At 47.8% G+C, this 93,772-nt stretch carries 93 protein-coding genes (1 of these 93 only partly in view); 57 read left to right on the plus strand and 36 right to left on the minus strand.

Going from position 1 to position 93,772, the window contains the following annotated elements; all coding sequences use genetic code 11:
- The 5 genes from pstC to PY479_RS04945 all read right to left on the minus strand — a co-directional run.
- On the minus strand, window positions 1–546 hold the 5' portion of the coding sequence (gene pstC, locus PY479_RS04925) for a phosphate ABC transporter permease subunit PstC (RefSeq protein ID WP_212593687.1). The gene continues 390 nt to the left of window position 1, outside the view; only the first 546 of its 936 coding nucleotides appear in the window; its start codon is at window positions 544–546; its stop codon lies off the left edge, out of view.
- A gap of 66 nt (window positions 547–612) precedes the next feature.
- Entirely contained in the window at window positions 613–1,659 is a 1,047-nt protein-coding gene (gene pstS / locus PY479_RS04930) for a phosphate ABC transporter substrate-binding protein PstS (RefSeq protein WP_212593686.1), read from the minus strand.
- Window positions 1,660–1,831: 172 nt separating this feature from the next.
- A complete protein-coding gene (gene ilvN, locus PY479_RS04935) occupies window positions 1,832–2,329 on the minus strand; it encodes an acetolactate synthase small subunit (protein ID WP_212593685.1) in 498 nt (165 codons plus the stop codon).
- A complete protein-coding gene (locus tag PY479_RS04940) occupies window positions 2,329–4,053 on the minus strand; it encodes an acetolactate synthase 3 large subunit (RefSeq protein WP_212593684.1) in 1,725 nt (574 codons plus the stop codon). Before PY479_RS04940 ends, ilvN begins: the two co-directional genes overlap by 1 nt.
- 298 nt (window positions 4,054–4,351) lie before the next feature.
- Window positions 4,352–5,575, minus strand: a complete 1,224-nt coding sequence (locus PY479_RS04945; RefSeq protein WP_275483061.1) for a multidrug effflux MFS transporter — start codon at window positions 5,573–5,575, stop codon at window positions 4,352–4,354.
- A gap of 253 nt (window positions 5,576–5,828) precedes the next feature.
- On the opposite strand from PY479_RS04945, the gene PY479_RS04950 reads away from it, so the two are divergent.
- Window positions 5,829–7,622: a SulP family inorganic anion transporter gene (locus tag PY479_RS04950; RefSeq protein WP_275483062.1), complete on the plus strand. Its 1,794-nt coding sequence runs from the start codon at window positions 5,829–5,831 to the stop codon at window positions 7,620–7,622.
- Window positions 7,623–8,426: 804 nt separating this feature from the next.
- Here the strand turns inward: PY479_RS04950 and PY479_RS04955 are convergent.
- From PY479_RS04955 to pdsR, 7 genes are all read right to left on the minus strand, one after another.
- The gene (locus PY479_RS04955; RefSeq protein WP_275483063.1) at window positions 8,427–9,917 is read right to left on the minus strand and encodes a serine carboxypeptidase; all 1,491 of its coding nucleotides are present in this window, start codon (window positions 9,915–9,917) and stop codon (window positions 8,427–8,429) included.
- A 110-nt stretch (window positions 9,918–10,027) separates the two neighbouring features.
- Entirely contained in the window at window positions 10,028–10,243 is a 216-nt protein-coding gene (locus PY479_RS04960; RefSeq protein WP_228730312.1) for a GDCCVxC domain-containing (seleno)protein, read from the minus strand.
- Window positions 10,244–10,580: 337 nt separating this feature from the next.
- Window positions 10,581–10,904: a hypothetical protein gene (locus PY479_RS04965; RefSeq protein WP_212593681.1), complete on the minus strand. Its 324-nt coding sequence runs from the start codon at window positions 10,902–10,904 to the stop codon at window positions 10,581–10,583.
- Window positions 10,905–11,184: 280 nt separating this feature from the next.
- Window positions 11,185–11,454 (minus strand): YihD family protein, encoded by a 270-nt coding sequence (locus PY479_RS04970; protein ID WP_212593680.1) that lies wholly within the window; start codon window positions 11,452–11,454, stop codon window positions 11,185–11,187.
- Between the two features lie 154 nt (window positions 11,455–11,608).
- On the minus strand, window positions 11,609–12,787 hold the full coding sequence (locus tag PY479_RS04975; protein WP_275483064.1) for a cystathionine beta-lyase: 1,179 nt from the start codon (window positions 12,785–12,787) through the stop codon (window positions 11,609–11,611).
- 131 nt (window positions 12,788–12,918) lie between these two features.
- The gene (gene pdsS / locus PY479_RS04980) at window positions 12,919–15,084 is read right to left on the minus strand and encodes a proteobacterial dedicated sortase system histidine kinase (protein WP_275483065.1); all 2,166 of its coding nucleotides are present in this window, start codon (window positions 15,082–15,084) and stop codon (window positions 12,919–12,921) included.
- Window positions 15,081–15,773 (minus strand): proteobacterial dedicated sortase system response regulator, encoded by a 693-nt coding sequence (pdsR, locus tag PY479_RS04985; protein ID WP_275483066.1) that lies wholly within the window; start codon window positions 15,771–15,773, stop codon window positions 15,081–15,083. The genes pdsS and pdsR overlap by 4 nt, the downstream gene beginning before the upstream one ends.
- Window positions 15,774–15,980: 207 nt before the next feature.
- Between pdsR and pdsO the strand changes: the two genes are divergently transcribed.
- The 4 genes from pdsO to PY479_RS05005 all read left to right on the plus strand — a co-directional run bounded on the left by pdsO (window position 15,981) and on the right by PY479_RS05005 (window position 20,933).
- Window positions 15,981–16,712: a sortase-associated OmpA-like protein PdsO gene (gene pdsO / locus PY479_RS04990; RefSeq protein ID WP_275483067.1), complete on the plus strand. Its 732-nt coding sequence runs from the start codon at window positions 15,981–15,983 to the stop codon at window positions 16,710–16,712.
- An 18-nt stretch (window positions 16,713–16,730) separates the two neighbouring features.
- On the plus strand, window positions 16,731–18,944 hold the full coding sequence (locus PY479_RS04995; protein ID WP_275483068.1) for a marine proteobacterial sortase target protein: 2,214 nt from the start codon (window positions 16,731–16,733) through the stop codon (window positions 18,942–18,944).
- Window positions 18,944–19,585 (plus strand): class GN sortase, encoded by a 642-nt coding sequence (locus PY479_RS05000; protein ID WP_275483069.1) that lies wholly within the window; start codon window positions 18,944–18,946, stop codon window positions 19,583–19,585. The genes PY479_RS04995 and PY479_RS05000 overlap by 1 nt, the downstream gene beginning before the upstream one ends.
- A gap of 163 nt (window positions 19,586–19,748) precedes the next feature.
- A complete protein-coding gene (locus PY479_RS05005; protein WP_275483070.1) occupies window positions 19,749–20,933 on the plus strand; it encodes a 1-acyl-sn-glycerol-3-phosphate acyltransferase in 1,185 nt (394 codons plus the stop codon).
- Window positions 20,934–20,974: 41 nt separating this feature from the next.
- On the opposite strand, the gene PY479_RS05010 is transcribed toward PY479_RS05005, so the two are convergent.
- Window positions 20,975–22,000: a diguanylate cyclase gene (locus PY479_RS05010; protein ID WP_275483071.1), complete on the minus strand. Its 1,026-nt coding sequence runs from the start codon at window positions 21,998–22,000 to the stop codon at window positions 20,975–20,977.
- Window positions 22,001–22,204: 204 nt separating this feature from the next.
- Between PY479_RS05010 and PY479_RS05015 the strand changes: the two genes are divergently transcribed.
- Window positions 22,205–23,743 carry a M28 family metallopeptidase gene (locus PY479_RS05015; RefSeq protein ID WP_275483132.1) on the plus strand — a complete coding sequence of 513 codons (1,539 nt, stop codon included), beginning with the start codon at window positions 22,205–22,207 and terminating at the stop codon, window positions 23,741–23,743.
- Between the two features lie 86 nt (window positions 23,744–23,829).
- On the opposite strand, the gene PY479_RS05020 is transcribed toward PY479_RS05015, so the two are convergent.
- Window positions 23,830–24,264 carry a DUF413 domain-containing protein gene (locus PY479_RS05020; RefSeq protein WP_228730309.1) on the minus strand — a complete coding sequence of 145 codons (435 nt, stop codon included), beginning with the start codon at window positions 24,262–24,264 and terminating at the stop codon, window positions 23,830–23,832.
- Between the two features lie 109 nt (window positions 24,265–24,373).
- On the opposite strand from PY479_RS05020, the gene hdfR reads away from it, so the two are divergent.
- Window positions 24,374–25,219, plus strand: coding sequence for an HTH-type transcriptional regulator HdfR (gene hdfR, locus PY479_RS05025; protein WP_212593672.1), 846 nt, complete (start codon window positions 24,374–24,376; stop codon window positions 25,217–25,219).
- A gap of 15 nt (window positions 25,220–25,234) precedes the next feature.
- Here the strand turns inward: hdfR and PY479_RS05030 are convergent, their stop codons facing one another.
- Entirely contained in the window at window positions 25,235–25,615 is a 381-nt protein-coding gene (locus PY479_RS05030; protein WP_212593671.1) for a diacylglycerol kinase, read from the minus strand.
- A 186-nt stretch (window positions 25,616–25,801) separates the two neighbouring features.
- On the opposite strand from PY479_RS05030, the gene PY479_RS05035 reads away from it, so the two are divergent.
- The gene (locus PY479_RS05035; RefSeq protein ID WP_275483072.1) at window positions 25,802–26,737 is read left to right on the plus strand and encodes a DNA ligase; all 936 of its coding nucleotides are present in this window, start codon (window positions 25,802–25,804) and stop codon (window positions 26,735–26,737) included.
- A 156-nt stretch (window positions 26,738–26,893) separates the two neighbouring features.
- Here the strand turns inward: PY479_RS05035 and PY479_RS05040 are convergent, their stop codons facing one another.
- The 6 genes from PY479_RS05040 to PY479_RS05065 form a co-directional block, all read right to left on the minus strand.
- Window positions 26,894–28,090, minus strand: a complete 1,197-nt coding sequence (locus tag PY479_RS05040; RefSeq protein ID WP_275483073.1) for a phage integrase Arm DNA-binding domain-containing protein — start codon at window positions 28,088–28,090, stop codon at window positions 26,894–26,896.
- A complete protein-coding gene (locus tag PY479_RS05045) occupies window positions 28,071–28,310 on the minus strand; it encodes an excisionase (RefSeq protein WP_275483074.1) in 240 nt (79 codons plus the stop codon). Before PY479_RS05045 ends, PY479_RS05040 begins: the two co-directional genes overlap by 20 nt.
- An 85-nt stretch (window positions 28,311–28,395) precedes the next feature.
- Complete coding sequence (locus tag PY479_RS05050; RefSeq protein WP_275483075.1) at window positions 28,396–29,013, minus strand: DNA N-6-adenine-methyltransferase; 618 nt, start codon at window positions 29,011–29,013, stop codon at window positions 28,396–28,398.
- Window positions 29,010–29,381, minus strand: a complete 372-nt coding sequence (locus PY479_RS05055) for a hypothetical protein (protein ID WP_275483077.1) — start codon at window positions 29,379–29,381, stop codon at window positions 29,010–29,012. Before PY479_RS05055 ends, PY479_RS05050 begins: the two co-directional genes overlap by 4 nt.
- The gene (locus PY479_RS05060; protein WP_275483078.1) at window positions 29,378–29,692 is read right to left on the minus strand and encodes a hypothetical protein; all 315 of its coding nucleotides are present in this window, start codon (window positions 29,690–29,692) and stop codon (window positions 29,378–29,380) included. The genes PY479_RS05055 and PY479_RS05060 overlap by 4 nt, the downstream gene beginning before the upstream one ends.
- Window positions 29,689–30,309, minus strand: a complete 621-nt coding sequence (locus tag PY479_RS05065; RefSeq protein WP_275483079.1) for a hypothetical protein — start codon at window positions 30,307–30,309, stop codon at window positions 29,689–29,691. Before PY479_RS05065 ends, PY479_RS05060 begins: the two co-directional genes overlap by 4 nt.
- Between PY479_RS05065 and PY479_RS05070 the strand changes: the two genes are divergently transcribed.
- The 13 genes from PY479_RS05070 to PY479_RS05130 all read left to right on the plus strand — a co-directional run bounded on the left by PY479_RS05070 (window position 30,308) and on the right by PY479_RS05130 (window position 40,373).
- Window positions 30,308–30,739 carry a lysozyme gene (locus tag PY479_RS05070; RefSeq protein WP_275483080.1) on the plus strand — a complete coding sequence of 144 codons (432 nt, stop codon included), beginning with the start codon at window positions 30,308–30,310 and terminating at the stop codon, window positions 30,737–30,739. The two genes, PY479_RS05065 and PY479_RS05070, sit on opposite strands and share 2 nt — an antisense overlap.
- Window positions 30,723–31,235 (plus strand): hypothetical protein, encoded by a 513-nt coding sequence (locus PY479_RS05075; protein WP_275483081.1) that lies wholly within the window; start codon window positions 30,723–30,725, stop codon window positions 31,233–31,235. The genes PY479_RS05070 and PY479_RS05075 overlap by 17 nt, the downstream gene beginning before the upstream one ends.
- A 119-nt stretch (window positions 31,236–31,354) precedes the next feature.
- The gene (locus tag PY479_RS05080; RefSeq protein WP_275483082.1) at window positions 31,355–31,633 is read left to right on the plus strand and encodes an HP1 family phage holin; all 279 of its coding nucleotides are present in this window, start codon (window positions 31,355–31,357) and stop codon (window positions 31,631–31,633) included.
- Window positions 31,633–32,163, plus strand: a complete 531-nt coding sequence (locus PY479_RS05085; protein WP_275483083.1) for a terminase small subunit — start codon at window positions 31,633–31,635, stop codon at window positions 32,161–32,163. Before PY479_RS05080 ends, PY479_RS05085 begins: the two co-directional genes overlap by 1 nt.
- Complete coding sequence (locus PY479_RS05090; protein WP_275483084.1) at window positions 32,135–34,108, plus strand: terminase gpA endonuclease subunit; 1,974 nt, start codon at window positions 32,135–32,137, stop codon at window positions 34,106–34,108. Before PY479_RS05085 ends, PY479_RS05090 begins: the two co-directional genes overlap by 29 nt.
- Window positions 34,105–34,311: a hypothetical protein gene (locus tag PY479_RS05095; protein ID WP_275483085.1), complete on the plus strand. Its 207-nt coding sequence runs from the start codon at window positions 34,105–34,107 to the stop codon at window positions 34,309–34,311. The genes PY479_RS05090 and PY479_RS05095 overlap by 4 nt, the downstream gene beginning before the upstream one ends.
- Window positions 34,312–34,318: 7 nt before the next feature.
- Complete coding sequence (locus tag PY479_RS05100; RefSeq protein WP_275483086.1) at window positions 34,319–35,899, plus strand: phage portal protein; 1,581 nt, start codon at window positions 34,319–34,321, stop codon at window positions 35,897–35,899.
- Window positions 35,796–37,883 (plus strand): ClpP-like prohead protease/major capsid protein fusion protein, encoded by a 2,088-nt coding sequence (locus PY479_RS05105; protein ID WP_275483087.1) that lies wholly within the window; start codon window positions 35,796–35,798, stop codon window positions 37,881–37,883. Before PY479_RS05100 ends, PY479_RS05105 begins: the two co-directional genes overlap by 104 nt.
- Before the next feature lie 74 nt (window positions 37,884–37,957).
- Complete coding sequence (locus PY479_RS05110; RefSeq protein ID WP_275483088.1) at window positions 37,958–38,281, plus strand: capsid cement protein; 324 nt, start codon at window positions 37,958–37,960, stop codon at window positions 38,279–38,281.
- Window positions 38,274–38,645 (plus strand): hypothetical protein, encoded by a 372-nt coding sequence (locus PY479_RS05115; protein ID WP_275483089.1) that lies wholly within the window; start codon window positions 38,274–38,276, stop codon window positions 38,643–38,645. Before PY479_RS05110 ends, PY479_RS05115 begins: the two co-directional genes overlap by 8 nt.
- Window positions 38,645–39,199: a hypothetical protein gene (locus PY479_RS05120; RefSeq protein WP_275483090.1), complete on the plus strand. Its 555-nt coding sequence runs from the start codon at window positions 38,645–38,647 to the stop codon at window positions 39,197–39,199. Before PY479_RS05115 ends, PY479_RS05120 begins: the two co-directional genes overlap by 1 nt.
- A gap of 20 nt (window positions 39,200–39,219) precedes the next feature.
- The gene (locus tag PY479_RS05125) at window positions 39,220–39,657 is read left to right on the plus strand and encodes a hypothetical protein (protein ID WP_275483091.1); all 438 of its coding nucleotides are present in this window, start codon (window positions 39,220–39,222) and stop codon (window positions 39,655–39,657) included.
- Window positions 39,654–40,373 carry a hypothetical protein gene (locus tag PY479_RS05130; protein WP_275483092.1) on the plus strand — a complete coding sequence of 240 codons (720 nt, stop codon included), beginning with the start codon at window positions 39,654–39,656 and terminating at the stop codon, window positions 40,371–40,373. The genes PY479_RS05125 and PY479_RS05130 overlap by 4 nt, the downstream gene beginning before the upstream one ends.
- 34 nt (window positions 40,374–40,407) lie before the next feature.
- On the opposite strand, the gene PY479_RS05135 is transcribed toward PY479_RS05130, so the two are convergent.
- Complete coding sequence (locus PY479_RS05135) at window positions 40,408–41,247, minus strand: Rha family transcriptional regulator (RefSeq protein WP_275483093.1); 840 nt, start codon at window positions 41,245–41,247, stop codon at window positions 40,408–40,410.
- Window positions 41,248–41,642: 395 nt separating this feature from the next.
- Between PY479_RS05135 and PY479_RS05140 the strand changes: the two genes are divergently transcribed.
- Window positions 41,643–43,220: a hypothetical protein gene (locus PY479_RS05140; RefSeq protein WP_275483094.1), complete on the plus strand. Its 1,578-nt coding sequence runs from the start codon at window positions 41,643–41,645 to the stop codon at window positions 43,218–43,220.
- A gap of 388 nt (window positions 43,221–43,608) precedes the next feature.
- Window positions 43,609–44,334 carry a zeta toxin family protein gene (locus tag PY479_RS05145; protein WP_275483095.1) on the plus strand — a complete coding sequence of 242 codons (726 nt, stop codon included), beginning with the start codon at window positions 43,609–43,611 and terminating at the stop codon, window positions 44,332–44,334.
- A gap of 506 nt (window positions 44,335–44,840) precedes the next feature.
- Here the strand turns inward: PY479_RS05145 and PY479_RS05150 are convergent.
- Entirely contained in the window at window positions 44,841–45,167 is a 327-nt protein-coding gene (locus PY479_RS05150) for a hypothetical protein (RefSeq protein ID WP_275483096.1), read from the minus strand.
- A gap of 56 nt (window positions 45,168–45,223) precedes the next feature.
- On the opposite strand from PY479_RS05150, the gene PY479_RS05155 reads away from it, so the two are divergent.
- Genes PY479_RS05155 through PY479_RS05185 form a run of 7 tightly spaced genes read left to right on the plus strand, consistent with a single transcriptional unit; the run spans window position 45,224 to window position 54,976 of the window.
- A complete protein-coding gene (locus tag PY479_RS05155) occupies window positions 45,224–48,763 on the plus strand; it encodes a tape measure protein (RefSeq protein ID WP_275483097.1) in 3,540 nt (1,179 codons plus the stop codon).
- Window positions 48,764–49,144: a hypothetical protein gene (locus PY479_RS05160; protein WP_275483099.1), complete on the plus strand. Its 381-nt coding sequence runs from the start codon at window positions 48,764–48,766 to the stop codon at window positions 49,142–49,144.
- A gap of 5 nt (window positions 49,145–49,149) precedes the next feature.
- Window positions 49,150–51,609: a hypothetical protein gene (locus PY479_RS05165; protein ID WP_275483101.1), complete on the plus strand. Its 2,460-nt coding sequence runs from the start codon at window positions 49,150–49,152 to the stop codon at window positions 51,607–51,609.
- A 25-nt stretch (window positions 51,610–51,634) separates the two neighbouring features.
- Window positions 51,635–52,588: a hypothetical protein gene (locus tag PY479_RS05170; RefSeq protein WP_275483102.1), complete on the plus strand. Its 954-nt coding sequence runs from the start codon at window positions 51,635–51,637 to the stop codon at window positions 52,586–52,588.
- Window positions 52,581–52,883, plus strand: a complete 303-nt coding sequence (locus tag PY479_RS05175) for a hypothetical protein (RefSeq protein WP_275483103.1) — start codon at window positions 52,581–52,583, stop codon at window positions 52,881–52,883. Before PY479_RS05170 ends, PY479_RS05175 begins: the two co-directional genes overlap by 8 nt.
- Window positions 52,884–52,887: 4 nt before the next feature.
- Window positions 52,888–54,753 carry a hypothetical protein gene (locus PY479_RS05180; RefSeq protein ID WP_275483104.1) on the plus strand — a complete coding sequence of 622 codons (1,866 nt, stop codon included), beginning with the start codon at window positions 52,888–52,890 and terminating at the stop codon, window positions 54,751–54,753.
- A 10-nt stretch (window positions 54,754–54,763) separates the two neighbouring features.
- Window positions 54,764–54,976: a hypothetical protein gene (locus PY479_RS05185; protein WP_275483105.1), complete on the plus strand. Its 213-nt coding sequence runs from the start codon at window positions 54,764–54,766 to the stop codon at window positions 54,974–54,976.
- Here PY479_RS05185 and PY479_RS05190 read toward each other — a convergent pair.
- On the minus strand, window positions 54,973–56,127 hold the full coding sequence (locus PY479_RS05190) for a hypothetical protein (protein ID WP_275483106.1): 1,155 nt from the start codon (window positions 56,125–56,127) through the stop codon (window positions 54,973–54,975). The two genes, PY479_RS05185 and PY479_RS05190, sit on opposite strands and share 4 nt — an antisense overlap.
- Window positions 56,128–56,223: 96 nt before the next feature.
- Here PY479_RS05190 and PY479_RS05195 point away from each other — a divergent pair, with 96 nt between their 5' ends.
- From PY479_RS05195 to PY479_RS05220, 6 genes are all read left to right on the plus strand, one after another.
- Entirely contained in the window at window positions 56,224–56,418 is a 195-nt protein-coding gene (locus PY479_RS05195) for a carbon storage regulator (protein ID WP_275483107.1), read from the plus strand.
- 68 nt (window positions 56,419–56,486) lie between these two features.
- Window positions 56,487–56,891 (plus strand): translesion error-prone DNA polymerase V autoproteolytic subunit, encoded by a 405-nt coding sequence (gene umuD, locus PY479_RS05200; protein ID WP_275483108.1) that lies wholly within the window; start codon window positions 56,487–56,489, stop codon window positions 56,889–56,891.
- 1 nt (window position 56,892) lies between these two features.
- A complete protein-coding gene (locus PY479_RS05205) occupies window positions 56,893–58,149 on the plus strand; it encodes a Y-family DNA polymerase (protein WP_275483109.1) in 1,257 nt (418 codons plus the stop codon).
- Between the two features lie 275 nt (window positions 58,150–58,424).
- The gene (locus PY479_RS05210) at window positions 58,425–58,730 is read left to right on the plus strand and encodes a hypothetical protein (protein ID WP_275483110.1); all 306 of its coding nucleotides are present in this window, start codon (window positions 58,425–58,427) and stop codon (window positions 58,728–58,730) included.
- Between the two features lie 59 nt (window positions 58,731–58,789).
- On the plus strand, window positions 58,790–59,269 hold the full coding sequence (locus PY479_RS05215; protein ID WP_275483111.1) for a hypothetical protein: 480 nt from the start codon (window positions 58,790–58,792) through the stop codon (window positions 59,267–59,269).
- A gap of 143 nt (window positions 59,270–59,412) precedes the next feature.
- Window positions 59,413–59,847, plus strand: coding sequence for a low molecular weight protein-tyrosine-phosphatase (locus PY479_RS05220; RefSeq protein WP_275483112.1), 435 nt, complete (start codon window positions 59,413–59,415; stop codon window positions 59,845–59,847).
- A 50-nt stretch (window positions 59,848–59,897) separates the two neighbouring features.
- Here the strand turns inward: PY479_RS05220 and ylqF are convergent, their stop codons facing one another.
- From ylqF to nhaC, 3 genes are all read right to left on the minus strand, one after another.
- Window positions 59,898–60,836, minus strand: coding sequence for a ribosome biogenesis GTPase YlqF (gene ylqF / locus PY479_RS05225; RefSeq protein WP_275483133.1), 939 nt, complete (start codon window positions 60,834–60,836; stop codon window positions 59,898–59,900).
- A 158-nt stretch (window positions 60,837–60,994) separates the two neighbouring features.
- Complete coding sequence (locus tag PY479_RS05230; protein WP_275483113.1) at window positions 60,995–62,164, minus strand: MalY/PatB family protein; 1,170 nt, start codon at window positions 62,162–62,164, stop codon at window positions 60,995–60,997.
- Window positions 62,165–62,188: 24 nt separating this feature from the next.
- Window positions 62,189–63,634, minus strand: coding sequence for a Na+/H+ antiporter NhaC (gene nhaC, locus PY479_RS05235; RefSeq protein ID WP_275483114.1), 1,446 nt, complete (start codon window positions 63,632–63,634; stop codon window positions 62,189–62,191).
- A gap of 33 nt (window positions 63,635–63,667) precedes the next feature.
- Between nhaC and PY479_RS05240 the strand changes: the two genes are divergently transcribed.
- A complete protein-coding gene (locus PY479_RS05240; protein WP_275483115.1) occupies window positions 63,668–63,871 on the plus strand; it encodes a hypothetical protein in 204 nt (67 codons plus the stop codon).
- A gap of 120 nt (window positions 63,872–63,991) precedes the next feature.
- Here PY479_RS05240 and PY479_RS05245 read toward each other — a convergent pair whose 3' ends face one another.
- Entirely contained in the window at window positions 63,992–64,831 is an 840-nt protein-coding gene (locus PY479_RS05245) for a 2OG-Fe(II) oxygenase family protein (RefSeq protein WP_275483116.1), read from the minus strand.
- A gap of 239 nt (window positions 64,832–65,070) precedes the next feature.
- On the opposite strand from PY479_RS05245, the gene PY479_RS05250 reads away from it, so the two are divergent.
- A complete protein-coding gene (locus PY479_RS05250; protein ID WP_275483134.1) occupies window positions 65,071–65,976 on the plus strand; it encodes a bifunctional methionine sulfoxide reductase B/A protein in 906 nt (301 codons plus the stop codon).
- Window positions 65,977–66,037: 61 nt separating this feature from the next.
- On the opposite strand, the gene PY479_RS05255 is transcribed toward PY479_RS05250, so the two are convergent.
- Window positions 66,038–67,594, minus strand: coding sequence for a SulP family inorganic anion transporter (locus tag PY479_RS05255; RefSeq protein ID WP_212593667.1), 1,557 nt, complete (start codon window positions 67,592–67,594; stop codon window positions 66,038–66,040).
- A gap of 133 nt (window positions 67,595–67,727) precedes the next feature.
- Window positions 67,728–71,096, minus strand: coding sequence for a ribonuclease E (gene rne / locus PY479_RS05260; protein WP_275483117.1), 3,369 nt, complete (start codon window positions 71,094–71,096; stop codon window positions 67,728–67,730).
- Between the two features lie 588 nt (window positions 71,097–71,684).
- On the opposite strand from rne, the gene rluC reads away from it, so the two are divergent.
- Both rluC and PY479_RS05270 read left to right on the plus strand, forming a co-directional pair.
- Window positions 71,685–72,647 carry a 23S rRNA pseudouridine(955/2504/2580) synthase RluC gene (gene rluC / locus PY479_RS05265; protein WP_212593665.1) on the plus strand — a complete coding sequence of 321 codons (963 nt, stop codon included), beginning with the start codon at window positions 71,685–71,687 and terminating at the stop codon, window positions 72,645–72,647.
- 31 nt (window positions 72,648–72,678) lie between these two features.
- On the plus strand, window positions 72,679–73,326 hold the full coding sequence (locus PY479_RS05270; protein WP_275483118.1) for an HAD-IA family hydrolase: 648 nt from the start codon (window positions 72,679–72,681) through the stop codon (window positions 73,324–73,326).
- 7 nt (window positions 73,327–73,333) lie between these two features.
- On the opposite strand, the gene PY479_RS05275 is transcribed toward PY479_RS05270, so the two are convergent.
- Window positions 73,334–73,918 (minus strand): Maf family protein, encoded by a 585-nt coding sequence (locus PY479_RS05275; RefSeq protein ID WP_212596602.1) that lies wholly within the window; start codon window positions 73,916–73,918, stop codon window positions 73,334–73,336.
- Between the two features lie 311 nt (window positions 73,919–74,229).
- On the opposite strand from PY479_RS05275, the gene yceD reads away from it, so the two are divergent.
- The 10 genes from yceD to PY479_RS05325 all read left to right on the plus strand — a co-directional run bounded on the left by yceD (window position 74,230) and on the right by PY479_RS05325 (window position 82,209).
- Window positions 74,230–74,754, plus strand: coding sequence for a 23S rRNA accumulation protein YceD (yceD, locus tag PY479_RS05280; RefSeq protein ID WP_212593663.1), 525 nt, complete (start codon window positions 74,230–74,232; stop codon window positions 74,752–74,754).
- A gap of 16 nt (window positions 74,755–74,770) precedes the next feature.
- Window positions 74,771–74,941 carry a 50S ribosomal protein L32 gene (rpmF, locus tag PY479_RS05285; protein ID WP_212593662.1) on the plus strand — a complete coding sequence of 57 codons (171 nt, stop codon included), beginning with the start codon at window positions 74,771–74,773 and terminating at the stop codon, window positions 74,939–74,941.
- Window positions 74,942–74,956: 15 nt separating this feature from the next.
- Window positions 74,957–75,985 (plus strand): phosphate acyltransferase PlsX, encoded by a 1,029-nt coding sequence (plsX, locus tag PY479_RS05290; RefSeq protein WP_212593661.1) that lies wholly within the window; start codon window positions 74,957–74,959, stop codon window positions 75,983–75,985.
- Between the two features lie 8 nt (window positions 75,986–75,993).
- Entirely contained in the window at window positions 75,994–76,953 is a 960-nt protein-coding gene (locus PY479_RS05295; protein WP_212593660.1) for a beta-ketoacyl-ACP synthase III, read from the plus strand.
- 101 nt (window positions 76,954–77,054) lie between these two features.
- Window positions 77,055–77,981: an ACP S-malonyltransferase gene (gene fabD / locus PY479_RS05300; protein ID WP_275483119.1), complete on the plus strand. Its 927-nt coding sequence runs from the start codon at window positions 77,055–77,057 to the stop codon at window positions 77,979–77,981.
- A 12-nt stretch (window positions 77,982–77,993) separates the two neighbouring features.
- Window positions 77,994–78,740, plus strand: a complete 747-nt coding sequence (fabG, locus tag PY479_RS05305; protein ID WP_275483120.1) for a 3-oxoacyl-ACP reductase FabG — start codon at window positions 77,994–77,996, stop codon at window positions 78,738–78,740.
- 161 nt (window positions 78,741–78,901) lie between these two features.
- On the plus strand, window positions 78,902–79,135 hold the full coding sequence (acpP, locus tag PY479_RS05310; protein ID WP_006081231.1) for an acyl carrier protein: 234 nt from the start codon (window positions 78,902–78,904) through the stop codon (window positions 79,133–79,135).
- A 163-nt stretch (window positions 79,136–79,298) separates the two neighbouring features.
- The gene (fabF, locus tag PY479_RS05315) at window positions 79,299–80,537 is read left to right on the plus strand and encodes a beta-ketoacyl-ACP synthase II (protein ID WP_275483121.1); all 1,239 of its coding nucleotides are present in this window, start codon (window positions 79,299–79,301) and stop codon (window positions 80,535–80,537) included.
- Window positions 80,538–80,716: 179 nt separating this feature from the next.
- The gene (locus PY479_RS05320; RefSeq protein WP_212593656.1) at window positions 80,717–81,196 is read left to right on the plus strand and encodes an acyl-CoA thioesterase; all 480 of its coding nucleotides are present in this window, start codon (window positions 80,717–80,719) and stop codon (window positions 81,194–81,196) included.
- Window positions 81,197–81,330: 134 nt separating this feature from the next.
- Window positions 81,331–82,209 carry an NAD(P)-dependent oxidoreductase gene (locus tag PY479_RS05325; protein WP_212593655.1) on the plus strand — a complete coding sequence of 293 codons (879 nt, stop codon included), beginning with the start codon at window positions 81,331–81,333 and terminating at the stop codon, window positions 82,207–82,209.
- A gap of 50 nt (window positions 82,210–82,259) precedes the next feature.
- Here PY479_RS05325 and cdd read toward each other — a convergent pair whose 3' ends face one another.
- Window positions 82,260–83,150 (minus strand): cytidine deaminase, encoded by an 891-nt coding sequence (gene cdd, locus PY479_RS05330; RefSeq protein WP_275483122.1) that lies wholly within the window; start codon window positions 83,148–83,150, stop codon window positions 82,260–82,262.
- Between the two features lie 39 nt (window positions 83,151–83,189).
- Entirely contained in the window at window positions 83,190–84,602 is a 1,413-nt protein-coding gene (gene sbcB / locus PY479_RS05335; protein WP_275483123.1) for an exodeoxyribonuclease I, read from the minus strand.
- 550 nt (window positions 84,603–85,152) lie between these two features.
- Here sbcB and PY479_RS05340 point away from each other — a divergent pair.
- The 4 genes from PY479_RS05340 to PY479_RS05355 all read left to right on the plus strand — a co-directional run bounded on the left by PY479_RS05340 (window position 85,153) and on the right by PY479_RS05355 (window position 87,848).
- Window positions 85,153–85,614 carry an adenylate kinase gene (locus PY479_RS05340; RefSeq protein WP_275483124.1) on the plus strand — a complete coding sequence of 154 codons (462 nt, stop codon included), beginning with the start codon at window positions 85,153–85,155 and terminating at the stop codon, window positions 85,612–85,614.
- A 156-nt stretch (window positions 85,615–85,770) separates the two neighbouring features.
- A complete protein-coding gene (locus PY479_RS05345; RefSeq protein ID WP_275483125.1) occupies window positions 85,771–86,577 on the plus strand; it encodes a hypothetical protein in 807 nt (268 codons plus the stop codon).
- A gap of 21 nt (window positions 86,578–86,598) precedes the next feature.
- A complete protein-coding gene (gene rlmA, locus PY479_RS05350) occupies window positions 86,599–87,402 on the plus strand; it encodes a 23S rRNA (guanine(745)-N(1))-methyltransferase (RefSeq protein ID WP_212593650.1) in 804 nt (267 codons plus the stop codon).
- A 236-nt stretch (window positions 87,403–87,638) separates the two neighbouring features.
- Window positions 87,639–87,848: a cold-shock protein gene (locus PY479_RS05355; RefSeq protein ID WP_212593649.1), complete on the plus strand. Its 210-nt coding sequence runs from the start codon at window positions 87,639–87,641 to the stop codon at window positions 87,846–87,848.
- Window positions 87,849–88,057: 209 nt separating this feature from the next.
- On the opposite strand, the gene PY479_RS05360 is transcribed toward PY479_RS05355, so the two are convergent.
- From PY479_RS05360 to PY479_RS05370, 3 genes are read right to left on the minus strand one after another with little or no spacing between them, the layout of a single operon-like run.
- On the minus strand, window positions 88,058–88,570 hold the full coding sequence (locus PY479_RS05360) for a hypothetical protein (protein ID WP_275483126.1): 513 nt from the start codon (window positions 88,568–88,570) through the stop codon (window positions 88,058–88,060).
- Between the two features lie 59 nt (window positions 88,571–88,629).
- On the minus strand, window positions 88,630–89,079 hold the full coding sequence (locus PY479_RS05365; protein ID WP_275483127.1) for an RDD family protein: 450 nt from the start codon (window positions 89,077–89,079) through the stop codon (window positions 88,630–88,632).
- A gap of 17 nt (window positions 89,080–89,096) precedes the next feature.
- Complete coding sequence (locus tag PY479_RS05370) at window positions 89,097–92,168, minus strand: DUF748 domain-containing protein (RefSeq protein WP_275483128.1); 3,072 nt, start codon at window positions 92,166–92,168, stop codon at window positions 89,097–89,099.
- A gap of 226 nt (window positions 92,169–92,394) precedes the next feature.
- On the opposite strand from PY479_RS05370, the gene PY479_RS05375 reads away from it, so the two are divergent.
- Genes PY479_RS05375 through PY479_RS05385 form a run of 3 tightly spaced genes read left to right on the plus strand, consistent with a single transcriptional unit; the run spans window position 92,395 to window position 93,713 of the window.
- Window positions 92,395–93,093 carry a DUF445 family protein gene (locus PY479_RS05375; RefSeq protein ID WP_212596600.1) on the plus strand — a complete coding sequence of 233 codons (699 nt, stop codon included), beginning with the start codon at window positions 92,395–92,397 and terminating at the stop codon, window positions 93,091–93,093.
- An 18-nt stretch (window positions 93,094–93,111) separates the two neighbouring features.
- Window positions 93,112–93,462, plus strand: a complete 351-nt coding sequence (locus PY479_RS05380) for a 5-carboxymethyl-2-hydroxymuconate Delta-isomerase (RefSeq protein WP_212593646.1) — start codon at window positions 93,112–93,114, stop codon at window positions 93,460–93,462.
- A 17-nt stretch (window positions 93,463–93,479) separates the two neighbouring features.
- Complete coding sequence (locus PY479_RS05385) at window positions 93,480–93,713, plus strand: DUF1289 domain-containing protein (protein WP_275483129.1); 234 nt, start codon at window positions 93,480–93,482, stop codon at window positions 93,711–93,713.
- The last annotated feature ends 59 nt before the right edge of the window (window positions 93,714–93,772 follow it).

A 93,772-nucleotide genomic window follows, 5' to 3' on the forward strand; every position in this document is an offset into this window, starting at 1 on the left:
GATCGGCAGGATCATGAATGCGAGAATGATCCCTGATGTCAGCAAACCAACCCCCATTGGCGGACCGCTGAACAATGCACCAATAACCGGTAACTCGGACAGGTGCTCTCCTGCCCACACTTGAAAACCGTCGGAGAACCAGGGTGCAAATACGAACAGGCCCCACATACCATAGATAATGCTGGGTACGGCTGCCAGCAGTTCAATCGCGATGGATAAGGGGCGGGATAACCAAGCCGGGCAGAGCTCAGACAGGAAAATCGCCACACCTACACCTACTGGCAGCGCGAGGGCGACGGCGATGATAGACGATACCAAAGTGCCATATAAAGCATTGGCGGCACCAAACTCTTTAGTCACCGGATTCCATTCACTACTGGTAAAAAATCCCAGCCCGAACTTATCCAGTGCAGGCCAGGCACCAATACATAACGACAGTAGCAGGGCAAACATCAACACGGAAATCAATCCCGCGCTGGCGAGACACGCACGACGGAAAATATCGTCTCCCTGCCAGGGAAGTGTTCTCAATGATATTGCAGTCATAAAGTCACAACTTTTTCAGAAATAGCTAAGCCCTCGCGAGAAGCGAGGGCCATATTGAGGCAATTTTTAGTAAACAGCTTTGCCACCAGCTGTTTTGATATCGCTGTGCCACATGGTTTCAACCATCTTCACAACGTTATCTGGCATTGGCACGTATTCCAGCTGCGAAGCCAGTTCGTCACCGTTGGCGTAGCTCCACTCGAAGAACTTCAGCACTTCTTTTGCTGTGGCTTCGTTGGCCTGAGACTTATGCATCAGGATGAAGGTTGCGGCTGTCATTGGCCATGAAGCAGCACCTGGCTGGTCGTTCAGGATCAGTTTGAAGCCAGGAGCATTTGCCCAGTCTGCGTTTGCCGCAGCAGCCATGAACGCTTCCATGGTTGGCTGAACAAACTTGCCAGCTTGGTTCTGCATTTGGGTGTAGGCCAGGTTGTTGGTCTTGGCATAAGCGTACTCAACGTAACCGATAGAGCCTTTAGTACGTTTTACGAAGTTAGCGACACCGGCGTTGCCTTTACCGCCCAGCTGATGAGCTTCCTGTGGCCAAGCAACTTCTTTATCAACACCTACTTTGGATTTCCAGTCACTGCTTACGCGAGCCAGATAATCGGTGAAGTTGTAAGTAGTACCAGAACCGTCTGAACGGTGTACGGTGTAGATAGGAGTGTGTGGCAGTTTTACGCCGCTGTTCAGATCGGCAATGGCTTTGTCATCCCAGCTTTTTACTTTACCCAGGTAGATATCCGCCAGCAGTGCGCCAGACAGTTTCAGTTCACCCGCCTTAACACCCGGCAGGTTAACTACCGCAACGATGGAGCCCATGACCGCAGGGAATTGAACCAGACCTTCTTTGTCCAGTTTTGCTTTGTCGAGCGGCGCGTCAGAGGCACCGAAATCTACAGTCTTGGCAATAATTTGTTTGATACCACCACCAGAGCCAATGGCTTGGTAGTTCAACTTAACACCGGTTTCCTTGTTGTATTGCTCTGCCCACTTAGCATAGACAGGGTATGGGAAGGTCGCACCGGCACCGTTAATAACAGTATCTGCATATACAGAAGCTGATGCGGCAATGGTACAACCTAACAGGGCGCCTTTAAGCAAGTTGTTCATATAGCAATCCTAAAAAGTGACTTTCCGTCATTTGGTTAATTGACGGTGAGCATTCTTACATTGCTAAATGACAGCTATGTGACAAGCTGAAATATTTTGCAGGTTTGCGTAAAAAAATAGCAAAAGCTCCCATGGGAGCTTTTGCTAAATTGATGATGTTTAAAATAAATATCTAAGCTTTCATGGACTTATCGCCACGAGCGAGGCCGACAATACCTGAACGTGATACTTCTACAACTTTTGTTGTTTCTGCCAGTGACTGGACGAAAGCATCCAGCTTTTCACTGGTCCCTGTCATCTGGATGGTGTACAGCGTTGGGGTCACATCGACAATTTGGCCACGAAAAATATCCGCAGTCCTTTTTACTTCATCGCGGGTTTCGCCGGTTGCCTTGACTTTGATCAGTGCCAATTCGCGTTCCACATAACTGGATTCAGTGATATTGGACACCTTGAGTACGTCAATCAGCTTATGCAGTTGCTTTTCAATCTGTTCCAGAATGAAATCATCTGCAAATACGGTGACAGTTAACCGTGACAGGGTTGCGTCATCAGTGGGCGCTACGGTCAAGGTTTCAATGTTATAACCGCGTTGAGAAAACAGGCCAACCACTCGAGACAAAGCGCCAGGTTGGTTTTCCATCAATACAGAAATAATTCGGCGTTTCATCAGCATTTCTCCGTTTTGCTCAACCACATGTCACTCATCGCGCCACCCCGGATCTGCATGGGGTAAACGTGTTCGGTCTCATCGACACTGATATCAACAAATACCAGTTTGTCGGTCATTGCCAGCGCTTCAGCCAGTTTGCTTTCCAGCTCTGCTGGATTGCTGATGGTCATACCCACATGACCATACGCTTCGGCAATCTTGGCGAAGTTAGGCACCGAGTCCATGTAAGACTGAGAATGGCGGCCAGCATATATAATATCCTGCCACTGTTTAACCATGCCCAGAAAACGGTTGTTAAGGTTGATGATTTTTACCGGAACGCCATATTGCAGGGCGGTGGACAGTTCTTGGATATTCATCTGAATTGAGCCGTCACCGGTCACACACACCACGGTTTCATCCGGCAGCGCCATCTTCACGCCCATCGCTGCTGGCAGACCAAAGCCCATGGTGCCGAGACCCCCGGAGTTGATCCAACGGCGAGGTTTATCAAACGGATAATAGAGCGCCGCAAACATCTGATGCTGACCTACATCAGAGGCCACATAGGCGTCGCCCTGGGTCAATTTATACAGCATTTCTACCACTTGTTGTGGCTTGATGCGTTCACTGGATTTCTGATAATTCAGACAATGGCGTTCGCGCCAGCCGTTGATCTGTTGCCACCAGTTCTCCAGCGCGGCAGTATCCTGTTGTGGAAACAGTTCAGGTTCCCGTAACAGCTCCAGCATCTCATCCAGCACATTGTCAGCTGAACCCACAATTGGGATATCCGCATGCACGGTTTTAGAAATGGATGAGGGATCGATATCGATATGCATCACAGTGGCATTAGGGCAGTACTTGGCCACATTGTTGGTTGTGCGGTCGTCAAACCGGACACCGATACCAAAGATCAGATCGCAATTGTGCATCGCCATATTGGCTTCATATACACCGTGCATCCCCAACATCCCCAGATTCTGCGGATGACTGCCGGGGAAGGCGCCTAAACCCATGAGGGTGTTTACCACAGGCAAGTTAAGCTTTTCAGCCAGCTGGCGGATTTGCGCTGAGCATTCAGAAATTATGGCGCCTCCACCAACGTACAGTACTGGCTGTTTGGCTTCCAATAATGCCTGTAATCCTCGACGGATCTGACCCTTGTGACCCGAGATAGTCGGGTTATACGAACGTAACTTAACGCTCTTAGGATACTGGTATTCATATTTAATTGCCGGATTCAGGCAATCTTTTGGCAGGTCTACCACTACTGGGCCTGGGCGGCCACTGGACGCAATGTAAAACGCCTTTTTAATGATATTGGGAATTTCTTGTGGATCGGTCACCAGAAAGCTGTGTTTTACCACAGGTCTGGAAATACCAATCATGTCGCATTCCTGAAAGGCATCATTACCAATCAGATTGCTTGGCACCTGACCTGACAACACCACTAATGGCACGGAATCCATATATGCGGTGGCAATACCGGTAATCGCATTAGTTGCACCAGGACCAGATGTCACCAGTACTACGCCCACTTTGCCGGTGGCACGTGCGTAGCCGTCAGCCATATGCACAGCGGCCTGTTCATGGCGAACCAGAATATGCTCAATATCGGATTTTTCGTGTAGTGCGTCGTAAATGTCTAGAACGGAGCCACCTGGGTAGCCAAAGATATGTTTAACGCCTTCATCGATCAGTGAACGCACGATCATGCTGGCGCCGGAAAGCATCTCCATTGTAATTTCCTCAAGATAAGAAGATACCGTTACGGTAAACAGTAACTTTTACAGCGACGGTAATCGCTCTAACAATTAGCAGGAAGGGTAATTCCTGCCACCCTGAACCCGGCCATTGCGGCTTGCCACCCTGTAAGATGGGGGTTCTTGTCCTGAAGGACAGGATTCATCATATTGAAAAAAGACGATTATGCAAGCCTGTCAGCATCACATTTTCACAACTTTATGTTATTTCCCTGTTGCTGACAGTGCCTAGCCGCGATATTGCCAGGTCGCAATTATCTATATGAGGGAGGGCTTAAGGTGCTGTTGGCGATTTTAGTGTGCCGGGTCCTGTAAATAATTGGCACACGCCAATTAGCACAATGGCTGCTAACATAATTGCGGCGAAAGGCACGGCAGTTCCGGTATAGAAAAACGCCAATATTGGGCCGGCCATCGCGCCTATGCCAAAGCGTAGTGTTCCGATAACAGCCGTAGCCGTGCCGGTTTCCTGTTTAAACTTCATCAGCACAATCGCATCAGAGTTCACCGACATGATGCCCATTGAGCCCATCAGTGGTGCCAGGGTAATGACCGTCCAGTAATATTCCAGCCCCAGCAGATTAACGGTCACCAATGCTAGTGCCGATACTGTGCCAGTCATGGTCGCAACCGCCAGCATTCTTCTGGGGCCAAAACGCACAACTAAGCGAGAGTTAAGAATGTTGGCAATGGCCAGCGCTCCAACGTTACAGCTGAACAGAATGGCAAACAGCGATTTGCTCAGATGGAATACTTCCATATAAACGAACGGGGAGGCGGTGAGATAGCAGAAAAACGCTAACGCGCACAATAAACCACTGGCGAGATAGGGTTTGACACCCGGCCGTGACAACACGATACGGTAGTTGCCTAAAAATGATTGCGTGCTATGCGGAGCACCTTTGGCATCCGAGGCCATTTTCAGTTTCAGGCTGACCAGCAGCAATAGTGCGCCCGCATAAATGGCCAGGATGATAAAGATCAGGGGCCAATGACCAAAACCAAGGATCAGGCTACCAATACTCGGTGCCAACAACGGTGCCAGCATCATAATCAGGCTGACGTATGACATGCCTTTGGCAGTATTTTCGCCGTAAATTTCCTTGATGTAACCTGGGATAACAACCGTGGCTGCGGCGCCGATAAAGGCTTGTACAAATCGCAATATCATAAACAGCTGTAATGAGGGCGAAAGGGCGAGCCCAATACTGCACAACATAAAACCTGACAGTCCGGTAATCACCAGCGGACGACGACCGATACGATCCGCTAATGGCCCAAATGTCAGCATGCCGATAGAATAACCTGCCAGATACACACTCAGCGACTGCTGTACGGTGGTGACGTCGGAATGAAAACTGTCGGCAATAATCGCCATTGCGGGCAGATACATATCAATCGTCAGCGGCGTAATTGCCATAATTGCCGCCAGCATGGGCAGTAAGAGGTAAAGCGGCAACCCCAATTCTGTTGGTGAAGGTGAAACGGCGTTATTCAAAAATACCTCGAGATAAATCTTTGCCAGAGACCAGCGTTGCGGGACAGCAATGGTAAAGCCTCATTGGCTATCTGCCAACCGCAAAGAGTGTTACAAACTGCGAATGATGCGTTTAAAGAACCGCTGATGACCATCTTTCGTAATGAAGTGCTTTTATTTTTATCAAATGAAATGGTTAGCTCTCGCAACATGACGATTTCCATGTCATAACTTATAAAAATAACTCTTTTCTTTATGGGCTGACGGGAGCGACATGGATAGTAAAGTCACCTTTTCCGCCATCACTCAAGATTCCCGGTTCTCCCAATGGTTTCCCGGACTGGACGGGCTACTGCAGTATCAACGTGAGTGGCTGAAGGATGATTTACGGGCAGCGTTGTCTGTCACCGCGGTGGCGTTACCTGTCGCAATCGCTTATGCACAGTTAACCGGCGTTACCGCGGTTGCCGGATTATATGCCTGCATCTTACCTATGTTGATGTATGCGATCTTTGGTACGTCAAAACAGCTCATCGTTGGCCCCGATGCGGCCACCTGTGCCGTCATTGCGGCAGTCGTTACGCCATTAGCTGGCGGCGACCCGGTACGTCAGTGGCAACTAGTGATGACCATGACGCTGATGACGGGGTTCTGGTGTCTCTTGGCCTCGCGTTTTAGCTTCGGCGTCTTGGCAGAGTTTTTGTCTAAGCCCATCCTAATGGGATTACTTAATGGTGTGGCAATCACCATTATTGTCGGCCAGGCCGCCAATATTTGCGGCTTCACTTTTACGGAACGTTATTTGCTCGAGCGTTTGTATCATTCCGTTGAGTACCTGCAATTGACTCATCTGCCCACCCTAGGTGTGGCGCTGATCACTTTGGCCATTTTTCTGATAGCGCGGTGGCTCAGGCCACAGTGGCCTGCAGCTATGGTGGCGATTGTTGGGGCGACTTTATTGTCATGGTTCGCCAATGTGGCGCATTATGGCGTCGATATTGTGGGTGAAACTAAAGGCGGATTTCCGGAATTTCAGAGCCCGGTGTTTGATTTAGGTATTGTGCGTGAAATGGTGATGCCCGCGCTGAACTTGGCAATGGTAAGTTTTATCAGCATGATGCTCACCGCCCGAAGTTTTGCTGCCAAAAATGGTTACGACATTGATGCTGATAAAGAGTTTCGAGCTTTAGGCATTGCCAATATCGCTGCGGCTATCTCACAGGGGTTTGCGATCAGTGGTGCTGACTCTCGTACAGCGGTTAATGATGCCAACGGTGGTAAAAGCCAGTTAGTTTCGGTTTTCAGTGCAGTATTAATCCTCATCGTTGTGTTGTTTTTCACTTCCCCGTTGCAATTTATTCCTGCCCCAGCCCTGGGGGTTGTGTTAGTGATTGCCTCCATTTCCCTTATCGATTTTCGTGCAGTCTGGAGTTTGCATAAACGTGATAATGGCGCATTTATGCTGGCAACCATTACTTTGTTGGCGGTGTTATTCATTGGCATTATCCCGGGGATTACCCTGGCGGTGTTACTGGGGTTGTTTCAATTTATCCGTTTGGTGATGCGGCCGACCGATCAACTATTGGGGATCAGCCAGAAAGGGATTTTGCGGAGTCTGGATAAAACCGATAAAGCTAAGCCGATCCCTGGCATATTGATCTATCGCTTTAATTCGCCATTAACCTATTTCAATGCCGTCTATTTTAAGCGGCAATTACTGCACCGAATAACCGAGCAGCAAGTGCCGGTAGAGTGTGTGGTTGTTGATGCGGTTAGCTGTTTTAGCCACATGGATATCAGTGTGATGTCTATGATTGACGAATTACATAAGCAGTTACATAAACAAGGTGTTCATCTGATCCTAGCCGGACGCAAACGGGAGTTACTGAAATGGTGTGAAATGGCGGGGATAAAGACTGGTGGTGAAGGAAAGTTGACTATTCGTTCAGACTTAACAATGGCAGTGAGGATGCACCAAAATTATAAACAAGCGCTGCAGCAGGGGATCGCCCCACAACTACGTAAGGCCGAAGACCCGGATGAGGTGTTGGTTCACGCCATCCTGTAGTCAATCCTCGCAAAATAATTCTGTAGGTAATAGCCCTTCATATGCATAGTAGCCGATTGGCCCTAACAGCAGACCAGCCATCACCCAAAGACACCGTTTAGCATGCGTGAGATTCAGTCGATTAGTAAATGCTCGCCATGCGAATAATAAGTTAAGCGCAAGCAAAATGGCGCATCCAGTGAGTATGGCGATATCCATAGTGTACGTTCCCTTTTATGATCAACTGCCGTTGAGATTTATCCTGAATCCCAGCAACGTCGGAAAAGTGCTACAAGTACACCGACATGCTCCTAGTTGTTTTTGCCATAGATGAGAATGGAATTATTTGATGTAACGCAATTTTGCTATTTTATTGTTTAAGAATGTGATGTTGGTTTCCCTTATTTATCAGAGTGTAAAGTTAGCCTCGCCGCCAGTTAACAACGTAAATGGTTAACGCTATAGCGGCTCAAAATGCGCGGAGGCAATGCAAAACTTTCGTGGTAAAGAAGGTTAAAACCGTAAGCTGGTAAAGCTGGTTACCATTTGCAGGACATGCTGATGTGTTTTTAAATCGATGTATGCAATATCGGAGAACGGCGGCTTATTTTTTTGTTCATCACCTGGTGATGCGTTGGCTGTAACCCCACAGTGAACGCTGTTATCTCTCCTTTAATCATTAAACCTCTGCAGCAAACTGTACCGCGTTCGTGTTGAATAACTCTTACGCAACTACATGTGACAATGACAATGTCAGTAGCAGGGAATCGTCAGATACCCTTCGGTTGGGCATCTGACCAGGTTGTAATGTTTTAATGGTGGTTATTATTCGTAAAACTGGTGAATATCATGTGCCAGCTTTTCTCGATCCGGTTTGTGCAAATAGATCATGTGGCCTGATTCATAATAAGTACGAGTGACTCGGGATAAATCGATACCGTATCGTCCGAAAGTATATTCACCATCAAAGAACGGCGTGGCATAGTCAAAATAACCGCTAGCCAACAGGATTTTCAGGCTGGGATTTTTACGCATCTCTTCTGACAAGGCATGCGCAGCATTAACATAATGAGGTTCACGGCCCGGGGTGCGATCATAAACCCAGTTATGATCTACCTCTTTGGAACTCACCACGTAATCGCGGTCCCAGCTAACCTTAAGATCTGTTGCAAAATAATGACGTAATGCGGCGTTGTAAGCGGCTGATACGGCAACACTGGCTGCGTCATATTTGGGGAATGAATCCAAATCATCAAGTTCATCGTTACTATAGCGGGAATCCAAACGACCGACGGCAAGACCTTCATCTGCCTTCAATAATTTCACATGATGTTTGGCATTAATGCGTAAATTCGCCCGTTTAACCAGCTTCAGCGGCAGTCCGGTGTAATAGGCGAGTTTTTCTGCTACAGCGTCAAATTCATTTTGCGGCAATGCACTCCCTTTAAACAACGCCGGGAGGTAGGTGTTGACCGCAAAGGCTTTTACCTCTGCGACTAACGCTGGCAGCGTGATACTTGTTTGGTCAATTTTATGGTGATACCAAGCCGTCGCGGCCATTGTTGGCAAATAGGTCACATGGGAAATCATATTATCAGCGGTGGGGGTGCTGCCTTCATAATCCAGCGCTTGGCTAATTAAAATCAAACCATTCATGCGGATAGGAGACATACCGTCATCCAGATACGGCTGCATTGCTGCAGCACGAGTCGTTCCGTAACTTTCACCCGCTAAATATTTTGCTGAGTTCCACCGGTTGTTTTTCGCAATCCAGCGTTTCACAATCTGGCTTACGGATTTGGCATCTTCCGCCATGCCCCATACATCCTTGGCACTGCCTTTGCCTGCGAGTTTGCTATATCCAGTGCCGATAGGATCGATGAAGACTAAGTCGGTTTTATCTAATGGACTCAGATGGTTATCAATAATTTGATACGGTGAATTCCCGGCATCTTGAGCGTCGCTAGGAACAACCACAAGTTTTGGACCAAACATGCCCATGTGTAACCAAATGGACGCAGACCCCGGTCCACCGTTAAACACAAACGTGACCGGACGATGTTGCTTACTGTCAGCCACGTAGGCGGTAGTGACAGCATCAGCAATAACGTCACCTTTATCATTATACAAATGCATATTGCTTACGGTGGCTGTATAACTAATTGTTGTACCGTTAAATTCACCTTTGTGCTGTGTCACGAACGATTGAATTTCTGGTACTGCTAGCAAGGGACTAGGCTCAGTGCTTTTTGGCGTTTCAGCCATCAGATGAAAGCTACTAATCAGACAGCCAATGAGTAAAATTTTTCGCATCATTTTTCCCTAATTTTTTTATCATCGTTCTGGTTGTTTAACTTGGCTAATGCTGGTGTGATGCATAGAAACTTAGCCTTTTAGCCATATTCCAGCGGAGGTGGAAGTGGTTCTCAATGACAACAACAGTTTTTCCCTTGTTGTATTGGTGGGCACTTTACTGAGCCAAACGAGCAGAAGACACAACAGTCGCCGGGATTTGGCTTTAATAGCTGATGACACGATGTACATTCGTAAAAGAATATGCAGGCATTGGTCGGCATTTGCTCTTGTTTCTTGAAACCACACTCGGGGCAAGTAATCTCCGATGTCAAAATTAACGTTGTCATTTTTTTATCAATACCTTCTTCACGTGACTACACCACAGACTAACTTGATTCGCAGTAAATTCAATGCAAAACAACAGGGTATAAATCATTACGCATCATTCAATAGCGACATCAACTGCTAGGCTGAATTCGTTATGGTGCATTGAAGCGTTCACGGCTTCTAATTTTGCAATGTTAAGACATTATTACCTCTGTGTGCGGCGTCGAGTCTGATTTAATGTATTTCAAAATATATTCATCAGATAACCGCTCGTCAGCGGTGACGAATGCCAGCGCAACGTCAATGTCGGGAAAAGCGTTTTGAGCTGGTATTTTTACTACTGGGGCAAGTGACTTGTCATGCCACTAACCGGGTGATACCGACCTCAGAAACCACTAGCGTAAGAAAGTAAATCGCGGTGAGTATCAACGACTTTTTATTGCCCCACTCAAAGGCGTGTTTGGAAATAAGAAAGATAGAGACAATTGCCAACGCCATGGGAACAAACGTGAGCAGTGGTGGCAGTCCCAATAAACCAATTGCTAAGTTTCCCAGAAAAATAATTAAGGCTGGGACAAACACTATGGTAAATGCGGTGCCAAAGTCTGTTGCAGCACGATCTCGCTGAAGTAACTGAATCGAAAAATACAGCACAACGGCTGTGATCAGTACAATGATCATAAAACGTCCATGTATTAAGTGGTTTGAATATTGGTTTGCTTAATGCTGCCAGCGACGACACGTATAAGGTGCGCCTTTCGATAACAAGGTGCGATTTTAAGACTAGGTCAGTGCTTGCAGATTACAGCTGTCAATTTTGTATCAATTTATCGTAGATATTTTGGATAAACAATGCACGGCCGCAGCGAAGGTAAACTGCAGATTTCAGGCGCGTTATTTTAAAAGAAAATATGGAGATATCGTTTATCATCTAATCTCCGCGCGAAAATTCATGGAAGCATTATTCGTCCAGCATTCCTCTGGCACGTAGAATTTCTGTTTTAAAGTCGGCGACATAATCTTTTTGCAGCCCGGGAATAGGCTGACTTTTATCGGCATCTCGCATTTTCAAATGATAGATTAATACATCATCGGATAAGTCCTGCAATTCGCCTTGGTAACCCGCTTCTTGTGCCAGTTGTACGATGAATTGCAGCAGATTCAGCTCAGAGGATTTTTGCCAGGCAGGATTGAGTAATTCCAGCAATTCGTTGATGCGGTGACAATTCATGGTGGGCTCCTTTTAGGCGTTATGGTAACCAACATAACAGTGAAGCATGTATTCGCAAAGTACAGCATGCAATAACACCGCTACGAGTTGCCAATGGCCTACAAAAAGGGTGGCAAGGAGCCACCCATTAATCAGCTTCCTATTACGGAATCGGTTATGCGCCAAGTGCCGCATGGTAACGCTCGAAGGCGGCTTCCAGATCTGCAATCAGATCCTCTGGGTCTTCCAGACCAATATGTACCCGGAACATCGGTTTGCTGCTGTCCCATCGGGTAGCCGTGCGGATTTTTTCAACACCAAATTCCGCCAGGATCAGGCTTTCATAACCGCCCCAAGAAAAGCCCATCTTGAAGTGCTCCATGCCTTCGACAAACGCCTGCATTGCTTTACGGTTGCCTGATTTCAGTAGAAACGAAAACAGCCCGTTACTGCCGAGATAGTCGCGCTGAAAGAATTCATGCCCCGGACATGACGGAAATGCCGGATGACGAATGTGATCAATCTCAGGACGAGTTTCTAACCAATGGGCGATCTCAAGTGCGTTTTTCTCTTGTTGCGCCATACGTACCCCAAGGGTGCGTAATCCACGCAGTGCGAGATAGGCATCGTCGGCAGATACACATTGGCCGAGCAGATAGCTGTTTTCGCGCAACTGTTCCCAATACTGTTCGCTGGCAGTGGCGGTACCCATCATCACATCTGAGTGGCCCACAATATATTTGGTGGCAGCCTGAATGGAGATATCGACCCCTAATTCAAACGGACGGCAATTAATGGGAGATGACCAGGTGTTGTCCAGCATGGTGACAAGTCCATGCTCATGTGCAATTTTGCATAATGTCGGTACGTCCTGGACTTCCATCGTGAGCGAACCGGGGGACTCTAGGTACAGCACTTTGGTACTGGGACGAATAAGCTCAGCAATCCCGGCACCTATCATGGGATCATAATACGTGGTCTCGATTCCCAGACCCGCCAGCAGATTGTCACAAAGTGCGCGGGTAGGTTCATATACACTGTCAACCATTAACAGGTGGTCACCACTTTTTAGAAAAGATAAAAGTGCGCCCGAGATAGCCGCCGCGCCAGAAGGATAGAGTGCAGTACCTGCGCCACCTTCTAATTCGGCGACAGCGGCTTGGAGTGCAAAATGGGTATCGGTGCCGCGACGACCATAATACAGTTCGCCTTTACTGCGGCCAGCGCCAGCTTTGGCCATGTGTTCAAGGCTGTCAAATAAAACGGTGGAAGCGCGAACGACCGGCGGATTGACTACGCCTTTAGTCCATTTTTTGTCCCTTCCTAGGGAAACTATTTTGGTAGCTCTTTTCATTATTAGGCTCTTGTACTGCTGATGTTCTGAATGTAAGACCTGTGTTCCCTGAACGTTGGCTTCAGGGTGAACAGGCATCTTAACACTGAAATGGCTGTGGGGAACTCCTGCCAGCCTGAGAGTTGTTCATGTTAGCCGGGAAGTGGCAAGGTTAAGGTGAACATGACGCCGGAGCCATCACCCAGATTCGCGGCTTTGATGCTGCCACCATGAAACGCGGCGATTAGCCTGGCGATATAAAGTCCCAGCCCCAAATGCGGCTTTTCTTGATTACCTGCGGGACGCACTGAAACCATCGATTCGAAGATCTGCTCGCTCATATTCTCAGGCAGTAATGGCCCTTTATTTTCAACGGTGAGGATCGCCTGTTTCGCCTGTATCCGGAGTACCAGATTAATCGGTGAATCCGGCGTATGAAATTCCAGCGCATTGCTGATGAGTTTATCCAGCAATTGCGCGATGTATTCCGGCACCCCCAGCATCATTAATGGCTCATCCGGTTGTTTCAAGGTAAAGCGCTTTTGCGGGTAAGTCATCTGATACCCGGCAACGCAGCCGCTGACGACTTTGGTTAGCGGAAACTGATCAGCTTCGCTGTTGTTAAGCGATTCCTCGAGGCGGGTGGCTTCACTCATATTGGCGAGGATCAACGATAGCCTTTTTACGCCTTCCTGCGCCCGGTCAACATATTTCATCGCCTCGCCGTCAATGGGTTGCAAACTGAGATGTTCCAACGAGCTACGGACTACCGCCACCGGCGTGCGCAGCTCGTGCGATAGCCGCGATGACATATTTTCCAGATAGTGGGTATATTGTCCTAGCCGAGACACTATGTTGGCGAAGCTGCGTGATAGATCGCCAATTTCATCGCGAACTGCTGAAGGCGGAATGGTGTCTCGTACTCGTCCCTGACTATCAATGGCTTTTTCAGCTTGATCCCTGAGCTTACGAATCCGGCTGGAGATACTTGACGCAAAAAAGAACAACGCAAGAGTACCAACAGTCATCACAATCAGGATGATATTGAACAGCTTCTCCAAGGCACGGTTACGCAGAGTGCGAATGCCATGGGTGGTTTCTTCTGCCACCACTGCGCCCATGACTTTGTTGTCAATCCAGATCGGACTCGCGGCTGACAACACCACCGCTTTGCTATCAGGTGTTAGGCGCCAAGTCGAGGCCAGATTCCCTGCCAGCGCTTGCTGAATATGACTGCCTTGCAGTTCAGTCGAATCCTGTAGCGAATCGATAAAGTCATTGGGGGGCCGGGTCAGGATTTTGTAGTAGATAGGATTGAGATATTGCTTTTGCAGGCGACTCCAGAAGGTCTCCGGTTCATCATCAACTTCGCCCCACACGCCATTGCTGTTGCGGATATCGCCCGACTTCGCTAGCACGCGTCCATGGGTATCCACTACCCATATACGTGAACTATTATGGCTCATACCTTTGATAATGCTTTCAATTTCTGGCGACGGTACTAACACAGTACCGAGTCGGTCAACACTGTCGGTGGCAGACGTGCCGACAACGGCTTCCAGTTGCCGGGTCTTACGGTTATTCACATCGTGGATGGCAAATCCCAGTTTACTGCCCACCATTTCTAGTGGCATTCGCAGTTCAATATTGTAACCCTGTTCGGTTTTACGCCACTGCCCCTGAATGCGGTTTTCCGGGACAACCGGTGAGGTGAGGGTGGCATCGGCGGGCAATTCATAACTGCTGAGCCAGCCGTCTTTCATATTGGCCACCACATAACGGTGAAAGCTGCCATCCGATGCCTGGGTGGCAATATCCAGATAGTCATTGCGATCAACGGCCAGACTGTTACGACCACGATAGACAACGTGCGGATCGGTGACTTCAAAAAAGCCATAGAGGTAACCGCTGTATTTGCCCACCATATGGCGGAATGACAGTTTCGAGTCGCTGTTTTGTGCCAGAAACAAGCGGTAACCGTCGCCGTATTCCATCGATTTGCTGCGATATTGTTCCCAGTCGTCCAGTTTGCCATCCAGCTGGATCGGGCCTTGTAGCGGATAAGCATAGAGGTCGCGGCCTTTCTCTACCTGTTTTAGAAAGCTTGCCTGCGAGTCAAAGAGCTTGGGGCGTTCATGTAGTGCAGTCGCTAACGCTTGCGTCGTCCCTTCCAGCGTTTTTTCCTGGCCATGACGCAGGTATTTTTCCATTTCCCAGACGTATTGATAACTGAGCCAGGGCAAACCTAATAGAAATAACGACAATACCAGCGTTTTGGTGCGCAGACCGATGGGCGGGTGATAAACCGGCAGCTTCACGCTTGACTATCCCAGCGATAGCCCATGCCGTAGACGGTATCGATGCAGTCGAATTCCGGATCGAGCGCCAGAAACTTCTTGCGAATACGTTTAACGTGAGACGTGATCGTACTGTCATCCACATAAATTTTGGCTTCCTGCATCAGATCGCCCCGGCTGCGCACATGGCCGGGATGCTTTGCCAGCGCGTGTACCATCCAAAATTCAGTCACCGTGAGTTCAATTGGGGCATTCTTCCAGCAAACCTGAATGCGGTTAGCATCTATCGACAAGTGACCGCGTTCCATCAATGATTCGCTTTGAAGGTTGCTGCCCGCTAATTCACTGCGCCGAAACAGTGCGGCTAAGCGTGCCAGCAAATGCGGAAAACTGACATCCTTGCTGAGATAATCATCAGCGCCAAGGCGTAATCCGCAAACCGTATCGAAATCGCTGTCCCGGGCAGTGAGAAATATGATGGGCAAAGCATTAGACATCGCCCGTAATGCCTGGCATAGGGTAAAACCACCATCTATTTCGTGTTCCAGCCCAATATCAATAATCGCCAGATCCGGCAGGCGGGTATTGAATGCGTGCATCGCTTCAGCGCGATTGGCATAACCTTGTACGCTATAGCCCTGATTTTGTAATACGTCCTTATAGTTCTCGCGGATGGCAACTTCATCTTCCACGATAGCGATGCGTTTCATGAGCGCTGAAATCTCGGGTTATGAGTCATTAGCCGTGACTATACAACAATTTGCCCGATAAAAAAGTGCTCACAGGCAAATGCCATTTTGTTGCCACAATTGATCGGCGAACTGCCATTTTTACTCCCTGTGTCCGCCATTTCACCCAGGTTTAATGTCCCCATCGAAAGCACGATGACTTAACACTAACAACAAGGAAACAGTGAAATGAAACAGCACATTATCTCCGCTTTAGTGATCTCTTCTCTGATGGCGATGCCTGTGATGGCACAGGAACAGCAAGACAACCAGACCCCGGCGGCCATTGGCTTTGGTAGTGGTATGGTTTTGGGCGCTGTCGTTGGCGGCCCAGTCGGCGCCATTGTCGGAGCCTTTAGTGGTAGCTTGGTGGGGAAGAGCGTTGGGGATGACAAACACCTCAAAGCACAGCAACAAACATTGGATGAACAAGCTCAACAAATCACTGTGCTTAATCAGAAACAGCAGTCACTGGAGCAATTACAAGCGCAATACACCGAAGCGCAGCGACAACTGAAGACCTTACAGGCAGCACGTGCATCGAAACTGGAGGAACTGACGGTAGGCATGAATGTTCAGTTTCGTACCGGTACTGCAGAGATTGAGCCTCATTTCGCGAAGCAGTTACAAGATATCGCGTTTGCCATGAGTCTTGCACCAGAGCTGACGCTGGATCTGTCCGGTTATGCTGACCGTCGTGGTTCGGCGGAATTCAATCAACAGTTATCCGAACAGCGAGTGCAGGCAGTACGGGAGTTTCTGATCCAGCAAGGGGTGAATGGCGCAAGATTAACCGCGAACGCTTATGGTGCCAGCGCCCCGTTGAACCCAAAAGAAAGCCTAGAAAATGACTTTTTTGACCGTCGGGTGACCTTGCGTCTGCAAAGGCCTGATGCGGCGTTGGCAGCCAATAATCAGTAACGAGTTGAGGAGATACGTATGAAAAAGGATTTCCTTGAGACGGTTGAAGGAGCACATCTTTGCCGTGTTGAAACGGCGGATGTATCGCGGTGCGAGGACAGTCGGGCATTTCTGCCTGACTGGATGTTCAGCCTGATGCAAACCGGTGGTCTGCTGCTGTTAGCCGTGTTGCTGTTTAATCTGTTGACCTCTGTATCAGCCATTGCTTCAACGCAAATGGCTGATGACTTGGTGGCTAACCCCATGTGGCCAGGTTGTGGCACTTTGGAATGGCAAGGTGTCAATGCCGACGTTGCCCCAAACTTGCAAACCGAAGTAAAGATGCAGGTGTCGGGACTGACGAATCGGGTTACCGTCACCCAGCATTATATTAACCATAGTGAACAATGGCTCAATGGCCGTTACCTGTTTCCGTTACCGGAAAATGCGGCAGTGGACAGTTTGCAGATGAAGGTCGGTGAACGGAGGATTGAAGGCCAGATCAAACCCAGGACAGAGGCGCGCCAACTCTATGAGCAAGCAAAGGCGGAAGGGAAACGAGCCAGTTTGCTGAGTCAGCAACGTCCGAATCTGTTTACCACTGATGTGGCCAACTTGGGTCCAGGTGAATCCCTGGAGATCACGTTCAGTTATCAGCAATCACTGACCTATCGTGACGGTCAATTCAGTTTGCGATTTCCAATGACTATCACACCGCGTTATGTCCCGCTATCAATGTTACGCAACGAGGCTCAGCTAACAGATGCGTTATCCCTGCAATCTCCGATGGTCGATAGTGATGCACTACAACGCGAACAAGCGACTGTTAATCGAACCGATATTGCAGTGACGCTCAATGCTGGTGTCCCGTTAGCGGCCATCCGCTCATCCAGTCATCAGATCCAGCAGCAATCGCAGTCTAACGGTCAGGTGGTTATTTCCCTGACAAAGATAATGCCAGCGCGGGATTTTGTCCTGGAATGGCAACCTCAACCGGAGGCGGAGCCAACCGCGGCGTTGTATAGTCAGATGGGGCAGACACATCTTCTGACTCCCCGTGCGGGTAACTCAGTGATGCCAGATAAAAGTCGTTACAGTCTGTTAATGTTGATGCCGCCGGCACAGTCACCAAGCACTGCGCAACCACGTGAGCTGATATTGGTTATCGACACTTCCGGTTCAATGGGGGGGGCCGCCTTGGCGCAGGCGAAAAGTGCCGTGCTCTTTGCCTTATCAAGTCTTAAGCCGCAGGACAATTTCAATATTGTCGCGTTTAACTCAGACGTACAGCCATTGGCGCCAGAAGCACTACCGGTTACTGCAGTTAACCTTGGTCGGGCGCAGCAGTTTGTTCGGTGTCTCGATGCCGATGGCGGTACCGAAATGGCCAAAGCCTTGCGACAAGCATTACCGTTGACCAACGAGGACAATTCTAAAACCGCCAAAGATAAGCGATTACGGCAAGTGATCTTTATGACCGATGGTGCCGTTGCCAATGAAGATGAGCTGTTTGAGATGATCCGTAATCGGCTTGGGGCGAGTCGCTTGTTTACCGTCGGTATTGGCAGTGCGCCCAACAGTCATTTTATGCATCGCGCAGCGGAGTTAGGGCGTGGGACGTTTACCTATATCGGCAATATGCAGGAAGTGGAGCAGAAGACAATTTCACTACTTAGCAAAATTGCGGCACCAGTGTTAACGGATGTGCAGTTGCATTATAGCGATGGCACCGTACCCGACTATTGGCCCGCATCTATTCCGGACCTGTACATGGGCGAACCGTTAATGGTCAATTTACGTGAGCGGAGTGAAGACCAACCACCGTTATTGGTTTCCGGAATGCGGAACGGGCAACGGTGGCAACAACAGGTGCAACTCAAGGCGAGTATCGCTGCGCTCGGGCTGGATTTGCTCTGGGCGAGACAACAGATAGCCTCGCTGGAAATGATGCGTAACGGTGACAATCGCGAGCGTACCACGCAACAGGCGACTGCGCTGGCGCTGAAATATCATCTGGTCAGTCATTATACCAGTCTGATCGCCGTTGATGTGACGCCAGTGAACCCTGCGCCGCAGCATAATGTGCAGGGACAAGCTCCGAATATGGCTCCTGTTGGATGGCAAGCCTCTGGCAACATGCCGCAAACAGCAACCGATAGTCGCTTAATGTTGGTGCTTGGGCTGCTATGTCTGATTGGTGCTTTATTCTGTGGCGCCTGGCGACAGCGCTTATGGCAGGCAAGGTGTTGCTGATGGCATTCACTAGCGCATATCGGCATCTGTTTGTGCTGGACTGGTCAGGTGGGGTTAAGCAGATGTGCGTCAGTCTGGCGATGATACTGCTGTTGCTATCGGGATTGGCCATGATCATGAAAGGAGGATATATGCAGGCCAAAGCGATGTTTGCCCAATATTTGATTGAGGATGCCTGGAATAAAAGTTTGCAGGATAAACACCCTCATAAACCATGGTTCTGGGCCGATACTCATCCGGTTGGAAAATTATGGATTGGTGACAATCCTCCGTTATACGTGCTCGCGGGTGCCAGCGGCCGTAATCTGGCCTTTGGTCCAGCTCAGATAATGGGTGGAGCAAAACCGGGTGAGGTAGGTAATACGGTTATTGCGGGACATCGCGATACCCATTTTGCCGTGTTGGCTTATGCGCGTCGCGGGCAGATGATCCGTTTACAGACCATGGATGGTGAAGTGCATTTTTATCGCATTCGTGCCACTCGTATCGTGCATGAATCGCAGACACAATGGCTCACAAGTGGCGATGAATCACTGCTGACATTGGTCACCTGTTATCCGTTTAATGCATTGACGGGGGGCGCAACGCTCCGATTCTTGGTCGAAGCGGAGGAAGTTGTGCCATTGCAGCAATCGGCTTGAGCAATCCGCAAAGGCAATGGGTATTAAACCGTTGCCAATGTGGTTTTTCGATCAACTGGTCGGATTGTGCCTTGAGTGGTAGCCAATCTGGCAAGTTTCGGGTATTTTGCCGTTTTATTTTCTGCGCCGATGCGGCGTGCAAGTAGTAGGCAATATACGGTTAATGACTGACAACGGCTCTTTTGATGATATTCGTCCCTACCATGATGACGAAGTATCTGCAGTTCTGGCGCGAATTTTACAAAGTCATGAACTCCGACGAACGTTGGCGCGTTGGCGTTTCCCACGACTGAGTCGGCTGGCACCATGGGCTACAGATTGGCTGGTTAGTCGACATCTGCAGCGTCAATTAAGTGGATTAAAAACGGTGGCTGAAGTTCAGCAAGTGGTCGCGGCATATATGCAGCGGATGATGGCTACTACCGTTACTGCATTAACCGTATCCGGTCTGGAACAGTTGGCCGCAGATAAGTCGTACCTGTTTATCAGTAATCACCGCGATATTGCACTCGATCCCGCATTCGTGAATATGGCACTTTATGCCCATGGACAGCAAACAGTACGGATCGCGATTGGTGACAATCTGCTGACAAAAGATTATGTGACCGATCTGATGCGTGTGAACAAAAGTTTTATTGTTAAGCGTTCCGCCAGTAGCCCACGGGAAAAACTCAAAGCCTCAAAACAGCTATCCGCCTTTATCCAGCACTCGTTGCAGCAAGAGCATAGTCATGTGTGGTTAGCACAGCGAGAAGGGCGCGCCAAGGATGGAAATGATTGCACTAACGCCGCAATCATTTCGATGTTGTCACTGAACCGTCCTAAGACTCAGGATTTTGCGGATTATATCCGGGAACTGAACATTGTGCCTGTGGCCATTTCTTATGAATGGGACCCGTGTGATGTGGCTAAGACCCGCGAGTTGTATAGTTTGCAACAAACAGGTGAATATCGTAAGCAGGTCCATGAAGATATCGCCAGTATCGCCTCTGGCATCGCTGGTTTTAAGGGCAGAGTGCATTTGGCATTCGGTGCGCCACTTGCGGCTGATTACGCTAACGCTGAAGCGGTTGCGGCAGAGATAGACCGGCAGATCTGGCAGAACTATCACCTGTTCCCCAGTAATGTGCTCGCTTATCGTCAGTACACCGGCAATGCTGATGAAAGTGTCGCGAATGTCACCGTAACGGATATAGCTGCACAATCAGAAAAATTTACGCAGCGCTTGCAATCTATTGCAGAGGAACAACGTGCTATTTTTCTCGCAATGTATGCCAATCCGGCGCTGAATAAAGTCGGTAAAACCCCATGTGGCTGCGCCGTTCAATCCGAGAACTCACCGGAGTAAGCTTGTAGGCGGGGGGCGTTACGCCATGATTAGCGGCGTAACTAACCGTTAATAGGCATCACTCGGTTACGTCCTAAGCGCTTGGCTTCATACAAAAATTGGTCAGTGCGTTCAATAAAACCCGCAACCGTATCCTTGGGTTGCCATTCACTGACGCCAAAGCTGGCGCTGATGTTACCGACACTTGCGTGCTGTTTGCGATCACGTACGGTGACTTTCTCCAATGAGCGCCGCAGCGATTCAGCAAGATGTCTGGCAATCCTTAGCTGGCTTTTAGGTACTAATACCGCAAATTCTTCACCACCAAAACGGTAAAGTTTGATGCCATCACGGCAATTTTCCTGCATACGTTTGGCAACCGCACGTAGCACTTGATCGCCCAATACATGGCCATAAGTATCGTTAAAGTCTTTAAAATGGTCGATATCACTGAGGATTAAGCAGGTGCCTTCCGGAGACTGCTGCAGCAATGCAGAGATATCCAGATTAAAAGCCCGACGATTGAAACATCCTGTTAATGCATCGTACATGACATCATGTTCAGCCGTAGAAAGCCGCTGACGTAATGCTTCAATCTCTTGCTGCGCTTTATCCAGTTGGCGGGTAAAGTAGGCGGTGCTGTTGATGATGTCGTCAGACTCTTTTACCAATCCGCGCACCATATCCATCACCTGTTCCAGACTGATGGCTTCTTGTTCCAGTAAGCTTAACTTACCGAAGTTTGCCTCCAGTTTGTTTCTGAAAGCATCAGTGTCGACGCTGGTATCTTTTAATGACTGCGCTAACTCTGTGGTCATTGCTTCCATGTTTTGCCGCAGGTTACTGACATCCAGATCTTTGGGATCACCAATATGCTGTTGGTACAACACTGCTGCCGTGGTTGGCGGGCAGGTCTGGTACTGTGAAATCACTTCGTCAAGCTGGGCGTTGAGCTGCGAATTTTGCTCGCCAACATAGGTATACCATAACGCATAGTTAGTAGGCGTTGTCGGTATCTGATATTTCAGCATAAGTGGCAATGCTTTTTTAAGATATTGGGCCGCTTGTTGTAATAAAGATTGAGTCATTCAACTTACCACTGTTTGTTATCTCGCCATCTTAGCATGTCAGCTACAACTTATTACAAATTTGCTTTCAGTTATCGGGCGTTACGATTGTCGGGAGCATATTCGCTGTTACAATGAAAATTCAACAATAATATTGTCGGAAGTAAGGAAGTTGTAGTGAAACCCTCCTCTCTGGTAGCCGCGTTGGGCTTGTTGTTCCTGCCCATGGTTCATGCTGCGCCATTTCAATTTGATGAATCGGCTTACCGCCACGATGTGAAGACTCTGGCCAGTGATAAATTTGAAGGCCGGGGCCCGCTGTCCGAAGGCGAAAAGCTAACGATAGATTATCTCGCAAAGTCTTTCCGTGATATCGGCTTGAAACCTGCGTTTGGTAACAGTTTTGTACAGAATGTACCAATGGCTGAGATTACTGCTGATCAGAATATGCAGCTTAAAGTTGGTGATCTGACTTTTGCTAACGGCAGCGACTTTACCGCCCGTACGGAACAAGTCGTGCCGCAAGTTAAGCTTGATAACAGTGATGTCGTGTTCGTTGGCTACGGTATTAATGCGCCGGAATATGGTTGGAACGACTATGCCGGTGTCGATGTTAAAGGCAAAACGGTCATTGTGCTGGTCAATGATCCTGGTTTTGCCACGCAGGATCCCAAGGTCTTTAAAGGTAATGCCATGACCTATTACGGTCGCTGGACTTACAAGTATGAAGAAGCTGCCCGCGAGGGCGCCAAGGCGGTGTTTATTGTGCATGAAACCGCACCAGCAGCCTATGGCTGGAATGTGGTAGAAAGCAGTAATACCAATAAAAAATATACGCTGGTGGACGCTAACAAAAACCTGTCTCACGTGGGCGTGATGGGCTGGATCCAGCACAGTGTGGCACAGCAGATATTTAAAGCCGCAGGGTTAGACTACGACCAGGTAAAACTCACCGCTATCAAAAAAGGCTTTAAAGCGATTCCGCTGCATTTAACCGCTAATTTGACCATTAATAACAGCATTGAGCTGGCGACTTCTCATAACGTCGCCGGATTGCTACCAGGTACTGAGCATCCTGATGAGTGGTTAGTCATGCATGCTCACTGGGACCATCTTGGTAAAGCGATGGTTGATGGTAAGGAAGCGATATATCACGGCGCGGTGGATAACGCCTCTGGGGTTGCGGGGGTATTGCAACTGGCGCGTTATTTTAAGAGCTTGAAAGGTAAGGATGCGCCTAAACGGTCAATTTTGTTTGCAGACTTTACTGCCGAAGAAAATGGGCTGTTGGGGGCTCAGTATTTTGCCGAGCACCCGCCTGTACCAACTAAGCAGCTGGTGGCTTTGCTAAACATTGATGGCATGAATGTGGGTAAACCGACAAACTATGTGCTGCAGTATGGTGATGGTGTGTCAGCGTTAGAAAAATACCTTTCCGATGCTGCCAAGGCTCAGGGACGCGTTGTGAAGCCAGATCCCCGTCCACAAAACGGGCTAATGTTCCGCTCTGACCATTTTGCGTTAGCGAAAGAAGGGGTGCCAGGATTGCTGTTCCTCAGTCTTGGCGATACCGATCCGGACTATATCAAGCACAAGTATCATCAGCCTGCTGACCGTTATGATCCTCATTGGGATCTCGGTGGCGTATCGCAGGACCTGACGTTAATGAGTGATATTCTGGACAAGCTTGCCAATAATCGTGATTGGCCAAAATGGCTGGAAGAGTCCGACTTTAAAAAGCGTCGGGCACAAGATGGGCGTTAATTGACGCGCAGATTGAGATGCAGAAAAAGGAGGCTGATTGCCTCCTTTTGTTACAGCGCTTGAACGCCTATGCGGACATTTTTCCCTTAGGCCTTTTCCTCAGCTTCCGGTTCTTCATCCTCGTCACTGGCATCTGCTTCAACATCTAAAGTATCCAGATACTCTTCCGTCTCAGCTGTGCGTACCAGATTTGTGCCGACCACCGCATAAAAAGGTCGACCCTGCGCTAGGGTAAGGTACTTTATCCAAAGTTTTTCCATTGGAGCAGATGCGGTCTGCGAACCGTTAATTACATCAACGAAGCGTTGTTCATCGGCCGTACGGGGTAACATCGTTCCCTCCGCGAGAGCTTTCAGGGCAACTCCGTGAGTCTCAAGCAACTCGGCTTCTTTTTGAGTAAAATCCCCGCAGCGGTGAAACCCTTTGGGAAAATTGGCATCATCATAAAAACGGCGAGTCGCAGTAAAACTGGCAACATTATCTTGAGGCACGCCAGATGGTGTAGAAGTCGTGGTTAACATCGTCATATCCTTGCAAAATTACCTGTACCAGAGATTTGCAAGCTGAGTATTGGCTAGTATGATTGATTTATAAATCAAAAAAATTTGTCTTGTTTGATAAAGAATTTTTATGGACACCGATCTGCTCAAGACGTTTCTTGAAGTCTCCCACACCCGCCATTTTGGTAAAGCTGCTGAAAATCTTTATTTAACCCGCAGCGCAGTTTCTTTTCGTGTCAAGCAGTTAGAGAGCATTCTTGGCGTAGAACTGTTTGAACGGCAGCGTAATAACATTCAGCCAACCCCGGCCGGTGAGCGTATGTTGGTACATGCGGAGGCCGTTTTATTGGCATGGGAACGAGCTAAACAGGATGTTTCATTAAGTCAGGTCCAATCAGTGCAACTGGCGATTGGCGCGGCACCGAATATCTGGGATGCCTATCTGCAGGATTATCTGCAAGGGTTACACGTGGGGTTGTCTGGCGTTGCGTTACGTACCGAAGTGCAGAACCAGTCTACTATGACCAGACAATTGATGGAGCGCACGCTGGATATCGCGATTTCCTTCGATCCGCCAAAGCTGGAAGAGTTTGAACTGTTACAGATAGGCGAAATTGTGCTGGGACTGGTCAGTTGTGAGCCGGTGATGTCGCTGGCTGATACCTTGCAGCAACAGTACATCAAGGTTGATTGGGGCACGGCATTTAATATTCAACATGCACGAGATTTTGCGGAGCTGCCATTACCGGTATTGCATACCGGTTCAGCGCGAATTGCCTTGGATTTTCTGTTAAATAATGGTGGCTGTGCATTTTTGCCGCAAAAAATGGTTCAGTCATATCTTGATAAGGGGCAGTTATATTTAGTGCCCCATACCAGCACCATCAGTCGTAGCGTGTATGTCTCTTACCTTACCAGTAATGACCGGTTACCGCAGATCTTACAGGCCGTGAACTACTTAAAAACTCAGGCCTGAATAGCTATTTATGGATTATATGGCTGCTTTCAATAGCGGCCATAAGATCACTAGCCAGGTGATACCACACAGGCACAAGCTGAGAAACACTGCCGCTGACGCAATATCTTTGGCCTGACCACTCAATGGGTGGTATTCATCGCCAATACGGTCAACGACTGCTTCAATTGCCGAATTCAACAGTTCTACAATCAATACCAAAAATACGGTCAGGATCAGCCATAGCTTTTCCATGATGGGCACTTCTACCCAAATGGCAAATGGCAGCATGAGCAGTGCAAGGATAGATTCCTGGCGAAATGCGGCTTCGTGGATCCAGGCAGATTTAATCCCTTGCATGGAAAATCCGGTAGCGCGAAAAATACGCTTTATTCCGTGGTTATTGGCTGGTTTCATGGTGCAACAGCTGACCCGTTATTAAGTTAATTTGCTGAGTGATTTCAGTTAGTCACTAAGCCCTGGTGAAAAACCGCGACAGTATAACACCTGTTCCTTTAAGGGAAAGTGTCAGTGATGATTTACCAGCAGGCGCGATTCAATGCGCTAGACTGAAAAAGTACACATCTCGGCAAGGAGGCCAATATGCGACTAACCGCACGTGTAAGGAGATGCATCAAGTTAGTAGGGGCAGCTATCTGTGGACTTTTGATCCCACTACTGGTGACTGCCGCTATCCCCACGGCTGAACTCGCCAAGGTTTGGCAATCTCAGGAAAATATTGCTGACTTTCTGGTGAGTGAAAAACTGGATGGCGTCCGAGCCCGCTGGGATGGTCGGCAGTTGCTAAGCCGTTCCGGTCTGGTAATTGCTGCTCCCGCTTGGTTCACTGACGGCTTCCCGCCAATCGTCCTGGAAGGCGAATTATGGGCTGGCTATGGCAGTTTTGAGCAAGTCTCCGTCGCCGCCAGAAGCAACAGTGACCAACAAGTGTGGCGGTCAATAAAACTTTACTTGTTTGATGCGCCGACTTTAGCTGGCAGTTTTACTGCACGTTATAAGCAATTCGCAGCGTATGATCAATTAACGCCCTATCTTCGTGTTATCCCGCAACGTCGACTGGAGGATAGCACCGCCTTACAACATTGGTTAAAGACGATATTGGACCGTGGCGGTGAAGGGCTAATGTTGCATCGGCAAGATGCAGTTTATACCAGTGGGCGCAGTGGTAATCTCTTTAAGCTGAAAGCGATAGAAGATGATGAAGCCAGAGTGCTGGCAATTTTACCAGGTAAGGGCAAATACCAGGGCATGATGGGGGCATTACTGGTGGAAACTGCGGCTGGCGTGCAGTTTCGTATTGGCACCGGATTTACTGATGCCGAGCGGAAGCAACCCCCCGCCATTGGCAGCTGGGTAACGTTTGCCTACAGCGGCGTTACCAGCAAAGGTAAACCTAGGTTCGCGCGTTTCCTTCGGGTAAGATTGGACTATCAACTGACACATGGTGCAGAAAATCAACCAGTTGGCAAAGCCCTTGAGTGGCAGTCTGTACCTGATAGCGCAACGGAGTCTTTTTGAATTTGTCTGCTCTTAACCTGACTGAGGTTCGTAGTATCCTGTTCGTTTGCATGGGCAATATCAGATTGTTTTGTAAGATTATGATTTATATATAATTATTTTTCTCTCCAAAATCTCTCCAAAATTCCTCTCCAAAACTCAGCTTAAATTCTGCTGTTAAATCACCAAATCAATCCACAGTTGACCACGTACATCATGATAGTTTGCGGTTGTTCTTGGGTCCTTATGTCCTAACAGGATCTGAGTATCTATCCCTTGCTCCGCATAAAGGCGTTCAGACAATGATCTTAATTCGTGGAACGTAGGTGCATCACTAGACCAGGCGATTCCGCTGCCGTTTCTTACATCTGCGAACCGTCTTGATATGGTGTCATAATGAATTGGATCCCCAACTGTTGCGCCTTGGGTACCTCTTAAATGGTGGAGCATGTATTTACTGACACAGTTACTTCGGCATTGAGACACAACATCACCTATGGTCATGTCGATAGCGTTAAGCTTTAGCGTAAGTGGAAGCCTTAGCATCGTTGAAGTTTTTTGCTGAAACACATGAAGCCATCCGTCTTCTACAAAGGAATAAGGCGGAGTTTTTCTATCTCCGCTTTTCCAGCTTTCATAAGCACGGTTCCAGTCTGCACTCTTTTTAAACTGCATGTTGGCGACATCTATGCGGCGTTGCCCGGTAACAAGCGCCAGTAATATCGAATTTTTAACCCACGGCTCATAGGCCGTTGATGCGCTTAGTATTGGTTCGATATGTGTAACATCCAAACGTGATCGGTAAACTTTTACCTTTGGTGCTTTTGTTGCCAATGCAGGATTAAACCCACCATCAATTTCACCAGCCTGAGCTGCCTCTTTAAACATATCGATGAGTAATGATCTCACCGCCTGAGCAGTACGTTCTTTCCCTTGTGCTTTAATCGACTGGATTAATTCATAACAGTCTTTTGTCGTGATGTTTTTAATTAATATGCTACCAATCGACTCGACTATTATTTTGGTTTGCGACTTACGTGATCGGTAGGTGTTATCGCGGATATCACCACTGTTTAAACGTTCTTGCTGTATCTGCATGTACCTTTCAGCCCAAAGCTTAAAAGCGATACCTGATATTCTCTTGCGTTCTGGTTTACTGTTTATGGTTTCCAGTATTGAACTTGCCATCTGTTGAGCAATTAGCAAGTTCAATGATGTTGCCCGTTCCTTTGCCAGTTCTCTATCCTTGCCAAGACCATGGAATCTACCATTACGAGGGTCGCGGTATTGGTAGTAAACCTCACCATTACGGCTATCCTGCCGGCAATATAGGTTTTCAACACCCAAGTTGAATTTACGAGGCCTTGCTGCCATTTAGAATCCTCCGAACAACATCGTCTTGAATATCATTAGCAGGTTTGCGGCTGCTTGGATCAACATAGATAGCATTGGTTTTAACCGCCCACCGCCGACCAAGTTTAACTGGCTTGGGAATGATACATCCTGATTTTGCCCATGCTCTCAGAGTGGCAGTAGATACCGGAAACTTGATGTGCTGCTGTGCCCAATCCTCTAGTGTGGTGTATTGGTCCATCTTCGCTCCTTATGCCTTCTGTACATCAGGCAACGGCTTAAACTCAACTTCTTGCTCAGTTAAAAAGGTCATTTCAGGAATAGGTTCAGCCATTATTCCTCTCCTTGTAAGGTACTTTTACAGTGCCTAAGTGTCCGAATGCCTTGGCGAACGCAGCGGTGCGGGTGCCGATGTAGGTGATCACGCTGCCTTTGGTGCAGCCTTTCACGCGCTGTCCGTCTTTGCCGATGTAATGCACTCGGCCGTGTGGGAATAATTGCGGGAACTCCAACAGTGGTAGAAACCATCCTTCTGATGAATTGCAGAAGGTGATGCACACAGCTTCAGTGACACGGCCAGATTGATACTCACCGATCAGTTTGTTTATCCAGTCAGCATTGCCTGGGATCGCTTCGGTGATATGGTATCCGCGTTCCTTACAGGCTTTCTTTTTGCACTTGCTGTGGTTACTGATGCAAGGCGCTTCACCCCTGTGGAAAGGGTGATTCATCCACACGCGGCCATGCCACTGCTGCTTTAACCCATCATCCGCTTGGGTAAAATAGTGATCTGCTTTTACTATTTCGTTAGCGATGGCGTTGCTTGCTGGGTCCAGATCAATGGCGCCCATCAGTTCACGAGCAGCTGCTGTCCACACTGGCGGTGTGTAATACTCAAAACCGCTTTCGGCGCTGGTCTGGTTGACTAAAGTGGCGTTGTTCATGCGACATCCTCCACCAGTGGCCACGGTTGAAATTTCATGATCGGTTGTTTGGTTTTCGGATTTGTCCTGCCTTTCACTGGTGCTCGCTGGAATATCCTCAGGTCTGCGCAAACAGTTGTTTTTTTTGCTAAAGCAATGAACTCTTTGGCGGCAGATGGTTGCGTCATATCAGCTGATATTTTCGGGGCTGCTTTCTTACCTGACGCAATAGCTTCAAATAGATGCTTAGCGTACTTTGTGACCTCGCTTTCCCATTCTTCAGCAGTCAACTGCACTAGGTTTTTACCGCTTCCTTTAACGGGTTTAACGCGCTTTCTGGCTACTTTGGTGCAGTAGTCCAGTGATGCGCCAAATACTGCAAAGCTCATGCTGCCACCTCCTTGTTAGCTGTCTCACAAGTGTGATGCTGTTGAAGGGAAGGAGATTTGTAGCCAAAGCGTGACCAGTCTTCTTCTTTGCAGATCTCGACTTTGGATGCGGCTAGTTCGATGCTGACGCAGCTGCGTGAGAAGTTACCTTCATCTAAACCGTTGATTGCTGCCGCTGCTGTTTGGGTGTGGCCTTTCACGTAGCGGTCGTGCAGCGCGGTTTTCACATCATCGCTGGTGATATCAGTGAGTGAGATCAGCGCATTGATCTTGCGGGCGGTTTCGTGCCCGGGAACCAGAGGCTTTATCATGCTGCCTCCTTATCCGCTTTACGGTCTAAGCGCTCAATCTCTGCGAGGATTAATGCTGCTGCTTTAACTAAGTCTCGGCGTGGGGTTGTAGGCTTCCAAAATTTTCCAGCAAATGGCCATGTAGACGGAACATTTTCACGTTCACTGCTGTTAGGAAACACACTGGCTAAGCAATAACAGCTTGCTGCGAATGCTAAAACACCATGCTGATATTTATCATCATGCTCTAGAGTCCAGCCTTCTGCAGATATCTGACGCTGACGTTCTGCAATCACATCAAGCATTGCTTTTGATGAATTGGGTACGAAGTACATGGCAACTGGTCCATCTTCAGTATCATGAATACTGACTAAGAAGCTCCCAGGTCGATTATCGAATGGATGCCAGTAACTACAATCTGATTCACCTTCTTCAAAATAACGATCTAATAGTTCCTGTGGAGCATCACCATCCATCATCTCAAAATGAAATGAACCATTGTTTTCTAATAGCCATTTATCAATTTCTTCCTTCTTTGTATCTTCATCCCACATAGGAAGATCTGGATGAGTCCAAAATCCATATACATCACGAATGATATCTGCTGGCTTTAGTGGGGCATTGCTTAGCGGTGGCATGATGATAGCTTCCGAAGAGGCTCTGGTAACCAGTAGTTATCTGGACCCGGTAGATATCATCACCGCCTGCTACGGACACACATCACCGACATTAACGCCTGGACAGACATTTACCGAAGAACAGTGCCTGGCACAGTTGGCAAAAGATCTCGTCCGTTACAACAACCAACTCATGAGTTTGACCAGACAAGTGCAGCTAACCGATCAGGAACACGCTGCATACCTCAGCTTCATCTACAACATAGGCGCTGGCGCATTCTCTACCAGCACACTTCGCAAGAAGCTGTTAGCCGGTGACAACATCGGTGCCTGCCAACAGCTTAGCCGTTGGGTTTATGCGAAAGGTAAAAGGCTGGCTGGTCTGGTTGTCCGACGCCAACGCGAACAAACACTCTGCTTACAAGGAGCCACCCATGCTGACCTGGATTAAAACCGCCGTGGGTAACGCCCACTTGACGATCATCGCAGTGCTGATACTTGCCATTGTGGCGCTAAGTGTTGGACTCAAGTTTTCTACCGATGCCACCGCGCTGGCACAGGCTAACTACAGCATAGTTGTTGAAGGGAATAAAACGCTGCAGGGCAATGTTGATACGCTCACGCTGACCATCAAACAGCAAGAGCAAGAAAAAAAACTATTGCAGCAACGGCTCGATGATTACGCCCAAGTCACTGCGGATTATGAGCAACAAGCTTCTATTCAACGAACCCGCGCACAGCAGCTACTGGATACCGTCATCCAACTAAGGAACAGCCAGAATGAACAAACCAAAACTTGGGCTACTGCTGTCGTTCCTGATGATGTTAAGCGGCTGCGGCAGCTCGCAGTGTATTGCGCCAATCGTGACCACCGAAGTACCGACGCCTGTAAATATCCCAAAGGAACTGACACAGGTACGTTGCGACCCACCTCCGTACAACTCTGATCAGATTGTCGATAACACCGACAACGAGAGTTATGTCAGCAAACTGCTTGATGCATTAAGCACTTGCGACATGAAGTGGCAAAAGCTAGACCAGTACCTGCAACTACAGGACCCGCATAATGAATGACCCAATGCAGAAAGGATTCAGCCTGTTTAGTTATCTCACCAATGCTTTAACGTGTTTATTCGGTATGTTTTCGCCAAACACCTGGTTGGTGATCGTCTCGGTGTTCTTTACAGTGCTAACCGGTTTTTGCAACTTCTACTACCAACAGCGGCGAGCTGCCGAGTCAGCGCGTGATGCTGAACTAAAAGAGATCCAAGACCGCCGCAACGCCGAATTACACGCGCTTGAAATGCAACTGAAGCAAGCGCAGCTAAAGAAAATCAATGAATAATGCCACGCATCAAGCCACAGGATCACGAACCGGTACTGCTCAACAAAACCGACATGTGCCGCAGCTTAGGGATCAGTACCCAGGCATTTGATAAATGGGATGTGCCCATTACCAAACGAGAAGGGCGGCAGGCGTTCTACTCCGTTTCCGATGTGGTTGCTAATCGTGTGGCCAACGAGCGCAAGAAAACCGCAGCACCAGAAGATGATCCTGAAAAGCCAAACTTAGACTTTGAACGTTGGCGACTCACTAAAGCTCAGGCCGATGGTCAGGAACTGAAAAACGAAAAAGACCGCAAAGAAGTCGTCGAGGTTGCATTCAGCACCTTTGTACTACAAAGGGTATCAGCACAGATCAGCGCCATTCTCGAACAGATACCACTGCGGATTAAACGTAAATATCCCGATATGCCACCGGCGCGAATAGACGCCATCAAAGCGGAGATCATCAAAGCTTCTAATCTAGCCGCCGAAGTGGGATCCGACATGGAGACAATGCTAGATGACTATCTCGGCAGCACAGATACATAACCTGTCTGCCGCCATTCATCTTGGCCTGACGGCCATGCGTAAACCGCCCATGCTCACGGCGGTAGAGTATGCCGACACCCACTTTTACATGAGTAGCGAATCCAGCTACTTAGAAGGCAAATGGGAAACACTGCCGTTTCAGGTGGCTATTCTCAACGCCATGGGCAACGACCAGATCCCCACCATTAACGTAATGAAGTCAGCGCGGGTGGGTTACACCAAATTGCTGATGGCAAACGCTGCTTATAAAATTGAGCACAAAAAGCGCAACGTTATCCTGTGGCAACCCACAGATGCCAGCGCCGAAGAGTTTATGAAGTCGCACGTTGAGAGTGCGATCCGTGATATTCCGGTATGGCTCAACATTGCGCCCTGGTATGGCCGCAAGCACCGCGACTCAACGCTCAACACCAAACGATTCTCCAACGGCAAGCAGTTGTGGATCCGTGGTGGTAAAGCCGCCAAAAACTATCGTGAAGTCTCCGCAGATGAAGCGATATATGACGAACTCGCCGCCTTTGACGACAGCATCGAGAAAGAAGGCTCGCCAACCTTTCTCGGTGATAAACGAACCGAAGGCTCGATTTACCGCAAGTCAATCCGTGGCTCCACGCCTAAAGTGTTGGGCCAGTGTCAGATTGAAAAAGCCTGTAGTGAATCCCGGGTGCAGATGCAGTTTCACCTGCCATGCCCACACTGCGGCGAACTGCAAGCATTAAAGTGGGGTGGCAAAGACGAGCCCTTTGGTATCAAGTGGCGCGACCATGATCCATCAACCGCTTATTACTGCTGTGAACATTGTGCCTGTGCCATCGAAAACCATCAGTTGATGGAAATGCAGGAACACCCGGCAGCGAAATGGATTTGCAAAAACAGCAGCATCTGGACCAAAGACGGGCTGGAGTTCTTCAACCCTGACGGCACCGAAGCGGCAACCCCGTCCAGTATCGCCTTTTATGTGTGGACGGCGTACAGCCCGTTTACCACCTGGGCGCAGATTGTCGAAGACTTCTACAAAGCCAAAGGCGATCGCAGCAAGCTGCAAACCTTTGTGAATACCACACTTGGCCAGCCGTGGGACGATGACACCGGCGAGAAGCTGGAATGGGAAGAACTGCACCGCCGCCGCGAGATGTACCCCAGCGGCAAGATGCCGCAAGGCGTGGTGTATGTCACTGCAAGTATTGATACGCAGGATGACCGTTATGAAGGTCGCGTATGGGGCTTTGGTGCTGGCGAAGAAAGTTGGTTAATTGATCGCTTTATTCTTTATGGCAAGCCAGACAGCAAAGAGCTACTGGATAAAGTTGCCGAGCGATTAAACAAAACTTATACCCGGGCAGATGGTCTTGTGCTGCCAATCGGCATCATCTGCTGGGACTCTGGCGGTCACTATACCGACACTGTTTACAGCATGAGCAAGCGTCTTGGGGTACATCGGGTTATTCCGGTAAAAGGCGCCAACGTCTACGGTAAGCCGATCGCCAACTTCCCGCGTAAGCGCACCAGTAAAGGTGTGTACTTGACGGAAGTGGGTACCGACAACGCCAAAGAGTTGATCATGGCTAGGTTGCATATTCAGCCAGATCCAAATCACGCTAAGCCTGGCGCCATTCATTTTCCGATGGATGACAGCATCTGCGATGAAACCGAGCTGCAGCAGTTAACAGCTGAACGCAAAATTCCACAGCGTCGTGATGGCAAGATCATCTACCGCTGGGATAACCAAGGCCGCCGCAACGAGGCACTTGACTGTTTCGTCTATGCCTTGGCAGCGCTATATATCGCTAAAGAGCGCTTTGGTATCAACTTGGACAAGCTGGCCGAAAAGGCCATTGCCAAACCAGAAGATGAACCGCAGCAAGCCGCTGCACCAGTAAAACCGAAATCTTCAACCGCTAACAACAACTGGCTGAAAACATCAGGCTCAGGGGGCTGGCTGTGACCAAAGAACAGATCCAACAGATGATTGATGCCTACCTCGAGGCTGAACTTGATTTGCTGGCAGGTAAAACCTCCGTGATCAATGGCAAGACCATGACAATGGAAAACCTGCAAGAGATCCGCGCCGGTCGTCTGGAATGGGAACGCCGGTTAACTGCCACCACTCGCCCCCGTGGCGGTTACAGTCTCGCGTCATTCGACTGAGGTTCACATGAGTATTCTTAACGATGCCATTGCGGTGATATCACCGAAGTGGGCGCGTAACCGTGCTGTTGCCGCGATGCAGTATCAAAGCATCAAAGGCTATGAAGCCGCAAAACCAAGTCGCACACATAAAGCCAACAAAGAAGGTCGCAGCGCCAATACTGCCGTATTTGCTGCGGGTAAGTCACTGCGCGAGCAAGCCCGCTGGCTGGATGAAAACCACGATATCAGCATCGGCATTTTAGACCGTCTTGAAGAACGGGTGATCGGCGCACAGGGCTTCATTGTCGAGCCTCAGCCACGCGACAAAGATGGCAACATCCTGGATAAATTTGCCGAAGAACTGCAACGCCGTTTTGCGGCGTGGAGCTTAAAGCCAGATGTTACTGGCAAGTTCACTCGCCCAGAATTTGAGCGTCTTGCGCTACGCACCGCATTGAGGGATGGTGAAGTATTCGGCCAGCACGTAGTGGGTAAAATTCCTAAGTTAGACCACCTAAACCCACAAGGTACGCCTTACAGCATTGAAGCATTAGAGCCAGATTTTATCCCCTTCTATGATCAGCCTGGTAACGGCATCATTCAGGGCTTCAGCGTTGATAGCTGGCGTCGGGTAAAGGGGTACAACGTACTGCTGCAACACCCACAGGAAGTGGTGGGGTTTAAGCATAAAACTAAATTTATCCCAGCCAAGGCCATGATGCACCTGGCTAACATCAAACGGCTGCATCAGTACCGTGGCATCAGTATCTTCCACGGCATTCTAACTCGGCTGGCGGATATCAAAGATTACGAAGAATCAGAACGCGTTGCCGCCCGTATTGCGGCGGCCTTAGCGTTTTATATCAAGCGCGGTTCACCACAGGACTACACACCACCAACCTGTGAGCAAACCGCACGTGAAATCCCCATTGCCCCAGGCATGACCTTTGATGATCTCGCCCCCGGAGAAGACGTGGGCATGATCGAGTCAAACCGCCCCAACGTCCACATGGTCGAGTTTCGCAATGGACAGCTTAAAGCCTGCGGCGCGGGGACTCGCACCAGTTACAGCAGTATCTCCCGCGATTATAGCGGTACCTACTCAAGCCAACGTCAAGAGCTAGTCGAGCAGGACGAATCTAACCGCATCCTGCAACAGTGGTTTTGCGCGGGCTGGTCACGGCCAGTGTACCGCCAGTGGTTAGAAGCCGAGCAGCTTAACCAGATTGACCCGTTGCGTCTGCCGCCAGAGCTTGATGTGCGCACCCTGTTTGATGCTGTTTACTACGGCCCCACCATGCCGTGGATTGACCCAGCAAAAGAGGCCGACGGTTGGGAAGCCATGATCGCCGGAAATGCTGCCACCGAAGCGGAATGGGCAAGGGCACGTGGACGCAACCCGTCAGAAGTCAAACGCCAGCGCCAGCGCGAAGTCGATTACAACCGCGACCACGGCATGATCACTGCCAACGACCCAGACCCATCTACCAATGGAGTTTCCAATGAAACGAACAATGCTAGCGGCAGCCTGCTGCGCGAGCGTGCTGACAAGCGGCGCAATGATCGCACCGCAAGGCGCACTGACACAAACCAACAAGCCGGATAAAAGTTGGTACAGCCTGAAAGCTGCTGCCAACGGCGAAGCTGAGTTGATGATCTACGACGAGATTGGTGGTTGGGGTATCACCGCCAAACAGTTCGCTACTCAACTGCGTGACCTTGGCAAGATCACCAAACTCACTGCCCGTATTCACAGCCCCGGTGGTGATGTGTTTGAAGGGATGGCGATCTACAACATCCTCAAAAATTACCCGGCGCACAAAGTCGCCTACATCGACGGTCTTGCCGCTTCCATGGCCTCAGTAATTGCCATGGCATTTGATGAAGTGGTGATGCCAGAAAACGCCATGATGATGGTGCATAAGCCTTGGGGCGGCACCATGGGCGATGCTGAAGACATGCGCAAATATGCCGACCTGCTCGACAAAGTTGAGGGCAATCTGGTTGGCGCATACCGCGACAAAACCGGCATGACCGACGAAGAACTGCACGCACTGCTGGCAGAAGAAACCTGGCTCACTGGCCGCGAGGCTGTTGATAAAGGTTTTGCCGACACGCTTACCGAGCCGCTTGCAATGGCGGCATCACTCCAATCCAATCGTATGAAGGATTACGCCAATATGCCTAAAGCTCTGGAAATCCTGCTGGCACCGCAGGGCAATGGTGCCAATATCCCGCAGCCTGCTCCGGCACCTGCACCTGTTAATCAACCCGCAGCACCTGCACCAGCAGCTGCTCAACCCACGCAGGAGCAAATCAACGCTGCTGCTGCCGTGATGAATAAGGCCCGTGTTGATGGCATCAACACCCTGTTTGCCAGCTGGCCGCAGTTTGCAGATCTGCGCAATGAATGCATTGCCGATGTGGAAATGAATGCCGAAAAAGCGAAGGATAAGATCCTGGCGAAACTTGGCGAGAATACCACGCCTTTGGCATCACAGCCGCAACGTACCATTATCCACTCTGGTAACGGCAACATTGTGGGTGATTCAATTAAGGCTCACCTGATGGCACGTTCTGGTCACGCCGCCGCAGAGAAAGACAACGGCTATTCAACCTACAACCTTAAAGAGCTTGCACGCGCGTCATTGATTGATCGCGGCATTGGCATTGCGGGTTTGAACCAAATGCAGATGGTCAGCCTGGCGTTTACTCACAGTTCATCCGACTTCGGTAACATCTTGCTGGATGTGGCCAATAAGTCTGTGATGAAAGGCTGGGAACTGGCTACTGAATCATTTGAACGCTTCACCCGCAAAGGCCAGCTAAGTGATTTTAAAGTATCTAAACGTGTTGGCCTTGAAGAGTTTGGTAGTTTGCGCCAAGTGCGCGAAGGGGCAGAGTACAAGTACATCACCTTAGGTGACACTGGCGCTGATATTGCGCTGGCAACCTATGGTGAAATTTTCTCTATCACCCGCCAAGCGATCATCAATGATGATATGGCTATGCTGTCGATTATCCCTGAAAAAATGGGGGCCGCAGCGAAAGCCACCATTGGCGACTTGGTATTTGCCATCTTAACTGGCAATCCAAAAATGTCTGATGGAAAGACACTGTTCCATGCCGACCATGGCAACTTAGGTTCTGGCGCACCAAGCGCTGAAAACTTGGGGCTGTTGGCTGAACTGATGGAAAGCCAAATCACAGGTGGCAAAAACCCACGTGCATTGAACATCATGCCTGAGTTTGTGCTGTGCCCACCAAACCTGAAACGCACGCTGACACAGATCATCAAGTCCAGCTCTGTGAAAGGTGCAGATGTGAATGCTGGTATTGCCAACCCAGTGCAAGACTTTGCTGTAGTGATTTCAGAAGCGCGTCTGAAAGCGGCAAGCGATAAGGCTTACTACCTAGCAGCAGGCCAGGGTAGTGATACCATCGAAGTGGCTTATCTGGATGGTATCGATACTCCGTATATTGAGCAACAAGACGGATTTGGTATTGATGGCATCGCAACCAAAGTGCGCATTGATGCAGGTGTGGCACCACTTGACTATCGCGGCCTTGTTAAATCCACAGGTGTGTAATTCACTCCAATAACCCAACAATCGCCGTCAGCTAACCACTGGCGGCTTTTTGTTATCAGCTTAGGAAACTCAGCATGAAAAACTATGTACAGGATGGCAAGACCATCACCTTTACCCCCACCGTGGCTGTAACCAGTGGTGGCGCATTATTAATGACCGCCATGCTTGCCGTGGCAGTGGCTGCTGTTGCCGCAAACGAAGCTGGCGAGTTCACAACCGAAGGCGTGTATGAACTCCCCAAAGCTACCGCTGATGATGTCACCGTTGGTGCGCAGTTGTATTGGGATGATTCTGCCAAGAACATCACCACCGTAGTGGGTACCAATAAGCCAGCAGGTAAAGCTTGGGCGGCTTCAGCCAACGGTGCCACCACCGTTATGGTGAAGATCAATGCCTGATTTTGGCATGACTCGCCAAGCCAGACAGGCCGCCAAGTTGCTCAGATTATTCGAGCGGCTTGGTGTGCCGTGTCGCTACTATCCGGTAGGTGGTGATCCTGAATTACCTGAAACCAGACTGGTGAATATCGAAGGTAGCACCGGGCTCAGTGCCGCGTATGCGTCTAATGAGTACGTGCCAGAAAAGATCCTCATGGCGCAGTTCCTGCTGCAACAGGGCGAGGTTAACTCAGATGACCAATTTGAACCCTACCGCATGAATGCAGCAGGAGAATACGAACTGACAGGCAAACGCTATCGTCTGACAGCGCTGTCACAGGTAGATGAAGTCTCTGTCACCTATGTCTATCTGGATGTGAGCTGATGGGTATTCGTGTTCAAGGCATGGACGCTGTTACCAAAGAACTGGAACGCATCCGCGCCACGATGGCACCTGCAATGGGTGCGGCTATTGAGGATGCCATCAAGTATGGCGAACCACTGGCAATCGACACCATCTATCAGCGTTACGGCTACCGCGACCGCAGCTATGTAGCGCAGCACTTTAGCCTAAGTTTCAATCCTAAAAATTTACAGGGACGGATCAGCGCACGGATGCGCCCCTCAACGCTGACCCGTTTTGTCAGCAACGCCAGAACCAAAGATGGCAAAACCGGCAAGCAACTGCCAGCGGGTTTTGATATCAGTGTCATGCGCAATCAACCCTCGTGGTTTAAAGGCGCGTTTATGTTTGTTGGCCGCAATGGCAACCAGTTGATCACCTCGCGTAAACCCGGGGAAACCTGGCGTAGTCTTAAAAATGCCAAGGTGCTCTATGGCCCATCGGTGGCCGGTAGCTTTGGTGTTATCCGTGATCAAATCGAACCCCCGATCATCAAGTTCTTGCGCGAGCGCTACCAGTACCACGCCAAAGCATAGCGGTACACATCGAGGTATTCATGATCAACAAGATATTAGAAAAGCTGAAAACCATCAGCGGTGTCACCGTGCGTGAAGGGTTTTATGCGCAGTCAGTGGCGAAAGAAGAAAAGTTTATCTTTCTGCAACCCTATACCAGCGCGGCCACTGTACCTGGTATGCAGCCAAAGTATAAAGAAGATCTCAAGTTGCAAATTGTGGCAGGTATCAAGCTGCCTAAATCAGCAACACCAACCGCCGATCTCATTGACCTGACCCGCACCATCCGCAGTGCGTTTTTTAAAGACCAACGCGATCCAAAACGTCCCCAATGGTTACCCACTGGCTTTGAGTTATCCGAGTCAGAGCCATGCAAATTCATTATGCCGGAAGCCCACGAACAACACGGGCTGGCGGTGATCACACTATCCATCTCAACCAGCCCTCAGTTTGACGATAGATTAAAGGAACTCCCATGACAGAAATCGTAAAAGAGTCGTACATCGGTGCCGGCATCGTGTATGTCAACCACCGTGACGTAGGCAACGCCTCTGGCGTTGAAATCTCCATCTCGCAGGATACCAAATCCCTGCCTAACTACCGTGGCGGTGGTGGTAACTATGATTCAGTGACCACTATTTCTGCGGTAAATCTTAAGATGACGCTGAATGCGTTCAGCAATGAAAACATGGCACTCGCCCTGCGCGGTACTGTTGATGTGCTGACTGCCGGTGCAGTAACTGCAGAAGCCATTACCGCTAAGCTGGATGGTCTTGCTGATACTGTTGCCATGATCGACGTGGCGCAAACCGTTACCGTTACCAACGATGATGCCAGCACTACCTATGTTGAAGGCACTGACTACATTGCCAGCGCGGCAGGTATTCGCGCCATCAGCGGTGGCGATATCACTGACGGTCAGGCACTCAAAGTTACCTACACCTCACTTGCAGGTAATGCGCTGGAAGCATTAACCGAATCCGGGCAAACCGTGCCGGTAGTCGTTGACGGCCTTAACGATGCCAACGGTAAACCTTGCGTGCTGAAGTTCTACCTGTGGAAGCCAAGCCCAACTGCTTCACTCGCCATTATCACTAGCGACTTCGGATCCTTCGATATCGACGGTGAAGTGCTGGCGAACGATGCCATTGTCGCCGCCGGTAAGTCCAAGTTCTTCAAACGCATGGCAGCGTAAAAGTAAGGCGGCACCTTAGGGTGCCGCTATTACCTTAGGCATGTAACCTTTTGAGCAGGGCACTGAGTTGCTGGGCAATGTCATCATGCTCACGGGTAAATTCACGTTCAATCAACGGGATGCAGCGGTTAATGTCTAATCGTGCCGTGGCGGCATGTTCGTAGAGCGCGCCATAAAGCCGATGCTCTGCTACTTTCAACAGCGGCAAAATATCGTTGATGTAACGCCGCATCCAGTCGGCACGCTGAAGCAGCAGTGCAAACTGGTAAAGGTCTTCGGTGTTGTATTGCAGTACCTTTTCGGGTTCAGGTGCGGGTAAAGCAGAGGGTGGCATCCATTCACCATCTAGCGCCAGGTGGTGAACGTACTCCACCGCTTGCGGCATCTGTTCATCGGTGAGCTCATTGATGTGGTTAACATCAAACCGATGGTGGATGATATTGAAACCTGCGGGGTAGGGAATCGACTTCTTGGTCACCAACAGGCTCATGGCCTGACGTAAGCGCAGCGTTCTTTCAGAGTTGGTATTGTGCCGTGGCCGCCGTAACTGAGACGCCATTTGGTTAAAGGCGTTAATGTAGGCTTCCTTGATGGCCGCTGCTTGTTTGCCCGTAAAGCCCATGACTAAGAACATAAAACCGTCTTTGGTCATTTCGTAATATTTCATATCGCGTTTTGCGATACCAACCTGCTGATTTTCTACGTGAGCGTAAAAATGCGCTGACGCAAAATCAGGTGAGCAATCAAGGGATTCAAGCTTACGCAGTACATCTTTATGTTGCTTGTTGAATGCTTCAGCAACTTTGAGCGATGTAGTTTTAACTTCGCCATTGCTACGGGTTACCGCTTTGGCCGGGATAATTGGACTGATCATGATGGTGCTCCGTTTCTACTCGGATTGACCACCACAAAATTATGGTGGCCGGGAGGTTAGAAACCGTGCACCCACGGCGGAGTTATTCCCCTTTCGGGTATTGTATTCCTCGCCCTCCCGGCCATAACGACTAGCTGGGTTGCCTGAAACTTGCGGATTGCAGGCATAAAAAATCCACGACTGACGGGCGCGGTTGTATCCGGGGTGCAAAAAGAGTTTCTACGCTCTTGGCAAGAACTATAGGCCAGCTTGCCATAAAATGTCAATCTTCAGAGAAAACTACCAAAAGGAAGATGTTAAAATATTGGTAACATATTGATTGCGTTGGGATGATTAAGGGAATAAATTAGTTCTCAATTTATTGAGGTTTCAACCAGTTATATGAGAAGAAGATTATGTCATCAGGGACGACTAGTGGGTTCATCGATGTTCTGAATAATATTTCCTGGCCAACAGCGATTGTTATAATTCTTTTTATGTTTAGAAGTTCATTGTCTAATCTTATAACTAGATTAACTTCATTTAAATATAAAAATGGTGACAATGAAGTGGGTTTAAATGCTGAACCTATTGCAAGTAACGTAGATGATTCTATGCCAGATCCAGAGGAAAAACCTGAAAAAAGTGTACTTAAAATTGATAGTAATAAAACTGAAAGTAATTATCTGAATGACATGATGACTTCGATAATGTCAGGTAATAAAGAGGCTGCAGAATCGGCATTTTCATCTTATTTGAAGCAAGAAAATGATCCTAAAGAACTAAAGAAAAATAAAGCATTATTTCTTTATTTTAAATATGTGGACCTAAATGACTTTAGTGCGCTTGGGGAACTGGAGTCATTAGTGAAAACCATCGATGATGATGACTTATTAGTCCAAGTTTATAATTGGCTCGACTTATGTTACTCACACACATCTGAGTTTGATAAAAGTTCTAAACTTTGGAGAGATCTATCTCTAAGTACAACGTCTGTTAACGTAAAAATCACTGCAATTTCAAATCTTGCATTATCTTTAGTGAAGGAAGGTGAATTAGAAGAGGCTCGAAGCAAACTTGTGGAGGCACTTAAAATTGATAGTGTTGAACAAGTTAAAAATATTTATCTAATTTACTCAGCGTTATCTAAAGTTGAAAGTAAAATGAATAATAATGTTATGTCTGTTTATTGTTTGGATAAAGCGGTTGAATATAATAATAGAGACACAGGTATGTTATTTGATTCTGCATATGCAGCAAGTAATAACTCTTTGGAGGAAGTGGCTGTCAGTAACTACAATTTATTAATAAAAATTGATAGTGATAATTCATACGCATTCAATAATTTGGCCGTGCAAGCTAAAGAAGCAGGATTTAATTTTAAAGCTATTGAAAACTATCAAAAAGCAGCTGATCATAAAAATACATTGGCTATGGCTAATCTTGGTTATGCATTACTGAATGCAGGATTTTCTCAAGAAGCTAAGGATATCGCTGAAAAGGCATTAGAATTTAATGATGTGCATGCTAATGTACATAGATTATTGTCAGATGTTAAAACAAGAGTCGAAGATAAAAATAAAGAGTGGGATGAATTTACTGAAAATTTATTCAAACGGCAGAAATTTGTTCGAGAGTATACTGAAAAATATTATTCTGGTGATTCTAGTCTACTAGAAGGCAGTTGGGTTGTTCTTGAAAAATACGAAATAAAATTTCAGGTAGAAAATGATAAAGTTAAATCGAGTTGGGTAGAAGATGGTAGTTCAGATAGTACATATTTGAATTCAATAGATTGTATAGTTCATGGGGCAACATTAGTTGGAACAGTGAAACGTATACTTAGTGATGGTTTGGGCGTTCCAAATATATATTCTTCACCAAAAGTTGAAGATGTTTTTGGTTACTATTGTCAAAATTCTAACACTATAAAGTTAGTTTCAAAACAAAGTAAAAATAACTTTGAATTAACACTAGTGGCTCTAGATAAGTAGTATTTGCAAATTCTCTATGCAGTAGGCCCTTTTTTGCTTAAGCCAACTATAGACTTGCAGTTAATCCATTGACTACTTGCATAATTTAAAAAACAGTCTTATTCTGGCCCCAACGATGGGGTAGTTGCCCCGTAAAGAACCGCCTTATGGGCGGTTTTTTTGTTTCTGGCCTCGGCATTTCTGTCGGGGCTTTTTTTGTACCTGAAGTTCATTCCGCGATAGCACGCGCTAAGTAAACCAAGAGCCTACAGACAATGAGCCTGAGAGATCCCGTTATCTCTTGGGGCGGTATCTCTGTGCTAACAGGCTCATTCTCTATAGGTTTTGTAATCGGTTTTGATGTACCCTAGTTACTAGTTTTGGTTATGTTTTCAATTGGTATAAAAATATGACATTAAGTGCTGAAGATGCGGAAATCGAACAGCGTGCGATTGAATATTCTAAGAACAATAGAACCCAAATTTGCCGGAACTTAACTGATAAAAGCAAGTATCTACCTGAACAGTACCCAGTATCTGTGTTTATGTGTGGCTCACCTGGGGCGGGGAAAACTGAGTCATCCAAACAGTTTATTAAGGACATTTCTGGTGATGGTGATGAGAACGTTCTTAGATTAGATCCTGATGAATTGAGGGATTTGTTTGAAGAGTATGATGGGACTAATTCCCATTTGTTTCAAAGAGCTGTGTCATTCATTGTCGAAAGGGCATTAGATTTTTGCTTTAAAAATAATCAGAGTTTTCTACTCGATGGCACGTTAGCCCATTATGGCGTTGCTGAAAAAAACGTCGAAAGGTCCTTGCGCAAAGGGAGACAAGTATTGATAATATTCGTCCTTCAACGTCCTGAGCTAGCTTGGAACTTCGTCCAGTCGAGAGAAAAGCTTGAAGGTCGCAAGATCCTTCCTGAGCATTTTGTCGAGCAATATTTCGGCTCGCAACAAGTTGTTGAGCAACTAAAAGCAAAGTTCAAAAAAGATGTCGTTGTGGATTTACTTATCAAGGACAATGATGGTAAAACAAAGGTGTACTATAGTAACATTACAAGTATAAAACCATACTTGGCCAAAGAGTACACAAGAGAAGAGGTTATGGAAATCGTCGGTATAGCATGAGAGAGTTTGTATGATTAGTATGCTCACCCTACGTAAAAAAGCTTCATCTACGCCTCTATCAAGATTTGTTAGAGAGGCTGACTCTAGACAGAAAAAGCGTGTCTACAAGAACGCAATTGATGAAGCAATCAAAGAACAGAACTATGTAATTGAAATGGCAAATAAAACTGCCTAATTAATCTTAGTTATGAAAACCGCCTTTTGGGCGGTTTTTGCGTTTCTGGCCTCGGCATTTCAGTCGGGGCTTTTTTGTACCTGAAATTCACCTGGTTGCTGATGTAACCATGAAAAAGCAAACCCCCGAGTGCTACCAACACTTGGGGGTTTTTGCATCCACCCCTAACCGGAACTTAGGAGCAGTGCGTACATAAATCTTAACCTAAAAACTGCAATAAAGGTAGATGGAAAAATGAACAGCAAAGATGCGGGAACTGTAGGAAAAATGTTGGCTTCAGCGGCCATTATCGCAGCTGTATTATTTGGCGTTGCCGCCATTTTAGCCGCAATCAATTAATCAGCTTGTGCATGCCTGGATAGGTACCTTGCATGACCTCGCAGCATTCACCGGCTGAGGCTTCACGCCACTGGCCGCTGGCATCACGGATGGCAAACTGATCTTCAAACCCGAGCCACACGGTGCATTGCCCAAATTGGTCTTGGTATTCAATCAAAATGCTGTCTTCGTTAAACGGATATAAGTCTTTAAATTCTTCGATGTACTGCTGCACGAAGTCCAGTTTTATCAGTGCGTTATAAACCGCTGTTTTACCCAGTTCGTCTTCCATTAAATTCACCTGCATTGCCTGCCATTGGTTGGCAAAAGGATAGGGCATTGCCTGGGCTCAGGTAATGAAGCGCTATTCACGGCAGGGTATCGCCCGGAGTTTTTATGTCATTTAAAGATCAAGTGGTGAACTTCATCCTGCAAGGGAAGGATCTGTTTTCTTCTGTTGCCAACAAGTCAGAGAAAGCCATGCTGGATCTGGCTGCCCAAAGCGAGAAGCTAAACGCGCAGCTGGATGATATCCGCAAGCAGCAAGAAGCCATCAATACCCTGGATGATCTCACCGTAGCGGTGGAGAAGGGTAAACGTGCCTATGCCGATTCCACGCAAGCATTGCAACATCTTCAGGATGAACAAAAGGCTGCTGCCAAATACGCCAAGGAATTATCAGCCCAACAAGCAGAGGCTGCGAGTAAATCCAGCCAGTTAGAACAGGATTACCAAAAGCTCACTACTGAGCTAACGCAATATGATGCCCAAGTGCTGGCCACTAAAGACCGCATTGCGCAGTTATCAGCAGAGCAGACATCCGGTGCCACCGCCAGCGAGCAGCAAGCCGCTGCCATCGCCGCTGCAAAATCCGACCTGCTAAAGCTGGAACAGGCGCAAACCGACACCCGCACATCTGCCGACAAACTCAGCACCGAGCTGGAACAGCAGCGCCAAGCGCTGGATGGTATCAGTACCGAGTCAGATAAAGCCTCACGTACCAGCGCCGAATATGCCGCCAAGGTTAAACTCGCCCGGGGAGAACTGAGTACTCTCGGCACCGTGCTGAATAAAAACCAGCGTACGCTCAGTGAGCAAAAAGCGGTACTCGATAAAGCGGGCATTAGTGCTGAGAACATGGCCGATGCCTCCGCCAAGTTAAAGCAGCAAGAAGCGGCTGCCGAAGGTGCTATCAAAGACGTCAACACCCGGCTGCAAAAACACCAAAAGCTGCTGGATGAATCCAAGAAAGGCGCGAACGATTTTGGCGGCAGTATCAAGTCTGCCACCGCGTCACTGCTGGCCATGGCTGGTGCCTACATTGGTGTTGATCGCCTATGGGAATCGCTGAAATCTATTCTGACAACCGGTGACCGTTTTGCAGCCTTCAATGCCCAAATGACCGCCATGATGGGCAGCGTGGCCGCAGGCGAGCAGGCTACTGCGTGGATTAAAGATTTTGCCAACAACACCGGCAGCAAGCTGGAATCAGTACAAACTGCCTTTGCCAAATTGAAAGCGTTTGGCATCGACCCGATGAACGGCAGTTTGCAGGCGATGACTGACTATAACGCCAAGTTGGGCGGCAGCCAGCAAGACCTTGAAGGTATTATTCTGGCGGTTGGTCAGGCATGGGCTAAGCAGAAGCTGCAAGGTGAAGAGATACTGCAGCTGGTTGAGCGCGGTGTACCCGTATGGGGATTGCTCGAGCAAGCCACCGGAAAAAACGCAGTACAGCTCGCTAAGTTATCTCAGGCGGGCAAGCTGGGGCAGGAGACGATAAAAGCCCTGGTGGATGAAATGGGCAAAGCGGCGGATGGTCAGGCCGCGTTATCGCTGGATCGCCTTGGTGGTCAGATAAATGTGCTGTCTAATAATTGGGATGTATTCAAAAACAAGGTGGCCGATGCTGGGCTTTATAAGACTGCTATCGACTTTCTAAAGCAGCTCAACGATAAATTTGACGAAATGAACGCCAACGGCAAGCTCAAGCAGCTGGCGAGCGACATCAGTAACTTTTTTACCACCATCATCAACGATGGCGGCAACAGTTTGCAAAAGCTGCTCGACAATATCAGCGCCTTTACCAAAGGCCTCAGTATTGTTGGCAACACCATTAAGATTTTCTGGAACGGGTTAACCGCTGGGGTATCAGTATTTGCTGCCGCAGTGACACAGCAATTTGCCAATATTGCTGGATCCTTTTCCACGCTGCTGGCAACAGTCGGCGCTGACAAGTTATCTGCCAAACTTCGTGAAACCCAAAATGTACTTAACGCGCTATCTGATGCCTACAAGCAGCAGGTTATCCAAGATGGCGCTGATATCCGCGAGGCTTGGGACAGCATTAATTCAGCGTTGAGCGATGGCAGTAAAAAAACTTATAAAGATATTGGTGACGCCGCTGATGAATCCGCTAAACGCCGAGTCGATGCAGAAAAGACCGTTGGTGATACCGCTGAAGAACAGGCACAACGACGGATTCAAAGCCTGAAAGCTCAGGCAGATGCCGCCGATCAAAATGCAAAGGCTGCTCAAGAAGCATTTAAGAAAGGCGAAATTTCTGCTCAAGATTATGCCGTAGCGTTAGAAGCTGCCAGATCTGCTGCAAAAGCATTAAAGGACGCAACATCTAATGCCGCTGATGATGTTAAAAACTACGAGTTGGCGATGGCCAAAGCGGGCATCACCACCAAAAAGGTTTATGAAGAACAAGCGGCCACAGCGAAAGAAACCTATCAGCAGGTGAAAGACTCAATGGCAAAGGGAATTGCCTCGATCAATGAACAGGAACAGGCCTATCTCAAATGGGCTGAAGCCGAAGTAAAAGCCGCGGCAGCGAGCAAGCAACATGTGGATGCCTATGTATATCAGCAAGCGGCGGCGCTGGGATTAAAAACCGAACTGCAAGACTTGATAAATACAAACTATGATGCTGAAAAGTCCTATGCCGCTTTGGCGTTGCAGTTAGATGAAACCACCAAGGCAACCGATAACCTTAATCAATCTCAGAAGTCCACTGCCGATGCGGTATCACAAGCCACTGCGGCGCTAGATGAACAAAGCGCAGCACTGACGCAAGTTACTCAGAACATCACTATTTTTGGTAGCGAGCAGCAGAGCCTGACAGATCAGTTAGACTTCAGCGGCAAGTCTGTCGAAACACTTGAAGCACGTTACCGCGAGCTTGGTGATGCGATGGCAACTAATATTCAAGTGTCATCAGCATGGTGGAAGGAAGCGGGTAAATCAGCATCAGACGGGATTGCTATCGAGCGGTCACTGATTGTTCAAACCCTGAGATACCGCAAACTGGCACAGCAGATTAGCTCTGGCACCATGTCACTAGCGGATCTGGACAGAGCCACCAAAACCGTTAATAACTCCTTTCGCGATCTCGACAGCCAGATGCTGGACAACTTGCGCAGTGCTATCTCTGATGCCCGTAGCGAAATGCTGGCATTGCGTGACGACTTAAAAACCACCCAAGCCGAACTGCAGGATGAACTGGACCAACTGCAAGGTAAGCAGAAAGACCAGGAACTTGAAACCCTCAAGCAGCGTCAGGCAGAACTCAACCAGCAATTGGCTGAAGCCAAGGCGGCTGGAGATAAAGAGGCGATTGCGGCTGCTGAAAAGTCGCTGCAACTGGCAAAGCAGATTTACGACACCAAAAAGCGTCAGGCAGATCTTGAGGCACAAGCCGCCAAAACACAAGCGGCCGCGAATACGGCTACCAATACCAGCAACACCTCAACGGCCACATCGACCACTGCGCCACCCACTACCACCACAACAGTAGCATCATCAAGCGCCATGACGGCCACGCTGTACTTGGTGATAAACAACAAGCCACAAGCAGTAACGACCACACAGACTGATCTCAACAGCCTGATGGCGGCCATCAATCAAGCCAAGCTTTCATCCGGGGGATAAATGACCCAACGCATCGACACAATAACACCGCAGATCCAGCAACTGCTGTGGCTGAATAAAGACAGCATTCAGCGGGTAGTGGCTACCACCAGACGCGGGGGCAATGGCGCGTTAATTGTTGAACAGTCGATTATTCCATCCGGCATACCGATTGAGATTGGCACAAAAGACGCCGGCATGTTGCGCAGCGACTTTGAAGCATTGCAGCAGCATAACGCCACCAATCTGACCACCTTTGAACTGGTGATGGACGACGACACCTTCACCGTCTTTTGGGACAACACCGGCGGTCCAGCCGTTACCGGTGAAGATGTATTCGATCTGATTGGTGGTTACAGCACACTCAAAAACGTCACCTTAAAATTTCTCACAGCTGAGTAAGTGATATGACAATTACCCGCGAAGATTTAAAGATATTCAAACCAGAACTGCTGGGCAGTGCTGATGACGCCGGTGGTCAGCGCACCAAGAACGCCGTGGTCAGCGGTGAGCTTAACGAGCTGTTTAAGGCGATCAGCGATATCGACCATGCGGTTTCTACGGTCGATATTGTGAAGTGCTTTCCGGCGCTTGATACCGCGGGGACTGAAACGCTGTTAGATGGTCATATCTTTATCAGCCAGCCGCCAACAGATCCGCTGGTCAGTTGGTTGATTGCCGAGTCATCATCGCTGACCGATGCCTCGCGCATGAAAGACATGGTTGATATTTTCGAGTCGAGTGTGCGTGCCGGTCAGCTTATTCGCCGAGGTCTGATTGGGCTGTTGGCGGGGCAGGATTCTTTCCCGCGCCCCTATCTGCAGTCGATGTACACGTTCAATGATATCGACTACTGGAACAATGTCACCCTGCAGCAAGGCCAGATTATCTGTATCTCTGTGGAGTATGCCGGTAATGAGGATGCTAACTACCCACGGTTTGAGCATTTCTGCCAAATGAAGGCAACTGTTACTGGCGGCATTAATGGCCAAGTGCTGTTTAGTCCACCGATCCCGTATGACACCCCTGATGCCGATGTTGAAATCAATGGCGAGCGTGGCTGCACCAAGCTGCGCTATACCAGCGTTAATGATGATATCAAATACCACGGCGTGACTAAGCTTGCGGCCCCTAACAGTGGCACCTTGATTGAAGTGGATAACACCACCTCAGAACTGTTGCCGAAGGTCAGACAAGTGGCTGTCCATTCAGGTATGTCACTACAGGCGTTAGGTACTTCCGATGTGCCAACCAATGCAGTAAAAAAGACACTGCAACAACCTATAGCCGCAGGTCAGTACACTTACATTTTTGAAGTGCCGGATATCCTCAATACTGATTTTGTTAACAAGGTATTGGGGTTAAAGCCATCAGCTAGCGGCATTAGCAGTAGATACAGTGTCAGCATTACCATTACTGGCACTACGGCAACGGTAACTTTCTCGCCAATTCTGATCAGTGGCGCCGTAGGCTTCGTCGCCTATGATGTAGTCACGCTGGAATACCTATCCTCAGCACGTTACACCTACTTTGAATCAAGCAGCGGTGCGCTGCCGTCAACCAGCAAAATCACCGTGGGTACGGTGGTGATGTCTATCACCATCACCAGCTCCAGCAGCGTGCTGGTACTGAGTGAGCAAAGCGATGGCTTCTATGCTAATGGGCGGAAGTATGTTGAGCTGGATTACACCGATGGCACCATCACCAAATACCCTGACAGCAATGGGGATTTCACGGTTGAATATGAGTGCTTAATCGAACCAGGCTTGCCGGAAGATAATGCCGTGGTTTTCAACTTAGGCGTGGCAGAGCCGATTCTCGATACCTTCTACTGCACCATTTCCACTGCCGATGGTAACACTCTGTTATCGGCCAGCGCCGACAGTAACGGCGATATCACCGGCACCGGCGTTACCGGCACCATCGTTGGCAAAGTGGTCAGCATGAGTTTTACGCAGGATGTGGACTTAACCACGCTGCGCTATGACATTAGCGAAATCACTACCATTACACCGCCACCAGAGCTTTACGGCCTTAACCCACTGCGCTTACCCAGCGGCGGCGTAGTGCCCATTTTTACCGCCTGGACGCCCATCACCGTGGAAGATACTGCGGTGCAGGTAGTATCAAACCCTACTATCGGCGCCACCTACAACGTGCGTACCGCAGCGCGGTTTGTAGATATTACCGATGCCACCGGCGCCAGCTTGTGGACAGTAGATGATGCCCATTACAGCCACAATACCGCCACCGGTGTAGTGACTATCAACTCAGACTTTAGCGGCTTTACTGCACCGTTCGTACTGACTGATAGCATTGGCGAGCAAGCGCTGGTGACGGATGTGCAAGACGGCAAGCTGCAACTGTCTGCGCCACTCGCTAACGATTATCCGGTTGGGGCGATTGTCGCCAGCGTGCAGAACCTTGGCGACCTGCAAGCTTATGTCGGACCTGTGCGGGATATGACCGCTTGGGCAAATAATTGGGATCAGGATGGTGCTGCCGCCACCGGTTCGCTCAACGTGGTGGACAACCCGATTGAAGTCTTCAACAACACCTCAATTAACGAGGATTGGGTGTTAATTTTCACATCATCTACGGCTTTCCGCTGTGTGGGTAAAAACATTGGTCAGATCGCCACCGGCGATACACTCAACGACTTTGCACCGATTAACCCACTCACTCAGGCACCGTACTTTGTTATCCGCCAGGGAGCGTTTGGCGGCGGCTGGAATACCGGTGAGGCCATCCGCTTTGCCACCTTTGCCGCCAGTAAGCCGGTGATGCTGCTGCGCTCAGTCGCATCCGGTCACAGTGAAATCACCACCGACCGCGCCATTCTGGCATTCCGCGGCAATGAGTCTTAATGCAGATTTTTAGGAGAGAATAACTATGGGATTACCGGTAACTGTTTATCGTCATAGTGATCCAGGCGCACCGCAATTAACTGAATTCAGACCATCCGAAATACTGAACATTTTTAAAAAGTGTTTGGTAGAGGGGTATGGTGCAAAGGCGGGAGCCGGTTGGTCTGTCGCTTTTGAAGATGCTGCCGCGTTTAAACTGGCATTGAGAAATTCACCAGAAGATGGCAGTGGTGGCTATTTACGTATTTGGTCAGGTAGTAACAATGTTGACGCAACATTTTATATGAACTGCGGTAAATCAATGACTGACATTGATACATTGTTAAACCCCATCGGCTATCGTTCTATGCGGCTTGCAACTACCTTTATGCAAGGTCAATGGCAACTAATCGCAACCTCACGTTCATTTTGGTTTGTGTTGGAATCAACATACCCATATTCAAAAAGCTCAATTAGTGCATTGACGTACAATATTGCCAATACATCTGGCTTACAACAATATCAGCAAATAGCATTTATTGGCGATTTAGATACTACAGACCCTAATGATTCCAGTGCTTTCACATTAGTATCATCATCTAACAGCACTACTGATTACGCTAATATTGGGTACCTATACTGCAATTACAGTAATTGCTATTGCACAATGTGGGATGTGAACGGTGATAACAGCGCTAAAATGGCATATAGCCTATTAAAACCTTTTTCTTCTTACAACACATTACGAATTGAAGAAGCTGAATCACTAGGTATTGCTCATACGTTAATGCCTATTAGCGTTTTTAGAGATACCGATGTGCCTTCTGCCAACTTTCCCAATAGTCGCGGTGTAGTGCCTGGGATATTTCATTCATCATTTTATGGTTACGGCACCAGAGAACGCCCGTTCGACAACGTAATGGGTGGGAAATTGTATACGTTGCTATTTAACTATTACACACTCAATTGCTGGATTAATTTGGAAGAATGGTATGTCTAGGGCATTTAGAGCAATAGCAGGCACTCCACCAGTGTTCTATCAAGCGATGATTGAAGTTGATGCAGATAGCGCCGCAGAAAGACTGCTGATTTTTAATAGAATCACAGGCAACTGTTATCACAATGTCGCAGTGTCAGTAACGGGGATTACTCAATTACGAGTGCCGCTGTCACACACAGACAACAATACATTGTTGGTCGGGATCGTTGATGATGATGGCACGTATAACTGCAAGTTTGTTGATGGCGTTAAAGCCCAGCTAGTTGACGGTAATGTGCTGAGTATGAAGCGGTAAAACTATGGCATTGTCGTTGCGGTTTAATCGTCTTGCTACTAATCCAATATCACCCGTAGATATAGCATTTGGTGATTTTGATGGCACCACTATGCGCTTTGATGAGGCATGGGTTACTGCATCATCACCCATTCAACTGCGTTTCGATGGCAGCAGTGATACTGGCGATAATGGCGGCGGTGATCCTAGTGATCCAGTACCGCAAGTATTAGGTATTGCCGTGGGCATTAGCTGGACCACCATCAAAGCCGTACACCAACAGCTCGCGATGACTGACTATGCGGCCAAAGTAGATGAGCGCATTGAAAGCCGTTGGCAGGGTGATGCTGTTGCCAAGCATAACGTTATCGCGTGGGCATCCAAAAACGCGGTAGAGCAGCACATTATCCAGCCGTGGATATTCAAACTTGCCGTTGGCAGCCGGTCAGCCATGCGCTGGTCACTGCCTGCGTCACATCGCAATAATGCGCAGTTTGATTGGGCTACGGGTGATGCCAGACAGACGCAAATCGTGCAGCCGTGGCATGCAGAACCCGCGGTTAATCACAGGCCAACACAGCGGTTTACCGTAGGCGATAGGCAGTATCAGCAAACGCCTGTTGCATGGCATGGTGAATCTATCGTTGCCGATAAGTACGTGAAATGGGGTTTCCCATCACCGCACTGGATTTGCACCGATGCCTATCAACCGCCAGAACCTGGCCTGTTGGTGCTGCGCTTTGACGAACCGTGGCAGTCCACTCAGTCACCCCTGCAGCTGCGCTTTGATGCCAATGAAACAGTGTGCCACTTGGACAACGGCGGCGGTTATATTCCAGGCAATCCCACACTGCCACCGCTTGATTTTAAAATCCCGATATCACCTCAGATCAGGAGGCTTTACCTGATGCAACCAATGCTTACATGCCATCGCGTATCTGATGAACGGGAACTGGTTATCAAGTCAGTCAGCATTAGTGATGCTCGCTCGCAGTTCGTCTCGACTGCCAGCATTGAGTTTTCCAGTAAAGGCGATGCCGCGTTGGCAAAGAACCAGCTGCTGCGCATCAACATCAATGGCTATGATTTTTACATCATCTCCGAGCAGCCAAACAAGCGAGAAGCCTGGAACAGTGGCAGCTACAGCAGCAGTGGCCGCGGTAAAGCCGCCGAGCTGCTAACACCTTGGCGCTCAGCCGTTAGCTACAGCAACAGCGGCGCACGTTCATTTGGTGGTGTGCTTAGCGACCTGCTACAAAATACTGGATGGACGGTAGTACTGCAGGGGATTACGGATTTCACCATCCCTGATGGCGTGGCCACCATTAGTGATAAAACGCCGCTGGAATCCGTGAACGAGTTCGCCGGCATGGTGGGCTGCATGTTGTCACCTGATAATGCCAATAACGTTATCAACGTCTATCCGTTGTGGCCAACTGTACCGTGGGAAATGGCAAGCACGACTGCTGATGTAAATATCCACGATGCGGTGATCACCGATTACAACAGCAACGAAACCATCAGTGAGCAGTGCAATGCCGCATGGGTACGTGGAGAACAGCAGGGCATAGATGCCAAGGTCACCTTAAGCGGTACCGCTGGCAACATCGCCACTGCCGATATCAGCAATGCGCTGATCGTGGATGTGATTGCCGCACGACTGGCAGGGACCAACGCCATTGCCGAAACCGGTAACGGTGAAGATATTCAAGTGTCATTACCGGTAATGGCAGACTTGCCACCACTCAAGAAAGGCCAGTTGATTGGCGTTACCTGGCGCACCGATGTGTACAAGGCGCTATGTGATGCTGTCACCATTAGCGCATCAGTGGATGACAACGGCGCCGTGACTGTACAGCAGCAGGCAAAGCTACTGCGTAAGCTCAACTAAGGATCACCAGATGCTGAAAGAACTGCGTCAGGCACTGCTGCCGCCAAGAGTTATCGCTACCGTCACCGCTCAGAACGCTGACGATACCATCACCGCCGTCACCAGCAGTGGCAGACAATACCGAGCAATCGGATCTGCCACCGTTGGCACCAAGGTCTACATCCAAGACGGGCGCGTGCTAGGCACCGCGCCTGACCTCACACACTATGAGATTAGTGTTTAATCAAAATCAATATGACTAATTCTTTGTACACTACTTTTGATATTATCAATACAACTGTATAGTTCTTTTATTTCTGATTCTTTTTTAATTCTTGATTTGTTTTCATCTATAGATTGTTTAGCAGCATAACAAATTTCCCTTAAAAATATTGGTTCATTATATTCTTCAGGATCTAGCGTAACTAAGTTTGCAAATTTTAATGTAATGTCATTATATTTGCTTTTATAAACAAAATTAAATTCATATAGATGTAAAATTAATTTAAGTACATAATATATGCAGTTAAAATTATTATCTTGAATTGAACATTCTTTATTATCAGAATTAATCAACTCAATTGTTTTTTTTATTACACTTTGCATTGATTTAATATTTATTATTTTTAGGTTTTCAAAAGATGTATCACATCTTCCAAATAATAATGACTGTTGTATATAGTATCTAAGTACTAGGTGTTTTTTATATATGCTAAAGACTCCAAATTTAGTGTCATTTCCATTAATTATTAAGTCTCCAGGTTGCGATGATTTTTCAAATATGAATCCATATGATGACATAAAATGCTGAAAAATATTAATTATGTTATAAAGCTCGAAATCTTCGCATCTATTAATCATATCAATTATGTTGTCATAAAGTTTTGCGTAGTTCTTTTTACCTGGCTTAAATATTTCATTTTCATTTAGCTCGTATGAGCATGTATAAAAATTATTATTTTCAAAAATTGATTTGTATATTTTGTTCTTCTTGTTGCTGTATAATCTACCATTGGTTTCAATTTCAATTTTTTTTAAATATTGTTCAAATGAATCTATATGATTCATATACTTATTGAAATTTAATACTTCAAATTCTTTCTCCCATCTAGAATCCTGCTTATCTATTTGTTCTTGCTGATACCTAAATTGCTTTATAGAAATACCAATAACACCAATGGTGCCAAATGCAGCTATGAGTGAACCACAAGCACCTACGATAGATGCAAAAGCTGACCAGTCATCATTTTTATCTGAAATATGATTATTAACAGGAAGACTAACGTTATACCAGTAAAACCCAAGAAATATCACAGATAAAATAATGCTTACAACAATTAGCCATTTTAAACTGCTAAAGATATCATCCTTTTCATCACGCATATTTTTATTCACTGTGTTTAGTCCATTAATTTGTATCTATACTAAAGTATCTAAAGGCTAACCTGTTGTAAATTTACCTGTTTAATTTTTGCTAACAAGGAGGTTTGCATGCTCATACTCGAACGCTTCAGAGGACAGACGTTCACGCTATCCAACATCTATGATGCTGATGGCAACGAGTTGACTGACGTGGTCATAACTTACCTAGGTGACCATAGGATTGGCATTCAGGCCGACCAGTCAATCATTATCCTGCGTGATGATGCGATATGTTCTACTAAAAAAGCGGCATCCTCTTTGTGATCCTTTCACTTGTCTGATAGCGATTGCGTGCTAACATATACTGTATGTAAATACAGTATTGTTTAATCATGCGCGTAATCCCTATTGCTGCAAGTGCAGGTATCACAGGCTTTGAGTCGCCCGCGGCTGACTACCTTCAGTTGCCACTAAGCCTGGACGAGCTGTTAATTGAGCACCCGAGTGCCACCTTTATCGGTCAGGCAGCAGGTGATTCAATGCAGGGCATTGGTATTTATGATGGTGACATTCTCATCGTTGATCGGCATGTAGCGGTTCAGAGTGGGGATGTGATTGTCGCCAATCTTAATGGTGAATTTGTTTGCAAGATCATCGATAAGAACCGACGTTTGTTGTTGTCCTCCAGTGAGAAGTACCAACCTGTCCCAGTGAATGAATGGGATGCGTTCAGTATCGAGGGCGTGGTAATCCGTTCTATTCGTTGTCATCGTCCTAGCCATCTATTGCGTGGATGATATGTTTGCCTTGGTAGATGCCAATAGTTTTTACTGTTCAGCCGAGCAGGTATTTCGCCCGGACTGGCGCGGCAAACCTGTGATTGTGCTTTCCAATAACGATGGCTGCGTAGTCGCTGCCAACAAGCAGGCAAAAGCCGCAGGTGTTGAGAAGTTCAAACCATACTTTGAAGTGCGAGATCTTTGCCGTAAGCGCGGAGTCATTGCGTTATCATCAAATTACGAGCTGTACGGTGATTTGTCATCCAAGATGATGCAGATTATTGGCCGGTTCGCACCAGAGCAACACATCTACTCGATTGATGAAACCTTTCTTTCCTTTCACCGCGCATGGCCAGCGGTAAAGAATTTACGCGAGCAAGGGCGGCAGATCCGCAAAGCGGTTTGGAAAGAAGCTCGTTTACCCGTGTGTGTCGGTATTGGACCAACGTTGACGTTGGCAAAAGCTGCTAATCATGCAGCCAAGAAGATCCAAGGATTCGATGGGGTATGTGTTATCGATACCGAAACCGAACGACTTAACGTACTGGCCAATATGGATGTTGGCGATGTTTGGGGCATTGGTAGAAAGCTAACCAAGAAGCTGCATATCATGGATATTTGCAATGCAAAAAAGTTAGCCGCAATGCCTCCAGGCTTGGCACGTAAAAATTTCAGCATCGAAATGGAGCGCACGGTGCGTGAACTCAATGGCATTCCGTGTAAGGGCTGGGACGAGGCGAGGGCAGATAAGCAGCAAATTAACTCAACACGTAGCGTTGGTGAACGCATAACGGATATTCAATCATTACACCAGGCACTGGCAAAACATGTTGGTATCGCCGCTGCCAAACTACGAGCTCAGGGATCCGTGTGTGGTGTGATGTTTGCCTTTGCCAACAACTCACCATTCGATGAACAGCCTGCTGGTTTTAAACAGGTGATCCGTTTCCCGGTACCAATCGATGATACTGCTGTGATGACTTCTGCTGTCTCTCGCGTTGTGCCGCAACTTTATCGCCCGGGGATCCGTTATTATAAAATCGGTATTGGGTTGCTAGACTTGTCACCGGCCAGTAAGACTCAGCTAGACCTGTTCAACCAAACTCCAGGCGATTCACGCTTGATGTCGGCACTTGATAGCCTTAACTATCGTTATGGCACTGACACACTGTTTCTCGCAGCTCAGGGCATCCAACAAAAATGGACCATGCGGCGCGAACTCCTTACCCCGCAATACACTACCGACTGGCACCATATCCCTAAAATTCATTGTTGAAGCTATAAATCGTTTTCAATGAAAACGCTTTTATTGATTGGAGGTATTTAAGAAAAACATCGCCTTTTGCATATAGCAACTATGCATATTTGCGTCATTTGAAACGTGTGATAAATTGGAATGGAGGGAGAAATAAAACAAAATAAATGATGTGTAAGTAATTGAATTAAAATAAAAATATTAAGAAATGTATTTACTAAAAGATGCTGATGACTTATAACTAGATATGTTGATTGTTTTATTAGTTGCTAGTGATGTTAGAAGTGGAGTTATCAATGGGTCACAAAAAGAAACGTAAAAATCCTTTTAATGACAGCGCTGTTTTTATTTCTTTAGATCAGAAATTATTCAGTCGAGCCAATCCATTTTTACCGCCTCCATCACTTCTTGATAATAGAGAGGCATTAGTCGCAGCTGCTGAACGTAATGCCGAGAATTACCTGAATGCATGTAGAAACGGTGGTGATGTTAAATTACCAGAGTTGCTCCGCTTTAAAGAACGTGGTGGTGAATCGGTATCAGAATATTGGGAATATTTTTTAAACCATTTGCAAACATTAAAGCTAATGGAACTGGTTTAGTTGATCTACCCAATGCATTGGCTATGATGTGACCGAGATAACTCAATCGGTAAAATACTATGGACGGTATAAAACTGCTCGCCATTGCCACAATGCTGGCAACACCATTATCCTTTGCTGACGTGTACAAGTGCACAGTAGATGGCAAGGTAATATTCTCACAGGAACCATGCGCGACTGACGCCAAACCAATGGACCTTAGTAACGTTGGCAGCTTCGTCACTAACGATAATAAGCAAGCGAAATCACCTGAAGCGACCGCAAAGCAAAGTGAGATCAGCAACTACATTCACGCAGAAGATATTAAGCGTGAAATTACTAGGCTACAGCATAAGCGCGAAAAGGTTTTCAACGACCGCGATGCTCGCATCCAAAGGCTAAGACAAAGTCGAAATTACGCATCAAACAATCTGGCTGGGGCCACATGGGAAAAGTCGCTCGCTGAAGAAATGTCAGCTGTATCCAGAGCTGCAGACTCAGAAGTTCAGTCAATCGACCGTGAAATAGCATCACTTCAACAAGAGTTGCAATCGCTTTAAATTAGACAGATATCTTCTCCAAAACTATTTGCAACTTATTGTTAATTAAACACTTTAAAAATGTTGATTTAGCGATTCAATAGATGCTATTTTATGATTAACATATTGATATTAAATATAAATATTATGTTTTAATCTGACACATGGGCAATATCTGTCGTTCTCCTACGGCAGATGCTGTGGCTCGCATAAAAGCCGCTGAATATGGGCTGGATTTAATAGTGGATTCTGCTGGCACGATTGGCTATCACCAAGGTGAAGCGCCAGATAGGCGAGCTCGTCAGGCAGGGCAAAAGCGTGGCCTCGATTTTACCAATATGCGCGCCCGACAAGTTATCGATGCAGATTTTGCACGGTTTGATCTGATCCTTGCGGCAGACAGGCAGAATCTTGGTGACCTCCAACAGCGTTGCCCCAACGTTTACCAACATAAACTGGGACTTATCTTGGCATTTGTCGATGAAGAAGTTAAAGAAGTGCCCGATCCCTATTATGGTGGCGATACAGGTTTTGAGCGGGTGTTGGATTTACTCGAATTGGCTATGGCAGGACTGTTTAGCCGAATATCGAATCGATAAGAAAAACGGCAGATAACACTGCCGTTCGTTTAGCTCATCGCATCATTTCATTAATGACGCTTACCGGAATGTTTACGTTTAAGCTCAGCACGGCGGGCATCTTTCTCAGCTTCCTTAATCGCGAGCATTTCAGCCACTTCTACTTTCTCTTTTTCTGCCATGGACGGGGTTTCCAGCGATAACAAGCCAATTTTCCCGGAGCGATATTCATGCAGCAGCAGTTCTGAGGCTTTGTGCAGATCCAGATAGCCACCAGAGCGCAATGCGCCACGACGGCGGCCAATCTCTTCCAATAGCTCGATATCGGTTTCTGGCAGTTCATCCAGCTTATAACGTTCTTTGATTTGGTCTGGATAAGCTTCAAGGAAATAGCCTGCGGCAAACATGGCAACATCATCGTACTCAATAGCCGTATCTTTGATCGCACCCGTAACGGCCAAGCGGTAACCGGATGCTTCGTTGTCGACTTTGGGCCACAGAATTCCCGGAGTATCAGATAGCACGATGCCGTTTTTCAGGTTGATGCGTTGCTGGCCTTTCGTAACCGCAGGTTCATTGCCCGTTTTGGCAACCACGCGTCCGGCCAAGGTATTGATAATGGTAGATTTCCCTACGTTAGGAATGCCCATAATCATAGTGCGAATATCGCGCACATCGCCCTCTGCCTGGGGCACCAGCTTACGACACAGATCGGGCAGCGCTTTTAATGCTCCAGGTTGCAAAGTGGTAGAGATAGCCTGGGCTTTTACGCCTTGTTCGCGTTCCAGATATTCAATCCATTGCGCGGTAACTTCCGGATCAGCTAAATCAGCTTTATTCAGCAGTTTAATGCAAGGCCGGTCTCCACGGAGTTGGGCGACCATGGGGTTTTCACTGCTGTAAGGAATGCGGGCGTCCAGCACCTCGATCACCAGATCGATTTGCGGCATTGTCTCTTCAATCTCTTTGCGGGCTTTGTGCATATGCCCCGGATACCATTGAACGGCCATCATTTTTCCTGCTGAATCTGAAAAGTCGCGTATTGTACTATCTCGCTTTTGAAAAAGCACCCGCCGCTGTTTTTCGGCTGCCGCGGCAGGGGAATTACGCCAAGATTTGCACTTAGACAGCAGCTAACAGTATAGCGTGCAGCCGCAGCCAATGGCGATTACGCGAGTGCGTTACTCAGCATATGTAAGGCTTTTTTCAGGGTTTCCTGAGGACAACCCAAATTTAGCCGGATAAAGCCACTACCTTGCTTACCAAAGCCAATGCCCATACTTGCGACTAAACCGGCTGTCACCAGCTTTTGTTCCAGTTCATGGTCGCTGATGGCTAATGCCCTGCAGTCAATCCAGGCTAAGTAACCCGCTTCGGGCGCAGTAAAGTGCAGCTGCGGAAGATGTTGCTTCAGATAGTCGGCTAGCAGGTCGACGTTATGTTGCAGATATTGCTTCAACTCTGCTAACCAATCGGCAGCTGTTTGGTAAGCTGCCGTCGCCGCACACATTGAAAGACTGTTAAATACATCCATACCATGAGCATCTAGGCGGCGGATAAACTGTTGCTTCAATTCAGCATTGGGGATCATCAAGTTTGAAATTCGTAATGACGATAACCCGAATGTTTTACTGGCAGCTGTAGCCACAATCAGCCGCTGTGTTATAGCGCTGGGCAAAGATAATGCCGAATGACATTGATGCCCTGGCATATTTAAATCGCTCCAGATTTCATCGCTAAATAACCACACTTGGTATTGATGGCAGAGCTGCGCTACCGCGAGGATGTCATCTGTTGACCACGCCTTGCCAGTAGGATTATGAGGATTACAAAATAGCAGCACTTTAGCGCCTTGCTGAAAGCACATTTCTAACTGTGCTAAATCGAGAGTGTATGTGCCTGCGTGTTCCAGTAACGGATTTTCCAGTAAAACCCGTTTATTCAGTTCGGTGATTTTGCGAAATGCACCATATCCTGGTGTTTGCATCACCACTTTGTCACCTGGTTCGGTCAGCACCTCCAACAGGACGGCTAACCCCGGTAAAATCCCGTGCACAGTGGTGATCCAGTCTTTTTCAATTTCTACATGGTGCTGCGTGCGATACCAGTCAATAATCGCCTGGTAATAGGCGGCGTCACGCTCGGCATAGCCAAATACCCCATGCTCAACCCGTTGATGTAATGCCTGCAACACAGTCGGCGGGCATTGAAAATCATAATCGGAGACCCACATCGGGAGTAAATCGTCACCATCAAGGCCAAGTTTTTCTGCCATAAAATCCCATTTCACTGAACCGGTATGGCGACGATTAATTACCGGATCAAAAGCTGTAGTCATTTGTTTTACCTTAACGCTGTAGAGTTATTGGCAACTGTCTTGTTGCTGAATTAATGTCGGCCGTTTAACGATGGTCAGGCCGGTAAATCCGTAGAACAATGCGAATATTATTCCGGTGTAACATTGAATGGCCCAAGGCAAGTAATCCAGCGTGGTAACACCCAGTGTGCCAGCCATATAGATCCCCGCCGCGGTCCAGGGCACTAAGGGTTCGATAACCGTGCCAGCATCCTCAAGTGTGCGTGACAGGTTTTTTGTATCCAGTCCCATTTTTACGTAGGCATCCTGAAACAATTCTCCTGGGATCAGCAATGCCAATTTGCCGTCGCTGGTTGTCAGTACCACAGTGATAGTGGCAATGATAGTCGACAGAATCAACTGACCAGTGCTGTGGATCAGATGTAAAAAGCGTCCTAAAACAACCGTCAGGGCTCCGGTCAGACTCAATATACCCGCGAATGAAAATGCGCAGAATACTAACAGAATGGTTGGCATCATGGCGGCGAGACCACCACGGTTCAGCAGTGTGACAATATCCGCTGAGATTTTACCTGATGGTTGAGTATTGGCGTGAAACATACTGGTATCAAAGCCACCGACGAAGGCCTGAAAACTTTGCTGCAAACTAAATCCTTGCAGTGCTATTCCGAGCGTTATTGCCAGTGCTGACGCCGCCAACATTAATGGTAGAACCGGCCTTTTTGCCAGAGCTCCCCATAGGATGAGTATCGGTGGTAACAGTAGCGCCAAATTAAAGTGGTACAGTTGCTCCAGCCCTTGAATAATGTTGACGACTTTCGGCGGCGTTGTGGCACAGATAATTTCAGTGTGGTGGTGGCCGGCAACCCAAAATACTACAGCGGCGATAACAAATCCCGGCACGGTCGTGCATAGCATATGTTGTATGTGTTCATACAAAGTGGTGTTGGCGACGATTGGGGCAAAATTAGTGGAGTCAGATAATGGCGAGAGTTTATCGCCGAAATAGGCGCCAGATACTACAGCCCCCGCTGCGGCTGGCAGCGATACATCCAACCCGGCGGCTACCCCCATCAAGGCAATCCCGACAGTGCCGGCTGAGCCCCAGGAGGTTCCGGTAAAAACTGATACAACGCTGGTGACAAAAAATGCGCCGATCAGAATGTATTGCGGACTGATGAGTCTTAGTCCCCAATAAACCATATAGGGAATGGTGCCGCTGATCATCCAACTGGCGATTAAGCCGCCAACCGCGACCAAAATCAAAATCACTGGCATCGCTTTGGCTAACTTGGCGACGATGGCCCCCATGATTTCATCCCAGCAATAGCCCATTTTGAAGGCGATGACACCGGTAATCGCCGCAGAGATGAGCAGTAATGCTTCGATACGTAATCCCAGTAAGCCATAGCCAATGATTAATAAGCTAAACATTACCAGAATGGGGAGCAGCGCTAGCGCAAACGACGGCAGCGGCTTGGGTGTTGTCACGATAATTTCCTTGTAAGACATTAACGGAAAACGTTGTCGGCACAACCACGTTACCTGATGTCGCTGGCAAAACTCGCGGAACAACAGATTTACCACGGCGGAAATGACATCACCATTTTTGCGCAAGAAACGGTGAAAAATGCGGCTCAGCAAATGCGTAAACCACAGAAACCACATCGCAAAATTTCAATTTCGTTAATGTATCACTCAGTACTGACAACCCCGAGTTACCGTTGAACACCTTAGGCTAAAGGGCGATTCAGGAATGTCACCATCATAGGTGATAGAAATAGCGCAGAGGAATATTGCGGCCTGAGCTAACGAACTCGGCCGCAGTAGAATTCAGAACGAAAAAGGTCAGATAACACCAAGTTCTCGCAGGCGTTCCATCAGATAACTGTCAGCAGTGTAACGGTCGGACAGCACCACGTCTGGTCTCGGGTGCAGGAATAGCGGCAGGGAAATTCGTGACTTGGCCATGTCGGCACCTTCAGGATTAACCACTCTGTGCGTGGTGGACGGAAAGTAGCCAGCGGAAGCTTCCTGTAACATATCACCGATATTGATAATGATACTGCCAAAATCACTGGGCACATCAAGCCATTCACCTTCACGTGATTTTACCTGCAGTCCGGGTTCGTTTGCGGCAGGCAACACCGTCAGCAGGTTGATATCTTCGTGGGCAGCTGCGCGGATAGCGCCAGGCGCTTCATGGCCGGTCATCGGCGGATAATGCAGGATCCTCAACAAGGTTTTCTGACTATCCTTGATCATCTGAGACAGCGGTTCACGGTAGTTAGCTGCAACCTCAGCCGGCGAATAACGTTCAACCCAATCTAACAGCTCGGCGGCGAAGCTGTTGGCCTGCTGGTAATAATCCAGAATATCGGTTTTCAGCTGCGGCGGGATCTGCCCCCAGGGATATACATGGAAGTACTCTTTAATATCCTTAACGCTATAGCCTTTGGCGGTTTCTGACACTCGTGATGGGAAGAAGCCGTCCTGCGTAGCAGGATTAAACAGATATTGCTCTTTGGCATCAGTGACGAAAAAACTCTGCCACTGCTGATAAATCTGCTGCACCAGCTGTTGTGGAATCGGGTGATGACTGAGCACACCAAAACCGGTGTGGCGTAATGATTCAACAAAACGCTGTGGTGCATCTGCTGCACGAAAATCGATGGTTTCTAATTTCATGTTTACCCTGCGTGTGTCAGCTAAAGTTGCGTGCCGGTGTACCTGGCGGGTCAGAGGTACCGATGACTGATTATTGTTGAAGTTTTAGTCCGGCATTCATTCGGTCGCAAGTCTACCTTGATGTTGTAATGGCAGCAACGTAAAGTGATCGCGATCACAAGGTGGACGCCACAACTGGGCGCCTTCAGCGCAGCAGTAACCAAGGCGCCGACTAACGCAGGAGTAATCTCATGAAGACCATGCCACCATTAGATGACTTTGAACGTCACGTCATTGAAGGAAAGGGCACTGAGCGGCCTTTTAGCGGTCAGTTCTATCATCACACCGCACACGGGCGCTATCTGTGTCGTAAATGTGGTGCACCTTTGTATCTGTCAGAACACAAATTTCAGGCGCACTGTGGCTGGCCGGCGTTTGACGATGAGATCCCCGGCGCAGTTGCCAGAAAAACTGACGCCGATGGCCAACGTACCGAAATCCTGTGTGCGAATTGTGGCGGTCATCTTGGGCACGTCTTTGTCGGTGAAAATCTGACGCCGAAGGACCTGCGGCACTGTGTCAATTCGGTATCTATGGTGTTTGAAGCGACGGATGCGAAAGAAGATGTTGCCCCCACAACCGCATTGGCAACTTTCGGAGGCGGTTGTTTCTGGTGCACTGAAGCCGTGTTTAAATCGCTGCAAGGTGTGTTGCAGGTGACGCCGGGCTATGCGGGCGGCGAAGAAAGCACGGCGCATTATCGCCGCGTGTGCAACGGTGATACCGGGCATGCTGAAGTCGTACAAATAGTTTATGACCCTGCGCAGATCAGCTATCAGCAGTTGTTGGAGGTGTTTTTTGCTGCCCATGATCCGACTACGCTGAATCTGCAGGGGAATGATGTGGGTAGCCAGTATCGCTCGGTAATTTTTGCTCATGATGAACAGCAAATTGCCACGGCAGATGCCTTTATCAAAGCGCTGTCGCAAAGTGGCGAATATTCAACGGGTATTGTCACTGAACTCAGCGCTTATCAGACATTTTATCCGGCAGAGGCGGAACACTTAGACTACTATGCCGGGCACCAGCAGCAACCATACTGTGCCCTGGTGATCGGGCCGAAACTGGAAAAAATCCGTCACTATTTTGCCGACTGGCAAAAATAATACTGGAAAAGAGGCATTTGTTAGCAGGGGACATTTGTCCCCTGATTTGTCTGTTGGAGTCTCAGGCGAGCTGATCGTCTGCTACACGGTATTTCGGGTCGGTTAGCAGGTCCACTTCTACCATGTCGCCAGCTTGCTGCAACAGCTTTTTGCAGTCTTCAGACAGGTGTTGCAGATGCAGTCGCTTGCCCAGTTTGAGATAGCGTTCAGCCAAGGTATCGATGGCTTCCAGCGCGGAATGATCGCAAACCCGAGAATCGCGGAAATCGATCACTACTTCATCTTGATCCGCATTGGCGTCAAACAGGTCTAAAAAGGAAGCGGTGGAACCGAAAAACAATGGGCCTTTGAGTTGATAACAAGTTCTGCCTTCATGGGTTTCTGTGCGATGGGCGTGAATGTGTTTTGCGTGTTCCCAGGCAAATACCAGTGCCGATACTATGACCCCAACAAATACCGCGATGGCCAGATCGGTAAACACGGTTACCACAGTCACCAACACGATCACAAACGCATCGGTCTTTGGCACTTTGCGCATCATCTTGAAACTTGCCCACTCGAATGTGCCGAGAACCACCATGAACATCACGCCCACTAATGCTGCCAGCGGGATCATCTCGATAAAGTTAGCGGCAAACAGGATAAAACACAGCAGAGTAATGGCGGCAGTGATACCAGATAATCGGCCACGCCCGCCGGAATTGATATTGATCATCGACTGGCCGATCATGGCGCAGCCACCCATAGCACCAAAGAAACCGCTGATAAGATTTCCGGTCCCTTGGCCGATACATTCACGATTGCCCTGGCCGCGAGTTTGCGTCATTTCATCAACAACCGTGAGCGTTAACAGCGATTCAATTAGGCCGACAGCGGCCAAAATGCCGGAATAGGGCAGAATGACGTAGAGTGTGTTCCAATTAAGCGGCACCATGGGAATGGCAAACGAAGGCAGCGTTCCGGCGATGGTAGCAGTGGCATCACCACTCATGTTTTGCAGGTAATCGACAACGGTACGCGTATCTAAATTCAGGCCTGCGACCAGTGCCGTTACAACCAGAATAGCCACTAATGATGATGGCACTGCGGTGGTGAGCTTAGGCAGAAAATGAATAATTGCCATCGTGAGCAATACCAGCCCCAGCATCAACAGCAGTGCTGGTTGCGATATCCAGTGCATATGACCGTCTGCACCTTTGGTTTGAAATTGTCCGAGCTGCGCCAGAAATATTACAATCGCCAGTCCATTCACAAAACCGATCATCACCGGCGTTGGTACGATGCGGATAAATTTTCCTAGGCGTAAGATCCCGGCGCTAATCTGCAATAATCCAGCTAGGATGACCGCGGCAAACAGGTACTGTATTCCATGACTTTCAACCAAGGCTGTCATCACCACAGCCATTGCGCCTGTAGCCCCGGAAATCATGCCGGGCCGGCCACCGATAACCGCGGTGACTAGGCCCATGATAAACGCCGCATATAGACCCACCATGGGCGCGACATGGGCGACAAAAGCAAAGGCGACCGCTTCTGGGACTAATGCGAGTGCAACAGTTAATCCCGAAAGGACATCTGCACGGTGACTACCGTGCTGGTGGCGGATAAGATCAAACATGTGGCGGGGATTCCTCGTCACTTAAAAGCAAAGCCGCGCATACTAACAGAGAACTGCAGCCGGAAAAAGTGTGAGAAACATCAAAAAGAAAAGCCATGCACTAAGGCATGGCTTTATCTCGTAACCCGCTATTTTATTCAGGCTTTGCCATATCTGATGTCGCGGCATTGCCAAAGCTGTGCTTTGGCGCTACCGGTGTCTCTTCGGCCTGATATTCATGGCCGTGAGGTACGTCAACCTTGGCTCTAGCTTCAACTTGCGGCTTGGACATGCTGGAGCCAACCATAGCACTGAAGCGACTTACCGGCGCCTTAATAGGTTCAGCTACCACTGCAGCAGGTGCTTCGGTTTCAGCTCGCACGGCAACCTTCACGGCCTTAGGTACTACGGCACTAGGTTTCGACATAGGCGCTGAGGCCGCGCTATTGGCATGCACTACGGCAGCGGCTTCGGTCAGTTGAGCTTCCTCGGCGACGATGGCAGGTTCAACTTCCGCCAAGTCTTCTGCAGCGGTGGCTTCAGTTGTGACATTTTCAACTACCGGTTGAGTCTCGACAACCGCACCGGCTACAGCAGCAGTTGCGGTGCTAGAGAGCACTTCGGTATCAGCGTTAACAGCTACGTCTACAGCCTTGGGCGTTTCGATGACTTCGGCTGCGATTTCCAACTCGGTTTCATTTTGCGCGGCTACGACTGGCTCTGCAGCGGCAGGAGTGGCCGCGGAAACGTTAGTAGCTTCAACAGTTTCAACAACTTTTTCTGTCACTACTTCAGTCTGAGATTGAGGCGCTTCTGCTACCACTTCATGAGCACTAGTGGCTACTGTCACTGCTGGAGTGACTTCGCCAACGTTTGCCGCAACTGTGGCACTAGTAGTGGTGGTCTGCTCGTCAAGTGCCAGAGCAATTTGTTGCTGTGCGGGTTCAGTCTCAGCAGGTTCAGCAACTTCAGCAACGGTTTCGGCCGAAGTAATTGCGGCTTCATCGGCAGCAGGCTCTTTCTGCTGTTCATCGCGGCGGCGACGTTGCCCAGCTGCACGCAAATGACGCGGGCTGCGACGACTCCGACGTTGGCCATCACGTTTACCATTAGTTTCAGCATCAGCAGCTTCAGTTTCTGTGGTTTCAGCTTCATTAACCTCAGTGTTTGTTACGTCAGTTGCTGCAGTATCTAGCTCAACCTGTACCGGCTTTTCAGACACTGAAGTTGCTGCTGCAATCTCGGTTACGGCAGTAACGTCAGCTGTTTCTGTGTCAGCCACTTCGACTTTCTCAGTCTTAGGTTCCTGTTTCCGTGGGCGGCGAGCTGGTTTTTCTTCTGGTACCGGCACGTTATCTGCTTTCGCTTCAACAACATCGTTACTGGCTGCGATCTCATCGCCAGGCTGCTTTTCTATGCGTACTTTGCGGCGCAGGTCGCGACGCTGACGGCGTTCACGAACAACTTCCTGTTTAGGTTCTTCAACACTTTCAGGTGTGGCAGAACTAGCCTGACTCGTAGTGTCTTTTTCACTAACGTTTTTGCTCTTATTGCTTTCCGCCTTTTCAGCGTTACGAGCATTTCTTGGCGTACGCTTACGAGATGACTTTTCATTTTTACTGTCATCCGCAGCGGCCGTTACTGCAGTGGTTTCTGCATCATTATCTTTATCGATAGCTGGTTTGCGACGACGGTTGTTGCGGTCGGCATTACGATCATTATTGCGTGGTGGACGACGTTTATTACCGCTAGCACCCTTGTCTGTCTGAGGCTTAGCGGCTGCACTTTTTTCTTCAGCAGATTCAGCAGAAGAGAACATCGCGGCCAGTGCCTTAAATAGCTTGCTAAGCAATCCGGGTTTAGCTTCAACGGAAGGTTTCTCCGCTTTAACTGGACTTGCCTTGACAGGGGCAGATTGAACGACTGGTGCTGCCGGTGTCGCAAAACCGCTCAACACTGGTTGTGCTGCTGCAGCGCGTTCTAGTTTACGCGGCTCGTACAATTGTGATTGCGGTACTTCTGCGCGTTTATAGCTAGCTTCATCAATTTCATCATCATCGCGATGACGCACTACCCGATAATCGGGGGTGGTCATATGCGGATCTGGGATGATATAGACTTCAACATCGTGCCGCTCTTCAGTGATACGAATGGCTTTACGTTTCTCGTTCAACAAAAATGCCGCAACATCAACCGGCACAATCGCTTCAATCTGTGTGGTGTTATCTTTAATTGCTTCTTCTTCAATCAGCCGCAAAATAGACAACGCCAGTGACTCAGTACCGCGAACGGTTCCCTGACCATGACAGCGAGGACAGATATGCGCGGCAGACTCTTCCAGTGATGGACGCAGACGTTGACGAGACATTTCCATCAAACCGAAACGGCTGATGCGGGCTAATTGGATACGGGCACGGTCAGTTTGTACCGCATCGCGCAAACGATTTTCTACTTCACGTTGATGACGTACCGGTGTCATGTCGATGAAGTCGATTACAATCAGACCGCCGAGGTCACGCAGGCGCAATTGGCGCGCAATTTCGTCAGCAGCTTCCAGGTTGGTGTTCAGGGCTGTCTCTTCAATATCACCGCCTTTAGTTGCTCGGGCAGAGTTGATATCAATAGAGGTCAGCGCTTCCGTTGGATCGATAACGATAGAGCCACCGGATGGCAAACGTACTTCACGCTGGAACGCAGATTCAATCTGCGATTCAATCTGGTAATGCGTGAACAGTGGTACTTCGGCTTTATAAAGTTTTACGCGTTCGACAAAATCCGGGCGAACCAACGCTACGTGTTCTTTGGCGCGTTCGAATACTTTTGGATGGTCGATAAGGATTTCACCGACTTCTCGACGCAGATAGTCGCGGATAGCACGGACGATAACATTACTTTCCTGATGGATAAGAAATGGCGCTGGGCGACTGGCTGCTGCATCCTGAATGGCGGTCCAATGTTGCAACAGAATTTTGAGGTCCCATTGCAATTCGGTAGCCGCTTTTCCTACTCCAGCCGTACGCACGATCAGGCCCATACCGTTTGGTACGTCAAGCTCTGACATCGCTTCTTTCAGTTCTGTGCGCTCGTCACCCTCAATACGGCGAGAGATGCCACCAGCACGAGGATTGTTAGGCATCAGTACCAGATAGGAACCGGCAAGACTGATGAAAGTGGTTAGTGCAGCACCTTTATTACCACGTTCTTCTTTATCGATCTGGACAATAACTTCCTGACCTTCACTGACCACTTCTTTAATACTTGGGCGTCCCTGAAAGGAATAACCTTTTGGGAAGTATTCACGACCAATTTCTTTGAGTGGCAGGAAGCCATGGCGCTCAGCACCGTAGTCAACAAATGCAGCTTCCAGAGAGGGTTCTACGCGGGTAATTTTACCTTTGTAAATATTGGCTTTTTTCTGTTCGTGGCCTGGACTTTCTATATCTAAATCATACAGTTGCTGCCCATCCACTAAGGCAACGCGCAACTCTTCTGACTGAGTTGCATTAATTAGCATCCTTTTCATGATGACGTCATTCTTCTCAATGGGTCATCAAACATCACGTTGTCGCTGCATTACGGGCCTTGGGTCGATATTACCAGTGCCTCACGGCAGGGTCCCAGGCGGGCAGGTGCGCATTGCTGTTAGACGCAGTCACTGCGTGTCGCATCCTATTTATGGCTTATTTTTCAATGATTACAAAAACAAGGAATTCGTTGTAAAACGTCAACCAACCCCATAAATTCTTTAAATTCTTTCCAGTAATGCCAATTTCGCACGTAGTCGTTTGATAACTGGTTAATAATAAAATTCTTTAAAACGGCCTGGTATTTGTCTGAAGAAAACCAAAAATACTTGTTCTATGTTGGTTTGACTGTAAAAGCGCCATTAAACGTAATTTGCTTTTAACAACAGCCTGCAAATCAATGAGATGCTACCAAAATTTGTAAGGTTAACTTCTGTTTGACCAGAAAGTGAACAGTTGTCTGGTCAGCCCCAAAGGCGTTCTAACCGACTGTTCGCTGCTGAAATATAGCCGAAATGAAAAATTAGAGCAATCAAATAGCGGGACATCATGTACAATGAGGCGCTTTCTTTTCTCTTGTAAGTGTTATGAATAATCAAGAATCCATCGCCAGGCAGGTACAACTGCTCACAATAGATGAAGACAACGCCGGCCAACGCGTTGACAATTTTCTGTTATCTAAGCTCAAAGGCGTTCCCAAGAGCATGATTTATCGCATCGTCCGTAAGGGCGAAGTGCGTGTTAATAAAAAGCGTATTAAGCCTGAATTCAAATTGAATATCGGTGATGAAGTGCGTATTCCTCCCGTCAGAGTGAGTGAAGACAATCCACGTCAGGCCCCGTCGGCCAATCTGCATCGTGTATCGCAACTGGAAGAGCGTATTCTTTTCGAAGACAAACACATTCTGGTGCTGAATAAGCCTGCGGGCATTGCAGTACATGGTGGTAGTGGCGTCGATTACGGGGTCATTGAAGCCTTAAGATCGTTGCGGCCACAACAGAAGTTTTTGGAGCTGGTACATCGACTAGATAAGGAAACCTCCGGTGTGTTGTTGGTAGCAAAAAAGCGTAGTGCATTACGTCACATGCATGATCAGCTACGTAACAAACAGATGCAAAAGGACTATCTGGCACTAGTCCGTGGCGACTGGCAGAGTCATGACCGGATAATTAAAGCGCCGCTACTGAAAATCACCTTACCATCAGGGGAACGGATTGTCAGAGTGAACAGTGAAGGTAAGCCTTCAGAAACCCATTTCAGAATTATGCAGCGTTATGACGGGACAACGCTTATCAAGGCAAGTCCTGTGACTGGACGCACCCACCAGATCCGCGTGCATTGTCAGTACGTAGGGCATCCGATTGCCTGTGATGAAAAATACAGTGAGCAGAAATTCGATGACAGTATGCGGGCTCTTGGACTGAACCGGTTATTTCTGCACGCAGCACAATTACGGTTTATTCATCCAGAAACTGAGGTGGTAATGGAAGTTCAGGCGCCGCTGGACGCTGAATTACAGGTATTACTGGATAAACTCACCAAGGTTTGATTTTCCGTCCAAGATTTACCAAGTGGTATAAATGAAGCACTACGATCTGATTGTTTTTGACTGGGATGGCACGCTGATGGATTCCATAGGTCGCATCTTGGCCTGCTTGCGTCACGTTGCCAGTGACCTGGGACTAATTGAACCACCTGAGTCAGCATTGCGGGATATCATCGGTATGTCACTGGATCAGGCGATGCAAACACTATTTCCGGACCGACCCGCGCCAGAATATGCGCTGTTGCAGCAGAGTTATCGTGACAACTATCATCGGCAAGCGCATGTTGCGACACCTTTATATGCAGGGATTACTGAGTTGCTTAGTACGTTGCAGCAGCAGAACTATCAGTTGGCGGTGGCGACTGGCAAATCCCGTCCGGGGCTCGATCGTTCACTGCAACAGACGGGATTGGATCAGTTTTTTGCGTACAGTCGCTGTGCCGATGAAGCCCACAGTAAGCCCCATCCAGATATGCTGCAACAACTCCTGTCACATTCCGGCATTCCAGCTTCACGGGCACTGATGATAGGCGATTCGGTGCTGGATCTGCAGATGGCAAATGCCGCCGGGGTGGCCGCGATTGGGGTGAGTTATGGTGCCCACACTCGTGAAAAGCTGCAAACTCAAAATCCCAAAGGCATCATTAACGAACCATTAGCCCTACTGTCGCTACTACAGTAGGGGGAGTTTATCCCAACACATCGATCCCATGTTTGGCTAAGAGACGGGTTAGGGCAATGAGAGGTAAACCTATCAGGGCGTTCGGGTCGTCTCCTTCTAAGCGTTCAAATAACGCTATCCCTAAGCCTTCACACATAAAACTACCGGCGCAATAAAGTGGTTGTTCCCTAGCAACATAGTTAGCAATCTGTTGATCAGTGAGTCGGCGAAAATGTACGGTAAAGGGTTCCAGCATGACCTCAGTATTTTTAGTGGCGTCATCATAGAGTGCTAACCCGGTATAAAAGGTAATGGCTTTACCGGATGCCCGTGCTAATTGGTCACACGCTTTTGCTTCGGTGTATGGCTTGCCCATAATGTCGCCATCAATCACCGCCACTTGATCTGAACCGATGCTCAGCGAGCCAGGATGCATTTTGCCGCCAGCGGTGGCTTTTGCCTGTGCCAGTCTTGTCACTAACGCTTGTGCAGATTCGCCTGGCAATGGCGTTTCGTCGACATCCGGGGCACAGGTGATAAAGGGTAATCCGAGTTTTTGCAGCAGGGATTTACGGAAACTAGATGTGGACGCCAACACTAATTGACGCGCCATGGGACTGGAGAAATTAGACACAATAATCCTTGCTTAACTAACCGTGCGAGATGAGTAAAAGAAAAAACCTACAGCTATATTGTCGGCAATTCTCTTAGTGCTTGGCAATAATCAATTTATCGCGATAATTTATCCCAATTGCTTCTATTTTATGCGTGTGCTGCTTGTACAGCTGCTAACGCTTGAGTAAAATTTCCCTCCGTCAATTTCGAGTATGCGGCAGCCAAGGCTATAGACGTAGATTTTATTTACGTGAACACCATTTTTCCTTTGACTCCGCAGGCTCCAAACTATAAGATGCGCGCCTGCTTATGCAAACAGTAAAGATACCGGTTTCAATCGATCCTATTCGCGCTGCCACCAGTCGCCTGAACTATCAGGGAACTGTACCAGGCAAAGTGTTAAAAAGATTGAACGAATTATGTGCCGGCGACTGTTCCGATGTGGCAGTGTCGCTTGAATGCGGTGTGGATTTACAGGGGATAGTCTACCTGAAAGGGAAGGCTGTGACGGAGCTCACTCTGTTATGTCAACGCTGTATGACGCTGTTTACCACGGAGGTTACGGTCGAATTTTGCTTTAGTCCTTGTCGGACACAGGCAGAAGTCGATGAGCTCCCGGAAGCGTACGATCCTATTGAGTGTGATGAAATTGGCGAAGTTCGTCTTCATACTATGATTGAAGATGAATTAATCCTGGCTGTGCCATTGGTGCCTACTCATGATGTGGCTGCATGTCATGTAGGTTCCAACGATATGGCCGTCGGCGAGATTGAAGACGCTCAACAAAGTCGTCCAAATCCGTTTGCAGTGTTAGAAAAACTGAAGAGCAAGTAATCCAGGAGACAGATCAATGGCTGTTCAACAGAATAAAAAATCCCGTTCAAAGCGTGGTATGCGTCGTTCACATGATGCACTGGGCACTGCTCAGCTGGCAGTAGATGCAACCACCGGCGAAGTACATCTTCGTCATCATGTCACTGCTGACGGTTTCTACCGTGGCAAAAAGGTAATCAACAAGTAAGCTGTTGATTGTCCTATGACAGATCTGACGCTTGCGTTGGATGCAATGGGTGGCGATCATGGCCCCCGTATTACGGTGCCTGCCGCTGTGCAGGCACTTAGAATATATCCAAGTCTAAAACTAATTCTGGTTGGTGATGAAAACCAGATTAGGCCGTTGTTGTCTCAATTCGGGACAGATATAACTTCTCGTTTAGAAATCCACCATGCTTCCGAAATTGTGGAAATGGGGGATAAGCCTGCCTTTGCGTTGCGTTGCCGTAAACAAAGCTCCATGCGTATTGCTCTTGATTTGGTTAAAGAGCATCAAGCGGATGCTTGTGTCAGTGCTGGTAATACTGGTGCATTGATGGCGATCGCCAAGATTGTACTGAAAACGCTCCCGGGGATTGATCGTCCTGCTTTGGTGAGTTGTTTACCCACAATCAATCATAAACCTGTGTATCTATTGGATCTTGGTGCCAATGTCGCCTGCGATGCTGAAACGCTGTTTCAATTTGCAGTCATGGGGTCGGTACTTTGTGAAGCCGTCACCAAAAAGCCACATCCCTCGGTGGCTTTGCTGAATGTGGGCAGCGAAGAGATTAAAGGCAATGGTCAGGTACAGCAGACCGCACAAATACTGACACATACGCCTCAGATCAATTATCAGGGATTTATTGAGGGTGATGAAATCTATTGTGGCAAAGTCGATGTCATTGTTTGCGATGGCTTTGTTGGTAATATCACACTCAAAACTTCCGAAGGTATCGCCCGTCTGTTACTGCATCAATTGAAGCAGGGACTGACACAGGGCTTTTTCATCCGTTTGCTGGCAAAATTGCTGGCGCCTAGTATTCAATCGGTTCTGCGACAAATGAACCCCGACCACTATAATGGTGCAAGTCTGATAGGATTGCGCGGAATAGTGGTTAAGAGCCATGGTAATGCGGACGAAACTGCCTTTCTACAAGCTATTTGCCTGGCAGTAACCGAAGCTACACGTCGACTCCCAGAGATGATAGAACAACGTCTCGAGTCGATTCTTTTAGACATCAATAGCTGATTTCTCCTATGCATACAAAAATTCTTGGAACTGGCAGTTATCTGCCGGCGCAGGTGCGTAGCAATCAGGATCTGGAAAAAATGGTGGAAACCAGTGACCAGTGGATTGTTGAACGCACGGGTATTTCGGAGCGCCGTATAGCTGCCGGTGATGAAACTGTGGCGACCATGGGGTATAACGCCGCAGTGAAGGCCATCGAGATGGCCGGAATCGACGCCAGTGAAATCGATTTGATTATTTGTGGCACGACCAGTGCGTCCAATGCGTTTCCAGCGGCGGCTTGTGAAATTCAGGCGATGCTTGGGATTGCTCCGGTACCTGCCTTCGACGTTGCTGCCGCGTGTTCAGGCTTTATTTACGCGTTATCGATTGCCGATCAATTTGTGAAAGCCGGGTCTGCCAAAAAGGTTCTAGTGATTGGCGCTGACGTATTATCCCGCTTCTGTCAGCCTGAAGATCGCAGCACCATTATCCTGTTCGGTGATGGTGCTGGCGCAGCAGTCGTCGGCCGTAGTGATGAGCCGGGAGTTATTGCTACGCATCTTTATGCTGATGGCAGTCAGGGCGATTTGCTTAAATGTTCGTTTCCTCCACGTGTCGGAGAGTCCTCAGCCGCTGTGGGCTATATGACAATGAAGGGAAATGACGTCTTTAAAGTTGCGGTAACGCAGTTGTCTCATGTTGTCACTGAAACATTGCGTCTGAATAATGTTGAAAAAGCGGATATTGATTGGCTCGTGCCTCACCAAGCCAACTTACGCATCATTGCGGCCACAGCTCGCAAACTTGATATGACCATGGAGAAAGTTGTGGTCACACTCAACAAACATGGCAATACTTCAGCTGCCTCAGTTCCTATCGCCTTAGATGAAGCGGTGCGTGATGGTCGCATCCAACGTGGGCAGTTGCTGTTACTCGAAGCTTTCGGTGCAGGCTTCGCCTGGGGCAGTGCTTTAGTCCGCTTTTGATTGCTAACACGAATTCCGAGCATGGCAATCTCGTCATATAAACGTATGTGATGGGTTGCCAGCTATACTCAACCTGTTTTTAACTCAAAAGGTCAATAAATATGAACAGCGTTGCTTTTGTTTTCCCAGGTCAAGGTTCTCAGGCCGTGGGAATGCTGGCCGATTTGCCAGAGCAATACCCAGTAGTGGCAGACACGTTTGCCGAAGCTAGCGAAGCGCTAGGCTATGATTTATGGCAGTTGGTGCAACAAGGACCGGCTGAAACTTTGAACGAAACGGATAAAACTCAGCCTGCATTGTTGACCGCTTCTGTAGCGTTATATCGCGTTTATCAAGCCAGCGGTAAGGCGTTGCCTCAGATGATGGCCGGCCACAGTTTGGGTGAGTATTCCGCTTTGGTATGTGCGGGCGTCATCCCATTCAAAGAGGCGGTAAAGCTGGTAGAGTTGCGTGGTCAGCTAATGCAACAAGCGGTTCCTGCGGGGACTGGAGCTATGTACGCGATTATTGGTTTAGATAACGACACTATTGCCAATATCTGCGCAGAATGTGCCCAAGGTTCAGTTGTTAGCCCGGTTAACTTCAATAGTCCTGGGCAAGTGGTCATTGCCGGTGAAAAAAATGCGGTTGAGCGCGCTGCAGCAGCTTGTAAGGAAGCTGGTGCAAAAATGGCAGTCGCGTTGCCAGTGAGCGTTCCGTCTCACTGTGCACTCATGCAGCCTGCCGCTGAAAAGCTCGCTGAAGCTCTCGCTAAAGTGAAATTTGCTGAGCCTAAGGTTAAAGTCATTAATAACGTTGATGTTGCTTCACCATACGATGCTGATGCAATCAAAGACGCCCTGATTCGCCAGTTATATAATCCAGTACGTTGGACTGAAACCGTAGAAAAAATGGCCGCAGACGGTGTTACCGAACTGGTTGAAATGGGGCCTGGTAAGGTATTGACTGGGCTGGCAAAACGGATCAATAAATCGATAGCTGCTCAGGCAGTTAACACAGCGGCTGCAATTGCGGCGCTGACTGAATAAAAGGAGCTGTTCATGAGTATTGCCATTGATTTGACTGGCAAAGTTGCGTTGGTTACTGGTGCCAGTCGTGGCATTGGTAAAGCCATTGCGACCACACTGGCACAAGCTGGCGCTACTGTTGTTGGTACTGCCACCAGCGATAGTGGTGCTGCCGCTATCAGCGCTTATCTCGGTGATAAAGGCTATGGATTAGTGCTGAACGTCACAGATCTGCAATCTGTTGAAAATTTATTTGCATCGATCAAAGAAAAAGCCGGGGATATTGATATTCTGGTTAATAATGCCGGTATCACTCGCGATAACTTATTGATGCGGATGAAAGATGAAGAGTGGCAGTCTATTATTGATACTAACCTCACTTCGCTTTTCCGGTTGTCCAAGCCGGTGTTACGGGCAATGATGAAAAAACGCCATGGTCGCATTATCAGCATTGGTTCTGTGGTAGGAACAATGGGTAACGCTGGTCAGGTAAATTACGCAGCAGCTAAGGCTGGATTAATCGGGTTTACCAAATCTCTTGCCAAAGAGGTTGCATCCCGTCAAATTACAGTTAATGCTATTGCTCCTGGTTTTATCCAGACTGACATGACGGATGAACTGACAGAAGAACAGCAAAAAGCCATCATGTCCCAAGTTCCGATGGAGCGTTTGGGGCAGGCCCAAGAAATTGCCAATGCCGTATTATTCTTGGCCTCTGATGCCGCCGCTTACATTACAGGGGAAACCTTGCATGTAAATGGTGGGATGTATATGGTTTAATGGCGATTGCAGGGAACTGTCGTAAATTGGGTGGTGATCTGCAGTTATTGGGGCCTTAAATCGTGGTTAGACCACGAAAACGGGGCTTGCAATGTTGGTCAAATCTAATAAACTACTCGCAATCTTACGCAAGTGCGTAATTTGAATAGGAAAGAAAACTAATGAGCAACATCGAAGAACGTGTAAAGAAAATCATTGTAGAGCAACTGGGCGTTAAAGAAGAAGACGTTAAGCCAGCAGCTTCTTTTGTTGACGATCTCGGTGCAGATTCTCTGGACACCGTCGAATTGGTTATGGCTCTGGAAGAAGAGTTTGATACCGAAATTCCTGATGAGGAAGCTGAGAAAATCACCACTGTTCAGGCAGCGATTGATTACGTTTCCAAGAATCAGTAATACTGAATTCCTGAAAACAGGCGGCTAATATGCCGCCTGTTTTTGTTTTAGGCTCTTTTCGCTGAGCTAAGCTTAGTAAAACAGGGCATTCGAGATAAAACCTATCTCAAGGGTGTAAAAGCACCTCTTTCTTCAACTCGTTCGCTAAAGAAAGGTGATTAACGTGACAAAACGTCGAGTCGTCATTACCGGCCTTGGGTTGGTAACGCCGGTGGGCAACACTGTCGACAGTAGCTGGAAAGCGCTGTTGGCTGGACAAAGTGGTATTGCTCCCATCACCAAGTTTGATGCAAGTGCTTTTGCAACACGCATCAGCGGTTCCGTCAAAGATTTTGACGCCGAACAGTATGTCTCCAAAAAAGATGCCCGTAAGATGGACTTGTTCATTCAGTACGGTATGGCTGCAGGTATTCAAGCTGTTGAAGATGCTGGACTGGATATGGCGCAGGAAGATCCTACCCGTGTGGGTACTGCCATTGGTGCCGGTATGGGCGGTATGTGGCTCATTGAACAGAATCACACAGCCTATATGGAAGGTGGTCCGCGGAAAATATCGCCGTTTTTTGTGCCCAGCACCATCATCAACATGATTGCTGGTCATCTATCTATCAAATACGGCATGACTGGGCCTAACTTTGCGATCACTACCGCTTGTACTACCGGTGTACATAACATTGGTTTCGCTGCACGTACCATTGCCTATGGTGATGCTGACGTAATGGTAGCCGGCGGGGCTGAAGACGTTACCTGTCCACTGGGGGTCGGGGGCTTTTCAGCCGCGAAAGCACTTTCTACACGCAATGATGATCCGACTGCAGCTAGTCGCCCTTGGGATAAAGATCGTGATGGTTTCGTCATCGGCGATGGGGCGGGCATTATGGTGCTGGAAGAATATGAACATGCTAAGGCCCGTGGCGCGAAGATTTATGCAGAGGTCAACGGCTTTGGTATGAGTGGTGATGCATTTCATATGACTTCTCCACCAGCAGACGGTGCTGGCGCAGCTTTGGCGATGGTCAATGCCATTAAAGATGGTGGCGTTGCCTTGGAGCAGATCGGTTATATCAATGCTCACGGCACCTCAACACCGGCCGGTGATAAAGCAGAAGCTGCGGCAGTTAAGTCTGTTTTTGGTGAACAGGCTTACAAAGTGATGGTTAGCTCCACTAAGTCCATGACCGGACACCTACTCGGTGCAGCCGGCGCAGTGGAAGCGATTTTCACCGCGTTAGCGCTCAAAGATCAGGCCGTGCCACCGACTATCAATCTGGATAACCCAGATGAAGGGTGTGACTTGGATTTTGTACCGCACACAGCGCGCCAGGCTAAATTCGATTATGCCCTATGTAACTCATTTGGTTTTGGTGGCACCAACGGGTCACTACTACTGAAACGCGTTTAACGACGATTCCTGTATAAGAAGCGCCTTCATGGCGCTTTTTTTATCACATTCATAATAATTTGCCGTTTTCTAATGCAATAAGTGGCTTAGTTTTCAGTAACAATTTTCTAAAATGTATTTTTCGAATACACTCAACGGCAGTTTTAATCAGAAGCTGTGACAACAGCGAGAGGACCATAATGGCGGGTACAGATAGAGAGATCACCCTGCGATTTCTGGCAGAGCCTACAGACGTAAACTTTGGTGGTAAAGTGCATGGCGGTGCCGTGATGAAATGGATCGACTTGGCGGCCTATGCCTGTGCTGCTGGGTGGAGCGGTAGATATTGTATTACCGCATATGCCGGCGGCATTCGATTCGTACGACCAATTTTAGTGGGCAATATGGTAGAGGTGTGTGCCAAGGTCATTTATACCGGCCGCACATCAATGCACATTGGCATTGAAGTTAAGGCTTGTGATCCCAAATTCTGCCAGCGTGAAACGACCACACATTGTATCGTGATTATGGTTGCTGTGGATGAAAGCGGCCAACCAACACCAGTACCTGAATGGATCCCGACGACCAAGCGCGATATTGAACTGCGGGATTCCGCGTTGAAGTTAGTGGAAATGCGCAAAAAAATTGGCGCTGAAATGGAAGCTCATATTCATCCATAGTCGAAGTGCTGCTTGCCTTTCACTCTGCTGGTCGTCGTGGCACAATGCGTTACACACTTTTACTAACCTATATCGGACAATGATTTTATCATTGTCCGTTTAGTGCTTATAAATCATTAAACTAAGGAAATACAATGGCCAAAGTTGCATTTTTAGGTTTGGGAGTTATGGGATATCCCATGGCCGGCCATTTGCTCAAACAAGGGCATGAGGTCACTGTCTATAACAGAACAGCTGCTAAGGCGCAGGCATGGGTAAGCGAGTATGGTGGCCGTTGTTGCGCAACACCTAAGGATGCAGCAGAGGGGCAGGACATCGTATTTTGTTGTGTTGGCAATGATGATGATTTGCGACAAGTTGTTGTTGGAGCCGATGGCGCTATTCATGGCTTGAGTCAAGGTGCCGTATTTGTTGATCACACAACGGCTTCGGCTGATGTCGCTCGTGAGTTGTCTGTCACCTTGGCGGCTAATGGTATTGCCTTTCTAGATGCGCCGGTTTCTGGCGGACAGGCAGGGGCTGAAAAGGGTGTGCTGACTGTAATGGTCGGTGGTGATGCCAATGTATTTGCCGCTGTAAAGCCCGTCATGAGTGCTTATGCTCGCAGTGCTGAATTGATTGGTGATACAGGAGCGGGTCAACTGGCTAAGATGGTAAATCAAATCTGTATTGCCGGAGTGGTGCAAGGGTTAGCTGAAGCCTTAAGCTTTGCAAAAAACGCTGGATTAGATGGTGAAAAGGTCGTTGACGTCATCAGCAAAGGCGCCGCCCAAAGCTGGCAGATGGAAAATCGTTACCAGACCATGTTAAAAGGCCAATATGATTTCGGTTTTGCAGTGGATTGGATGCGTAAAGATTTAGGCATTGCGCTAAATGAAGCGCGTCGCAACGGTTCCACATTACCGCTGACAGCGATGGTTGATCAATTTTACGCAGAAGTGCAGGCCATGGGCGGAAATCGTTGGGATACTTCCAGCCTGATGGCCCGCCAGCAAAAATGTCAGGAAAAATAATCGCTTTGTAATCTGGGGGCTGCATTTTGTAGCCCTCTTTCTGATTACGGTTAAAGTGGCGCGACTACTACATATTCCAGTTCTACATTGGCGACTGCATGCAGCGCATCCATGCTCATATCCACTAGTGATAATTTCCCGGCAGAAGATTCCAGTAACATCGCGCGTTTGATATCGGAGAAGTCTCGATTGTGGCGAATAAGACTCGCTAACGCCATTTGCATCGGCATCATTGAAGGGTTAAACGCGGCATTTTCAGCATAACGGCCACAGAAAGTGACACCGTCAACCATCTCCAGCACTACGGCACTGTAACTCTGGCTGTAAGGTGCATAACTGAGGCTCGCATGATCAAGCCCTTCGATAACCATTGGGTCACTACTTTCTAGCGTCAACTCGATTTGCTGTTTTGCGAGCAAGGGCAAAACAACGCCCAGATCTTTCGGACCGAAGCCATAAGGCAGATAATGTGTCAGCGTCGCGGGGGGCTGTTGTGGCAAGTGAATGCAGATATTGCCGCCTGCAACCAATTCGTTCATAAACTGTCGGCAGTGGCCACAAGGGCTGGCATTTACCCAGATATCAGTCACTTGTACTTCACCACATAACCAAGCGTGACTAATCGCATTTTGTTCGGCGTGAACCGAATGACATAACGCTTCACCGGCCAATTCCATATTGGCACCCATATAAACCGCGCCGCTTTGACCTTTGGCAATGGCACCGACATAAAAATCACTCACAGGTGCCAGTGACATCGCGGCGGCAATAGGAAGCAATGCCGAAAGTAACTGGGATTCATCCATACCACTTGCATGCTGCAAATGCGCCAATTGCTGAGCATCGAAATGTCCAGCAAAGTCTTTCCCGAGCAAAGGCACCAGCACAGTGCTCAATGATGACGGCAACTGTTGCAGACTATTGAGAAATCTATCTTGCATCCGTCTTTCCTGTTGGTGAGCGGATCACGAATGATGCAGCTAAAGTGATTGCAGGTAAAGCACCAGTGATTTCAGCAATTGCTGTTTGCTTTCATTTGCAGCGGTTTCTTCCAGCAGATTTTCCAGCCTGATAATGTAATCAGGGTCGCTCAAACGCTGCTTACAAAATTCCCGCCAACGTAAACTTTCCTGGTAATCCAACAGTGCTGGGTAATTACGCGCCCGGTAGCGAAACAGCATTTCCGGTAATCTGGCATCGTCAAACTGCAACTCAAGTGCGGCGAGATTCTGTGGTGCAGTATTACGGATAATCTCCATTTTGTTGCGATCGGCATCAGAGAAGAAACCACCGCTGTAAAGCATACGATCTGGGTCAGCTATCTCGGCATGAGTTTCATCTTCAAACAGTGCTACCAATTTCTGTCTGAGTTCCGGTGTTTGCCGCAATTTTCGAAATTGCTCGCGTGCAAAATCTTTGTTGATATTTAATGCAATGGCACGATCATCTGGCAAGGTTTTGGCTGGTGCAATAAACGGACATTTGTTTAAGTGGATGAGTTTTATCGGCACCGGTAGTTCGTCTGGTGCTAAATCTTCCCGAGCCGTATACATTCGGCGACGGAGTTCATCGACATCCAATTCCAGTAGCGGGCTAATATCCATATTGAGATTAATACAGATAACGGCATTACGATTAACTGGATGGTAGGCTATCGGTGCCATTAATGTAGTACATCCTTGGCTGGCTGGGATCTTTGAACTGACATGCACCAAGGGCGTCATGTTCAGTACATCAACGAGATCTGCTACCGCCTGCTTTTTGCGTAAATCAAAATAATACTGGAATAACCTTGGTTGATGCTCACGAATCAGCCGTGCCAGGCTGATCGTGGCGTAAACATCTGACATCGCATCGTGTGCCTTTTCATGACCTAGGCCATTTGCGAGTGTCAGATGTTCAAGTTTGAAGCTGGGGCTTCCATCCTCTCGCTCTGGCCAGTTAATGCCATCTGGTCGTAACGCATAACAGGCACGAACTAAATCGATAATATCCCAACGGGAATTACCATTACGCCATTCTCTGGCATAAGGATCGATAAAGTTTCGGTAAAAGCCATAGCGAGTGATTTCATCGTCAAAACGCAGCGAATTGTATCCGGCAACACAGGTATTGGGCACGCTGAATATTTCATTGATACGCGCCATAAATTCGGTTTCTACCATCCCTTTACTATTGGCTAATTGTGGTGTTATGCCTGTAATGAGAATAGCTTCTGGAGCTGGTAGATAGTCTTCAGCGAGTCGGCAATAAAACGTATCAGGTTCGCCAACGATATTAAGCTCCAGATCCGTGCGAATACCGGCAAACTGTGCTGGCCTGTCACGAGAAGGGTCTGCGCCAAAGGTTTCATAATCGTGCCAGTAAATTGTGGCCGGCATCTGTTCTTTCATTGCGGATAAAATCCTTTTATTTGATCATTTATCTATATGTATCTATTAGCTTTATGAGAAAGCGTGATTTCTGGCTGCGGCTTTATAAACCGCTATCGATTACTCATCTCATTTGCCTCAAATTTTTGAACGGCACTAAATCGCGGTTGGCGGTATGGTGCAGTCTTTGTGGTTGCAGCATACCACGCTTCACCCATAAATTTCTTGTTCGTATTGAGTGCTGTCTGGGCGGTTCATGGTTAGAAAAATGCCCCAAGCGTTGATGACTTTCAGTCAAAGGAAAGGGAAGACACAAACTAATGGTTGACTTTGTCATCTAATAGGCACCATTACCATGTCATACAAACAAAAATACCGGATCAGTTTTTCAGTATTATTACCATCATTCCGTAGGGAATGGTGGGTTTTGGTGTGTCACTGGATCGTAAGCCCGCCGTAGAGGCGGGTTTTAATTTTTCGCCTCTTAGGTACCGATACGCTTAGAAGGCCTTATGAAAAAAGTAGCGATATTTGGAAATGCTGGGGGAGGGAAGTCAACCTGGCCAGGCAGTTGGCTCAAGTCACGCAATTACCGCTTTATGCGCTTGATAAAATTCAGTATCTTCCTGGTGGTGAGGAAATATCTCATAAAGAGTATTTAAAACTTCATGCTGAACTGCTCAAACAGGATACGTGGATTATCGATGGTTTTGGCTGTATGCAATCTGCATGGGAAAGGTTTGCCGCAGCCGACACGTTAATTTACATCGACCTACCGCTTGTATGGCATTTTCTTTGGGTCACTAAGCGATTGTTCAAAGGCATTTTTATTAATCCTGAAGGATGGTCAGAACTTAGTCCGATTTTGAAAGGGTCAATTAATAGCTCCCGTGTTTTATGGTTGTGTCACAAAAAACTCTCCCCTGCCTATCGTAAGTTTGTTAATGATGCTGCCAGTAGCAAGCATGTATATCATCTAACTTCGATTAAGGCGGTTAAAACATTTTTAGTGGATACCGATGCTTTTTACTGACGCCAACAGACTGATTTCAAGGTATATAGGCGACAGGTATGAACGCGCCTAAATGTTTAGTTGTTACCGGATGATCCATTAACAATTAAACATTACAATGGTGCTTGCCGGACGACAGTGTCAGGTGGACAAACGTTGTTTCCATGGGTAATGGGTATGTTAAGTCAGTATTTTGCGTCTGCCTCTGCAATAGTGACCTCGGGTCCTCAGCGACTCGAGCTGAAAGTCCCAGCGAAGTTTAGTGATTTTGTGTTGCTGGAACTGTCAAGTCTTCCGATATTGGAGTGGGTCGTTGGGGAAAATGCGGGAAATGGCGTTAGCAGCCTGCTACGCACTCAACCTTTTTTGCAGCAAACATTACTGTCTGACGATCGCCAACAGATGAAAACTGATGCGATGGTCAGAACCTTTGGTCAGGGGATAAGACTTTATACGATTCCCGGAAAAAGTAATACGGTTGCCATCGCTGAGTTACGACAAGGGATTACCTTGTATCTGCAAACTACTGACAATATTTGTTTCTCCCTAGAGACTGAGGCATTTCAGTTGATAGCACTTGAGGCTGATCAGCGTCTTTTCAAGCAACCACAGCCCATACAGCAAGCAAGGGCTGTATTAGCGGTAGCCCCAGATTTCAACGCGGGAGCGGTAGAGCTGGCAGTACAACTCGCTGAACTTTTGCAGGCGAGTTATCGACTCAAAAGTTACCAACGCCGATTTGCATTGGAATTGTTACCAGATGATGTGGAAACATTGTTGCAATTGCAAGATCAGTTGGAACAAAAACGGCAATGGTTGGTGCATTGTTATAACCAGGCGTTGAGTCGTCACAGCTATCGCTATAGTGCTAACCAGATAGGCGATGACCAACTACAACGTATACTCGAATGTTATGAATTATTGGCGCCTCCTGAGTTGACGGCAATGGTGAAGGCGCTTGCTGGTGACGACAGCGAACACTGATCGTTAACCTGAGAGAATAAAATGAATTATGAATGTCCTATCTGCCGTAAGGCGTTAGTCCTAGATAATAAGCAATGGCGCTGCGAACAGCGCCATTGCTTTGATGTGGCGAAGGAAGGTTACGTCAATCTGCTGCCGGTTAATAAAAAGCGGTCACTCGATCCCGGTGATAATCAGCAGATGATGACTGCCCGTCGAGTTTTCCTCGATGCTGGCTATTATCAGCCGTTAAGTGATCGTATTAATGCTTTAGCTAAAGACTTGGGGCTCATCTGTCCGGATATCCTCGATGTGGGTTGTGGTGAGGGGTATTACAGCCAGCGGTTACAAAGTGCTACCAATGCCAATCTGCAGGGCATGGATATTTCAAAAACAGCCATTCGTTATGCCGCAAAGCGTTATGCAAATTTGCAGTTTTGTGTTGCAAGTGCTTTTGATATGCCTTTTGCCGACAATAGTTTTGATCTGCTGCTTAAGATTTTCGCCCCTGCCGCAGCAACTGAACTCGTTAGAGTTTGTCGACCTGGCGGCTATTACCTGAGTGTGACGGCAGGGCCAATGCATCATTACGCATTAAAAGAGATCATCTATGATGCTCCGAGAGAACATCCTCTAAGTGAAGGGAAAATACCGGGTTTTGTATTGCAACATCAGGAACGACTGCAATGGATGCTGCATACGCCAGCAGGAGAGTGTAGCCGTAGCTTTTTACAGATGACCCCATATTTGTGGAAATTTACTGCGGAACAGATAGCTCAAATGGAAGCGCTCGGTGTCAATTGTGAACTGGATTTTTGTATTGAGCTGTTTAAGCGGCATATATAAGCATAAAGTCGTATTGAGAAATTTAAATTTAGCTTTATGGCGCAGATTTTAATGCTCTATTTACGAAGTCAGTTGACTTCTTTAGGGAATGATTTATAGTCATGGAGGCTTGAAAGTTGGGCTTATTTTTATGTGTTCAAAACGACTTGTTCGTCCTGTTAGCATAAATAATACCGGCATTTTCAGCTCCACCGCCGTTAAGGCTTATGTATTGTTTTTGTTACAGGATTAAGACTATGTCTCAAGTAACTGGTGTTGTTAAATGGTTTAACGCTGACAAAGGTTTCGGCTTCATCGCTCAGGAATCAGGTCCAGACGTATTCGTACACTTCCGTGCTATCAACTCTGAAGGTTTCAAAACTCTGGACGAAGGTCAGAAAGTTTCTTTCACCGTTACTCAGGGCCAGAAAGGTCCACAAGCTGAAAACGTAACTGTAATCAGCTAATATAATTTCTATTATAGAAATTCGAAAAAGACGCGGCAAAAATGCCGCGTTTTTTTATTCCCAAATGGTTTATTTATTACCGATTATCAGAGTGACTAAGGCTGCTATTAAAATAAATTGAATATTTATAACCGGACTTTAATTTCCCGCCGCTTGATTACCAATAAAAATTTAAACGATTTTCCTATTTTTTATATAACGTATTCACTCTATTCTGTTTTCTGAGAAGTGAATTTCCCATAGCCAAAATGTTGGATATCTTTATCGGTCGCGCCTTCATGGCACTCGCCGCGTAATTCTGCCCGGTCATTCAATACCAACCGTTCAAGCTCATAATAGCCGTCACGACAATATTGATTGGCTTCCAATGTTTTTTTTAGTCCGAACTCCAGTTCTTGTGTCATCTGTTTGTTCTCGGAATCACTGCGGCGTGAGCTACGATTGATTTGTTGATTGCCCATATTATCCTGTGGTTGCCTGGTCCTTTGTCTGTCGGGCATGCCAGTTGAGGATTGTTGTCTATCATCGTTCATTGCTCGCCGTTGTTGCTGATTACGGTGACGGTCAATAGTTTCAATACTGTAGGTAAACAGCTTCATGCCATCACTTTTTATCTCAGTCTGAAAACTGTCAGTCAGCTTTCCTGCTAATGCCTGTGGATCGGGTTCAGAAGAACAAGCGCAAAGTATTAATGGCGTAGCAAGCAACAGCAACGGGCGCATAAATGAAGAATTCCTTTTAAAACGTGTATCTTTATATGAGATTTAAAAATGGGTAAGGTTCAATACCCTATATGCTTTATGACAACTGTACCTGCCAGTTTGTCATGCCATCCTTGTTTTCGGGGATCGAATGCGACCCATGCTAAACCCAGGCATAACGGTAACATTGCCGGAATATAGCCCAGATATCGGATAATCCATTGGCGCATTGAGGGTTTTTTAAGACTCTCGGCATCCACGATTGTAGCCTTAATCAACATTTTTCCCGGTGTCGCTGAACGGTATTTCCAGAACAGTAGCACTAACAGTGGTGGCACCAGATAGTTGATGATGATATCTGCGGGGCCATGGATCAAGCTGGTATCTGATACCAGCTTGTCACCGTATATCCAGATACTGAGTGGCAGCGTTATTATCAGTAGCAACAGAACATCTATCATGGTTGCGGCAAAGCGTTCCCCAAAGCCCACATATTGATACGACATTGCTTCTGACTTAACATCCGCCACTAGTGGTTCTCCTACGGTTAATTTGCACTAAGACTCAACTGTGCCTCAGCTTTGGATCTATTCAGTTTGGTTTTACTGTCTAATAAAAATACCCGCTCAGGAGCAACTGCTGCATTGTCGACTAAAAATGCTTTAACTGACTGACTACGACGTTGCGCCAGATTTCCTAGGTCAGCGTCAGTGATAGTCTCGGCATTTAACAGCTGATTATAGAGACCGATGTGCCACAGCGTGGTCAGCTTATTTGTGTCAACCTTGCCTTTATCGTCAGTAGCAGCCTTCTCCGCTTTTGCTTTTTCGATGGTGGGGTCGATATTAAATTGCTTTTGATACAATGCTAACAACGCATCTGTCAGTTTCCCTGATGCGGGGATCCGGCTAGCACTAAAATCGTCAGGTAAATTATCTAAGCCACTCTGTTGCAGTAATTGTCGTTGCAATCTGCGTTCTGCTAACACCTGACTATCTGGCTGTGGATCAACTGAGGCTTCAATACTCAGTGTCAGTTTGGGCCGATCAGCAAGTGCAGAGGCAAGCTTTTGCAATTTGTCCTGTTCGGCTTTGCTCAGCTTCGAGGAACCTGCATCAAAGGCCACCAGATTGAGTTCCTCATCACTGCTGATTAATCCGGCAAGGAAGGAGAAGGGAGCTGTCACTGCTTTAGTGATCACATTAGTTAACACCGTAAGCAGGACCCCGCCAAAACTGAAATCGGGATTATCTAGGTCACCTGAGACCGGTAAACCGAGATCAATGACTCCATGCCGATCCTGTAGCAGCGCTATTGCCAGCGTGACGGGCAAACTTGTAGCGAGTTTTGAGTCTGTAGGTTTCCCGAGTTTCAATTGATCAATGACAACATGGTTATTACCATTGAGGTGATTGTTTTCTAACTGATAATTCAGAGCCAGCGTTAACTGCCCTTTATCGATGTAATAACCTGCATAAGTACCGGAGTAGGGGTTAACCGTTGTCAGTTCGACGCTTTTGAATAACAAATCCAAATTTAAGTACGGTTGTTTCAAAAGTGGATTTATTTCCCCTTTTAGGGTCATCGGGGCATAACGATCGATTTTGCCCGCAATATCTACGGTCGCTTTGGTTCCCGGAATAGAGGACAGACTACTGATTTTACCGTGGAGTTGTTCAATTCCCGTCGCAAAGTTAGGCGTCAGTGAGTTGTCGGCAAAAAATGCGGAACCGTTGTTAAAGTTAATGCTGGCGACAGTTACTTTAAACGGTTGTTCTGTCTTGCCGTCATTGGTCGCTTCTGGCGCTGGTTTGGTTTTAGCAGTTGTCGTTTGGGTGTCGGCCATTTTGTCCGACGCTTGTTTGACCACGAGTTCACCGATATTGGTGCTACGATCTTCGTTAATTGTCACTTTGGCATAAGGTTTATCGAGCGTGACATTACCAAGCAGCAATTGTTTCTTGCCAGCGTCAAAATCTAACGAATCAATGGTGAGTTGTTGCCACTTTAGCAAAGGCCGGCGTTGTTGCAGATCTTTGATTTCGAGATCACTGACATCAACATTACCCTTGTAACTCGCATGTCCATCCGCATCTGCACTGAAGTCCCCGGCACTGCTTACCTGGCCTTTGGGTAATTCGATATTCAGATAATGTGACAGGTATGGCTGGAACTGACTCAGCAACAGATTACTCAATGTCAGCTTGCCGCTCGCCTGTTTGCTGGCGAGGTTGATACTGCCTTCACTGCTAAAATTACCGCCGCTACCCTTGGCATTGCTCTGAGATATATCCAACGAAATCTGGTAGTTAAGCGGTGCTGATAACTCACTGTCAATGCTGCCAGTTTTTACCGTTAACGGATATACGCGCCAATCCACACCTTTACTTATTTGTTGCTCGTGTACATTAACATCGGCATTTTTAAGGTTAAATGCGGCTAGTTTAATTAGCCATTTCGATGTGGACGCGTCTTCTTTATTAACTGCAGTAGCCGCAGATTCTTCAGTTTTCGTTGACGAGGTCGGCGTAAATAATGGTGCCAATGCCAGGCCATGTTGATCGAAACGACTATTGATCCATAGGCCATCCACCGTAACGTCGGCGACGTTGACGTGCTGCTGTTCGCTGGTTAACGTGATTTCCCCAACATTGAGTTTTGGCAGTTTGATTACCGGGTTATCGCCGTCGGCAAATTGTAATTTGTTCACGGTAACATAGGTGTTATCAACCGCATAAGTCAGCGGCTTATCGGGCTGTTGTGACACCAGATAATGGGTTTTGAGCGAGATAGCACCTTCAGTCAGCTTCGCTTTGAGCATAGGCTGCACATAACCCCAGAATGGTGGTAGCGTGATGTTATTCAGTTGCAAGTTGCCGTCAACCTGCAACGGCTGTAATAACAGCTGGCCGTCTGCGACTAAGGTACCGTTATCTTGCCCGCTTAGTGACATCTGGTATTGATTGGGTTTTGTGGCAACCATTTCGTCTTTTGAGACAGCGTTTCGAGTACCAAAGTTATTCAGGGTAAAGTTGATATCGTGATAACTCAGAGTGATGTTGGCTGTTGCATCTGAAAACGCAAAGCGGCTTTGTGCCAAAGTCAGAGATTTGATCCGGAAATCAGGAAGGGGTTGGTGGGTTGGCTCTGTGGCGGCTTCTTTCGTTTCCGGAGACTGTAACCTGGCTACAATGTCGTCAAAGTTAAAAACGATATTACCTTTTGTATCAGTGGTGCGTGCAACTTGGCTCTGTAATCCATCAAGCTGCAGATGATCGACACACCAGGCCCGATTGAATACCGATTGCCAGAAATTGAATTCCAATTCTGCATGGCTCAATGACAGCAGCGGTTGTTCACCTGCTTTTCCAGCAATTGCAAAGTCTTCCAGTCTCACTTTTAACAGGAACGGATTAATATGAAGCTGTTTGAGTGCGACTTGCCGTCCCAGTAATTGAGTCATTTTATCCGGTGCGACTGAGCGGACAATGGCGGGCGTTATCAGACCTAACAGTAATGCATATAACAAGTAGCAGGCTAACAGCCAAAAGGAGATCCGCATTGACCGTGGCGCTTTATTGTAAGCGGCGGTCATTCCTTGGAGTCTGGACACTATCATGTGAGTTCCCTGAACTATCTAAAACTAAAAAATGTTAACTTGATCATTGTACTGCGTTTATGGTGTCAGTGGTATTTAACCTTATGTAAAGCAATGCATAGATTAACTGTGGCATATCAGATTAAGGCTCTTTTAACAGTTTAGTGCAGTTGCTAACATTACTAAGTTTTGTCATTCAGGAGTGTTGAAGTTGAAGCAGTTACAGGCAGGATCTGACAACTGGAATATGAGTGTCGTTACCAATTTGCTGGCGTTGTTACTGGTGGGGATCGGCGCTGTTTCTGGTAACCATATTATTTGGAACATCGGTATATTCGCCTTATCGGGGGCGATGACTAATTGGCTGGCGGTGTACATGTTGTTTGAAAAGGTGCCTGGGCTTTACGGTTCAGGTGTCATTCCAGCACGCTTTGAAGCGTTTAAGCAGGCCATTGCCGATTTGATGATGGAGCAGTTTTTCACTGAAGCCAATATTGATAAGTTTCTCTCCAGAAAATCCGATACCCCCTTGCTCGATGTTAAAGGATTGCTGGGTAAACTCGATTTAGCACCGGCATTTGATGCGCTCGTTAGTACCGTTGCACAGTCGTCATTTGGCGGTATGTTATCGATGTTTGGCGGAACCGATGCCTTAATGCCAATGAAAGCCCCGTTTATCGAAAAGATGCAGCAGTCGTTAAAAGAGATCGCTGACAGCGAACAGTTCACTGAGTTGTTGCGACAGGAGTTAGAGAAGCCAGGGGTAATGGCAGATATGCGAGGTCAAATTCAACAGATTGTGGCCCAAAGGTTAGAAGAACTCACCCCAAAAATGGTAAAAGAGATGGTGCAGACGATGATCCGTCGCCATCTGGGATGGCTGGTAGTCTGGGGCGGCGTCTTTGGCGGTGTTATTGGTCTGCTGAATGCGCTATTTTTAGGATAACAGATAAAGGAGAGCAACTTGCCACACATCGTCATTGAATATGCGGCACCGCTGCGCGAGCAGCTTGATGTCAACACTTTGGTTCATGCCGCTCATCAAGGCGCGATCGCGACTGGGTTATTTAATCCGAAAGCTGTCAAAAGTCGTGCCTATGCTTGTGAAGACTTTGTGCTAGGTGAAAGCGACGCCAGCACTGGCTCTTTTATTCATATTCGGGTAAGTATCATGCCGGGGCGAACCGATGAACAAAAGCAACAATTGACACAGAGTATCGGGCAAGGGCTCTCTGCCTTTGTTGGCGCGGTGGGTTGTGTATCGATAGAAGTCGCTGAATTACACCAGCCCAGTTACTTCAAACAGGAACACTAAGTGGAAGGCAACGCTTGATGATTAAGGGTAAGGCCTCCTGGTCAGCTGCATCGGATACGGCAACGCCTGCTTCCCCCTGTGTCAGAAATTGCTGTCTTGATGAGCAAGATATTTGCCTGGGGTGTGGCAGAACCTTATCGGAAATCCTCGCCTGGCATGATGCTGATGAGATACACAAGCGCCAGATCCTGGATGCCTGCCGCAAACGTCGTCGAATCAGACCCACCAGTTACTGTCCCGTCCTAAGATAGGTTGACAGTTTTTAGGCCAGCTCCCGTAGCTGGCCTTTTCTATTGTGCACCTGATTGGG

Source organism: Shewanella sp. A32 (assembly GCF_029167175.1).
Lineage (GTDB): Bacteria > Pseudomonadota > Gammaproteobacteria > Enterobacterales > Shewanellaceae > Shewanella > Shewanella yunxiaonensis.

What these genes read in the sequence shown, in the direction of transcription:
- pstS (WP_212593686.1), bottom strand. Translation starts at nt 1,659, where the DNA reads ATGAACAACTTGCTTAAAGGCGCCCTGTTAGGTTGTACCATTGCCGCA.
- ilvN (WP_212593685.1), bottom strand. Translation starts at nt 2,329, where the DNA reads ATGAAACGCCGAATTATTTCTGTATTGATGGAAAACCAACCTGGCGCT.
- PY479_RS04940 (WP_212593684.1), bottom strand. Translation starts at nt 4,053, where the DNA reads ATGGAGATGCTTTCCGGCGCCAGCATGATCGTGCGTTCACTGATCGAT.
- PY479_RS04950 (WP_275483062.1), top strand. Translation starts at nt 5,829, where the DNA reads ATGGATAGTAAAGTCACCTTTTCCGCCATCACTCAAGATTCCCGGTTC.
- PY479_RS04955 (WP_275483063.1), bottom strand. Translation starts at nt 9,917, where the DNA reads ATGATGCGAAAAATTTTACTCATTGGCTGTCTGATTAGTAGCTTTCAT.
- PY479_RS04960 (WP_228730312.1), bottom strand. Translation starts at nt 10,243, where the DNA reads ATGACAACGTTAATTTTGACATCGGAGATTACTTGCCCCGAGTGTGGT.
- PY479_RS04965 (WP_212593681.1), bottom strand. Translation starts at nt 10,904, where the DNA reads ATGATCATTGTACTGATCACAGCCGTTGTGCTGTATTTTTCGATTCAG.
- PY479_RS04970 (WP_212593680.1), bottom strand. Translation starts at nt 11,454, where the DNA reads ATGAATTGTCACCGCATCAACGAATTGCTGGAATTACTCAATCCTGCC.
- PY479_RS04975 (WP_275483064.1), bottom strand. Translation starts at nt 12,787, where the DNA reads ATGAAAAGAGCTACCAAAATAGTTTCCCTAGGAAGGGACAAAAAATGG.
- pdsR (WP_275483066.1), bottom strand. Translation starts at nt 15,773, where the DNA reads ATGAAACGCATCGCTATCGTGGAAGATGAAGTTGCCATCCGCGAGAAC.
- pdsO (WP_275483067.1), top strand. Translation starts at nt 15,981, where the DNA reads ATGAAACAGCACATTATCTCCGCTTTAGTGATCTCTTCTCTGATGGCG.
- PY479_RS04995 (WP_275483068.1), top strand. Translation starts at nt 16,731, where the DNA reads ATGAAAAAGGATTTCCTTGAGACGGTTGAAGGAGCACATCTTTGCCGT.
- PY479_RS05000 (WP_275483069.1), top strand. Translation starts at nt 18,944, where the DNA reads ATGGCATTCACTAGCGCATATCGGCATCTGTTTGTGCTGGACTGGTCA.
- PY479_RS05005 (WP_275483070.1), top strand. Translation starts at nt 19,749, where the DNA reads ATGACTGACAACGGCTCTTTTGATGATATTCGTCCCTACCATGATGAC.
- PY479_RS05010 (WP_275483071.1), bottom strand. Translation starts at nt 22,000, where the DNA reads ATGACTCAATCTTTATTACAACAAGCGGCCCAATATCTTAAAAAAGCA.
- PY479_RS05015 (WP_275483132.1), top strand. Translation starts at nt 22,205, where the DNA reads ATGGTTCATGCTGCGCCATTTCAATTTGATGAATCGGCTTACCGCCAC.
- PY479_RS05020 (WP_228730309.1), bottom strand. Translation starts at nt 24,264, where the DNA reads ATGTTAACCACGACTTCTACACCATCTGGCGTGCCTCAAGATAATGTT.
- hdfR (WP_212593672.1), top strand. Translation starts at nt 24,374, where the DNA reads ATGGACACCGATCTGCTCAAGACGTTTCTTGAAGTCTCCCACACCCGC.
- PY479_RS05030 (WP_212593671.1), bottom strand. Translation starts at nt 25,615, where the DNA reads ATGAAACCAGCCAATAACCACGGAATAAAGCGTATTTTTCGCGCTACC.
- PY479_RS05035 (WP_275483072.1), top strand. Translation starts at nt 25,802, where the DNA reads ATGCGACTAACCGCACGTGTAAGGAGATGCATCAAGTTAGTAGGGGCA.
- PY479_RS05040 (WP_275483073.1), bottom strand. Translation starts at nt 28,090, where the DNA reads ATGGCAGCAAGGCCTCGTAAATTCAACTTGGGTGTTGAAAACCTATAT.
- PY479_RS05045 (WP_275483074.1), bottom strand. Translation starts at nt 28,310, where the DNA reads ATGGACCAATACACCACACTAGAGGATTGGGCACAGCAGCACATCAAG.
- PY479_RS05050 (WP_275483075.1), bottom strand. Translation starts at nt 29,013, where the DNA reads ATGAACAACGCCACTTTAGTCAACCAGACCAGCGCCGAAAGCGGTTTT.
- PY479_RS05055 (WP_275483077.1), bottom strand. Translation starts at nt 29,381, where the DNA reads ATGAGCTTTGCAGTATTTGGCGCATCACTGGACTACTGCACCAAAGTA.
- PY479_RS05060 (WP_275483078.1), bottom strand. Translation starts at nt 29,692, where the DNA reads ATGATAAAGCCTCTGGTTCCCGGGCACGAAACCGCCCGCAAGATCAAT.
- PY479_RS05070 (WP_275483080.1), top strand. Translation starts at nt 30,308, where the DNA reads ATGATGATAGCTTCCGAAGAGGCTCTGGTAACCAGTAGTTATCTGGAC.
- PY479_RS05065 (WP_275483079.1), bottom strand. Translation starts at nt 30,309, where the DNA reads ATGCCACCGCTAAGCAATGCCCCACTAAAGCCAGCAGATATCATTCGT.
- PY479_RS05075 (WP_275483081.1), top strand. Translation starts at nt 30,723, where the DNA reads ATGCTGACCTGGATTAAAACCGCCGTGGGTAACGCCCACTTGACGATC.
- PY479_RS05080 (WP_275483082.1), top strand. Translation starts at nt 31,355, where the DNA reads ATGAATGACCCAATGCAGAAAGGATTCAGCCTGTTTAGTTATCTCACC.
- PY479_RS05085 (WP_275483083.1), top strand. Translation starts at nt 31,633, where the DNA reads ATGCCACGCATCAAGCCACAGGATCACGAACCGGTACTGCTCAACAAA.
- PY479_RS05090 (WP_275483084.1), top strand. Translation starts at nt 32,135, where the DNA reads ATGACTATCTCGGCAGCACAGATACATAACCTGTCTGCCGCCATTCAT.
- PY479_RS05100 (WP_275483086.1), top strand. Translation starts at nt 34,319, where the DNA reads ATGAGTATTCTTAACGATGCCATTGCGGTGATATCACCGAAGTGGGCG.
- PY479_RS05105 (WP_275483087.1), top strand. Translation starts at nt 35,796, where the DNA reads ATGAAACGAACAATGCTAGCGGCAGCCTGCTGCGCGAGCGTGCTGACA.
- PY479_RS05110 (WP_275483088.1), top strand. Translation starts at nt 37,958, where the DNA reads ATGAAAAACTATGTACAGGATGGCAAGACCATCACCTTTACCCCCACC.
- PY479_RS05115 (WP_275483089.1), top strand. Translation starts at nt 38,274, where the DNA reads ATGCCTGATTTTGGCATGACTCGCCAAGCCAGACAGGCCGCCAAGTTG.
- PY479_RS05120 (WP_275483090.1), top strand. Translation starts at nt 38,645, where the DNA reads ATGGGTATTCGTGTTCAAGGCATGGACGCTGTTACCAAAGAACTGGAA.
- PY479_RS05125 (WP_275483091.1), top strand. Translation starts at nt 39,220, where the DNA reads ATGATCAACAAGATATTAGAAAAGCTGAAAACCATCAGCGGTGTCACC.
- PY479_RS05130 (WP_275483092.1), top strand. Translation starts at nt 39,654, where the DNA reads ATGACAGAAATCGTAAAAGAGTCGTACATCGGTGCCGGCATCGTGTAT.
- PY479_RS05135 (WP_275483093.1), bottom strand. Translation starts at nt 41,247, where the DNA reads ATGATCAGTCCAATTATCCCGGCCAAAGCGGTAACCCGTAGCAATGGC.
- PY479_RS05140 (WP_275483094.1), top strand. Translation starts at nt 41,643, where the DNA reads ATGTCATCAGGGACGACTAGTGGGTTCATCGATGTTCTGAATAATATT.
- PY479_RS05145 (WP_275483095.1), top strand. Translation starts at nt 43,609, where the DNA reads ATGACATTAAGTGCTGAAGATGCGGAAATCGAACAGCGTGCGATTGAA.
- PY479_RS05150 (WP_275483096.1), bottom strand. Translation starts at nt 45,167, where the DNA reads ATGCCCTATCCTTTTGCCAACCAATGGCAGGCAATGCAGGTGAATTTA.
- PY479_RS05155 (WP_275483097.1), top strand. Translation starts at nt 45,224, where the DNA reads ATGTCATTTAAAGATCAAGTGGTGAACTTCATCCTGCAAGGGAAGGAT.
- PY479_RS05160 (WP_275483099.1), top strand. Translation starts at nt 48,764, where the DNA reads ATGACCCAACGCATCGACACAATAACACCGCAGATCCAGCAACTGCTG.
- PY479_RS05165 (WP_275483101.1), top strand. Translation starts at nt 49,150, where the DNA reads ATGACAATTACCCGCGAAGATTTAAAGATATTCAAACCAGAACTGCTG.
- PY479_RS05170 (WP_275483102.1), top strand. Translation starts at nt 51,635, where the DNA reads ATGGGATTACCGGTAACTGTTTATCGTCATAGTGATCCAGGCGCACCG.
- PY479_RS05175 (WP_275483103.1), top strand. Translation starts at nt 52,581, where the DNA reads ATGTCTAGGGCATTTAGAGCAATAGCAGGCACTCCACCAGTGTTCTAT.
- PY479_RS05180 (WP_275483104.1), top strand. Translation starts at nt 52,888, where the DNA reads ATGGCATTGTCGTTGCGGTTTAATCGTCTTGCTACTAATCCAATATCA.
- PY479_RS05185 (WP_275483105.1), top strand. Translation starts at nt 54,764, where the DNA reads ATGCTGAAAGAACTGCGTCAGGCACTGCTGCCGCCAAGAGTTATCGCT.
- PY479_RS05195 (WP_275483107.1), top strand. Translation starts at nt 56,224, where the DNA reads ATGCTCATACTCGAACGCTTCAGAGGACAGACGTTCACGCTATCCAAC.
- umuD (WP_275483108.1), top strand. Translation starts at nt 56,487, where the DNA reads ATGCGCGTAATCCCTATTGCTGCAAGTGCAGGTATCACAGGCTTTGAG.
- PY479_RS05205 (WP_275483109.1), top strand. Translation starts at nt 56,893, where the DNA reads ATGTTTGCCTTGGTAGATGCCAATAGTTTTTACTGTTCAGCCGAGCAG.
- PY479_RS05210 (WP_275483110.1), top strand. Translation starts at nt 58,425, where the DNA reads ATGGGTCACAAAAAGAAACGTAAAAATCCTTTTAATGACAGCGCTGTT.
- PY479_RS05215 (WP_275483111.1), top strand. Translation starts at nt 58,790, where the DNA reads ATGGACGGTATAAAACTGCTCGCCATTGCCACAATGCTGGCAACACCA.
- PY479_RS05220 (WP_275483112.1), top strand. Translation starts at nt 59,413, where the DNA reads ATGGGCAATATCTGTCGTTCTCCTACGGCAGATGCTGTGGCTCGCATA.
- ylqF (WP_275483133.1), bottom strand. Translation starts at nt 60,836, where the DNA reads ATGGCCGTTCAATGGTATCCGGGGCATATGCACAAAGCCCGCAAAGAG.
- PY479_RS05230 (WP_275483113.1), bottom strand. Translation starts at nt 62,164, where the DNA reads ATGACTACAGCTTTTGATCCGGTAATTAATCGTCGCCATACCGGTTCA.
- PY479_RS05245 (WP_275483116.1), bottom strand. Translation starts at nt 64,831, where the DNA reads ATGAAATTAGAAACCATCGATTTTCGTGCAGCAGATGCACCACAGCGT.
- PY479_RS05250 (WP_275483134.1), top strand. Translation starts at nt 65,071, where the DNA reads ATGCCACCATTAGATGACTTTGAACGTCACGTCATTGAAGGAAAGGGC.
- PY479_RS05255 (WP_212593667.1), bottom strand. Translation starts at nt 67,594, where the DNA reads ATGTTTGATCTTATCCGCCACCAGCACGGTAGTCACCGTGCAGATGTC.
- rne (WP_275483117.1), bottom strand. Translation starts at nt 71,096, where the DNA reads ATGAAAAGGATGCTAATTAATGCAACTCAGTCAGAAGAGTTGCGCGTT.
- rluC (WP_212593665.1), top strand. Translation starts at nt 71,685, where the DNA reads ATGAATAATCAAGAATCCATCGCCAGGCAGGTACAACTGCTCACAATA.
- PY479_RS05270 (WP_275483118.1), top strand. Translation starts at nt 72,679, where the DNA reads ATGAAGCACTACGATCTGATTGTTTTTGACTGGGATGGCACGCTGATG.
- PY479_RS05275 (WP_212596602.1), bottom strand. Translation starts at nt 73,918, where the DNA reads ATGGCGCGTCAATTAGTGTTGGCGTCCACATCTAGTTTCCGTAAATCC.
- yceD (WP_212593663.1), top strand. Translation starts at nt 74,230, where the DNA reads ATGCAAACAGTAAAGATACCGGTTTCAATCGATCCTATTCGCGCTGCC.
- rpmF (WP_212593662.1), top strand. Translation starts at nt 74,771, where the DNA reads ATGGCTGTTCAACAGAATAAAAAATCCCGTTCAAAGCGTGGTATGCGT.
- plsX (WP_212593661.1), top strand. Translation starts at nt 74,957, where the DNA reads ATGACAGATCTGACGCTTGCGTTGGATGCAATGGGTGGCGATCATGGC.
- PY479_RS05295 (WP_212593660.1), top strand. Translation starts at nt 75,994, where the DNA reads ATGCATACAAAAATTCTTGGAACTGGCAGTTATCTGCCGGCGCAGGTG.
- fabD (WP_275483119.1), top strand. Translation starts at nt 77,055, where the DNA reads ATGAACAGCGTTGCTTTTGTTTTCCCAGGTCAAGGTTCTCAGGCCGTG.
- fabG (WP_275483120.1), top strand. Translation starts at nt 77,994, where the DNA reads ATGAGTATTGCCATTGATTTGACTGGCAAAGTTGCGTTGGTTACTGGT.
- acpP (WP_006081231.1), top strand. Translation starts at nt 78,902, where the DNA reads ATGAGCAACATCGAAGAACGTGTAAAGAAAATCATTGTAGAGCAACTG.
- PY479_RS05320 (WP_212593656.1), top strand. Translation starts at nt 80,717, where the DNA reads ATGGCGGGTACAGATAGAGAGATCACCCTGCGATTTCTGGCAGAGCCT.
- PY479_RS05325 (WP_212593655.1), top strand. Translation starts at nt 81,331, where the DNA reads ATGGCCAAAGTTGCATTTTTAGGTTTGGGAGTTATGGGATATCCCATG.
- cdd (WP_275483122.1), bottom strand. Translation starts at nt 83,150, where the DNA reads ATGCAAGATAGATTTCTCAATAGTCTGCAACAGTTGCCGTCATCATTG.
- sbcB (WP_275483123.1), bottom strand. Translation starts at nt 84,602, where the DNA reads ATGAAAGAACAGATGCCGGCCACAATTTACTGGCACGATTATGAAACC.
- PY479_RS05345 (WP_275483125.1), top strand. Translation starts at nt 85,771, where the DNA reads ATGTTAAGTCAGTATTTTGCGTCTGCCTCTGCAATAGTGACCTCGGGT.
- rlmA (WP_212593650.1), top strand. Translation starts at nt 86,599, where the DNA reads ATGAATTATGAATGTCCTATCTGCCGTAAGGCGTTAGTCCTAGATAAT.
- PY479_RS05355 (WP_212593649.1), top strand. Translation starts at nt 87,639, where the DNA reads ATGTCTCAAGTAACTGGTGTTGTTAAATGGTTTAACGCTGACAAAGGT.
- PY479_RS05360 (WP_275483126.1), bottom strand. Translation starts at nt 88,570, where the DNA reads ATGCGCCCGTTGCTGTTGCTTGCTACGCCATTAATACTTTGCGCTTGT.
- PY479_RS05370 (WP_275483128.1), bottom strand. Translation starts at nt 92,168, where the DNA reads ATGATAGTGTCCAGACTCCAAGGAATGACCGCCGCTTACAATAAAGCG.
- PY479_RS05375 (WP_212596600.1), top strand. Translation starts at nt 92,395, where the DNA reads ATGAGTGTCGTTACCAATTTGCTGGCGTTGTTACTGGTGGGGATCGGC.
- PY479_RS05385 (WP_275483129.1), top strand. Translation starts at nt 93,480, where the DNA reads ATGATTAAGGGTAAGGCCTCCTGGTCAGCTGCATCGGATACGGCAACG.